The following is a 95,001-nucleotide window of genomic DNA, read 5'->3' on the forward strand; positions in this document are numbered from 1 at the left end:
CCCGGGACCCTGCCCGCGAGCCGGCCCATGGCCTCGCCGGGGATGCCGGGCCAGCGACGCGACCGGCGCGGACGGGCTTGCGCCTCAGACGCCGCGGCGGCCCGGAGCCGGTGTGTCAGCGCCGATGCGTCGTCGCCGCCGACGACGACCTCGACCGGCTCGGGCGCGGCCGCATCGAAGAAGAGGCGCGCTACCTCGCCTGACGAGGGCCGCAGCGACGGGTCGGGGTCGATGCACCGCGCCACGAGCTGCCCCAGCTCCGGACCGACGTGACTGCGGACGGTATCGGGGTCGAGGCGGAGCAGGGTGTCGGGAGCGCCGTTGCCGGTCAGGCAGAACCACGCCAGCGCACCGAGGGAGAACACGTCGCTCGCCTCGGTCGGGACGTCACCGGATCGGACCTCCGGGGCGACGAAGCCGGGCGTGCCGTGGACGTCGCCGGAGCCCTGGCCGGCGATGTGCGAGGCCCCGAGGTCGAGCAGGACCGGGCGGCCGTCGGCGCGCACCATGACGTTGCGTGCGGAGATGTCACCGTGCACTCCCCCGGCCGCGTGGAGGGCCGCGACCGCCTCGCACACGGGGCTGACGACGGTGACCGTCTCACCCGGCTGGAGATGCCCCCGCGCCCCGACGAGGGCGGAGAGCAGGATCCCACGGACGAGGTCGAACACCAGTGCCGACCGACCGTCGTCGAGCTCGACGACGTCGCGGAGCGAGACGAGGTGCTCGTGGCGGACCGCCATGAGGACGTGTCGCTCGAGAAGCCCACGGGCGAGGCCCTGCTCGTCGGGCGGGCCGGTCGGCACCTTGATGGCGACGGGACGGCCGGTGGCGTCCGCCCCCGACCAGACGGTGCTGAAGGCCCCCTGCCCTATGAGGGCGTCGACGCGGAGTCCGGGGACCTGGGGACGTGGCTGGGCTGGCTGGGCTGGCTGGGGTGGCTGCGTCACGATGTCATCGTCACAGGCACGCGCCCGGACGCGTCGGCGTCATCCACAGGCCTTGCTACCGGACCCCGCTCAGACCCGTCCTCGCCCGCCCTGCGCCGACCTGCCCGGCCCGGCCACCCGAGAGCCCCGTGGGGCCGGCGCGCGCCTGCCGTCCGCCTCAGTCCGCCTGCCCGGGCGTCAGGACCGGGACGACCCGACCGTCGCGTGAGCTGACCCGCGCCGCGTCGATGACCGCGAGCACGTGCACGGCGTCGCGAGGGTCCACGGGCATGCGCACCTGCGGGTCGTCGGACACGATCGCGCCGGCGACCGCCCGGTAGAAGTCGGCCTGGTCCGCGCCGGTGACGACCGGACCGTGCTCTCGCTCGTCGCCCCGCACGATCCAGCCGATGGCGTCGCCGTCGTTGGCGAACTCGGTGAAGGCGCTCACGTCGTCGACCTGCTTGCCGATGACGTAGGCGCCGGCAGAGCCGTTGAGGCGGGCCCGGGGGCCGGGTGCACCGTTGACGGAGCTCGCCATGACGTGGCTGACGATCCCCGAGACGTGCCGGCATGCCACGAAGGTGTCGTCCTCCCCCACGGTCGTCCGGGCGTCGAGCTCGGCATAGACCGACTCGACCTCGCCGTGGAGGAGCACGGCCTGGTCGATGAGGTGGGAGTGGAGGTCGAGCAGCAGGCCGCCGCCCTCTTCGGGCCCGACCTGCTCGCGCCACCGCTCCTTCGGGACGGGTCGCCAGCGGTCCCAGCGGTATTCGGCCCGCCAGATGTCACCGATCAGCCCCTCGTCGCGGACGGTCGTGAGGGCCCTCTGCTCGGGGTCGAACCGACGGTTGTTGAAGACGGTCAACGGCACGCCGTGGTGGGCGGCGAGGTCGACGACGCCGAGGGCGAGGCCGGAGTCGACGGCAAGCGGCTTGTCGACGACGAGCGGCACGCCGGCGGCGATGACCTGCTCGGCCTGCGTCGCGTGGACGCCGCTGGGTGAGGCAAGGACGACGAGGTCGAGACCCTCGACGCCGAGGAGCGCCTCGAGGTCGGGGACGACCTCTGCACCCGGGTGGTCGGCGCGGACCTCGTCGGCGCGCGTGGCGTTGGAGGTCGACACCGCTGCCACGGTGAGTCCGGCGCGCACGATGAGCGGGGCGTGGATCCCGCGACCGGCCGAGCCGTATCCGACGAGGCCGACGCGAAGGGCAGGAGACGTGGGGTCCGGGCTGGGCGGCATACGGCAACCCAACCACATCAGGTGCCCGGGGCACTCGACCGCGCGGCGTACCCTGACCGCATGCGTTTCGTCCACCTCGGTCTCGACCCCGACTTCGTCGACTACGAGCAGGCCTGGCAGATCCAGCGCGACACCCACGCCAAGGTCGTCAGCGGTGAGGAGCCCGACACCGTCTACCTGCTCGAGCACCGGCCGGTCTACACCGCGGGCAAGCGCACCGAGCCCCAGGAACGCCCGGTCGACGGCACGCCGGTCGTCGACGTCGACCGCGGCGGCAAGATCACCTGGCACGGGCCCGGCCAGATCACCGGCTACCCGATCGTCCGGCTCCCGGCCCCGATCGACGTTGTCGGCTACGTCCGCCACCTCGAGGAGATGATGATCCGGGTGTGCGCCGACTTCGGCGTCGAGGCCGGACGCGTCGAGGGCGAGAGCGGCACGTGGATCGCCGCCGACGAGCGGGGACCGCGGCGCAAGATCGGCGCCATCGGCATCCGGGTCAGCCGTCAGGTCGCGATGCACGGCTTCGCCTTCAACTGCAACCCCGACCTGTCGTGGGGCGAGGTCATCATCCCGTGCGGCATCGTCGGCGCCGGGGTCACATCGCTGTCGTTCGAGCTCGGGCGCGACGTGCCGGTGACCGAGGTGCTTCCCCACGTCGAGAAGCACCTCGCCGACGTCCTTCCCGGGCTCCGACCGAACGGGCGGGTCCTCAGCACCTCCGACTGACCCACGGACGTGGCCGCAGCCGCCACAAAACGGGTTGATGGCATGAGTGTGACGGCGGTTGGCTGAGCAGATGAACCGGATCCCGATCCATGTCGAGCGCGCCACCGACCAGGAGCGATTCCTGGCCACCGACCACACGGTGTGGTTCCTCGAGTCCCCGGCCGCCCCGACGGAGGACCAGCTCGTCGGCCTGCCGCCCGACCGCCGCTTCGCCGCCCACGTCGAGGGCGCCGACCCGGGTACGTACCCCGGCATCTACGGCGTCTTCCCCCTGACGCTCGCGATCCCCGGTCCCTCCGCCGAGACTCGGCACCTATCCTGTGCGGGCCTCACCTGGGTCGGCGTCCACCCTGACCACCGCCGCCGGGGCGTCCTCACCGCGATGCTGCGCCACCACCTCGAGCAGGTCCACGAGGACCCCGACGTCCACGTCTCGGCCCTGCACGCGAGCGAGCCGGCCATCTACGGACGGTTCGGCTACGGCCTCGCCTCGCTCGAGCACGAGGTGACGCTGAGCCGCGGAACGAAGCTCACGGCTCCCCACCTCGAGGATGGCGCGGCCGGCATGACGACGCAGTTCGTGACCTTGTCCGACCCTGGTGTCACGGGTCGCCTGCGCGACTGTCACCTCGAGCTCGCCGAACCGGGCTCGGTCGTGGGCGAGATCGAGTACTACGAGCGGATCGGCACCGAGTTCCCCGAGCACCTGCGTGAGAAGGAGCGCCTGCGCGTCCTGTTCGCGCGTCGAGGCGGTCACGACGTCGGCTTCGCCGTGTTCCGCCGCAGGCAGAAGTGGGAGCGAGCGCGTCCCTCCGGTGAGCTCGTGGTCTGGGCCCTCGTCGGGGAACCGGCAGCCCGGCTGGCCCTGCTTCGTCGACTCGTGGACTTCGACCTCGTCGGCGCGGTGAAGGTCGGCAACGTGGGGGTGGACGACCCGCTCCTGCGCTGGGTCGGCGGACCCCGGGGCGCCGTCGACGTGGCCACCTACGACAACCTATGGATCCGCCTCGTCGACCTACCCCAGGCGCTGGCGGCCCGCGCCTGGAGCGCGCCGTGCGACCTCGTCGTCGAGGTGTCCGACCCGGCCGCACCGTGGAACGAGGGCACGTGGCGCATTCACGCCGAGGAGGGCGGGAGTGCCACCGTCGAGCGGTCGACGGCGGTGGCCGACCTTCACGTGGGCGTGGACGCCCTCGGGTCCGCCTACCTCGGGGGCGGCAACGTCGTCGCCCTCCAGCGCGCAGGGCTCGTGACGGAACGCAGCCCGGGTGCGGCCGTGCGGCTGTGGCGGGCCTTGCGCACCGACCTCGCACCTGCGGCGGCCATCGGGTTCTGAGCCCCTGCAGCCCCGCACGCGGGCCGGCAACCACCACGGCGAACCTACGCCGGCGGTCCGTTGACCCCTCCTTCCCCCGGGTCTAGATTCGGGATGCGTCGCCGTGGGCCACCCACGCTGTGGCGCGGCCTCACAGGAGTCCCTGGAGGTTGATCGTGAAGAAGCTCATCGCACCTCTCGCGGCGGCGACCGTCGCGGCTGCCGGGCTCGTCGCCGGAGGCACCGCCTCCGCAGCGTCGCCCACCTATGACATCACCACCCTGGCCGGGAAGGTCGCCTCGGTCCGCGCGACGGGGAGCCCGCAGGTCAGGTTCTCCGCCCTCCTCGAGGAGGAGTCGTCCGACCCGTCCTTCGACGGTCCCTTCTCGCCGGCCATCACGCCGACATACGTCCTCTCGAGCCCGCTCGACGGGACGTCGGTCCTCGCGCCCGACGTCACGGTCAACCGGGACACGGCCGCCGCGCCGCAGAACGAGACCGCCGTCGCCGTCGACCCCAACAACCCGAACCGCGTCGTCGCCGGCGCCAACGACTACGTCACGCGGACGTGGTCGTGCACCGTCTCCGGCACCCCGTGCAGCGCGCTCGGGGACGCCTACTCCGGCAGCTATGTGTCCAACGACGGAGGGACGACCTGGCAGGGACTGTCCACTGACCCCGGCCATCTCGGCACGCTCGTCCCGGGCGTCACCCACCTGTCCGGCGGCCCGTACGACGCCGGCGGCGACCCGGCCGTCGCGTTCGACAGCCGCGGCACCGTCTTCTACGCCGGCCTCGGCTTCGACCGGACGTCGCCGCCGAACACCGTGACCGTCAACCGCGGCACGTTCAGCGGCTCGGGCTCGCTGACGTGGAGCGCCCCGACCTTCATCAACCCGACGACGTCGCCGGCCGTACTCAACGACAAGGAGTGGGTCGCGGCCGACTCCCACGTGGGCAGCCCCTTCCGTGACCGCGTCTACGTGTCGTGGACCCGCTACGTGTTCAACCCGATCAACGGCAACTACGTCCAGTCGCCGATCTTCTTTGCGTCGTCGAGCGACGGAGGCACGACCTTCACGACGCCCAAGGCGATCTCCGGCAAGGTCCTCTTCGACCAGGGCTCCCGCCCGGTCGTCGCTCCGGACGGCTCGCTGTACGTCTTCTTCGAGGGTGCGACTCGGCTCGACAGCCTGAGCTCGACCTACGTCGTGAAGTCCACCGACGGCGGGGCCACGTGGGGCAAGCCGGTCGCCATCGCCACCGTCGTCGACAGCCACGTCCTGACCGACACCGCCTTCCGCGACAACAGCTTCCCGGCGGCAGCCGTCGCACCCGACGGCACGCTCTACGCGACGTGGACGACGATGATGGGCAGCACATCCACCGCCGTCTACAGCACGTCCACCGACGGCGGAGCGACGTGGACGGCGCCGCAAGCGGACTTCGTCCCCGCCCTGCGCACCTCGGTCGGATACCCGGCCAGCCAGCCGAGTGGTGGCACGCTCAACGCCCCGTCCCCGACCCAGGCGGAGGACATCTTCCCCGCCGTCGGCGTGGGTCCCGACGGCCACGTCCACCTCGGCGCCTACCGCGGCGACGTCGTCTCGCCGTGGCAGACCTGCGCGAGCGGCCCGCCCCCACCGGTCGGGCGCATCACGTGCGACGCCCTCGGCGACTACATCAACAACACGCGTCTCGACTACGTCGTCCGCGACCTGAGCTCGGCGCAGGTCGTCGTCAGCACGCACCCGATCAACACCCGCTACGGCTTCGGCGGCGGCTTCTTCGGCGACTACACCGACCTCGCGGTCGGGGCCGACGGCATCGTCCACGCCTTCTGGACCGACAGCAACAACGTCCAGCAGGTCGTCTGGTTCTACGGCGCCGAGTTCACGCCGACGCTGATCCACCAGGAGGACGTCGTCATGCGCTCGGGCGCCCTCTGAGCGAGGCGCCGAGCATCGAGCACACGTATGCCGCCGGGCCGGGCCCGGCGGCATACGTGTCGTTCCGGACCTCCACGGGCACGGGTCCGTGTCCCGCCCTCGGAGGTCCGCCCAACCCCTAGGGTGTCGCTGACAACTCACTCGGGGCCCTCAGGGGGGACACATGGACGTCGCCGTCCGCACCACCAGCCTGCGCAAGACCTATCTCAGTCGAGGGAGCCGCCGCGTCGCCGTGCAGGGGCTCACCATGACCGTTCCGGCGGGAGGGGTCCACGGGTTCCTCGGGCCCAACGGCTCCGGCAAGACGACGACGATCCGGATGCTCCTCGGCCTCATCCGCCCCGACTCGGGCACGGCCGAGATCTTCGGTGTGCCGGTCCCGAAGCGGCTGCCCGACGTCGTCGACCGGGTCGGGGCGATCGTCGAGTCGCCGAAGTTCTTCCCGGCGTTCACGGGTCGGCAGAACCTCCGCCTCCTCGCCGACGCGATCGGCGCGCCCGCGAGCCGGGTGGAGGAGGTCCTCGAGGCGACCCACCTCGGAGACTGCGGACGCGACCGGTTCGCGTCGTACTCGCTCGGCATGAAGCAGCGCCTCGCGATCGCCGCGACCCTGCTCAAGGACCCCGAGCTGCTCATCTTCGACGAGCCGACCAACGGCCTCGACCCGGCCGGGATCAGGGAGGTCCGCGACACGATGAGAGCCCTTGCGGCGCAGGGCAAGACCGTCCTCGTCAGCTCGCACATCCTCGCCGAGGTCGAGCAGGTCGCAGACACGGTCTCGATCATCGGGCACGGCGCCCTCCTCGCCGAGGGGCCGGTCGCCGACATCCTCGGTGGCGGAGGGGCGGCACAGGTCCGGGTCGGCGTGGGCAGCCCCGACCAGGCGGCGGTCATCCTCGAGGAGCAGGGCCACGTGGTCACCCGGGAGGGCGACCACCTCCTCGTCACGGCCGACGACCCGTCCGCGGTGACGCGGGCGCTCGCCGGGCACGGTCTCTACGTCAACGAGCTGACCCCGGTCCGCCCCGACCTCGAGGACGCGTTCCTCGCCCTGACGGCCGACCAGGGACTGGGCTCGGAGTCCGACCGGCAAGCCGGCGGCCTGGCCATGGGGGGTGCGGCATGAGCGGCACGCTGCTGACAGCGGAGGCCCGCGCCAAGGCGGAGGTGCGCCCGACGGGCACGTCCTTCGTCGGCCTGGTCGGTGTCGAGCTCCGGCGCCTCTGGTGGCGCAGGCTCACCAAGGCGGTGCTCGTCGCCGTCGTCGTGCTCGTCGGTGTCGCGACGTACTCCGTCCACCAGCAGATCAGGCCGGAGGCGATCGCGCAGCGGCTCGACGACTACCGGGCGATGGTCGCCGAGCAGCAGCGCCAGCTCGACGCGATGTCCCCAGAGGACAAGGCCGCGCAGCTGGCGGAGTGCAGGCGTGGAGAAGCGGCGGCCCAGAGCCAGGACCCGAACGCCTCCTTCGGATGCGACCGGATGTTCGCGCTGCCGAGCCCCGAGAGCTTCGGGCTCCTCAACACCGCGCGCGACCAGGTCACGCTCGGCCTCGCGAAGACCGGGGTCTACTTCTTCGGCTTCCTCGCCTTCCTCCTCGGCGCCAGCTTCATCGCCGCCGAGTTCGCGAGCGGCGCCATGGGCAACTGGCTCACCTTCCAGCCCCGGCGCCTGCGCGTCGGTGCGGCCAAGCTGCTCGCCGCACTCGGCGGCGGCCTCGCCATCGGCGTCCTCGGGGTCGGGCTCTCGGCCGCGGGCGCGGCCCTCGTGACGACGGTCAACCGGCCCGATGCCGCAGTGGGCCTCCCCGAGGTCCCGCCCGCTGGTGGCTCGGTCACCGAGAGCCTGCTGCGCATCGTCGCGGTGGTGGCCCTCGGCGGGTTCGGTGGAGCCGTCGTCGGCCTCCTCCTCCGGAGCACGGCGGGGGTCATCGGCCTCGTCATCGGGTGGAGCATCGTCGCCGAGGGATTCGTCGCCAACGTCTTCGGCGAGGGCCGGCTCCAGCCGTGGTTGCTGCGGCTCAACATCGACGCGTTCCTCGAGAAGGGGTCGACATACGTCGTGACCGTGTGCAGGGCCGACGGCTGCACGGGCCAGTCGGCGGTCAACACCTACACCCACGGCTGGGTCTACCTGCTGACCTTCGCCCTCGTCGGGGCCGCCCTCGCGCTCGCCTCCTTCCGCCGCCGCGACGTCACCTGACCGGCTCGTCCGGGGCCGTATGCCGCCGGTCCGGGTCGCGCTCCTGGGGGCGCGGTCCCGGCCCAGCGGCATACGGCCGATGTGGAGGTGCTCGGGGCCCGGCGTAGGCTGGGGCCCAGCATCCGCCACCCCCGAGGAGCTCCCCTGTGACTGTCGCACCCGACGGTCGTCGACTGCTGCGCGTCGAGGCGCGCAACGCCGAGACCCCCATCGAGCGCAAGCCGTCGTGGATCCGCACGACCGCCAAGATGGGCCCCGAGTACACCGCCCTGCACTCCATGGTGAAGAGCGAGGGCCTGCACACGGTGTGCCAGGAGGCCGGCTGCCCCAACATCTTCGAGTGCTGGGAGGACAAGGAGGCCACCTTCCTCATCGGTGGCGACACGTGCACCCGGCGCTGCGACTTCTGCGACATCGCGACCGGCAGGCCGACGGCGCTCGACCTCGACGAGCCGCGGCGCGTCGCGGAGTCCGTCCGGCAGATGGGCCTGCGCTACTCCACGGTGACCGGTGTGGCGCGTGACGACCAGCCGGACGGCGCGGCGGGGCTCTACGCCGAGACGATCCGCCAGATCCACCTGCTCAACCCCAACACGGGCGTCGAGATCCTCCCGCCCGACTTCGGTGCGAAGCCCGAGCTCGTCGGCCAGGTCTTCGACGCGCGACCCGAGGTGTTTGCGCACAACCTCGAGACGGTCCCGCGGATCTTCAAGCGGATCCGGCCCGCGTTCACGTACGAGAAGTCCCTCACGGTGCTGACCATGGCCCGCGAGGCCGGGCTCGTCACGAAGTCCAACCTCATCCTCGGCATGGGCGAGACCGACGCCGAGATCGAGGAGGCCATCCGCGACCTCCACGACGCCGGGTGCGACATCCTCACGATCACGCAGTACCTCCGCCCCTCCAAGCTCCACCACCCGATCGACCGGTGGGTCAAGCCGGAGGAGTTCGTCCACTGGTCCGACGTTGCCGAGGAGCTGGGCTTCAAGGGCGTCATGGCGGGTCCGCTGGTCCGTTCGTCGTACCGCGCCGGGCGCCTCTGGGCGACGGCCATGCGCAAGTGGGGCCGCGAGATCCCGGCCCACCTGGCCCACCTCGCCGAGGCTGCCGGGTCCCCCGCCCGCCAGGAGGCGGCGTCGTTGGTGGCCCGCGCCGAGAGCGCCGTATCCTGATCACCATGGCACGCAACAAGGACGGCGACACCACCTCGCCCACGCAGAAGAAGCAGGGACGGCTCTCCCAGATCCTCGACGTCTACCGGATGTCGAAGACCGCTGACCCGACCATCGGGTGGTGGATGCTCCTCGCCTTCCTCGTCACCTTCGGCGTGCTGCTCGTCGTCGGCATCATCCTCGGCCACGCAATCCTTTTCGGCATCTTCGGCGTCCTCTTCGGCGTGCTCGCGGCGACGATCATGATGAGCCGCCGGGCCGAGCGAGCCGCCTACTCCCAGATCGAAGGGCAGGCCGGCGCCGCCGGTGCCGCGCTGACCTCGATCCGCCGCGGCTGGTACACCGACCGCGAGCCGGTGGCTGCAGATGTGGCCCGTCCGGGCGACATCGCGTCGGCCGCCATGGTCTACCGCGCGCTCGGGCGTCCGGGCGTCGTCCTCGTCGGCGAGGGCCCGACGAGCCGCGTGCAGAAGCTGCTCGCCTCCGAGAAGAAGCGCGTCGAGCGCGTCGCCCCCGGCGTCCCGGTCACGACCCTCCGCGTCGGCAACGGCGAGGGCGAGATCCCGCTGACCAAGCTCGCCGGGAAGGTCCAGCGCCTCAAGCCCCAGATCACCAAGGACGAGATGGCGCTCGTCAACAAGCGCCTCAAGGCGCTCGGCGGCATCCGTCCCCCGCTGCCTGCCGGCGTCGACCCGATGCGGGCGCGGATGGACCGCAAGGCGCTCCGCGGCAAGTGACCCTGCTTCAACGCTGCTCGAGCTGTGCTCGGGTGCTGCTCGGGTGTGCAGAAGGGGCCGGCTCCTCGAGGAGCCGGCCCCTTCTGCGTGTCCGCGGGCGGGTCAGCGGGTGCGGACGATGACGGTGTTGGGGATCCGGTCGTGCAGGCCCCGCCCGTCGACGTCCCAGATCACGGCAGGGACGAAGAGGCAGAGGAGCACGGTGCGACCGAGCGCCTGCAGGGGGCGAACCGGGCCGCCGCCGACCGAGCGCACCTGCAGGCCCACGACGCGGTGACCGATGGTCGAGCCCAGGGTCCCGACGAGGAGCAGGTGCATGACGGCGAAGACACCGAGCACGACGAAGGTGTCGCTGCCCTTCGGCGTGACGGCCGAGAACGGCAGCGGTACGTGGAAGAGCCCGGCCGCGATGAAGGTCGCGATCGCCCAGTCGATGGCGACGCCGACGAGCCGGGGACCGAAGGAGGCGATCGCGCCCGGCCCGCTCTGCGGCATACCGAGACGTTGCCCGCGCCACTCTCCCGGGTTGGTCCGGGCCCGCGGGCCCTCGAGCCACGATCCGACATCCTTGCGGTCCACCACGGACCCAGCGTAACGAGACGCGAACGGGACCGCCTCGTCGGGGGCGTCCGGACGTAACACCGGCGAAACACGCGGGTCATTGACGAGAAATGGCCCGCCACTAGTGTCGACCTCGACAGCACGGGGCCGTCGCCCTCGTCTCGTTGTGTCGAGATCCGGTGACGACCTCGCCCCACATCAGGAGGTTGGATGTTCAGCTCAGCTGACGAGGTCCTCAAGTACATCAAGGACGAGGACGTCAAGTTCGTCGACATTCGGTTCTGCGATCTGCCCGGTGTCATGCAGCACTTCAACGTGCCGGCTGAGTCGGTCGACGAGGACTTCTTCACCGTTGGTCAGATGTTCGACGGGTCCTCGATCCGCGGCTTCCAGGCGATCCACGAGTCCGACATGAAGCTCGTGCCCGACCCCGCCACCGCCTTCATCGACCCCTACCGCGCCGAGAAGACGCTGGTCATGAACTTCTCGATCCTCGACCCTTTCACGGACGAGCGCTACAGCCGCGACCCGCGCAACATCGCGAGCAAGGCCGAGGAGTACCTCAAGTCGACCGGCATCGCCGACACCGCCTACTTCGGTGCCGAGGCCGAGTTCTACGTCTTCGACGACGTCCGCTTCGAGACGAAGCAGAACGCCGGCTACTACTTCATCGACTCCGTCGAGGCCGCGTGGAACACCGGCCGCGAGGAGGAGGGCGGCAACAAGGGGTACAAGACCCGCTACAAGGGCGGCTACTTCCCCGTCTCCCCCGTCGACCACTTCGCCGACTTCCGCGACAAGATCTGCCTCGAGCTGAAGCAGGTCGGTCTCAACGTCGAGCGCAGCCACCACGAGGTCGGCACCGCCGGCCAGATGGAGATCAACTACCGCTTCAACACGCTCCTGCACTCCGGCGACGACCTCATGAAGTTCAAGTACGTCGTCAAGAACTCCGCCTGGGCGCAGGGCCACACGGCCACCTTCATGCCGAAGCCGCTCTTCGGTGACAACGGCTCGGGCATGCACACGCACCAGTCGCTCTGGAAGGACGGCGAGCCCCTCTTCTACGACGAGCGCGGCTACGGCGGCCTCTCGGACATCGCGCGGTGGTACATCGGCGGTCTGCTCAAGCACGCGCCGTCCCTGCTCGCCTTCACGAACCCGACGGTCAACTCCTACCACCGCCTGGTCCCCGGCTACGAGGCTCCGGTCAACCTCGTCTACTCCGCGCGCAACCGCTCGGCCTGCGTCCGCATCCCGATCACGGGCACCTCGCCCAAGGCCAAGCGCATCGAGTTCCGCGTGCCGGACCCGTCGGCCAACCCGTACCTCTGCTTCGCCGCCCAGCTCATGGCCGGCCTCGACGGCATCAAGAACCGCATCGAGCCCCCGGAGCCGGTCGACAAGGACCTCTACGAGCTGCCGCCCGAGGAGCACGCTGCGATCCAGCAGGTTCCGGGCTCGCTCCCCGAGGTGCTCGACGCGCTCGAGGTCGACCACGACTACCTGCTCGAGGGCGACGTGTTCACGAAGGACCTCATCGAGGCCTGGATCGAGTACAAGCGCAAGAACGAGGTGGACCCGATCCGCTTCCGTCCGCACCCGCACGAGTTCGAGATGTACTTCGACATCTGACCCTCAGATGCCGTCTGACCTGCGCTTTTGCGGTCACGCTGCGCTCCTTGGCCGCAGATAGTCCGCACGTCGTGCAATCCAGCGAGTCCGCTCGTGCTGCCAGCACCACCGCAACGGCAGCGCGGGCGGACTCGTCTGTGTCCGGCGCTTCAGCCGTTCCTGGATCGCCGCGCCTTGATCAGCGCGATGACCACGCAGGCAACCAGGAGCACCAGGGCAAGGATGTAGATCCCCGGCGCCTTGAACAGCACGCCGAGCGCAAAGCACACCAGGCCCGCGAGGCCCAGCGCGATCGCCCAGATCACGCCCTTGCTGAGGCCGCCCCCAAAGTCATCGCTCATACCCGCACCGTAGCCCTGAGCAGCCGCACGAGTTGCCTGTTCGTGTGAGACGCGCCGACACGCGCCGAGTCATGCTGTGGCGTTTAGCGAGCTTCAGGACGTCTGGCGCGTCGCCGACCGTACCCATCTGCCGGCGCCCGCGCGGCGGGCCTCGCGCCTCTGCCCGGCCTCTGACCGGCCTCTGACCGGCCTCTGACGGGTCTCTGACGGGTCTCAGTCCCGCTCGAAGGTGACGAGCAACCCCTCCACGCCTCCCGGCCCGACGCGGCCCTTCACCTCGACGGAGGTGATCGCCTTGAGCCTCCAGCCCTTCGAGCCGTGCTCGTTGAGCACCTTCTCGAGCTTGTCGCCCGACATCTTGCCTCCGACGAGGCCCTCTCGAAGCTCCACGACCTTGTACTGCGGCACTGCTCCTCCTCCGCTCGCGTTGCCTCGACCGTACCCGGCGGGGACCACGCCGACCCCCGGTTCGGCGCGGGCAGAACCAGCCGGCCTCGATGCCGGGCCGGGGACAGGGCCTTTCGAGGCCGGGACCAGTGCGGTTGACTGGGTGCGGACCGACACCCGTGCCCGACATCGAGACTGCATCGAGACGAGGACCCATGAGCGAGAACGACTCCGTCAACACCTCGGTCCCACCGAGCGGGACCGGCTGCTCCGAGTGCGACGACCTGTCGCCCCAGGGCTGGTGGTTCCACCTGCGGCGGTGCGCGACCTGCGGACACATCGGCTGCTGCGACTCCTCCCCGGGACAGCACGCCTCGGCGCACTACGCGCAGACCGGTCACCGCCTCATCCAGAGCTTCGAGCCGGACGAGGACTGGTTCTACGACTACGGCTCGGACGAGATGCGCAGCGGCCCCGAGCTGGCCCCGCCGACCTCTCACCCCGAGTCCCAGCCGGTGCCCGGGCCCGAGGGCCGCGTGCCGGCGGACTGGATGAACCGCCTGCACCGCTGAGCCCGCCACCGCGGATCGAGGCGTATGCCGCTGGGCCGGCCCAGCGGCATACCCCTCCTCCGCGACGGGCTCGGCGGTCCCCGCTAGGCTCGCGTGCCATGTCCGCGGGCCTCGGGAACCCTGTCTTCGACGAGCTCATCGAGGCGGCCGCGCCGCAGGTGCTGGCTGGTGCGCACCGTCGGGACCTCCCACCGGAGGAGGGAGGACGCTGGCCTGTCAGCATCGTCGTCCGCCCCGCGGAGCCCGTGCGCGACGTCCTGGAGGGACTCATGCGCACGGCTCTCGGCTTCGTCGGCCCGGGCCACTTCCTCACCGGGCGCGCCGACTCCGCGCACCTCACGGTCCGTGCCCTCGAGCCCTACCGTGACCTGTCCAGCCGAGAGGACCCGGTCACGGCCGACTGGACCGCTGCCCTCGAGCGCGGCTGCCGCCGCGACGAGGCCGCTCGTTCGGGCTCGTCAGGTTGCGCGGGTCAGGCCGCGTGCGAGCGGGTCGCGGGTGTCGCGTAGGCCTCGTCGACGGCCGAGCGGACGTGTCCGTGGGGCCACGTGAGGGCGACACCGATGAGCAGGGCGAGGCAGACGGCGGCGCTCAACGCCACGCCGACGGGTGGGTTCGTCGCCTGGGCCAGCGACCCCGCGACGAGGAACGACGCGCCGGCGGCGCCGACTGCCACGGCTCCGGCCAGGCTGAAGATGCGCCCACGGAGGGCGGGCTCCGTCACCAGCGCGAAGGTCGACTGGAGCGGGACCATGAACGACTGGAGCATGCCGCTCGCGAAGAAGAGGACGGCGACGACCCAGACGGGCGGGTCGAGCGCGAGGAGGAGGAGCGGCAGCGGCATGGCGATGGCCAGCTGCAGCATCGAGGCGTTCTGGTCGTGGACGTCGCGCCGCCCGATGAGCACGATGCCGACGACGGCCCCGATGATCGGCGACGCCATGAGCACCCCACCCCACCCGTGCTGGCCGGCGATCGGGATGGCGAGCGCCTCGGGGGCGGCGATGGCCAGGGTGGCGACGGCGCTCAGTGCCATGAGCCGCGCGAGGACGGAGTGGCGGGCGAGGTCGCCTGCTGCGGTCCCGAGGTCGCGGAGGAAGCCGCGGACTCCCTTGCCGCGAGCGCCGTCGACCGGGCGCAGCTCGACGACGACGAACACGACGACGGCGGCGACGACGAACGTCGTGAAGTCGATGAGCAGCCCGGTCCGCGGCCCGAGCAGCGCGACGAGCCCGCCGCCCACCGCGAGGCCGACGGCCTGGTTGAACTGCTCCGACATGGCCGAGAGGCCGACGGCCCGGGCGTAGAGGTGCCGGTCCTCGAAGAGGTCGGTCGTGAGGACCATGTTGGAGGCGGTGGCGGCGCCGCCGATCATCTCGAGCACGAACAGGGCCCCGAGGACGAGCCAGAGCGACGAGTTCGTCCCGACGAGGACGACGAGGACGAGCACGCAGACGGCCCGGGCGCTGTGCGCCCAGATGAGCACGTGCTTGTACGGGAAGCGGTCGACGACCGGCCCGACGAGGCTGCGTCCGAAGAAGGTCGGCACGAGGCTGACGACCAGTGCCGTCGCCGTGGCGAGAGGCGATCGCGTCCGCTCGAAGACGACCGCCGCGATCGTCACCCTCGCGATGTAGTCGCCCCACATCGACAGGGCGTTGGCGAGGAACACCGGGAGGTATCCGGGGACGCGCAGCACCTCACCGTAGGTCGGCACACCGTTCCCCTGCTTGCTCCTCGGCGTCACGCCTTGACGCTACCCCCAGGTGTGGAGTCGTAAAAGTTGAAATCAGTGGCGTGCCGACAGCGGCGGGCCACACGCCGCCAGAGCTCCCCGAGGAGCGTCGCCTCCCCAGCCGCGCGGCCGATGATCCGGCCGACACCGTCGGCGTCGCGCAGGTCCGCCGGGACGCTGTCGATGGGGCGACCGCGCCACAGCACCCCGGCGTTGCGCATGCGCGTCCCGAGCAGCCATGCCTCCCGCAGCGCCCGGGCGTCGTCGGCGGGAAGCAGCCCCTCGTCGGCGAGGCCGTCGAGCGCGGCAAGCGTCCCGGTGACCCGGAGCGAGGGGCGCGCGTGGGCATGCATCAGCTGGCCCAGCTGCACCGTCCACTCGACGTCGGTGAGTCCGCCGCGGCCGAGCTTGAGGTGCGTGCTCGGGTCGGCGCCCCGAGGGAGCCGCTCGGACTCGACCCGGGCCTTGAGCGTGCGGATGTCACGCTGCTGGCTGGCGCTCAGACCGGCGGCGGGCCAGCGCAACGGGTCGATGAGCGCGAGGAACTCGTCGGCGAGATCGGCCGGCCCCGCGACCGGGGTCGCGCGGAGCAGGGCCTGGAACTCCCACGTGAGCGCCCACCGCTCGTAGTACGTGCGGTAGGAGTCGAGGCTGCGGATGAGCGGGCCGTTCTTCCCCTCGGGCCGGAGGTCAGCGTCGAGGCCGAGCTGGGGGTCGGGCCCCGACCCGGACAGGAGCTTCTTCAGCTCCTGCACGACCTGGGTCGCGCGCGCCTGGACCTCCTCCTCGTCGGCGTCCGGGTGCGGACGGTGGACGAACATGACGTCCGCGTCGGAGGCGTAGCCGAGCTCGCCCCCACCGAGGCTCCCCATCCCGACGATGAGGATGTCGGCCCCGATCGGGCCGCCCTCGCGGGCCTCGACCTCGCCGACGGCGACGGCGAGCGACACCTCGAGCATCGCGGCCGCCAGGTCGCTGAGCGCCGCCCCGACGGCGCGCACGTCGAGCTCGCCGACGAGGTCGGCCATGACGACGCGCAGGAGCTCGTGCCTGCGGATCGACCGGACGGCGGTGACCGCGTCGGCGGCCGACTCGCGGCGCCCGGCGGCCGCCGACATCGTCGCGGCCAGCGCGGCCCTGGTGCGTGGGACCAGCCCGGTCGGGTCGCCGAGGATCGCCACGCTCTCGGGCGATCGGACGAGCAGGTCGGCCGCGAACCGGCTGCGGGCGAGGCAGTGTGCGAGCCGGTCGGCCGCCCGGCCCTCGTCGCGGAGCATCTTGAGGTACCAGTGCGTCGCGCCGAGCTCGTCGGACACCCGGCGGAAGGACAGCAGGCCGGCATCGGGGTCGGCCTCGTCGGCGAACCAGCCGAGCATGACCGGAAGCAGGGTGCGCTGGATCGCCGCGCGCCGGCTCACCCCGGTCGTCAGCGCCTCGATGTGGCGCATCGCCCCGGCAGGGTCGCGGAAGCCGAGCGCCGCGAGCCGCTCCCGGGCCGCCTCGGGGCGCAGCCGTGCCTCGCTCGGGCTGAGCCGGGCCGCCGCCGCGAGCAGCGGCCGGTAGAAGAGCCGCTCGTGGATCGTCCGGACCTCGCGGGCGATGGCCTGCCGGTCGGCGACGACGGCCTGCTCGGGATGCTTGCGATGGCCCATCGCCCGGCCGAGGCGGCGAAGGTCGGCCTCCGACTCGGGCATGAGGTGGGTGCGCCGGAGCCGGTGGAGCTGGATCCGGTGCTCGAGGCAGCGCAGGTGGCGGTAGGCCCGGTCGAGCGCTGCCGCGTCCTCGCGCCCGACGTACCCGCCGCGGGCGAGCGCTGCGAGCGCCTCGAGGGTCGTCGCCGAGCGGAGGTTGGGGTCGGCGCGTCCGTGGACGAGCTGAAGCAGCTGGACGCTGAACTCGACGTCGCGCAGCCCACCGGCACCGAGCTTGAGCTGACGCGCCGCCTCGTTGGCGGGGACGTTCTGCTCGACGCGGCGGCGCATCGCCTGCACGTCCTCGACGAAGTGGTCCCGGCTCGCCGCCTCCCAGACGAGCGGGGAGATCTCGGCCTTGTAGCGCAGCCCGAGCTCGCGGTCTCCGGCCGACACCCAGGCCTTGAGCAGGGCCTGGAACTCCCACGTCTTGGCCCACCGCACGTAGTAGGCCTTGTGGCTGCTCACCGTCCGCACGAGGGGTCCCTGCTTTCCCTCGGGCCGAAGGGCCGCGTCCACCGGCCAGAGGCTTCCCTCCGGGGTCGGTGCGGAGCAGGCCCGCATCGTCGCGGTCGCGAGCGCGGTGCCGATGCGCAGCGCCTCGTCCTCGTCGACCCCCGCGGCCGGCTCGGCGACGAAGATGACGTCGACGTCGCTGACGTAGTTGAGCTCACCTCCGCCGGTCTTGCCCATGCCGATGATGGCGAGGCGGCAGCGCTCGTGACCGGGGCCGTACTCCTCGCGGGCGATCGTCAGGGCCGCCTCGAGGGCCGCCTCGGCGAGCTCGGCGAGGGCCTCGCCGACGGCGGGCATCTGGCCGAGGGGGTCGCTCGCCGTCAGGTCGAGGGCGGCGATCCGCAGCAGCCCGCGCCGGTAGGCGACGCGCAGGGCGTCGAGCGGGGTCCGGTCACCCCGTCCGGTCGTCACGGCCGCGACGAGCTCGGCGCGGACCTCCTCACCGGTGGGTCGCGCGGCCCGGGCGGTGTCGACCCAGTGCTCCGGATGCCGCACGAGGTGGTCGACGAGCGCCGTGGACGCGCCGAGGACGGCGAGCACCCGGTCGCGCCCGGCTCCCGCCGTCGTCAGCTCGGCGGCAGCGGCGCTGATGCCGTGCCCGGGCGGATCGCCCTGAGCGGCCAGCGACTCGAGCACGCGGACGAGCCCGAGGAGCGCCTGGTCGGGGTCGACCGTGTCGCCGAGCGCGGCGATGAGGTCGGCGGGCAGGCCCGCCTCTCCCCCGGCCGCGGCGACGGGCTGGAGGGCACGGTCGTCGAGCAGCGAGGCGGCCCGGGCGGGGTCGGAGAACCCGGTCCGGGCGAGCAGGCCGGTCGTGGTGGAGGTGCGCGACGACATCCGGGTCGAGAGTCCGTTCAGAGGCGGGGCAGGTAGCGGTCGAGCTCGAAGCGGCTGACCTCACGGCGGTAGTCGAGCCACTCCTGGCGCTTGTTGCGCAGGAAGAAGTCGAAGACGTGCTCGCCGAGCACGTCGGCGACGAGCTCGCTCTGCTCCATCACCTCGAGAGCCCGGCCGAGGGAGGCCGGCAGCGGGTTGATGCCCATCGCCCGGCGCTCGCCGTCGGTGAGGCTCCACACGTCGTCCTCGGTCTCCGGGGGCAGCTCGTAGCCCTCCTCGATCCCCTTGAGCCCGGCCCCGAGCAGGACGGCATACGCGAGGTAGGGGTTGCAGGCGGCATCGAGCGAGCGCACCTCGATCCGCGTCGACTGGCCCTTGTTGGGCTTGTGCATCGGGACGCGGACGAGGGCCGAGCGGTTGTTGTGGCCCCACGTGAGGTGGGCGGGCGCCTCGCCGCCACCCCAGAGCCGCTTGTAGGAGTTGACCCACTGGTTGGTCACCGCGGTGATCTCTGCGCCATGGCGCAGCAGCCCGGCGATGAACTGCCGACCGGTCCGGCTCAGCTGGTAGGGCGCACCGGCCTCGTAGAAGGCGTTGGAGTCACCCTCGAAGAGCGACAGGTGCGTGTGCATGCCCGAGCCGGGGTGCTCCGAGAAGGGCTTGGGCATGAACGTCGCGTAGATGCCCTGGGTGAGGGCGACCTCCTTGACGACGGTCCGGAAGGTCATGATGTTGTCGGCCGTGCTCAAGGCGTCGGCGTAGCGCAGGTCGATCTCGTTCTGGCCGGGCGCGCCCTCGTGGTGGCTGAACTCGACGGAGATGCCCATGTTCTCGAGCATCGTGATCGCGGCCCGGCGGAAGTCGTGGCCGGTCCCGTGCGGGACGTGGTCGAAGTAGCCGGCGTCGTCGACGGGCACCGGCCGACCGTCGGCGCCTCGCTCCTGCTGGAGGAGGAAGAACTCGATCTCGGGGTGCGTGTAGAAGGTGAAGCCCAGGTCGGCCGCCTTGGTCAGGGCCCGCTGGAGCACGTGCCGCGGGTCGGCGAAGCTCGGCGAGCCGTCGGGCAGCTGGAGGTCGCAGAACATCCGCGCCGTGCCGGGCGGGTCGCCGCGCCACGGCAGGATCTGGAACGTCGAGGGGTCGGGCTTGGCGAGCATGTCGGCCTCGTAGACCCGGGCGAAGCCCTCGATGGCCGAGCCGTCGAAGCCGATGCCCTCCGCGAAGGCCCCCTCGAGCTCGGCCGGGGCGACGGCGACAGACTTGAGGGTGCCGAGCACGTCCGTGAACCACAGACGCACGAAGCGGATGTCTCGCTCTTCGATCGTGCGCAGCACGAACTCTTCCTGACGGTTCATGTGTCGATCCTGCCGCATCGCTGTTTCGCCGACGTAAAGACACACGCGGTTCGAGACGCTCCCCGCGCGGGACCCGGCCGTATGCCGCTCAGCCGCCTCAGCGGCATACGGCCGGCTCGCGTCGTGGCCGGGACGGGTGGTCCACGGACGAGGCGGGCCCCCGGGGAGTGACTCCCCGGAGGCCCGCCTGCCGTGCCGTGCGTTCAGGTCACTTGAACTTGACCATGACCTGCAGCTCGTTGCCGCCGTCGACCGTCTTGGCGACGGTCATCGTCGTACCGGAGCCGGCCACCTTGGTGGACGCCCACGGGTTGAGCGAGGTCCAGTAGGCCGTCGGGTTGGAGTCGTCGAACGTCGGGATCGCCGGGCTGGAGGGAACCTCGGTGGCGACACCGTTGCGGTGGAAGGTCACCGTGTCGGTGGCCTCCTGCCCGAACGTCGCGTCGAACGGCTGGCGCCGGTTGCCGAGCCGGGTCTTCGAGCCGTCGGCGTTCTTGAGGTAGATCGGCGCCGGGCGGGCGTCGACCGGGAGCACCTCGCCGCCACCGGGGTGGGAGCTGGTGTTGTTGTTGGTGTACTCGCCATTGGCGAACCAGACGAGCAGGCCGTTCTGGTAGGGGAAGCGCTCGACCATGTCGGGCTGCGTCGTGCCCCAGCCGAAGTTGTACGGACCCGTGCGGAGCGTGTCGTCGTACCCGCTGTAGACGCGGTTCTCGGCGTAGTAGACGTCCTGGACCGTCTTGGTCGTCGTGCCGTTGATGATCGAGAAGCCCTTGGCGGTCCACGCACCGGCACCGCCCTCGACGTCGTCGACCGCACCGGTCACGCCGTCGACGGTCACGGCGACGTCGTCGATGAAGGCCTCGCTGGAGACGCCGCCGTCCGTGGCGACGCGGAAGCGGAACTGCACCGAGGCACCCTTGTAGGCCGAGAGGTCCCACGTCGTCTGCGTCCACGCGAAGCGGCCGTCGATCGGCGAGCCGATCTGCTTCCAGTTCGCGCCGCCGTCGGTCGAGACCTCGGCGTAGAGGTAGTCGTAGTCCTTCTCGAGGTTGCCCTGGACCCACGCGCTGACCGACGCGGACGTCGTGGCCCCGGTGAGGTCGACCGTTCGGGCGAGCGTCGAGCTGAGGTTGTCGTCGAAGCCGCTCCACCACTCGGCCGTGCCGGAGTGCGGGGTGTTGCGCTTGGCGGTCACCGTGCGCTCCGGCAGCGGGACGACGAGGGCCTGGTAGTTGGTCCGGTTCGCCTGGTTGGCCGCGCCGAGCTTGACCGTCGTGTCCTGGCCGTAGGGGACGACCTTGTAGTCGAGCCAGCCGAGCTGGAGCTTCTCCCACGCGCCCATGTAGCCGGGCGTCGTGCCGATGGAGTCGGTGCCGTGGTTGAGCCACGAACCGCCGCTCATCAGGGTCCAGAAGGCGGTGCTGTTGTCGCCGCCGGCGGTGTCGTAGAGGTCGGGCAGGCCGAGGTCGTGGCCGAACTCGTGGGCGAAGACGCCGAGGCCGCCGTTCTCGGGCTCGGTCGTGTAGTCGCCGATCCAGATGCCCGAGTCACCGAGCGGCACGCCGCCAAGCTTGTTGAAGCCGGGGCCGGTCTGACCCACGTCGGTGGAGTAGGCGTACCAGCGGTGCGACCAGATGGCGTCGGCGCCCTGGGCGCCGCCACCGGCCTCCTCGCCCTCACCGGCGTGGATGGCCTGGAAGTGGTCGATGTAGCCGTCGGGCTCGTTGAAGTTGCCGTCGCCGTCGTAGTCGTAGCGGTCGACCTTGTCGAACTGCGCGAGGTAGGCCTTGATCTCGCCTGTGGTCTTGCCCGCTGCGACCTGGGCGTTGTACCAGGCGGTGGCCGAGTCCTTGATGTAGTTCCAGTAGCCGTCGGCCTCGCTCGTGCCATCGGTGACGTTGCCGTCGTCGTCGGTGGCGGGGTTGTGGCCGTAGCGGGCCTCGTTGTACGGCACCGTCACCCAGTCGGACACGTCGCCCTTGGCGAGGAAGCGCCCGTTGGACTGCTTGCGGTAGAAGTCCTTGAACGACTCGCCGTCACCGAACATGAGGTTCTGGTAGTGGTCGCGGTTGAAGTCCTTGACCCAGTAGGTCGAGTTGTCGTCGGTCGGGCTGCCGTCGAACGTGCGGTCGGGTGCGGGGATCTGGTTGTGGACCGGACCCGACGTGCCACCCTGCGGCGCCTTGGTCTGAGTGCCGAAGTCCGTGAGGATCGTGAAGATGTCCTCCTCGCGGTTGACCGGGTAGTCGATGTACTTCGACTTGCCGGACTTGCCCTTGACCTCGATCACGCGGTTGCCGTTGATCGTGGTCGTCGCCGCCTGGCCCTTGATGAGCTTGGTGACGGCGTCCTTGCGCTCCGCGGCCGCAGCCTCGGCGAGCGGGTTGGGCAGGTTGTCGGGGCGGGAGGCCTGGGTCGCCGCAGGATCACTGCTGACCGGGGCCGCGCTGCTTGCCTGAGCCTGCATCGGAGCCGTGAGGCCGGTGACGACGAGCGCCCCCACGGCCAGACCCGACACAGCGCTCCACTGGCGCTTGTTCAAGATACGTCCTCCTGGTTCAAAGCGCGCCGGACCCGGCGCCTCGCGTATCTGAACACACAACTCACATGAAATGTGGGGAAAATTCCCATTTTTCTCACAAGGTGCGGAATCGCCGATTGTGTGCACACTGCCGGCGCTCCGGGCCGACGGCGCCCCGCCGCCGACAGCGCAGGGCCGGTCTATCATCGGCGCCATGAGCGACGACGCGACCGAGCAGGCCGAGCAGCCGAACCCCTACGGATCGGGTCCTCGGGACGCCGGCGCGTCGTCGCCCGCCACTCCCAGAAGGGTCCGCATCCCGCACCTGCAGGCCATGAAGGAGCAGGGCCGTCCCTGGGCGATGCTCACCGCCTATGACATGTATGCCGCCGAGATCTTCGACGAGGCAGGCATCCCCGTCCTCCTCGTCGGCGACTCCGCCGGCAACAACGTCTACGGCTACGACACGACCGTTCCGGTGACCCTCGACGAGCTCGTGCCCCTGGTCCGCGCGGTCAGCCGCGCAGCCCGCCGCGCCCTCGTCGTCGCCGACATGCCGTTCGGCTCCTACGGCGGCTCACTCCAGCAGGGCTTCGACAGCGCGGTCCGATTCATGAAGGAGGGCCTGGCCCATGCGGTCAAGCTCGAGGGCGGAGAGCCGATGGTCCCCCTCGTCCGGCTGCTGACCGACGCCGGCATCCCGGTCATGGCACACATCGGCTTCACGCCCCAGAGCGAGCACCAGCTCGGTGGCTATCGCGTCCAGGGACGCGGTGACGCCGCCGACCGGCTCGTCGAGGAGGCCCGAGCCCTCGAGGCGGCAGGCGCGTTCTCGGTCGTCCTCGAGATGGTCCCGGCTCCCGTCGCGGCGCGTGTGACCCAGGCGCTCACCATCCCGACGATCGGGATCGGGGCCGGTAACGTCACCGACGCCCAGGTGCTCGTCTGGTCCGACTTCGCCGGGCTCCGCGCGGGCCGGACCCCCCGCTTCGTCAAGAAGTACGCCGACCTGCGCGGCACCCTTCTCGACGCGGCCAGGACGTATGCCGCCGAGGTCGAGACGCGCGCCTTTCCCGACCCGGAGCACTCCTTCGAGTCGTGACCGCAGGGGTCAGGGCTCGGCGACGGCGGGCCCGGCCCCGGTATCGGGGGTGAAGGCGGACCGGCCGAGCCGGGCCACCAGCTGGACCCCACCGAGCAGCGTCACGCCGGCCATGAGCCCGAAGATGGTGCGATAGTCGAGCACCTGGACGAGCGCTGCGCCGACGGCTAGCGAGACCGCCTGCGGCGCGCCGAGGATGACCTCGAGGGCGGTGCCCACCCGGCCCATGAGCCGCTGCGGCGTGCGTCGCTGGACCAGCGTCGTGTACGCGACGAAGAGCACCGGGATGCTGAAGCCGAGGAGCACGACGGCGACGAGGAGTACGGCCGGCGCCGAGGCCGTCGCGACGACGGCGAAGGAGGACCCGAGGAGCGCGAGGCCGATGGCCACCGTGCCCGGCTCGCTGAAGCGACGGACGATGCGCGGCACGGCGAGACCCCCGGCGACCGCACCCACGCCCTCGATCGCGACGAGGACACCGGCGAACTCGACCGGCCGCCCAAAGGCGTCGAGGACGGCATACAGGCTGGCCTCCGCGAACCCGAGGACGAGGAGCATGGTGGCGAACGCGACGAGCACGTGTCTGAGGACGCGCTCGCCCGCGAGGTGGCGTGCCCCTGTGCCCAGCTCGGCCCAGTAGTCGCCCATCGGCTGCTCGCGCGGGTCCGGCTCCTCGACGGGGATCCGGGCGATGAGCAGGGCCGCCACCGTGAAGGACAGCGCGTCGATCACGGCCACGGCGCCGCCGCCCAGGCCGCCGAAGATCGCGGCGCCGACGAGCGGCCCGACGAGTCGGAGCCCCTCCCTGACCGTCCGGAGCGAGGCGTTCGCGTCGACGAGCTCGTCCTCCGGGACAAGGAGCTTGAGGAGGCCGTTCAGTCCGGCAGGCAGCACGACGAAGGAGACGCCGTAGAGGAAGGCGACCGACCAGATGACCCACACCTGGCCGGCGTCGCGGACGAACAGGAGCGGCAGGAGCATCACGGCCGACGCGAGGTTGCCCCAGACGAGGAGCGGCCTGCGGCGGACCCGGTCGATCGGGCCCCCGAGGAGCGGCGCGACGAGGGACGGCAGAACCATCCAGAAGAAGGTCAGGCCCGCCTTGGCGTTGGAGCCGGTGAGCTCCTTGACCCACATGCTGAAGACGAGCAGCATGACCGAGTCGCCGAACATCGACGTCGTCGTGCCGACGAACAGCATCGGAAAACCGTTGTGCCTGAAGGCTCTTCGCATCGCCCTGGCCGACCGCTCAGGGACCGGTCAGGTCACGGGTCGCCGCGTCCGGGCCGCACGACGCTGCCCCTGTCACCGCCGGGCTGAGGGCAGGCGGCGCGTCAGTCGTCGATCTCCTCGTCGTCCCAGGTGGTGGAGCCCCTCTCACGCCACGCACGGTCGTCGGCGTCCCACTTCTCGGTGTTCTCGCGCGCGTGGACGAGGGCGTGGCGCGCCTCCTCCTCCGTGGCGTACGGTCCGAGGACCTGCTCGCCGCGACTGCGGTTCTCGTCGGTCTCGACCTGGCCGGTGTCGACGTTGTACCAGAAGCTCATGACGCACTCCCCTTCCGATGGGCCACGGCCCGCGCATCCCTCATGGACGCCCGCTCCGGACGACCTAGACTCCACCGTATGCCGCTGCTCCACGCAAGTGTGTCCCCGCACCCCGTGACTCCCCGCCGACCGGTGCCTGCCTCGATCGAGCGCCCGCACTACGTCGATGTCGCCAACCCGCGTGAGGACGGCGACACGAAGATCAAGGACGCGGAGACGATCGAGAAGATGCGGATCGCCGGCCGGATCGCGGCCCAGGCGATGGCGGCGGCCGCCGAGCGGATCGCGCCCGGTGTGACCACTGACGAGCTCGACGCGGTGGCGCACGAGTTCATGCTCGACCACGGCGCCTACCCGTCCACGCTCGGCTACAAGTCGTTCTCGAAGTCCGTGTGCACGAGCGTCAACGAGGTCATCTGCCACGGCATCCCGGACACCCGCCCCCTCGATGAGGGCGACATCGTCAACATCGACGTGACGGCCTACATCCACGGCGTCCATGGCGACACCGACGCGACCTACCTCGTCGGCGACGTCGACGAGGAGTCCCGCCTCCTCGTCGAGCGCACCCACGAGGCGATGATGCGCGGCATCAGGGCCGCCCGCCCCGGGCGCGCGATCAACGTCATCGGCCGGGTCATCGAGAGCTACGCGAAGCGCTTCGGCTACGGAGTCGTTCGCGACTTCACCGGCCACGGCATCGGTACGGAGTTCCACTCCGGGCTCATCGTGCCCCACTACGACGCAGCGCCCCACTACGACACCCTCATCGAGCCGGGCATGACGTTCACGATCGAGCCGATGCTCAACCTCGGCACGCCCGAGTGGGAGATGTGGGACGACCGGTGGACCGTCGTCACGAAGGACCGCAGGCGCTCGGCCCAGTTCGAGCACACGATCGTCATCACCGACGACGGCAACGAGATCCTGACGCAGGCCTGAGCCCTCCTCCAATATGGTGCTCGCGAGCATCACCCCTACCCCGGCGCACCCGGGACCCGACCAGGAAGCAGGCACAATGGGCAAGAAGGGCACGCCCCTCGGCATCGACATCGGCGGCAGCGGCATCAAGGGTGCGCCCGTCGACCTCAAGCGGGGCGAACTCGCGGGCGAGCGCCTCCGGATCGACACGCCGAAGCCGGCGACCCCGGACGCCGTGGCCGCGGTCGTCGACGAGATCGTCGACTACTTCGCCGACGTCACCGACGACTCCCCCATCGGCGTGACCGTGCCCGCCGTCGTCATCCGCGGGACCGTGCTCTCCGCCGCCAACATCGACCCCGCCTGGGTCAACACCGACGCCGAGGCGCTCATCAAGGAGCACACGGGCCGGTCGGTCACCGTCCTCAACGACGCCGACGCGGCGGGGCTCGCCGAGCTCTACTACGGCGCGGCCAAGGGGGTCCAGGGGCTCGTCATCCTCACGACCCTCGGCACCGGCATCGGCTCGGCGATCATCCACGAGGGCCGTCTCGTCCCCAACTCCGAGCTCGGCCACCTCGAGATGGACGGCCACGACGCCGAGGACATCGCCGCGTCGTCGCGCAAGGACATCGAGAACCTCTCCTGGGAGGAGTACATCGAACGCCTCCAGCGGTACTACTCGATGCTCGAGCGCCTCTTCTCCCCCGATCTCATCATCGTCGGCGGCGGGATCTCCAAGGACTCCGACGACTTCCTGCCGCACCTTCGCCTCCGGGCCCCGATCGTGCCCGCCCAGCTGCGCAACCAGGCCGGCATCATCGGCGCGGCACACCTCGCGGTCGACCTCGCCAAGAAGTGACGGACGGCCGCGGGTCCCGCCCGCGGCCCCTCACCCACCCGAGGCGCCGGGCACCCGGCGCCTCAGAAGGTGGTCGACTCGCCGTCGCGCAGGTCGGTGTACGTGAGTCCCTCGACGCCCGAGAAGTTCTCGATGTGGCCGGCATACATCCGCCGGCCGACATCGGACAGCAGCGCGTCGTGGATCGGGGTCATCGCCCTGGGGGCGATGCGCGCGACGAAGGCGATCGAGTCACGGCTCGCGGCCCAGGGCGCGTTGAGCGGGTGCGCGAGGACGTCGACGGGGCCCGGCTCGGCGTCGTAGGCATCGCCGGGGTGGAAGAGCGACGGCTCGCCGTCGGCCCGAAGCACGACTCCGACGTTGGGGATGCGCTCCATCGCCGGGTGGTTGAAGGCGTGCAGCTCCCCGACGGGGTGGACCGTCACGTCACCCACCTCGAACGGCTCGCCCTGCCTCGTGGGTCGGGCCGGCAACCCCTCCTCGCGCAGCTTCTCCGCCGTCAGGGGGTCGGTGTGCACGCTCGCATTCGGGTTGTCGCGGACGACGCGACCGGCCGGTCCGGGGTCGAAGTGGTCGGGATGGTTGTGCGTCACGATGATCGCGTCGAGGTCCCGCAGGTCCTCGAAACCGGACGAGAAATTGCCCGGGTCGATGAGAATCCTCCGGTCGGCGATCGAGACGAGGAGGCAGGCATGTCCGAGGTGAGTGACGCGCACCAGCCCAACGTAACCCAGGCGGCCGCCGGTGCGAGCCCCTGACGCGGCGCGGCTCACGGTGCCAGACTCGTGGCACGGCGGGCCGAGGGGTCCGCCCCGGCGCGAGGTGGTGTCGATGGACGAGGAGCACGAGCAGCCGTCCGACGGCGACCTCGAGCTGCTCCGAGCCTACGAGCCGGTGCTCCGCCTGACGCGCGGCGAGTACTTCGTCCCGGTCGCCGTCGAGGGGTTCGTCCGGCGATCGACCCTCTGGCTCGAAGGTCCGGACGACCGGTCGACCGTCGTCGCGTCTCCGGGGGCCCTGACCCTCGATGCACTGGCGCGGATCGGCGCCGGGCGCGACGGGCCCGGGCTGTCGCTCAGCGACATCGGCGACCCCAGGTCGTTCTGGGAGCGCATCGGGTCGTGGTTCCGCCGGGGGCGCCGACCGCGGTTCCGCGCCGGCAGTCGGCTCGCGCAGGTCGGGCTCCTCGGACGAACCATCGACACCCTGAGCCGCCTGTCGCTGCTCGTGCGAGGCGCCGTCCCGGGCGGGAGCGCGAACTCGTCGCTCGCCGCGCAGACCGACCACCTGCGTCCCGACCGCGCCACCTACTACGGGCGCGTTCTCAGGGACGGTCCCTGGATCGTGTGCCAGTACTGGTTCTTCTACGCCTTCAACAACTGGCGGTCCGGCTTCTCCGGCGTCAACGAGCACGAGGGCGACTGGGAGCAGGTGACGATCTACCTCGACGGATCCGGACCCGTCGACCCAGAAGGGCTACCGCCCCCGCGCTGGGTCGTCTTCTCCGCCCACGACGAGACGGGCGACGACCTGCGCCGCCGCTGGGACGACCCGGACGTGACCGTAGTCAACGGTCGCCACCCGGTCGTGTTCGTCGGCGCCGGATCCCACTCGGGCGCCTACCTGCCCGGCGACTACCTCATCACCATCGTGCCGCCCTCGTGGGGCGGCATCGTCCCGGGCGTCCGGCGCCTCGCCAAGGTCTTCACCCCGTGGAGCCGGGCGGCGCAGGGCTCCGGGCTGGGGATCCCCTACATCGACTACGCCCGGGGCGACGGGTCCTCGATCGGCCCGTGGCAGGAACGCACATGGTCGGCCGTGCACATCGACGAGGACACCCCGTGGGTCCGCGACTACCGGGGTCTCTGGGGCCACGACACCCGCGACCGCCTCGGTGGTGAGCGTGGGCCGGCCGGCCCCCGCTACGAGCGCAACGCCACCGTGCGGATGTCGTGGGGCGACCCGGTCGGCTGGGCCGGGCTCGCGAAGGTCGCCCCCAACCCGGTCGCCGAGGAGAACCTGATCAGGCGGCGGATCGCCGACATCGACGAGCAGCTCGGCCAGGTCGAGGCGGAGACCGAAAGGGCCGGCGACTCCCTCGCCAGCCGGGCCGCGGGCCTGGGCGCGGCGAGCCCCGCCGTGCGCGCCCTCGAACCCGACGAGCGACAGCGAACCGCCGCGCGTCTCGAGGCGGTGCGACTGCGCGACGAGCGGTCCCGCCTCGAGAGGGCGCTGCGCGACGGCCTTCCCCCGAGCGACCCCCACACCCACCTGCTTCATCGCCGGCTGCCGATCCACGCGAGCGAGCGCGGCCGAGCCCGCGTGCTCGGCGCCTGGTCGGTCATCAGCACGCCGCTCGTCGTGTTCCTCATCGCGGTCCTCTTCAACCCGGACACCTACCAACGCTGGGCCTATGCCGTCGGGCTCATCGTCATCGTGCTCTCCGTGGAGGCCTTCACACGCGGCTACTTCCTCGCTTTCATCGCCAGGGTCATGGCCCTGACCCTCGTGCTCAACCTGTTCGACCTCTATCTCGGCAGCTGGCAGATCGTCTCGTACTGGACGCTCGTGGGCGTCGCCATCGTCATTCTCGTGATCAACCTCCGCGACGCCCTGCGCCGCTGAGCCGCCCGCTTCTCCGCGACGTGACGGAGGACGGCCGGCGCGCTCAGCGGCATACGGGTCGAAGGCGCGTCAGGAGTCGATCGTCGACATGTCGCCGTAGCGCGCACCCGCGACCGCGTCGCGCGGCACCGCCGCCTCGAGTGCTGCGAGGTCGGCGGCGCCGAGCCGCAGTCCGGCCGCGCCGACGTTCTCCTCGAGGTAGCGCACGCGCTTCGTCCCGGGGATCGGCACGATGTCCTCGCCCTGTGCGAGGACCCAGGCCAGGGCGAGCTGTCCGGGGGTGACGCCCTTGTCCGTGGCGAGGTCTCGCACCCGGGCCACGAGGGCGAGGTTCACCTCGAGCGCCTCACCCTGGAACCGCGGGAAGTAGGCGCTCCGGCGTGAGTCGTCCGCGTCGAGGTCGTCGGGCGAGGCGATGGCACCCGTGAGGATGCCGCGGCCGAGCGGCGAGTAGGGCACGAGCCCGATGCCGAGCTCGCGCAGCGTCGGCAGGATCTCGTCCTCCACGTCCCGGGTGAACAGGGAGTACTCGGTCTGCAGCGCGGTGATCGGGTGCACGGCGTGCGCGCGGCGGATCGTCTCCGGGGACGCCTCGGAAAGGCCCAAGTAGCGGACCTTCCCCGCGGTGACCAGCTCGGCCATGGCCCCGACCGTCTCCTCGATCGGCACGGTCTTGTCGACCCGGTGCTGGTAGTAGAGGTCGATGTGGTCGACGCCGAGCCGTCGGAGGGAGGCGTCCGCGGCCGCACGCACGTACTCCGGGCGACCGTTGATGCCGAGTCGCGTGCCGTCCTCCGCCCGCTCGTTGCCGAACTTCGTCGCGAGCACGATGCCGTCCCGGCGACCGGCGATCGCCCGGCCGACGAGCTTCTCGTTCGTGAAGGGTCCGTACATGTCGGCGGTGTCGAGGAAGGTGACGCCGAGCTCGATGGCCCGGTGGATCGTCGTGACGGCCTCCTTCTCGTCGCCGGTGCCGTAGAACTCCGACATCCCCATGCAGCCGAGCCCGAGGCACGACACGGTCAGGGGCGCGACGGTGCCGAGGGTGCGTGCCGCGAGCTCGCTCGGGGTGCTTCCGTGGGTGGTGTTCTCGTTCGTCATGAACTCGAGTCAACGCCTTCGAGCGCGCTCGAAGTCAAGGCCCCTCCGACGCGCTCAGGCCGGGCGGCCGAGGCGCCCCCGGTAGATCCCGATCTTCTCGTCGATCGCCCCGAGGTGGTCAGTCACGGCGGCGAGCTGCTCGAGGACCCGCGACCGGTGCGCCTGCAGCAGGCCCAGGCGGGACTCCTCGTTGCCCTCCCCCCGACGGCACAGGGCGGCATACTCTCTCATCTCGCGGATCGGCATGCCCGTGGCGCGCAGGCGGGTCAGCATCGTGACCCAGGCGAGGTCGGCGTCCGTGTAGACGCGGTGCCCGGACGCGGTCCGTCCCACCTCCCGGAGCATGAGACCGTCGCGCTCGTAGTAGCGCAGGGTATGGGGCGTCAGCCCGGTCCGCGCGGAGGCCTCCGCAATGGTCAGTCCGGCCCGCGCAGCAGTCGTCCGTGCGGGCATCGGCGTCGTCGTGGTCACCGACCGATGATGCGCCTGCGGTCACCCACGACGTCAAGGCGGGGTACGGGCTGGGGCACGGGCACGGGAAGGGACACAGGCAGGGGGACGGGCAGGCGCGTGGCGCAGGGCACTGCGCGTGTCTCGCCGTTCTGCACTGAGCAGCGCCGCGCCTCTGGCATGTTGGCGGTAGCACCCGGGCTGAGGAGAGCTCCATGTCGCAACACCGCAACGCCACCGTCGCGTCGAGCGCGGCCGCCGCCTCGACCACGGTCCTGCTGACCCTGGCCGCGGGCCAGTTCCTCATGACGCTCGACAGCTCGGTCATGAACGTGTCGATCGCGACCGTCGCCAACGACCTGGGCACGACCGTGAGCGGCATCCAGACGGCCATCACCCTCTACACGCTCGTCATGGCGTCCCTGATGATCACCGGAGGCAAGATCGGGGCCATCCTCGGCCGCAAGCGCGCCTTCGCGATCGGGTGCGTCGTCTACGGGGCCGGGTCGCTCACGACCGCCCTCGCTCCCAACCTCGGAGTGCTGCTCCTCGGCTGGTCCCTCCTCGAGGGGCTCGGCGCCGCTCTCATCATGCCGGCCATCGTCGCCCTCGTCGCCTCGAACTTCGCTCCCGAGGCCCGCCCCCGGGCCTACGGCATCGTCGCCGCCTCCGGGGCGATCGCCGTCGCCGTCGGACCCCTCATCGGCGGCCTGCTCACGACGTACGCCTCGTGGCGCTGGGTCTTCGCGGGCGAGGTCGTCATCGTCGCGATGATCGTGCTCTTCGCCCGGCGGATCGTCGACACGCCCCCCGACAAGGAGGCCAGGCTCGACCTCGTCGGGACCGCGCTCTCGGCGCTCGGCCTCGGCCTCGTCGTCTACGGCATCCTCAAGGGCGGGACGTGGGGCTTCGTCCGGCCGCGGCCCGAGGCACCGTCGTGGCTCGGGATGTCGCTGGTCGTGTGGATGGTCGTGGCCGGCGGAATCGTCCTGCGGGTCTTCATGAGCTGGGAGACGCGACGCCTCGAGCGCGGCGAGCAGGCGCTGCTCGACCCGAGCATCCTGCGCATCCGACAGCTCCGTGGCGGGCTGGTCGCCTTCTTCTTCCAGTTCCTCCTCCAGGCCGGCCTCTTCTTCGCGGTGCCGCTCTTCCTCTCGGTCGCCCTCGGGTTGTCCGCGATCGACACCGGGCTGCGGATCATGCCCCTGTCCATCACGCTCCTCGCCGCAGCGCTCGGGATCCCGCGCTTCTGGCCGAAGGCCTCGCCGCGCCTGGTCGTGCGCATCGGCATCATCCTGCTCCTCACCGGGATCGTCGTCCTCGCAGGCGCCCTCGAGCTCGGCGTCGGCCCGGAGGTCGTGACCGGTCCACTGCTCCTCGCCGGCCTCGGCATCGGGGCGCTCGCCTCTCAGCTCGGCGCGGTCACCGTGTCGGCGGTCCCCGACGAGCAGAGCCCCGAGGTGGGCGGGATCCAGAACACCGTCACCAACCTCGGTGCGTCGATCGGGACCGCCTTCATCGGTGCCGTTCTCATGACCGTCCTCACGGCGTCGTTCTTCACGGGCATCAAGGACAACCCGGCCATCCCCCCGAGCCTCAGCTCACAGGCCCAGGTCCAGCTCGACACGGGAGTGCCCTTCATCCCCGACTCCCAGCTCGAGGCGGCCCTCGCGGAGGCCGGGATCACCGGCGAGACCGCCACGGCGATCGTCGACGAGAACACGCAGGCGCGGCTCGACGGCCTCCGTGCCGCGCTCATCGTCCTCGCGCTGATCGCCCTCGTCGCCCTCTTCTTCACGGGCTCGATACCGGTTCGCCCGCCCGGCCGCCCCGAGTCGTCCTCACCCAGCGAGGCACCACTCGATCGCCCCACGACGGATTCGTGACAGCGGGCTCTCCGGATCCACGTGGTGCCCGCTGAGGGGAGGGAGTGCGCTACGTCTGCTGAGGCGTCCACGCGCGCGCCGGAGCGACCGCGTACTCCGGGGCCAGCGTGGTCGGCTTCGGCTGCCGGCGCCGCCTGATCACCTTGCCGAGCTCCACGACAACGGGCAGGACGAGGGCCAGCCCCGCGCAGGCGAGCCACTCACTCAGGGTCAGCGGCGTGGTGAGCAGGCCGCTCTGGAGCCCAGGGAGCTGGGTGGCCAGGAACGTCATGCCGAGGGGGATCAGCCCGATCGCGAGAGCCTTGGCGATCGGCGGTGTCAGACCGCTGGTCGGGTCACGTCGGTTGACCACAGCGTTGAACGTGGTCCCCAGACCCATGACCACGAAGGTCATCGTCATCGACACCGTGGGATGCGTGGCGCTCGGTTCGTCGGGGCCGGCCACCAGGGGGACCACCGCGGCGACGAACAGCACGAAGGCGTAGACCACCCACATGAGCACCGCCGGCCGGTTCGTGATCGGCACGGCAGGGTCCCGCGGGGGACGGTGCATGACGTCGGGGTCCCCGGGGTCGACGGCGATGATGATGACGCCGACCGCCGTGGCGAAGAACAGCAGGAACAGCACCATGGACGGCGTCATCGCCACACCCTGGTTGATGTTGAAGGCGGTCGCCGCGAGGAAGAGGAAGACCAGGGACAGCAGTTGGGTCATCTGGTAACGCACGTACGAGACGACCTTGTCGTAGACGCGCCGTCCGATCTCCACGGCATGGACGAGGGTGCCGAAGTTGTCATCGGTGAGCACCATGCGCGCCGCCTGCTTCGTCACCTCACTCCCACTTCCCATCGCCACGCCGATGTCCGCCTGCTTGAGTGCGGCCGCATCATTGACGGCGTCGCCGGTCATGGCCACGATCAGGCCGACCTCCTGCATCGCCCGGGCCAACCGGAGCTTGTCCTCGGGCGTCACCCGTCCGAACACGTGCAGGTCCGGCAGCCGTCGCTTGAGGTCCTCGTCGCTGAGGGCCTGCAGCTCCGTCCCGCTGATCGCGCCGGGACCCAGGCCGAGGTCCTCCCCGATCGCCTGGGCGGTGACTGCGTGGTCACCGGTGATCATGCGGACGTCGATGCCGGCCGTGAGCGCCGTCGTGACCGCGCTCCTGGCCTCGGCCCGAAGGGGATCGATGATGCCGGCCAGCCCGACGAAGGACAGTTCATGGGTCAAGGACATGGGGTCGTCGGTCATCGTCGTCAGCTCGTCGTCAGCGACGAGTCGCGCGGCGAACGCGAGGACGCGCAGGCCCTTCTGCCCCATTCGCATGTTTGCCTCGGTGATGCCGGACCTCGCCTCGGCGATGGGGACCTCAGACCCGCTCAGAGGCCCTCCGGCCGCAGTGCACCGGGCGAGGACGACGTCGGGGGCGCCCTTCACGAGCTCGATGACATGCTCCACCCCGTCGACGCGAACCCGGTGGAACGTTGCCATGAACTTGTACTCGGAGTCGAACGGGACTTCGGACAGCCGCGGATAGGCACGCCGCGTCTCCTCGGCATCGACCCCCAGCTTGGCCGCGAGGACGACGAGGGCCGCCTCGGTCGGGTCGCCGATCACCGACCCGTCGTCGCCCACCACCGCGTCGCTGTCGAGGGCCAGGCCCAGGGCGAGCCGCGAGAAGTCGGGAACAGGGATGCCCGCCACCGACCGGATCGCGCCGCTCTTGCGGTAACCCTCCCCGTCGACGGTGAACCAGGACCCCGCGGCGTAGAGCGTCGAGACCATCATCTGGTTCAACGTGAGCGTCCCGGTCTTGTCGGTGTTGATCGCGCTCGTCGCGCCGAGGGTCTCGACGTCCGTCAGGTTCTTGACGACCGCCTTCGCCTCGGCGAGCTGCTTGGCACCGAGCGACAGCAGCCCCGAGACGAACGCCGGCATACCCGTCGGGATCGCCGAGATCGCCATCGCGGTGCCCAGCAGGAGCAGGTCCTTGCCCGGGATTCCCCGGATCAGGCCGACCACCACGATGACGGCAACCGCTCCCCACGCGATGACACCCAGGACCTTCGTCAGCGAGTCCAGCTCCCTCTGCAGGGGCGAGCGGGTGCGCGTCACTGACGTGAGCATGGTCGCGATCCGCCCCATCTGCGTCTGCATCCCGGTCGCCGTGACGACGATGGTGCCCGTCCCCCGGGTGACCGACGTGTTCTGGAACAGCATGTTCGTCCGGTCGCCAAGGGCCACGTCGGCAGAGGCCAGCCGACCCGAGTCCTTGGGGATCGGCGCGCTCTCGCCGGTGAGTGCCGCCTCCTGGGCCTCGAGGGTCGCGGACCGGACGATGCGTCCGTCGGCGGGCACGATGTCGCCGGCTTCGAGCTGGACGATGTCGCCGGGAACGAGGTCGGTCGCGGCGATCATCGTCACGTCGCCGTCTCGGACCACACGCGCCTGCGGCACCTGCATCTTGGCGAGTGCGTCGACGCTGGCCCGGGCCGTCAGCTCCTGCCGCGTGCCCAGTCCGACGTTCAACAGGATGAGCAGGGCGACGATGACCCCGGTGGATATCTCGCCTATCAGCAGGCTCACCACGACGACGGCGACCAGCATGATGTTCATCGGATCACGCAGCTGCACGGCGGCGATGGCCCACACGGACGGCTGCGGCTCGGCGGCGATCTCGTTCGCGCCGTACGCCGAGAGCCGGCTTGCCGCCTCGGACGCCGTCAGCCCGGAGGCCGTGTCCGAGCCCGCTGCCGCGACGACCTCATCGGCGTCGAGCGCGTACGGAGAGGGCTCCGCGCCCGTCGGCTTGACTCCCATTGCCTTCTCGCTCACGAGTCGTCCCCCTCCACATCGGCTTCCGCCGGCCTCCTCGGCGGCGGCGAACGTGTATCACTTCGCAACATAGCGGCTGTGCCGCCTCTTCCGGTCGGCTCGACGAAACCGGCGGGGGACGCAGACGAGGCGTATGCCGCCGAGCGGGCCCAGCGGCATACGCCCCCTCTCGGAGGGGCGGGGGCTCAGACCGACGCGGCGGCGCGGAGGATGGCGTCCGCGGAGACGTCGATGTCGTGCTCCGTCGTCGTCCCGTTGGAGACGGAGACGCGCATGAGGCGGTCTCCCCGCCACGTCGTCCCGCCGACCCAGCATGTGCCGTCGCGCTGGACCGCCTCGATGATCGCGTCCGTCCGCGACGGGTCGCCGAAGCTGACGAGCACCTGGTTGAGGACGACGTCATTGTGGATCGTCGCTCCTCCGGCCTCGAGACGGGCGGCCATGCGCCGGGCGAGGTCGCAGCACCGGTCGACCAGCTCGGTCACGCCGTCGAGGCCGAGGGACCGGAGGGCCGCCCACACCGCGAAACCCCTCGCCCGACGGGACGACTCGGGGACGAGGTCACCGAGGACGAAGTCGGATGTGCTTCCCGAGCCGACGAGGTACGACGCCGAGTAGGACATCGCCGCGGCGTGGTCGGCGGGGTACCGGCAGAACGCGAGACCACTGTCGTAGGGGACGTTGAGCCACTTGTGGGCGTCGGTGCCCCACGAGTCGGCCTCCCCCACTCCTGCCACCTGGTCCGCGGTCCGCGGGCTCGCGGCGGCCCACAGACCGAACGCCCCGTCGACGTGGACCCACGCGCCGTGGCCGCGGGCCACCGGGATCGCGTCCTCGAAGCGGTCGCTCGCGCCTGTGTTGACGTTGCCCGCCTGGAGGCAGACGATCGTCGGCTCGCCCGGCTCCGCCTCGAGGACGTAGCGCAGGGCGCCCACGTCGATCGAGCCGTCCGGGGCCGCCGCGACGAGCTCGAGCGAGCTCGTCCCGAAGCCGAGCAGCCGCAGGGCCCGGTCGATCGTCGCGTGCCGTTCCTCGCCCGCGACGACCCTGATCCGTGGCGCTCCGAAGAGCCCGTCACGGGCGACATCCCATCCGACGTTCGCGAGGACCCGATGGCGTCCGACGGCGAGACCGACGGTGTTGGCGGCCTGCGCGCCCGTGACGAACCCGGCACTGGCGTCCGACGGCAGGCCGAGGAGCTGCTTGAGCCACGTGGCCGCCGCCCGCTCGGCGCCGGCCGCCGCGGGCGAGAGGACCTCGTTGTAGCCACACTGGTCCCAGCCCGCGGTGAGGATGTCGGCGGCCGTCGCCGCAGCCGACGCGCCGCCGATGACGAAGCCGAAGAACCGCGGCCCGGTCGTGCCGACGAGCCGTGGTGTCGCGGCCGCGACGAGCTCGTCGACGACCTGCTCGGCGGGCATCGCGTGGCGCTGCAGCGGCATGTCGAACGGCGGACCGGACTCGACCGTCTCGGGCTTCGGGGCGACCGGAAGGTCGCCGACGACACTCCGGTAGTGCGCCGAGGCGAGGGCGGCCTGCGTGAACACCTGCGTCAGATCGACAGACATAGGTGAAGCCTGCCCCGCGCGGCCTCCGGTCCGCAGCGGAACCCTTCAGGCCGTTCGCTCTCGCCGGACCTGCGGACCTCTGCCAAGGCCCGCGAACCCGGGCCCCGCCGCTCAGCGGCGGGCCTCCACGGGCTTCAGACCGCCGTCGCTGGGCGCGCCATGGCAGTCGGCCCAGCCCCGGCCGCTCCCGCACGGGCACGGGTCGGCCGGCGCCCGGCGAGCGTCCCGGGCGGCATACCACTCCCGGACGCCGGTGGCGTCGGCCCCCTGGGCGAGCAGCGCGGCCATGACCTTCATCGGCCCGTCGACGTGGCGGAAGAACCGCTGGTAGCCGGCGCAGAGATAGTGCAGTCCCGACTCGCCGTCCGATGTGGTCAGGAACCGGTCCTTTGGGCAGCCGCCGTTGCAGGCGAAGCGGACATCACATGAAAGGCACTGGGCCGGCAAGGAGTCGAGCTTGGCGCGACCGAACTCCTGCTGCCGCGGCGAGGTCGCCAGCGCGAGCAGCGGTCGGCCCCCACGGATGTTGCCGAGCAGGTAGTCCTCCTCGACGTAGTGGTCGCACGCGTAGAGGTCGCCGTTGTGCTCGAGCGCGAGCGCCGAACCGCAGGTCCGCGCGTGGACGCACATCCCCACCTGGTCGAGACCCATCCAGTGCGCGAGGGCCGTGTCGAACATCTGGACGAAGACGTCCCCGACGTCGTGGCGAGCCCACTCCTCGAAGACCTCGACGAGGAACTGGCCGAGCTGCTCGGCACCGACCGTGCGGTGGGTGACGAGGTCACCGGCCTGGCGGTAGAGCGGCCGCTCGCCGTGCCTGCGGCCCCAACCGGTCGCGGCGAGCGGAAGCTGCTCGGCCGTCACGCGCTCCACGATCGGGATCAGCTGGACGAACTCCGCGCCGAGGTCGTCCCGCAGGAACGTGTAGACCTCCCGGCCGTGGTCGCCGTTCGCCGCGTTGACCGTCGTCAGCGCGTTCCAGTCGACTCCGTGCCGACGCAGGACCTCGAGGCCGCGCAGGACCCGGTCGAAGGTCGGCTTGCCTCCCTTGTCGACCCGGTAGGCATCGTGCAGGGCGCGCGGGCCGTCGATGGAGATCCCGACCAGGAAGCGGTGCTCGTGCAGGAACTCCCCCCACTCGTCGTCGAGGAGCGTTCCGTTGGTCTGGATCGTGTTGAGGATGGTCTGTCCCGGGCGCCGGTGCTCCTCCTCGAGCTCGACCGTCCGACGCATGAAGTCGAGCCCCATCATCGTCGGCTCACCCCCCTGGAAGGCGACCACCACCTCGTCGGGGCCCGTGTGGGCCTCGAGGAGCTGGGCGATGTAGGCCTCGTGGACCTCGGGGTTCATGCGGAAGTCGCTGCCCGGGTACAGCTGGTCCTTCGACAGGAAGAAGCAGTACTCACAGTCGAGGTTGCAGACGGCTCCCGTCGGCTTCGCCATGACGTGGAAAGCCGAGGGAGCCGTGCCGGTCATCGTCGACTCTCCGTCTCGTCGTCGCTTCGTGGGTGCGCGAGTCGCCGCGTCGGTCGTGGCTGGTCAGCCTCGACGGTCGCGGCGGTCGTCACGGCGGTCCTCACGACGGTCGCTGCGCCGGTTGACCCCGTGTGCGACCACTGCGGCCGTTCCGACGACTGCGGCGGTCCGAGCCACCGGTGCACCGATGACGCCTCGCCGGGCCCTGCGTGCTGCGAGTGGCATGTCAGATCTCCTCTTCCTCTTCGCTTGCCTCTTCGGCCTCGATGGCGGCCAGCAGTGCCTGGATGGGGATGCGGCCCGTGGCGACGAGCTGACCGCCGGCCCGGCGCACGGCCGAGCCGAAGGGCGCAGCCCAGGTGTTCTCCCAGACGAGCAGGGCCGCCGTGCTGCCCGGCTCGATGGCCTCGGCAACCGCTTCGACGTCCTCGGCGCCGAGGAGTCCTGCCAGCTCGGCCTCGTACAGGCGCAGCGTCCCGATCTCGCTCTCGTCGAGGTCGCTCAGCTCGTAGACGTCGAGGCTGCCGTCCTCGGCCTTCTTCATCAGCAGCAGGTCGAGCACGCGGATCGTGCCGGCCTGCACCAGCTCGTCGAGCGCGGGTGCGATCTCGCCCCGGAACCTGCTGCCGGGGAACTCGACCACGAGCCAGTCGACGGGGCCGAGCTCGTCCACCGACTCGGTGGTCTCGTGGGTCATCTGGTCACTCATGTCGTGCCCTCCCGGTATCACGCGCCGGGTCCGGACGCAGACCCGGCATCCACGCCATCGTCAACCGGCCGGGCCGAGAAACGCATCACTCACCGCGGATGAGGCCCCGACGCGGTCCGGCGCGGACGGTAGGAGGAGACCCACGAAACGGAAGGTGACTGAGCCATGGCCCTCAACGAGTACGAGCCCGGAACGAGCTTCCCCGGCGTCATCGGGCGGACGCCTGATGAGTCGGTCCCTGCCTGGCCCCGCCCGCTTCGCGCCCGCGAGGGATCGCCGAACGTCCTCATCGTCGTGCTCGATGACACGGGCTTCGGTCACCTCGGGTGCTACGGGAGCCCCATCAGGACCCCGAACCTCGACCGCCTGGCGGAGCGTGGCCTGCGCTACAACAACATGCACACCACGGCGCTCTGCTCCCCGAGCCGGTCCTGCATCCTCACCGGACGCAACCACCACAGCAACGGGATGGCGTGCGTCACCGAAGGAGCCACCGGATACCCGGGCTACAACGGGATGGTCCCGTTCGAGAACGGCCTTCTATCCGAGATGCTTCTCCTGCACGGCTACAGCACCTTCCTCATCGGCAAGTACCACCTGCTGCCGAGCCACGAGGAGACGGCCGCGGGGCCCTACACCCGGTGGCCACTCGGGCGCGGTTTCGAGCGCTTCTACGGCTTCCTCGGCGGGGACACGAGCCAGTGGCATCCCGACCTGGTCTACGACAACCACCAGGTCGATCCGCCCCGCACACCGGAGGAGGGCTACCACCTGACGGAGGACCTCGCGGACAGAGCAATCCAGTTCATCGCCGACGCCAAGCAGATCGACCCGGCCAAGCCTTTCTACCTCCACTTCTGTCCCGGTGCGACGCACGCACCCCACCACGTTCCCGCCGACTGGGCCGACCGCTACAAGGGCGCCTTCGACGAGGGGTGGGAGGTCTACCGCGAGCGCGTCTTCGCCCGACAGAAGGAGCTCGGAGTCGTCCCCCAGGACGCCGAGCTGTCCCGCCACGACCCGGACGTGCCCGAGTGGAGCAGCCTCAGCGACGATCAGCACCGGCTCTACGCCCGCATGATGGAGGTCTTCGCCGGCTTCCTGTCCCACACTGACCACCAGATCGGCCGGGTGCTCGACTACCTCGAGCGCACCAGTGAGCTCGACAACACGATCGTCATGGTCATCTCCGACAACGGCGCGAGCGCCGAGGGTGGCCCGACGGGCACGACCAACGAGGCCCAGTTCTTCAACAACGCCCCCGAGCCCTTCGAGGACAGCCTCGCGGTGATCGACGAGATCGGTGGCCCCGACCACTTCAACCACTACCCGTGGGGCTGGACCTGGGCCGGCAACACCCCCTTCCGCCGGTGGAAGCGCGAGACCTACCGTGGCGGCTCGACCGACCCGTTCATCGTCAGCTGGCCGCGCGGGATCTCGGCGAACGGAGAGGTCCGCCACCAGTACGCGCACATCATCGACATCGTGCCGACCGTGCTCGACCTGATCGGCATCACGGCACCTGCCACGATCCGAGGCGTCACGCAGTCCGCCATCCACGGCGTGAGCCTCGCAGACAGCCTGCGCAACGCCGACGCCGAGAACCGCCACCGGACCCAGTACTTCGAGATGATGGGACACCGTGCGCTCTATCACGACGGCTGGCGGGCGGTGTGCCCGTGGCCGGGCCCCTCGTTCGCCGAGGCCGGAAAGGGGTTCGGTGAGCCGATCTGGTCGAGCACGCTCAGCGACCTCGACGCCCATGCCTGGGAGCTCTACCACGTCGACGAGGACTTCGCCGAGTGCCATGACGTCGCCGACGAGAACCGCGATCGCCTGATCGCGCTCATCGCGACGTGGTACGCCGAGGCGGGCAAGTACGACGTCCTGCCGGTCGACGGCAGCGGGCTCGCCCGGTTCGTGGGCGAGAAGCCCCTCGTGGCGCCGCCACGCGACTCCTACACGTTCTACCCCGGGACGCAGTCAGTGCCGTTCTTCGCCGGTCCGCGGCTGCTCAACCGACCGCACAGCATCTCGACGGCCGTGACGATCGGGGAGGCGAGCGTCGAGGGCGTCCTGCTCGCCCAGGGCACCCGCGCAGGGGGCTTCTCGTTCTTCGTCAAGGACCGTCGCCTTCACTACGTCCACAACTGGGTCGGACGCCACCTCTTCGGGGTGTCGTCGGACGTCGAGCTCGAGCCGGGCGACCACGTGCTCCGGTTCGAGTTCGAGCCGACCGGCGAGCCCGATCTCGCGCACGGGCACGGCATGCCTGGGATGTTCCAGCTCTACGTCGACGGCACGCTGGTCGGCGCCCTCGACGTCCCCTACACGACGCCGTTCGCCTTCAACCCCGGCACGCTGACCTGCGGTGCCGACCCCGGGTCGACGGTGACGCCCGAGTACGCGGCGCCCTTCCGGTTCACGGGAACGCTGGAGAAGGTCATCGTGGACCTGTCCGGAGAGCTCATCGTCGACAAGGACGCCGAGCTGCGGATCGCCATGGCGCGCCAGTAGGGCCTCCACCGCGGACCACGCCGTGCAGCAGCCGCCTCAGACGTGAGGCGGCTGCTCTCGGCTAGTGCCTCACGCCTTCAGGCGCCCTCCCTCGTGTGGTCCCAGCCGGTCGACGAGAGGTCGACGCGTCGACAGCAGCCAGCCGTCTCGGCACGAGGCGCATCACGTCTCGGGCGAGGAACCCGGGAGACTCGGCGGCGAGGAGGGCACCCGCGCTCGTGTGGGCCCAGCTCCCCCACACGACCGCCTGCTCCGGCGAGGCGCCCCGGGCGAGAAGACCTGCGACCACGCCCGCCTTGACGGCCCCCGACCCCGCGGTGGCGAGCCCCGCAGCACCGCCCGAGCCGCGCCAGGCCCCACGGCCCGAGCTCACGGCATACGACACTTCTCCCCCGCTCAGCACGACGGCTCCGGTCGCGTCGGCCAGGCGGAGCACGGCGTCGTGCTGGTCGCGCTCGACCTCGTCCTCCGAGAGCCCCGGGCCAGGGAGCACGACGTCGACGTCCTCGGCCAGCTCGAGGATGCGCTCAGCGCCGGTCTGCGCCAGCTCACCGTTCGGCAGCACCGGCAGGCCCTCGACGAACGCCTCGGGCAGCGCCAGCCCGAGATTCTCGGCGGTGTCCTCTGCAGTGGCGACCTGGACCTTCCCCGCGCCGACCCGCAGTGCCGCTTCCGCCGCGAGCAGCGGAGCGCCAAAGGTCTGTCGCGCCCCGCCGACGACGAGGACCGTCCCCCGGTCGGCCTTGTCGCCGCCCTAGGGCGGCAGCGGCCACGACCGGAGCAGGTCCAGGTCGATGGGGACGACGGAGGGTCGGTCCACTCAGCCCCTCCGCTCGGCGTTCGCACCGATCGGCCCGGCCTGGGCGACCTGAGGCGCAGCGTCCGGCTCGCGCGGAGGGAGCGCGTCCGGCTCATCGGTGTTCTCGTGGGTCTCCGTCACCTCTGATTCCTCGAGGTGCCCGGTGTCGGCGAAGCTGACGAGCTGAAGGGTCCCATCCGCCCCGCGTCGGTACCGCGTCACCGAGCTTCCCAGTGGCTCGTTGCGGTCGACCTCGAGCAACCGACGCTCGTCCAGACCCTCAAGGACGAGCCGGAAACCCATGATCACGGCTTGGTGCGTGAAGACCCAGACCCGCCGACCTGCGTGCATCGACGCGAGGTCGAGCATGACGAGTCCATCGAGCACGAGCTCCTCGACGGGGCTCGCCGTCATGACTCGCCTCGATCCTTCCGGAGCGACTGCGGGGCGTACGACAGGACCGCCACCTGGGTCCGCTCGGCGACGAGCTGCGCGACCGATCTCTCCATGGCTGCCGCGTACCCCTCCCGCTGGGTCCCAACGACCGTGCGGGGCCGGGGTCAGAGGCGGGGTCAGTGGCGGGGTCAGTGGCGGGGTCAGTGGCGGGGTCAGTGGCGGGGTCAGTGGCGGGGTCAGTGGCGGGGTCAGTGGCGGGGTCAGTGGCGGGGTCAGTGGCGGGGTCAGTGGCGGGGTCAGTGGCGGGGTCAGTGGCGGGGTCAGTGGCGGGGTCAGTGGCGGGGTCAGTGGCGGGGTCAGTGGCGGGGTCAGTGGCGGGGTCAGTGGCGGGGTCAGTGGCGGGGTCAGTGGCGGGGTCAGTGGCGGGGTCAGTGGCGGGGTCAGTGGCGGGGTCAGTGGCGGGGTCAGTGGCGGGGTCAGGAGCGGGACGAACCACGTGGACCCCGCTCCGGTTGTCCGGCCCGGTGAACCCGGCGAGCCAGTGGGTAGGAGGAGGCGGAGGTCGTCCACCCGGATGGCCCGAGTCGCCTACCTCGTTCGAAGGAGTGCCATGTCCAAGGACGCCATCGTCCTGCTCAAGGACGACCACAAGGAGGTACGCAAGCAGTTCGCCGCCTTCCGCAAGCCGGACCAGACCCCGGCGAGGAAGCAGGCGATCGTCGACAAGATCCTCGAGCTGCTCACTGTCCACACCTACATCGAGAACGAGGTCATGTACCCAAGGGTCCGTGAGCTGCTCCCCGACCTCGAGGACGACGTGCTGGAGTCGTTCGAGGAGCACCACGTCGCAGACGTGCTGTGCGTCGAGCTCGCCTCGATGGACTCGGTCGACGAGCGCTTCGACGCCAAGACCACCGTCCTCATCGAGAACGTCGAGCACCACATGAACGAGGAGGAACGGGACTGGTTCCCGAAGGTCCGTGCGGGGCTCGGCCGCAAGACGCTCCAGGAGCTCGGTCAGGAGCTGCTCGAGGCACGAGAGCGCGCCCCACGACGCCCCGAGCAGCCGAGCGCCATGAAGAAGGCCATCGACGCCGTCGTCTCCTGAGGAACAGACGGTCCCGCGACAGGAGCGAACGCGTCCGCGAGAGCACGGGCATCGACACGAGGGGGTTGGTGCCCAACACTCAACGACTCGAGAACTCAGACGGTGTGGGATGTCCGGCGGGGGGTACGGGACGCCTGTGCCCCTCTCCGGGCGCGCCGGACGAGTGACCCGAAGGAGCGTCATGAGCGGCCAGGTTCCCCCCGTCCCCATCGAGACCGAGCCCAACGCACCCTGCGATTGTGACAACTGCCCCGAGGGCTGCACCTGTGACACCTGCGCGTGCGAGGACTGCACGTGTCCTCGCTGCGGTCACTCCGCCTGACCGGCCCGCGAGAACGCGCCGCCGCACACCACCGACCTGACCGCCGACATCGCCCCGGCGGTCAGGTCCGGCCTGCTGTCACCGGAACGTGGACCGCTGCACGCGAAGCGCGTCGGCACCGTCCCCGGAGAGCCGGTCGAGCGCTGCACTGCTCCGGCCGGTGAGCAGGAGCAGCAGCGCGCCGATCGGCCCGGCCACCTCGGCGCCCTGCCCCCGCGTCCACTCGGCGTCGGTTGCCGTGAGGCGGTAGCCCTCGAGCGGCAGTGGGCGGAACACGCCGGACATCCACGTGCGTCGGGTATCCCACCGGCGCGTCGCGGCGATGGCGCTCGCCGTCGGCCGCATCTCGAGGTCCAGGCGGAGCGGCACGGCGATGTCCTGGCTGTGCACGAGGATGTCGGTCAGCGTCTCCAGCGGCGTCACGAAGGCGTTGTGCCGTCGCGACCCGATCATGGCCCTGATCCGACCGATGATCTCGGAGGTCGGCAGCCGCGCCTGGACTACGGCCGAGTCGTGGATCGTCCGGTTCAGGGTGACGCTGCGCAGCATCCTCGGGTTGAGGGCGATGAACGCCCCGAGGTCGCGGACGCGCTGCTGCTGCAGGGTCAGGTGAGCCGCGACGTCGCGAACCGTCCAGCCCTCGCAGAGCGAGGGCTGCCGCCACTGATCATCGGTCAGCTGCTCCAGCAGGTCGGCGGTGCGTCGGCGCTGGTCGTCGATGGCGGCCCACACGGTGTCCGCTTGCTCGTCTCCCACGTCGGTCATCCTCTACCTCCTCAGGGAAAGACAGGGGGGCGCCTCGGCCGGGCTCGGACACCGCCACTGGTCGAGACGAGCTCGCCGAAGGCGGTGGAGAACCGGCCGAGGACCTCCGCTCCAACCGCGCCCTCCCTCGCTAAACTAGTCCTACGATCGAACCAATCTAGTTCGATCATAGAACTACCGCAAGGGGCCACATGACGCGCGACCTGCCGACCAGCCTGCTCATGTTCATCGCCTCCCGCGCTGCATCGGAGCGGATCTTCAGGGCGGTCCAGGAGGCGGGCTTCACGGACCTGACCCTCGCGCAGGGCCGGCTGATGATGGGCATGGAGCCCGATGGCAGCCGCCTCAGCACCCTGGCCGACCGGGGCCAGATCGCCAAGCAGACCGCCACGGCCCTCGTCGACAAGCTCGAGCGGGCCGGCTATGTCGAGCGCGTGCCCGACCCCTCCGACGGGAGGGCACGCCTCGTCCGCTTCACGTCCCGCGCGCTGGCCGTGCTCCCGATCGCGCGCGCCGAGGAAGCGCGCATCGAGGCGGAGTGGCGGGCACACCTCGGCGCGGAGCGCATGGACCAGCTCCGCGATGCCCTGACCGCCCTGCGCGAGGTCACCGATCCGCACCGGCCTCCCCACCAGGCGTGAGCCAGGCGCTGCGCAAAGGGGTGGTGAGCGGGTGGCGACCCTGAGGACGATGGGGCTGTGCACATCGACATCGCCACCGGCGCAGGAGCCGTTCGCGGGGTGACCGAGCGGGGGCTCGCCGTCTTCCGAGGCATCCCGTATGCCGCACTGCCCGTTCGCCTCGGCGCGCCGCAGCCGGGTGCCCGCTGGGACGGGGTGCGTGAGGCACTGAGGTTCGGGCCCCCGCCCCCGCAGTCGGGCGCGTTCGGCATGGATGCCCTGGGCGACGAGGGCGACGACTGGTTGACCGTCAACGTCTGGTCGCCCGACCTCGGCGGCCGCCTGCCGGTGATGGTGTGGATCCAGGGTGGCGCCTACGTGTTCGGCAGGTCCGGCCTGCCCGAGTACGACGGCGGCAACCTCGCCCGGGGCGGTGTCGTCGTGGTGACCTTCAACTACCGGGTCGGGTTCGAAGGCTTCGGATACGTCGAGGGGATGCCGGTCAACCGCGGCCTGCTCGACCAGGTCGCCGCGCTCGAGTGGGTCCAGCACACCATCGGCGCCTTCGGTGGCGACCCCGAGCGGGTGACCCTGTTCGGTCAGTCCGCGGGTGGTGGGTCGGTGGCGGCCCTGCTCGCGATGCCGCAGGCGGCCGGCCTCTTCCAGCGGGCCATCGCCCAGAGCGTCCCGGGGGTCTTCTTCACGCCGGACCTCGCTGCCGACATCACCCGCGTGTGCGCCTCCGAGCTCGGCCTCTCGCCCGAGGAGCTGTCGACCGTGGATCCCGGACTGCTGGCCGCCGCCGGTGACGCCGTGGGCGCCACGATGGGGCAGTTCGCGGACCGCTGGGGCCGCGCGGCGCACGCCCTGATCCCTTTCGCGCTGATCGTCGACGGTGACGTCCTGCCCACCACTCCGTGGGCAGGACTGACCGGCCAGGTCCCGCTGATGGTCGGTCACACGCGTCACGAACAGCGGTTGCTCACCGCCCTCAGTGGACGGCTGGGCGAGGTGACCCAGGCGGAGGCCATCGAGGCCTCCGAGGTCTTCGGGCCCGATCCGCAGGCCTACCGGCAGCACTTCCCAGACCCCCAGGAGCTGGACGAGGTGGTGCGTTCGGACTGGCTCTTCAGGATGCCGTCCCTGCACCTCACCGAGGCCCAGATCGAGGCAGGGGGCCTCGCCTACCTGTACGAGCTGACCTGGCCCGCTCCGGGGATGGGCGGCGTGCTGGGCGCCTGTCACGGCCTCGACGTGCCACTGGTGTTCGGCAACCTCACCGCTGGTCAACCCGCGATGCTGATCGGCGACCCCACCCCGGAGGCAGTGGCGCTGTCCGAGCAGATGCGCCACGCCTGGACGGCGTTCGCGACGACCGGCGACCCGGGCTGGCCGACCTACGACACCGGGGCGACGCGGCTCTTCGACATCGAGCCGGTCGTCACGTCCTATCCCGAGCAGGTCTCCCGCCAGATCTGGCGGGAGCGCCCGGACGTGCTCGACCTGACGTAGCAGGGCCTCCGCGGGCCTGCGTCGGTCTTCGGCCCGACGTATGCCGTGTGGCGTCGGGGGCGGTGGCGATGCCCCCCGCCTGCGCACCACGTTTCCGGGGGAGGGCATGGTTGTCGATGTGATGCCCTTCCGCACCTTGTTCCTGACCGTCGGTCTGCCCGGGGTGGGCAAGACCACTCGCGCCAAGGCGCTCGCGTCAGCCCATCGGATCCTCCGCCTGACACCGGACGAGTGGATGGCACCGCTCTTCGGCCACAGCGATGCCGATGGTCGTCGAGACATCGTCGAAGGCCGGATGATCTGGGTGGCGCACGAGGTGCTCGCCAGCGGCTCGGGTGTCGTTCTCGACTTCGGTTGCTGGTCTCCCGAGGAGCGGTATGCCATCCGAGCGATCGCCGAGGCGGCAGGAGCCGACTTCAAGCTGGAGTACGTCGAGGCGGACGAGCGTGATCGCCGCCGGCGTGCCACCCAGAGGTGGCTGCAGGCTCCCCACACGACCTTCGAGATGACCGAGCACGACCATGACCGCTACCTCGCGTCCTTCGAGGCGCCCAGCCCGAACGAGCTGAGCAACGGCCCCATCCCCTCCCCACCGGCTGGGCACGCGAGCTGGCCGGCCTGGGCCAGCAGTCGCTGGCCGACCCTGCCCATCATCGCTCCTCGCGCGGAAACCTGATCGGCCGTATGCCGGCATCCCCCGCGTGCTGGCCCAGCGGCATACGTCTCCCTCCGTGAGCGAAGGCGTCCCAGCGGTCGCTGGGGCGCCTTCGATGACTCGCAACGTCAGCCCATGAAGGACAGGGTCATCCGGGTCATGACGGCGGGCTGCTCCTCCCAGATCCAGTGTCCCGAGTCGGGCACGACCGCGATCGTGACGTCGGCGGCATACTGCTCGACCTGGGTGCCGACGGACCTGCCAAGGCTGTGGTCGGCACCGACGGCGAGGACGCGTACACGTCGGCGTCTGCCTCGGTGATCGCGCCCTTCTGGACCGTCAGCCAGTCGACGAACGTCGAGACCCAGATGCTCTCCCGTGGCCGTCGATGGTCTCCTCGGGGAGGCCGTTGGTGTCGTGGCCGATGAGTCGGATGTTCTGGTCTCGGTGGAGCAGCAGGCCGTGGACGGCACCAGCGCTGGCGACCTTGCCGTAGCCGACGCCCACGGCTGCAGCCCGCGGTCGCCGCTACGTCGTATGGACCTCGACCAGGCCCGCACCTCCGTCGACCGTGACGCGCTGACCGTCGCTGATGCGCTGGGTGGCGTCGCCGACGGCCACGACGGCCGGTATGCCGTACTCGCGGGCGACGAGGGACGCGTGGGCCGCCAGGCTGCCGCCGTCCGTGACGACCGCCGCTGCTCGGGCGAACAGGGGCGTCCAGGCCGGTGTCGTCGCGCTCGTGACGAGGACCTCACCGGCCGCGAGCCGGTCGGTGTCGGCCAGGTCGAGGATCACGCGCGCGACGCCCGTGGCACGGCCTGCGCTCGCCGGCATGCCCTCGAGCATGCCGGGGCGTCGCTCCGCGGGTTCGCGCATCGGGGCGAACGCGTCGTCCTGCATCTTCTGGACCAACCTCGGAAGCGTCCCGACCAGCAGCGGCGGGCACAGCTTCCTGTTCCGCGCCCACAGCGTGCGACGTTCGGCGACCGACGAGGCACGGGACTCGTCCGCGAAGAGCTCCTCCCGTTCGAGGAAGTACACGTCCTCGGCATGACCGATCACCCCACGGCGAACGCACGACTCACCCAGCCGAGCGAGCGCCCGCCGCATGAGGGGCCAGCCGAGCGTCAGGTCCGGGACCTGCTCCTCGCGGATCCGGGCGTACTTCTGCGCCAGGGCCAGGATCCGATCGAAGTCCGCTCGCTGCTTCGGCGCCAGGGCGCCACGGCAGGCCTCCTCGGCGCGTCGCCGCTCCTCGACGAGCGCGGCGTGGGCACGTGGCACGCCGCCCGGGATCCCGAGCTCACCGGCGGTGGGCCGGAACCAGTCGAGGCTCTGAATGGCGTGCGGGTCGAGGGCGCGCGGCTGCTCGAGACCCGAGACCAACGTCTGGTGGCTCCCTCCCAAGGTCGGTCGCAGATGGCGCGCGTAGAAGTCGGCGAGGACACCCTCGACCTTCCAGGCGTAGCCGCCGACTGACGAGATCGACTGCAGATACTCGCCGGCGGCGTCGGCGACCTCATCGATGATCGCCGACAGCCCCACATCGTCCGCGGACTCCACGTCCGCGCTCCGGCGCTCGACGAGGGCGCGGTAGCGCGGCAACAGCTCGTCCCGCCAATGGGAGGTCTCCCGAGCCCAGACCACTCGTTCCCCGACGTCGGGTCTGCGGCTCCGGACGAGCGCCCACAGGATCCGCGGTCGCCTCACGATGCCGAGCATCGGCCGCAGCCCCCCGGACCCGAGTGGCGAGTGGAAGTACCACCCGTTGATCGTCACGTGCAGCGGCAGCGGCGGGTAGACCCCGAGCCGCTCGCGCGACACCTGCGCGTACCGCGCCTCCATCCGCGCGAGCAGCCAGGTGTCGCAGAGAGGGGTGACGGGCTCGGGCAGCCACTCCCCGATCCGGAAGTTGCGGGTCCACCCGCCGGGCAGCGGCGACTCCCAGCGGACCGGGTCAGGCAGGGCCGTCATCGGGCGCGCCTGCAGGAGGTGGAGCCTGCCCCCGGCGAAGGCCCACTCGATGTCCTGCGGCACGTCGTCGAAGACTGCCTGGACTCGTCGCGCGAGCTCGGCCACGGCGAGGGCCTGCTCCTCGGTGAGGACCGCAGTCGGTGCGCGTCGGTCGCGAAGGGCGTGGTCGCCGCGCACGACCCACTGTTCGCCGGCCGCCTCGCCGTCGACCAGCACCTCGCCCAGGCCACGCGTCGCGGTGACGACGGTCTCCTGGCGGGCGCCGGTGAGGGGGTTCGCGGTGAACGCGACACCGGAGACCTCGGAGGTGACCATGCGTTGGAGGAGCACCGCCACACCCTCCTGGCCCTCGGGGCCGTGCGCACGCCTGTAGGCGACGACCCGCTCGTCGTGGGCCGACTGCCGGACCCGGCGCACCGCGTCGAGCACGGCGGACGGGCCGGACACGCCGAGCACGGTCTCGTACTGCCCGGCAAAGGACGCGTCCCCGAGGTCCTCGGCAATCGCAGAGGACCTCACGGCCAGGGGACCCTCGCCGAGCACCGAGAGCGCCTCGGACACCCGGTCGGGGAGCGCCTCCTCCGGCTCGCCGGCCGTCACCAGAACACCGTCCGGGACGGGGAAGCCCCGCCGAACGAGCAGCCCGAGGTTGGCCGCCTTGTGGCCTACGGTCCCCGCAGCGTCGTCGCCGAGGTCCTCCAGTCGGCGCACGTGCGCCGGGGCCAGGGTCGAGGCGGCGTCCCGCGCCCCCCGTGCTGCGTCTTCCACTGCTACCTCCCATGCCCAGCTGCATCGAGCAGGCCAGCCGTCGCCCGCGTCTCCGGCGGGCGCCACCGTCCGGGACTCTGTCGTGAACGGCCGTGGCGCGTCCGCGGTCCGGTCAGCCGACCCGGGTCGCCGTGAACGGGCCCGCCACCAGCTCGACGACCGGCGCGTAGATCCCCGCGGCCGTTGCGCTCTGGACCGCATCCGACTGCGCCGAGGCGGACTCCCAGTCGGCGATCTCGACCAGTCCGTCAGTGCTGTCGAGCGTCTCGTACACGGTGCTGCCGAGGAAGCCGGGGGCGCTGGGCCCGTGAGTCGCAGAGATGGTCTCGAGCAGCTCCCGCAGCTCGGTCCTCCTCCCGGGCTTGGCCTCGAACTGGACGATCACCCTGATGGGCATGAGCTCCTCCTTGCGGCACGGGCCTGATGCGACCGATCCTGCGGCACGGCCCAGCCGGAGACATCACTCGATCGCGCGATGCACCATGCCGGCGAGGGCGACGCGGTTCGACACACCGAGCTTGGCGAAGATGTGTCGGAGGTGCGTGTTGACGGTGTGCGGGGAGATGTAGAGGCGCCGCGCGATGGCGCCGTTCGTCATCCCCTCCGCGACGAGGGCGGAGACCGCCCGCTCGGTCGCCGTGAGGCTCTCCCATCCCGTCGCCGGCCGGTGCCGCGAGCCGCGGGACCCGGGATGGGCGCCGAGGCCGCGCATGCGCGCTCGGACCCGTCCCGCCCAGGCGTCTGCACCGGCGTGCTCGAACCGCTCGAGAGCCTCCGCGAGCAGCACCGTCGCCTCGTCCGTCCGCCCGGATCGGGCCAACAGGCTCGCGGCATCCTCACAGGCACCGGTGTGCTCGAGCAGGAGCGTCGAGCGCCGGGCCAGGGCCACCGCCTCCAGGGCCGGGTCGACGTCGTCGTCCACGAGTGCCCTGCACCTCAGGGCGACACTGCGCACGGTCGAGACCTCTGGTGCGAGCGCGGCCGCGGCCGTGACCGCATCGGCGACCTCGGCAGCCACGGCCCGCTGGTCCGAGGCCATGGCCAGGCGAACGAGATCGGGCGCCAGCCGTCGGTGGTAGAAGACGCTCCCGCGCTCCGCGTCGTACCTCCAGCACCGCAGCAGCAGCTCGTAGGCGCCTGGGTGGTCACCCTGCGCGGCCCGGAGCCCGGCCAGCGCGAACGCGACGATGCCGGCGTTGTAGCTGAGCGCCTCGCCCTCGAGGGACCCGGCGAGCCCGGACGCCAGCGCCTGCGCCCCCTCGAGATCGCCCACCGCCGTCGCGATGACGGTCTGGTAGGCGAGTGACTGCGACAGCAGCAGTGGGTGGTGCTTCTCACGAGCGGCCTCTCCGCCGGCGACGAGCCGCGGACCCGCATCCTCCCAGGCGCCGATCTCGAAGCACGCCTCCGCGTCGGCCATCAACGTCTCGGCGAGCCACCACCCGGAGCCGAACTCGTCGTCCAGCGCCTCCCGGTAGGCCGCCCGCGCTTCGGTGACGCGGTCGCAGTCGAAGAGCGCGAGGCCGAGGAAGAGCTTCGGCTGAAGCGGTAGCTGTCCGGTACCGGACGAGTCCGCGGCGAAGGACGCGGCGCGACGGGCGAGAACGAGCGCCTCGTCGAACCGGCCCTGCCGCCCCACCGCGACGAGCAGTGCCGTCAGGGCCCACGCCGTCAGCGCGCCCACCCCCGCGCCCTCGGCGATCTCCACCGCTCGACGGGAGGCGGACTCGCCCGCGGCCGGATCCCCCGAGTACGTCAGGGCCCAGCTCTGCTGAGTGAGCACCGGCACCTGCTCGACGGGCCGGAGCCGGGTCGGCTCGGCGAGGAGGTCCTGCGCGACGGTGATGACCTCGGCGGCGCGGTTCTGCAGGGCCAGCGCACCGAGGAAGGCGAGGCGCAGCCTCGTGTCCACCGCGGCCGAGTGGCTCCGCGCGAGCACCGCCTCCGCCCTGCTCGATGCCTCCTCCACCAGTCCCGCGCGAAGCAGTGCCTCGACGACCTCGACCGAGACCAGGTCGCCGTCGGCGTGCCCGCGCGGGAGCAACGCCTCGGCCCGGCGCAGCAGCTCGACGCTCACGCTCGGCGCACCGGGCGAGGCGTCTCGCGCGGCGTCCCGCAGCCAGGTGACCGCCTCGTCGTCACCCCGCTCGGACCCGAGCACCAGGTGGTCGGCCACGTCCAGCCGGTCGGCGCCCGCGGACATGAGGGCGACCGCGGCCTCACGGTGGAGCACGCGACGGGTCGGCGCCGGGATGCGCCGGTAGATGGCGCCGTGGACGAGCTGGTGTCGGAACACGACACGGTCGTCGGCCTCGTCGAGGAGCTGGGCATCGAAGGCGTCGGCGAGCATCTCGGCGACCTGCGCGGGCGGCCGGCGGGCGACCGCGACGAGGTCGCGGACCCGCACGGCATCACCGAGCACCGCCGTCACCTGGAGCAGCTCGAGCGTCGTGGGCGGCAGCTCTCGCAGCCGTCGCACGACGAGATCGCTCAACGACGTGGGCAGCTCCGAGCTCGTCGCCTCGACGCTGTCCCCGGCCCGGACGAGCATTCCTTCGTCGGCCAGTGACCGCAACAGCGCCCGTGCCCACAACGGGTTGCCGCCGGCCTTGTCGAGCAGGGTGGTCAGGGCTGGACCGGGTGGCCCGCCGATCTGGAGGGCCGCGAGGGCGACGACGTCATCAGGCAGCAGCGGGGCGAGCCGGAGAGTGCGGGCGCCGGCCGAGGCGAGGTCCTCGAGCAGCCGCGCCACCTCCGCAGACAGCGGCGACGGCCGGACCGTCACGACGACGAGGACTGGCGAGAACGGCATACGCCGCACGACAGCCGAGATCGCCGACAGGCTCGCCGGGTCCGCCCAGTGGACGTCCTCGGCAACCAGCAGGACCGGATGCTCGGCACACGAGGCCTCGACGAGGTCGACGACCTCCTCGACGACCCGGTACTGCAGGTCACCGGCCCCGTGCTCCGCGCCGCCGCCGTCGCGGGCCAGCAGCGACGCGACCGCGGCTCTGCGAGCGTCGGATGAGCGCATCCTCAGGTCGAGCGCACCCACGACCAGCCCGAATGGGTGGGTCCGCTCGAAGGGGTGCGCCTGGCCGTGGAACACGGTCACCTGAGAAGCGCGTGCCTGCGCCTCGACCGCCTGCACCAGACGGGTCTTTCCGATGCCGGCCTCCCCCTCGATGAGCAGGGCCGACGCCCTCGACTCGCCGAGCGCGCGGACGGCGGCGGCGGCGGCCGCCAGCTCAGCCGCGCGCCCAACGACGCCCTCGTCCGGGGACACGTCCACAGCCTGCCCGAGCGTGACGACCGGCGTCCAGAAGATGCGTGGGGCGACGCCGAGCCTGGTCGGGGGCGATGCTCCGCCGGCGCGTGGACGGCATACCACGATCGAGTGATGTTGCCGCCCGGTTCGTCCCGTATGTTCGCCGTCATCGGGTTACCACGATCGGGAGGAGACCCTCATGCCAGCCATCGCGTTCGCGGCACCACTGCGGCCGGGGAAGACGGAGATCGACCGCCTCGCGATGGAGTCGTGCTGGCGTGGCAGGCGGAAGGAGGCCTACCAGGACGCTCGCCGACGTGCAGGGATCACCAAGGAGTCGGTGTGGCTCCAGTCGACGCCGAACGGCGACCTCGCCGTGGTCTACATCGAGGCCGACGACATCGGTGCCGCGCTTGCCGCCATCGCCGGGTCGGCCGAGCCCTTCGACCGCTGGTTCCGCGAGCACATCCACGACGTCCACGGCATCGCCCTCGAGGACGGGTTCCCGACAGCGGTGCCTCTGCTCGACTTCGACATCGACCGCGCCGGGCAGGTCGGGCAGGTCGGGCAGGTCGGGCCCTGAGCGGACGCGCCGCGCGCCGCGCACAATGCGGTGGGTCGTCGCGACGCAGCGGGCGCCCGCCCTCCGTGGTGTCAGGTCCGGCCGGAGGGCGGGCGCCGCATGTCGTGCTGCTACCTGCCGTTCACGCTGAACGCGTAGAGCGCCCCGCCCGGACGTGGATCCGGGGGAAGCACCGTGTAGCCGGTTCCCCAGTACACGGCGCCGTCGACGACCGACGGCCCCGAGTAGCACGAGTCACCCGAGGCGTAGTCCCAGAGGACCCCTCCGGAGGACGCCTTCAGGGCGTACATGTGCCCGTCGGCGTCGGCGGAACAGCCGAAGACGACACCGTCGACGGCGGTCACCGCAGCAGGGGCGCCGGCTCCGGTGGGCGCTGCTGTGGTCCACAGGACCCGACCCGTCGCAGCGTCGAGAGCTGACCACCCACCGGCGTTGGTCACCGTGCCGTCCTTGAGCGTCCACGGCTTGGACTCGCTGTTGGCGTTGGCCGTGTAGACCCGTATGCCGTCGACCGCAGAACCCCACTGGAGCCCGCCCGAGACGCCGCCAGTGCCTGCCTGCGTCGACCACAGCACGGCTCCGGTGTCCGGGTTGACGGCCCAGTACCTGCCGGACTTCTGCCCGGCGCCGACGTACTCCGTGCCCTTCACCTTGTAGAGCGTCGGAGCCTGGCCGAAGTCGAAGTCGGGTCCGGGATCGCTCGGGCAGGCGGGTGTCGGGTCCGTGAAGCCGGGCAGGAACGGGATGCCGCAGGCGAGGTTCCATGCGTCACTCGGAAGGGCGCGCATGACCCACTTCACGGCACCCGTGGCCAGGTCCAGCGAGACGATCGCGTCGAACATGTCACTGGCCGGGATGCAGGCCGCGCGTGCCACGTCGTCGGGAGCGCTCGACAGGCATGCAGTCGCCGAGGCCGGGATCGAGTAGTTGTTCCCCGTCGAGATGTAGAGCGAGCCGCGCTTGAAGTCGACGGCGGGAGCGGACCCCCAGACCGAGCCGCCGGTGTAGCCGTCGGGCACGGTGTCGGTGCTCCACTTGATGGTGCCGGTCGCGGCGTCGACGGCGAGCATCCTGCCCCGGAAGGTGAGCGGGAACCCGAACCGCACGAGAGCCTCTTCGTAGGATGCGACTCCGATGTACGCGGTGCCGCCGACGACGGTCGCCGACTGCGTCAAGATCGGGTACCCGCCTGCGACGGTGGTCTTCCAGACCAGCGCGCCGGTCGCCTTGTTGATGCCGAGCAGGTATCCGTCGGGGCTGAGCGCCTTACCGGCCTGGTCGCCCAGGACGAGGAGGTCACCCGCGATGGCCGGCGTGGCCCGCGCGTAGTCCCGGGGAACTCCCGTGAGCGTAGCGATGCTGGTCTGCCATCTCACCGCGCCCGTGGACGCGTCGATGGCGTAGAGGAACCCGGCGTCGTCCGGGACGTAGACGACGCCGTTCTCGACGGCCGGGGTCGCGGACACGTTGCCGGCCGTCGGTGTCCTCCACTTGACGGAGAGAGAGCCGACATTGCCGACGCCGAGACCGGGGCCGGGGTTGTATCGGCTGTTGGAGGTGTCGTACCCCCACGAGCTCCACGAGTCGGTACGAGTGGCCGCGGTCGATGGAGCGATGATGACCATGCCGAGCAGTGCGGCTGTCGCAGCCGCCAGCAGGGCGCGTGAAGACTTCACATTGCCTCCTGCATCCAGCGGCGCCGGACGGCGCGCGCAGTCTCATGGTGAGAGGGCTGGCCACGTCGTCACATCACTCGATCGAGCGATGTTGCGGACTCGGACGACCTCGTTCGGGGCCCTGTCGTGCCGCGGGCGACGCACGGTCTCCCGTCGACGCAGCGGCGTGCGGCCTCGGGTCGGAGGTCCGAAGTGGATGAGTCGGCCGATACGCCGGGTTCTGTTCCGCGCCACCGTTACCGGTGACGCGGCGACGGCCATCCATCTAGGCCGGCCATTGCTGGCCGGCTCGAGCGCCCTACCCGCGCACTCGACCGGGCCGGTCTCGAGCGTGCGCTGTCTGGGCTTGCTCCGGGTGGGGTTTACCGAGCCGCTCCAGTCACCTGGAGCGCTGGTGGTCTCTTACACCACCGTTTCACCCTTACCGGCTGCCGAAGCACCCGGCGGTCTGTTTTCTGTGGCACTGTCCCGCGGGTCACCCCGGGTGGCTGTTGGCCACCACCCTGCCCTGTGGAGCCCGGACGTTCCTCGGCAGGGCCGAGGCCCTGACGCGACCGTCTGGCCGACTCATCCGTCGCCAAGCATAGGCCGTATGCCGCTCACCCGCGGACACACCCGCGCCCTGCCCGCCTACACCAAAGGGCGTAGGGCCTGCTCCGTCAGCGGCGGGAGGAACAACCCGGGCGCGGCCCAGACACTTGAGGGTGATCCATTGGTCAGGGGGAAAGGCAACGGCCATGCGTCCGAATCTTCGAATGAGGTCACGGGCGATGCTCGCGGCCAGCGTCCCGATCGCAGCACTCGCCCTGACCGTCGGCCCCGCCGGCTCGGCCGAGGCGGCGACCTATCTCTACGTCGGCGGCTCCAACTGCTCCGACAGCGGCTCGGGGACGTCCACACAGCCCTTCTGCACCATCGCCAAGGCGGCGAAGGTTGCACTGGCAGGGCAGACCGTCCTCGTCTCGTCCGGGACGTACGTTGACGAAGTGGCCCCGTGGCACTCCGGGACCTCCACCGCGCCCATCATCTTCCAGCCGGCCGACGGCGCCTCCGTGACGATCTCGGGCCCGAGGCACGGTTTCACGATCTCGAACCAGAGCTGGATCACCGTCGCCGGATTCACGATCCAGAACACGACGAGCAACGGGATCTACGTCTACAACGCGACCGGTCTGACCCTGGCGGGCAACACCGTGCAGACGTCAGGTCAGCGCGTGAGCGGCTACACGGCATACGGGATGTACCTCAACTCGATGACGAGCTCGTCCGTCATAGGCAACCTCGTCACGAACAACTCGGCCTCGGGCATCTACCTGACGAACGGCTCGACCGGCAACCAGATCAGCCGCAACGAGAGCTCGTGGAACGCCTACGGCTACGTGCGCAACGCGGTCGGGATCGACCTGCGGGCTCCGGGCAACGTCGTGTCGGCCAACCGCGTCCACGACAACGAGGACTCCGGGATCCAGTCGTACCCGGGCGGCGACAGCAACACGATCGTCAACAACGTCAGCTACCACAACAAGGGCTTCACCACGGTGGTGCTGACGAACTGCAACCACCCGACGACCGGGAACACGGCCGGGTGCATCACCGGTGACCACGGCATCGACGACTACGGGGTGACCGGCAGCGCGGTCGTCGGCAACACCGTCTACGACAACGTCGCGGCAGGGATCAACCTCGAGGGCGTCGCCTCGGGGACGGCCGCGAACTTCAGCTTCGCGAACAACGCCGCCGTGGACAACGCGGTCTCGTGCCCGAACGGCGCGGGCGGCACGGAGAAGTGCCCGCGGACCCGAGGGAACATGCGCGTCGACAGCACCTCGCAGATCGGGACGACGCTCGACTCCGACCTCGTCAACGTCAGCCTCACCGGCGCCACGCAGATGGTCTGGGGCACGACCTCGTACACGTCGCTGTCGTCCTTCCAGAGCGCGTCGGGGCAGGAGGCCCAGGGGCTGCAGGCCGACCCCAGGTGGGTCTCCCCCGGCCAGGCGAACTTCACGCTGCAGAGCGGCTCGCCCGCCATCGACTCGGCCAACTCGAGCGCCCCCGGGCAGAGCGCGACGGATGCCGCCTCGCACCCGCGCGTCGACGACCCGGCGACCGCCAACAGCGGACTCGGCGTCCGGAGCTACGACGACCGCGGCGCCTACGAGTACCAGCCGTGAACCGGCCGCGAACACAGAGACGGGACCAGATCATGAAGCCAGCAGCCAGCTCACGCGGCACGCGACAGAACGCTCCGTCCCCTCGGCCAAGGAAGGGCGTCCTCACCGGCGTGGCCGTCCTCGCGGCCGGCGCGGCCGCGGCGCTCACCGGCGCGGCCTACGCCGGCAGCGCCCAGCCGGGCGCGGCACCCGACGTCCGTGCCGTCTGCAGCACGGCGGCCGCCCTGGCGTCGTCGATCAGCCCGATGGTCGCCTCGACGTCCGCTCACGCCACTCCTTCCGACGCCTCGGCGCTCCGCGGGCGTGCCGCGAGTCTCGCGACCGCGGCACCGTCCGACACCCTCCGTGAGGCCCTCCAGAACGCCGCAGACGACCTCGCCGCGCTCCGGGTCAGCCTCGTCTCCGGGTCGACCGATCGCCGCGCGGACATCGCCGCCACGCTCCGCTCGGACCTCGTCGCACTGCGGCTCGCCTGCCACTCGTGACACCGATCCCGACGCCGATCCCGACGCCGATCCCGACGCCGAGAACGCGTCGACGTGAGGTGTCCTCCGTCAGGTGACGTAGGCCGCGATCGGCCCGGCGTCGGTGTCGGCGCGGGCGCCCGGAGGGAAAGGTGCTGGCATGAACGGACCGGTTGTCACCTCCCTCGGCCACGCCGGCCTGCGCATCGACGCACCCGGCCTGCGCATGCTCTGCGACCCCTGGCTCTCGCCGGGCGGCGCCTTCCTCGGCTCGTGGTTCCCGTTCCCCGACAACGAGCACATGAGGACGCACGAGATGCTCGACTGCGACTGGGTCGGGATCTCCCACGAGCACCTCGACCACCTCGACCTGCCGCTCCTGCGCGGGCTGCCGCCCTCGGTGCGGCTCGTCATCCCGCGCTACCCGTCGCGCGAGATGCGCAACCGGATCGCGGGTGCGCACATCGACAACGTCGTCATCGAGCTCGACGCCTGGGAGCGGCTCGCGCTCAACGACCGCGGCGACTGGGTGACGGTCATCCCCGAGCTGAGCCCGATGTGCCACGACGCGGCGATCCTCGTCCACGTCGACGGCCATGCCGTGCTCCACACCAACGACGCCCGCCTCAGCGTCAGCCAGCTGCGCCGCGCCGCCGAGGAGGTCGGCCGGCCCATCGACGTCATGGGCGTGCAGATGTCCGGGGCGTCGTGGCACCCGATCTGCTACGACTACGCCGACGAGGTCATTGCGCGGGTCAGCGGCGAGAAGCGACTCGGCAAGTTCAAGGCCGTGACGCGGCTCCTGCGCTCGGCGCCGCCCAGGATCGTCATCCCGTATGCCGGGCCGCCGTGCTTCCTCGACCCCGCCCTCGCCCACCACAACGGCGCGATGACCCCTCCCGGGATCTTCCCCGACCAGGCCCAGGCGCTCGACTTCCTGCGCGAGCGCCTGCCGGAGCAGACCTCGCTCTACCTGCTCCCCGGGGACCGCCTCGATGTGGGTTCCGGCGCCGTCGAGCGGGACCGGATGTGGACCCACTTCTCCTTCGACGACACGTCCGACTACCTGAGCGACTACGCGGCGGCCCGCCAGCACGAGATCGCCGCCATCTACGCGACCCACCCGGACCCCGAGCCGGACAGCGGTCTCGCCGAGCGGTTCCGCGACCACTTCCTCGCGCTCGGCTCGCTGTCGGACTACTTCCTCCAGCGGATCGGGATGACGGTCCGGTTCGAGGTCCTCGGCCGCGCGGGAGGGACGTGGGACGTGCGCCTCGGGCCCGAGACAACCCAGGTCGACCTGCGCCCCGGCGAGGACGCCCCGGGCTACCGCCTCACGGTCGAGGCCCGCTGGCTCGATGCCGTGCTGCGCGGCCGGATCCGCTGGGAGGACCTCCTCCTGTCCCTGCGCATCAGGGCGAGCCGCGACCCCGACGTGTACAACGACTACCTCGTCGGCCTGCTCAAGCACGCGGACCGGGACGCGCTCGAGGCCGTCGAGACCTACGAGACGAACCGCGACCCCGACGAGACCGTCGTCCTGCGCGACGGCACGACCGAGTACATCGTGAGCCGCTACTGCCCGCACGCCGGCGAGGACCTCCAGCACGGCGGCGTGGCCCACGACGGCGTGCTGCGCTGCCTCGGCCACAACTTCGACTTCGACCTCGGCACGGGTGAGTGCCTCAACGCACGCTGCGACCCGCTGCGCGTCACGCGGGTCGAGACCGAGCCTGCGAGCGGCATCCCGTCGGGCCTTCCGGAGGGCGTGGGCGCCGAGGCCCAAGGCGGATCCTGAGCGGACCCGAGCGGCCCGTCAGGCCGGGCGGAGCAGGTACACCGCCGTCTGCACCAGGACGTTGAGCGTATGCCGCAGGGTCGGCGCCCGCAGGAACGTGGCGTCGAGCGCCACCCTCCGGGGGACGACCTCCTCGAGGTACCAGCGCTCCGGGTCGCTGGCCGCGGGCCGCAGCACACGCGAGTCGCGCAGGCGGATCTGGGCCGGCCCCGTCAGACCCGGCGTGTACTGGAGGATCCACCGGCAGTCCGTCGGGTAGCGCTCGGCGAGCCCTACCGTCTCGGGCCGGGGCCCGACGAGGGTCATCTCCCCGCGAAGGACGTTGACGAGCTGCGGGAGCTCGTCCACCGAGGTGCGGCGCAGCACCGAGCCGACCCGAGTGACCCGGGGGTCCGCGCGAGCCGTGAGGTCGGGACCGTCCCCACCGTCGGTCATGGTCCGCAGCTTGAGGATCGTGAAGGGCTGGCCGCCGGCCCCGACCCGCTGCTGGCGGAAGAGCACGGGGCCCGGGCTGCTCCGCCGGATCGCGATCGCCGCGACCCCCAGCAGGGGCGCACTGACGACGAGTCCGAGCGTGGCGACGCAGACGTCACAGGCACGCCGCAGCCCGCCGACCCCCGATCGTCCGCCCTGCCCTAGCCCGTGCCGGCTGCCACGAACACCGCGTCGAACATCTGCGAGGCGACCGCCACGTCGTCGGCGAGGCCGACCTGAAGTGTCGATGGCGACATGTGCGTCCACAGCTGCGCCCCCTTTCTCCGTCGTTCCTGCAAGGCCTGCGTGAGCGCGTTGGGCGCGGCCCCGGGGTCCGTGAGCCGGACGAGGCCGCCCTGGTAGACCTGCGCCCACGTCCAGATGTCGACCGCCTTGGCGCCCTCCTCGAGGGGGATGTCGACGAAGGTGTGGACGTCGGCCTCGGCCCGGGCAGCGTCCCAGGGGTAGGCGCCGGGATGGGCCAGTGCCTTGCGGGCCTGGAGCCGGGTCCGGCTCCCCCACCGCCGCACGGCTTCACGCCAGCTGAGCCGCATCGCCTGGTCGCGGTCGAGCCCCTGATCGGCATACCAGCTGTCGTCCCGCAGCCCGGGGCTGACGTCGACGACGTCGAGACCCGAGGCGATGTAGCCGTCGACGGCGGCCATGGAGGCACCGGGGTCGCGCAGCCGCGCCATCGAGGCGCAGGTCCGCATCTCCGCCGAGGGAACGGGCTGCCAGTCCAGGCAGCCGAGTTCCGGCACGACGACGTCGACCAGCACCTTGCCACCCGGGAGCGCCGCGTGGACGTCGCGCACCGCCTGCGCCACGAGCGCCGAGTCCTGCGCCGGCGTGCTCCCGTCGCGGTAGCCCAGCTCGTCGGCGATCTTGATCCCCTTCGCCCCGGTGCGGCGCGCCAGGTCGACCGCGATGTCGAGGACCTGCCGGTACCGGGCCGGACCGGTCAGGTAGGCCTTGACGAAGTCCGCCTCGACCCAGACCTCGGTCCCACGGTCGGCGATCGCGCTCGCCAGCTCGACGTACTTGCTGGCGGCGGTGGTCTCGCCCGGGGCCGGCCCCGATCCCGTCGCCGGCAGGGCGTCGCTCGTGCAGCCCGCCGCGAGCACCGCGACCGTCAGCGTCGCGAGCCCGAGTCGAAGCGCCCGTCTCATCGCGCCCGAGCCATGAGGCGTCGGAGGACGCCGAGAAGGGTGAGGTCGGTGACGAGATAGGCGACGGCGCTCGCCACCGCCGCGCCCACGACCCCCTGCGAGGGGATGAGGAGCAGGTCGAGCACGATCGTCACGACGAGGCCCACGGCGAGGACGGCCGAGTTCGTGCCGGGCCGACGTGTCCCGAGGAGGAACCCGCTCGCGAGACCACCAGCCGGCGAGACGACGAGACCGGCGACGATGATGACGGCCGGCGTCACCGCGGCGGCGAACTCCTGCCCGTACAGCGCGGGCAGGAGCGGTGAGGCCGCGAGCGCCAGGGCCGCGGCGACGGCGAGACCGAGACCGAGCAGCCATGGGAGCTGTCGCGCCACGTCGCGGGAGGCCCCGGCCGCGCCCTGGCGCGCGACCCGGGGATAGGTCACCCAGGTCACCGCGAGGGCGGGGAGCTTGACCAGCTCGGCGAACTTCGACGCGACGGCGTAGACGCCGAGCGGGCCGGGTCCGGCCATGGACCCCAGCACGAGGAAGTCCAGGCGAAGGTTGAGCAGCCCGACGAGCCCGCCGACCTGCCCGAGGAGCCCGAAGGTGACGACTCGTCGGGCCAGCGGACGGTCGGGGCGCCCGAGGAACCGCATGCCGCGAGCGTGGACCCGGTGACCGAGCCGCAGCCACGCGCCTGCCGCGACGAGGACGTCGGCCGCGATGAGCGTGACGACGAGCAGGAGCGGTCCGCGGAGCCCGAGGAGGTAGCCGATCGCGAAGGCGGGGAGGAACGCCACCTCCTCGGCCGCGGTGACAACGTTCGAGCCCTTGAGGTCGTCGAGCCCCTGCAGGCTCGACTTCCCGACGGCCACGGGGAGCTGGGTCGCCACGCTCAGGCCCGCGAGGACCATCACGAGCGTGGTCGTCGTGGGGAAGAGGATCGCGTGGATCGCCGGCAGGAGGACGAACCAGGCCGCCGTGCCGAGCGCGGTCCCCGCGGCGAGGACGGCGAGGATCGTCGGCCAGAGCCGCCGCGCCGTTCCCTCCGGCCCCGCGAGGAAGTAGCCCATGGCCCCTGGGAGGCCGCATGCCGCGAGCACGCCGAAGAGCCCGGGCACCACACGCAGGAGCGCAAGCACCCCGACATCCGCAGCGCCTCCGACCCGGGCGACGACGACGGTCGCGGCCGCGAGGGCGAGGATCGCGATGAGGCGGGCCGAGATGTTGTCGAGGACGGCCCGACCCGGGATCCGGACCGTCCGCAGTCGCTCGGTCGGCTGGAGGCGCATGAGCATCTCAGTCCTCCCCTGCCCGACGGCTGGTCTGCCTGAGCAGTCGAGGCGTCGCGCTCATGCGCAGCAGGTCGAGCCCGGCGACGAGCCCGAGGTAGGCCCAGAGGTGGCGGAAGTGGAGGACCTCGTAGAACGCCCCCGAGACGAGGAAGGCGGCGCCGATCCCTGCGAGGAAGTGCGGAGCCGGGATCACCGTGTCCTCGGGCGTCCCGCGGGCCGACACCCGCCGCAACCTGACGGCGATCGAGGTGACCAGGACGACGAGCCCCAGGCCACCGAGCGCCCCACGCTCGACGATGGTCGCCACATAGTCGTTGTGGGCCTCCTTGACATAGGGCGCGGCCTCCGCGGCGAGCGTCGCCTTGGTCCGGCTGGGTCCCACACCGAGGAGGTCACCGCGCCAGAACAGCTGGATCCCCTCGGCGACAAGGACCTCACGCTCGCGGCTGGACTCGTCGCTCCGGCCGAGGGAGTCGTGCAGCACGGGGCCGGAGTCGGCTGCCTTCTGACGCAGGGCGGCGAGGTCGACGACGCGGCTGCCGACGCCGAGGCCGAGAGCGAGCGCGCACGCGACGACAAGCGTGACGGCGGGGCCCCGAGACCGCGAGAGGCCGACGACGAGGCTCACCGCGCCGCCGACGAGAGCACCGACCACAGCGCCGTTCGACCCGGTGAAGACGATGGCCGTCACGATGAGGGCGATGGCGCCGCACCGGGCCACCATGCCTCTGGGGCGCCTCGCCGCGAGGACGAAGAAGAGGGAGACGACGAAGTAGTTGCCGGCCAGGTTCGGGTCGCCGAAGGTCAACGACGCCCTCGATCCGTCGGCCGCGGTCATCCCGGCGAGCCAGGGCAGGCCACCGAGTCGGCCCACGATGAGCAGCAGCGCCCACACCGCGCCACTCCAGCACCAGGCCGAGGTCAGTGGCTCGACGAGGCTGCGGTCCGCGAGCAGGCAGCTGGCGATCGTCGCGGACCACGCCAGGAGGAAGAGGTCCTGGCCGATGACGAGCGTGGACCGGAGCTCCCCCGCCGCGAACGCTGCCACGGCGCCGGCAACCATGAGGATCCAGACTCCGGCGAGATACGGAACGCGGATCCCGGCCCGGACTCCGACGAGCCACATCAGTCCCGCGACGATGGAGAGCGCGATGGTCAGGTCGGCCGGCGCGGTGTTCCCCGGACCCGACGGGACGAGCAGCGGCAGCGTGACGACCGCGAGGGCGAACAGACCCCGCACCGCACCGGGGGCGCGCGTGGCGGCCGGGGCGCCGGTCGCGACGGGCAGGGTCGTCGTCATGAGCCCAGCTCCACCAGGAGTCGCGCGTGCTCGAGCGCGAAGCCGTCCTCGTCGCTCGTGGCCGCGACCTGCGCTATCCCGACGAGGACGGCATCGCGCCACCAGCCCGGGTATCGGCTCGGCCCCGTCCGGTCCGCCTCGACGAAGGAGGCAACGAGGTCCCGGTACCACCCACGTGACCGGAGGAGGTACCTCAGCGGCTCCCCCCACCGGCCGGAGGTGAGCCCGGCGTGCCCGAACACGGCACGGCCGGCAACGGTGTGGCGGTCGAGGTAGAGCGTGTACGCGAGCGCGAAGCGAACCCGGTCCCACACCGGGTCGGCACCGAAGGCGGCATGCTCCCAGTCGACGACGCCGGTCACCCTGCCCGCCGACCTCAGCACGTTCCCGCACCAGAAGTCACCGTGGACGACGTGCGCGGGCCGGAGCAGGCCGCTCAGCCGGTCCTGCGCCCCCTTGCAGGCCGCGGCGGCGCTCTCCCCCACGGCGTCCCCAGGCCACCGAGCGGCGAGGGCAGCATCCCAGGCAGGCTGGGCCGCGGTCGGGTGCTCGAGCCCGAAGAGCTGTCCGAGCCACTCGTCGGCGTCGCGGAAGTCCGCCTCGACGGTCCGGCGCCGTCCCGTATGCCGCCACCCGTGATACTCGACGAGCATCGGGCGCCCCGACGAGGCCGTGGTCACCAGGAGGGTGGCGTCGGGGCTGTCGTGCAGCTCGAGGAGGCGCGGCACGGTCCCCCCGACGAGGCCCGGGTCGATCGCCTCGATGCGCCGGAGGGCCCCGGCCTCGGCCCGCACGGCCCCCGCCGCCCCGGCCGTCAGAGCGACCTTGACCGCGAGGACAGGTGGACCGCCCCGCTCGGGCGTCACCATGACGACCGCCTTGGGGTTGTCGTCCCGGGACATCGCGACCACCGTCAAGCGCGGGCGCTCCCCGGGGAGGTGGTCGCGCACGGCCTCCTGGACGGCGGCGTGAATGACCGCAACGCCGGTGGCGCCCCCGACGGTGTCAGGCGGCGACGCGCTCATGGCCGATGCACTCATGGCCGGCGCGCGATGACGACGCGCCCCGCGACGAGGTAGCCGACCCAGCGGAGCACCATCTGGTGGCGCGCCAACCTCAGCACGGCCGTGAGGAGCAGGGAGCCGGTGCATCGGCCGGGTGGGACGGTGGCGAACGTGTCCCAGCACCACGCGAGGCTCGGCGCTGCGTCCTCGACGACGAACGAGGACCGGTCCAGGCTGGGGAGGACCGCGAGCTCCCGGTCGACCACGAGACCGGCGCGACGAGCCAGGCGCCGCAGTCGGGGTGGGCTGAGCCTGCGGCCGTCGACGAGGACGATCTGGTCGCCCGGCGCCAGCCGGTCGCCCGCGACATCCTCCACACGACCACTCGGTCCCGACCCTCCGACGAGCAGGATCGGAGTGCCGGCGGGCACGAGGACCGCGAGCGCCGCGGTGAGACCGTTCACGAGGCGGCTCCCCAGGGGTGGACCGGCGTGAGGGCCGAGGGCGTCGTCGGCTCGTCCGGGCCGGAGTACACCTCGCGCAGCGTCTGCCCGAGCGTGCGCGTGTCGTAGCGCTCGCCGAGGCGGCGCGCGGCGGTGTCGGCCCACCGGGCGGCGGTCGCGGGGTGCCCGAGCGCGAAGTCGAGGGCGGCCGCGAGCTGGCCGGCGTCCTGCGGGGCCACGAGCATCCCGGACTCCCCGGGGACGACGACGTCGGGGACCGCGTTGACCGCGGTGGCGACGACGGGGATCCCGCAGGCCTGGGCCTCAACGATCGCGCAGGGCAGGCCCTCGTAGCGGCTCGACATCGCAAAGACGTCGAAGGCCGGGAGGAGCAGAGGCACGTCCTCGCGGTGCCCGAGGAGGAGCACCCGGTCGCCGAGTCCGAGGCGGCGCGCCCTGGCGGCGACGGTCTCGGCGAGGGGGCCGCCGCCGACCCAGACGAGTCTCGCCGGCCTGGCCATCCGGGCGATCGCGTCCAGCAGGACCTCCGGCGCCTTCTGGTAGTCCATCCGTCCGACCGTGCCGACCACGAGGTCGCCCTCCGACAGCCCGAGGAGGGCCCTCGCGCGCAGCCGCGTAGCCGGTGAGAGCGTCACCGTCGGCGCGTCCACGGCCGGGCCGATCGTGATGATCTGCTCCGGACGGGCGATCCGACGCCGGACGGCCTCCACGGCGACGGCGGTGCCCACTGCGAGGTACGAGTCGGTGATCCGGGAGAGCCGTCGCTCGATCCGGACATAGGTCCCCCGAACGGGCGCCGGCTGGAACTCGTGCCACGGGAAGCCGTGGAGGGTGTGCACGATGCGGCCGGCGCCGGACCGGGACGCTGCGACCCGTCCCAGCACGCCCGCCTTCGCGCTGTGGGTGTGGACGACGTCGAAGGCCTCGCCGCGCATGAGCTCCGTCAGGATGCTGAGGGCCCGAGCGTCACGGACGGGACTGATCGGGGACACGAGCTCGGGAACGACGATGACCTCGACCCCCTGCTCGCGAGCCGCGTCGAGCAGGACGTCACCCGACCCGGCGATGAGCGTGCTCTCGTAGCGGTCCCGCGGGAGGCTGAGGGCGCCCCGCACCGCCACGCCGCCCGCCCCCGCTGTGCAACGGGTGATGACGTGAGCCACTCGCTGCCTCATGCCACGACCCCCGCTCGCTTCTCGTCATCGATGTGGGCCGCGAGGTCGACGAGCTCCTCCAGGGAGACGACCGGGGTCGCCGGGAGCACCACCTCCGCACACCGGACCGACGCCGCGAGCCGCTCGGCGTGGCCCTCGATCGGGGGATGGGCCGGACCGAGGCCCGTGCCGAGGGCGAGCGCCGCCGCGAACGCCCAGTACCGCCGAAGCTCGCCGGCGGCATACGTCCCCGTCGTCAACGACCGGACGGCGTCGCCGGGCGGGATCCAGCGGACCGTCGGGGCCTCGCCGGTCCCCCGCCTCAGGACCAGCACGAGGGACGGCTCGACCGACGGCGCTCGCTCGGCCCACGGGCGCTCCACCCGGCCGTGCGGCATACGACCAGCGGGACGCAGCCCGCGGCGAGCCGACACCCGCCGCGGCTCCGGAAGTCCGTTCACCCGCCGCCCGTCGTAGGTGCAGAGGTTGTCGCTCACGGGGATGCCGGCGTGCGCGGCCAGGCCGCCGAGGAGGGTCGACTTCCCGACGCCGCCGGGTCCGGCGAGCACGACGCCGAGCCGGCCGACCCGGGCCGCCGAGACATGGAGAGGCACGGCGTTGCGGGAACCGGCCCACCAGAGGGCCGGGTACTGCAGCAGGGCGGCTCGCCAGAGCAGCTCGGTCCGGGCGGGCGCCATGACCCTGAGACCTCGGTGGGTCGGACCGGGACGTGGTCGTGCCGTGACCGCGAGGACCCCCTCCGAGGGCTCGACGAGCAGGTCGACCCCGCTCCCGCAGGCGTCCGTGAGCACCACTCGGCGCCCGTCCCCGAACGCACCCCGCGTCAGCGGCACGAACCCGGAGACGTCGAACGGCTGGGAGCCCGGCTCGATCGTGACCATGACGTCGGCAGGTCCGCCCTCCTCCACGGGTCCGCCGAATGAGTCCCGGGCGAACCTCAGCCAGGACCGGGACGTCGAGGAGACCTCGAGCGTCAGACCGCACGACATCGCACGGACGGTCATGGGATCCTCCGCGCCTTCGGCCTCGTGATCGCGCCGGTCTCCAGGGAGTCCGATGCATGAGTCGGGGCATTGAGGGTCGCGCTGTCGCGGGATCCCGAACCCTTGCCGGCCGCGGCCGTGTCGCGAGTCGTCACCGGCCAGCGGATCGACACCCGGTTCGACCAGCGCCGCCGGAAGGTGAGGACACCCACCACGGGCCACCCCATGGCCGCGGAGCGGGCGGCGAAGTCCTCGAGCCGGCGTTGGCTCACCACCGTGCGCGCCAGGGCGACGACCACGGGCGACTCCTCCTCGGAGTCCGCGCCGTGGAGCCCGACGATCTCCGGGGCGTCGCTCAGCCGATGGTCGATCTGGATCCCGGTGAGCGTCGAGAGCTCCTCGGCCGCCCGCCCGCACCAGGCCCGGTCGCGCGGCTCGACGGGGAGCAGCAGGAGCGACTGGCCGCGGAACCGTCTGGCGATCATGGCGAGCGACGCGCCGAACTCGCTGACGGCCCGGGCGGCCGCCCGGCTGGTCAAGTCTGTCGTGGGCAGATGGCCCAGCAGAGGCGCACCGAGCTCGGCGGCGACCCAGGACCGGCCACGCACCCGGGGCCGGACCGCCTCGAGCAGGGCCGCCACCCCGAGGCCGAGCAGCAGCCCCGCAAGCGCCGCGAGGGCGACCATCTGCGGGACCCCGATCCCGACCGGGTCGGGCAGCGCGCGGGCCTGGTCGATGAGACCGATGGACGACCGCGAGCTCGACGCCAGGGCCAGGTCCGAGCGCTGGCGCAGCAGGTCGGCGAGGATCGGCTCCATCGACGCGATGCGAGCCTGGAGCGAGAGCACGGGGCCCGGCTTGGCCGTGGCGAGCTCCTTGATGAGGGCGTCACGAGAGGCGGTGACCTGGGCGATCTCCTTGTTGAGCGCGTCCATCTTCGTCGCGTCGCTCTCGCGCGTCCCGTTGGCCATGCTCATCGCCTGGTCGACGAGCGAGCTCGCCACGACGACGGAGCGATCCGGTGAGTCGGTGACGACGGACACCTCGTTCACCGTCGACACGCCGATCCGGTTGACCGCGACGGACTCGAGTGCGAAGGCAGTCGGGTCGCCCGTGAGGCCCCCGGCGACCATGGCCTTCTGGACGAGGTTCGGGCTCGTGACCACCCCCTGGAGCCATTGGGTGGCCGCGTCCGCCTGGACGTTCGTGCTGGCCAGCCCTCCGGACATCTGGAGGCGCGCCACCGCCTGGTAGCGCGGCGCCTGGTGACTGCCATAGCTCGCCGCAGCGATGACGGGGAGCAGGACCAGCAGGCCGATGAGCCACCAGTACCCGCCCACCACCCGTCGGAAGGCCTCGTCGATGCGCATGGGTGCCTCTTTCCCGAACTGCCTAGTGGAGGACCGCGAACGGACGCATCCGCGCCACGGGACGGACGATCCGGTGCCCCTGGAGGACCGACATCGCAGCGTTGACGCCCGCGTCGTCGAGGTGGGGGGCCCGCTCCGGCGCCGTGTCGTCGTAACGGAAGCGAAGGGTCGACCGTCCGCGCGGGTCGGACTGCGACAGGCCGTCGCGCGCGAACTGGTCGATGACCGTGCCGGCTCCGTGGCAGGCCGAGTGGAGGCTGTCCGCGCTCGAGTCCCCGGCGACGGCGAGGTACGACGAGGTCCGGTGCGTCCCCGGGAGGAGGACCGCCTGCCCCGTCTGGGCGAACGTGGTCCCGGGCGTCATCCGCGATGCCGGATACGCACGGCACGAGTTGTGGCGGTGGACGACGGCCCGCTCCCCGGCGACCTCCTCCTCGTAGATCGAGTTGTGCGGCGAGTCGACGACGAGGTGCCCCCGGGCACCGGCGAACGCCGTGGCGGCAATCGACCGGAGCGCCTCGTAGGTGGCCATCCGGAAGGCGTAGCCGTAGTTCATCGCCGCGGCGTTGGCGAGCATGAGCCGCTGGCCCTCGTCCGACTCGAGGGAGACCGGTGGGCTCGCCTTCGTGAAGAAGAGGCGCATCCGCTCGCGGACCTGCTCCGCCGATCGCGCCGTGCTCAGGTGGTAGAGCGGCTTCTGCACGGCCATCGCGGCGCGCATCACCCGGGCCGTGTCCCGGCGCCGCGCGAAGAGGTGGCCGATCTCGCCGGTGAGGACCCCGCCTCCTGCGTGGTACTGCAGCGTCACCTGCCCCAGGCGGATGCCGAGGAGGGCCGCTGCCTCCTCGTCGAAGATCTCCTCGACCTGCTGCAGCTCGACGAAGTGGTTGGTCGGGCCGACCGTGCCGAACCGCAGACGCGCGAGCTGCCAGGTGAGCGCGGGGATCTCGGAGACGAGACGCTCCGCGCCGCCCCACGTGGTGAGGTCGAGCCTGCCGTGCTCCTCGACGCGCTCGAGCTCGCCGGGGTCGACCCCGTAGCGGTCGACGGCGAAGGCCGCGCCCCCGGTGGCAGCCGCGACGACGTCGCGGTAGGACAGGTCGCGGCGTCGTGTCGTCGGGTAGGGGTACCGCTCACGGACCCTGCGGTAGAAGTCGCCGATCGCCTCGTCGGAGGGCCGCTCGCAGTCGAGGGCCAGGAGCGCCATGCCGCAGTTGACCGACGAGCTCGTCAGGGTCGGGCGGATCGTCCCTGCCGTGGCCACCGCGATGCTCGACGGCATCTCCATCGCGGACTTGTGGTGGAAGTCCGGAAGGACCACCGGGGGCGCCGCGAGGTCCATCCCCAGGGTGGCGGACGTCAGCGAGTCGACGAGGTCGCGGTCTGCGGGGAGGTGCTCGCTGTCGAAGACCCGCGCCGTGGGTGCGTCGAGCAGCGCCAGTTCCGGTCGGTCGTCGCCTGAACCGCTGATGACATCGATCCTCACGCTGGGCACCTCACTCTGGTCGTGGTGTCGGACGGCATCAGTAGTCGTCCGGGTACGGGGCTTCGGACACGAGTTCCAGGCGTCGGCCGGGCTCGGGCCGGTAGGGCGGCAGCGCCTCGGCGAGCCGGCTGCGGACCTCGTCGGCCGCGTTGCGCCGGGCCGCGTCGTAGAGGGCCCCGAGCAGCGCGTCGAAGTCGTCCGCGGGGGGAGCCGCCTGGGCGCCGAAGATCCGGGGATGGGCCGTGGGGAAGCACTCCTCGGCCTCGCTGAAGAGCGACTCATGGAGCTTCTCTCCCTGCCGCAGTCCGGTGAACCGGATCCGGACGTCGGGGACGTCGAGCTGACGGGCGAAGTTCGAGACCAGGTCGACGATGCGCACCGGCGAGCCCATGTCGAGGACGAAGGTCTCGCCACCCGCGGTCAGGTGTGCCGCTTCGAGGACGAGGCCGACGGCCTCCTCGATCGTCATGAAGTAGCGCGTCACGTCCGGGTGGGTGATCGTGACCTCACGGCCAGCCCCCATCTGCGCGACGAGGACCGGCAGGAGCGACCCCCTGCTGCCGAGGACGTTGCCGAACCGGACGGCCGACACGACGGTGCAGCCGCCGGAGTGGGCCTTGACGACCTGCTCCGCGAGCGCCTTCGTCGCCCCGAGCACCGACGTCGGGTCGGCCGCCTTGTCGGTGGAGATGACGACGAACCTCTCGACCCCGCTCGACACCGCCGCGCGGAGCACGTTGTCGGTCCCCTGGACGTTGGACTTCACGCCCTCGCAGGGGTGCTGCTCGAGCATCGGCAGGTGCTTGAGGGCCGCCGCGTGGAACACGACCTCGGGGCGGTACTGCGACATGATCTGGCTCATCCGCTCGGCGTCCCTGATGTCGGCCACGACGACGTCGCGCGAGTCGAGGAAGGCCTCGCCGTGCAGCTCGAGCTGGAGGCGGTGCAGGTTGGACTCGTCGTGGTCGAGCATGACGAGACGCCCCGGGGCGAAGCCGTTGACCTGGCGGCACAGCTCGCTCCCGATGGACCCTCCGGCACCGGTGACGAGGACCGTCCGGTCGCGGATGGTCTCGATCACCTCCGGGGACGCGACGTGCATCTCGTTGCGCCCGATGAGGTTGGCGACGTCGAGCGAGCGCATGTCGGTGCCGACGACGTCACGCTGGAGGAGGCCGACGAAGGACGGCAGGCGTCGCACGCTGGCCCCGACCCGTGCGGCGGCCGTGGCCAGCCTGGCGACGTCCGCCTCGGGCAGGCCGGGGATGGCGAGGACGACGACGTCGATGCGCTCGGCCGTCGCGACCCGGAGCACGTCGCTCAGCATGCCGAAGACGGGGAGATGCCGGACGGTCCGCTTGGACGGGTCGTCGTCGAGGAACCCCACCGGGGTCAGCCCGAACTGCTCCACTCGCTGCAGGTCCCTCGCCAGTGCCTTGCCGGCCTCACCGGCCCCCACGATCAGGGTGCGCAGGCCATCGTCCCGCGCGGCCGACTCCCGTGAGAGTGGCCTCATTGCCTCGGTTGTCATCGCGAACGTCCTATCTGCCACAACGCCGCGCACACGTCGTCGACGTCGTCGTCGGTCAGGTTCTGGTCGCACGGGAGCGAGAGCGTCTCGTCGAAGACCTCGTCGGCTCCCGGGAGCCCGTCAGGGGGCAGGACGCTGGTGCGTCCGTGCCAGGTCAGTCGGTGGAGGGGTATGAAGTGCACGGAGGTGCCGATGCCGAGCTGCGCCAGCCGCTCGATGAGCGCGTCGCGCCCGAGCGGGTAGTCCGGCCGGATCCGTACCGCATAGAGGTGCCAGGCGTGGCGACCGGAGGGCGGACGCGGGGGCAGGCTGATCGATGCGAGCCCGGCGAGCTGGCTGTCGTACCGGCGCGCGACCTCGGCGCGACGGGCCTGGTCCGCGTCGAACCGGCGCAGCTGGGCACGGCCGACCGCGGCCTGCACGTCGGTGAGGTTGGCCTTGAGGCCGTCCTCCGCCACGTCGTAGCGCCATCCGGCACCCGGGAGGTAGCGCCGCCAGGCGTCCTTGGACATCCCGTGCAGCCTCAGGCTGATGAGCCGGTCTGCGAGCTCCTCGTCGTCCGTCGTGACCATGCCGCCCTCGCCGATCGCGAGGTTCTTCGTCGCGTAGAAGCTGAAGCACGTGGCCCGGGAGATCGAGCCCACCCGACGGGGTCCGACCTCGGCGCCGAGCGCGTGGGCGGCGTCCTCGATGACGCGGTCGAGCCCGAGCCCGGCCGCGTCGGCCGCGGCCTCGACGTCGACCGGGTGCCCGCCGAGGTGGACGACGACCATCGCGGACACGCCACCCGCGGCGCGGACCGCCGCGCGGATGTGGGTCGCCGTCGGCAGGGCAGTGACTGGGTCGACGTCCACGAGGACCGGCACCAGACCCGCGTGGGCGATCGCGCTGGCAGCGCCGCAGAAGGTGTCGGTGGACATGAGCACGCGCGAGCCGGGAGCGAGGCCGAGGCCCCGGAGCGCCAGCTCGATGCCGGCCGTGCAGGAGCTGACGGCCACCGCCCTGGAGGCCCTCACGTGGGCCGCGAGCTCAGCCTCGAAGGCGAGCACCTGCCGACCCGTCGTCACCCAGCCGGACTCGAGCACCTCCTGGACGGCACTGCGCGCCTCGGGGCCGATGACAGTGCGCGCGAAGGGGATCTGGCGCGCCGGGAGAGCACCTGCCAGCCGTGGCTCGGTGGGTGTCTCGACGCTCATGACCGCTCCTCGTCCAGGGACGTCGGCCGCTTTCGCAGCGAGCCGACCTCGACGTGTTCGACGGTAGGAAGCCCTGCAGCAGGGCACACCCGTCTAGCGCCCGAGGGTGCCTACGCCATTCGCGGTAGACGCGCTCTCGTGACTCCAACCGAGAAGGCCGCCGCCCCTCGCGAGGACGACGGCGGCGAGCGCTGAGTGGACCTGAAGGCGCCGGAGAATCGCACCGACGTGGGTGCGCACGGTGTTCGGCGACATGCTGAGCGCCGCGGCCGTCTGCTCGCGCGAGCGCCCGTCGATGAGACACCGCAGCACGTCCATCTGGCGGGGTGTGAGACCGGAGAGGAGCGAGCTGGCGACGTGCGGTGGGTGGAGGGCGACCGACTCGGACAGGGCCCGGCTCAACAGCTCGGTGGGGATGAAGACGTCGCCTGCGGCCACGGCACCGAGCGCGGCGACCAGCTGGCTGAGGGGCTCGTCGAGCCGCACCCAGCCGCGGACTCCGATCTCGAGCGCCTCACGCGCCGAGACCCGCGCTCCGGGCTCGGAGACGAGCACGACGCCCAGGCCGGGACAGCGCTCGCCCGCCCAGCGGGCCAGCTCCAGGCCCCCCTCGTCCCCCACGCCGATGACGACGACGAGCACGTCGACGGGCGCGGACCCGAGCGCCAGCAGCACCTCGGCCGGGTCGGTGGCGCAGCCCATGACCGAGACACCCGGTTCGGCACTGAGCGCCTCGGCCAGTGCCTCCATCAGCACCTGCTGCCGGGTGAAAAGGACAACCCTCGTGGGGTCGGTCACCATGACGACAGCATCGGGGGCCCTGCCCGCCCGCACACCCAGCGTCTGGACGACTCCGCCCTACGTCAGTTGGCCGAACCCCGGAGCAGACCTCACGACCTCAGGCGCGCCGGCCAGACGTCAGACGTTGCATGGTCGGCCATGAGGGCGGCGGCCTCCAGACGGGAGTGCACCCCCAGCTTCGTGAGCAGGTTCTGCACGTGGGTCCGGGCGGTGCTGTTGCGCACCCCGAGCTGCTCGGCGATCTGCTGGGTGGTCTGTCCGCGCGTGATGCACCGCAGGACGTCCCACTCACGGTCGGTGAGGAACCGGAGCACCCAGAGCGGGTCCTGGGTGGCGGGCGGCAGGAAGGCGCGCTGGAGCAGGCTCGCCTCGACCGCCACCTGACCTGCCGCCGCGCGGTCGAGCATCCCGCAGATCTCGTCCATCGACATCGATTTGCAGAGGAACCCTGCGGCGCCGAGTGCGAGGACGCCGGCCACGGCCTGGGGATCGGCCGTCGCAGAGAAGATGACGACGCGGGTCCTGGGGTAGTCGGAGACCATCGTCCGGAGCGCTCCGAGACTCGTCTCCCCCGGGAAGTGCAGGTCGAGCAGGCACACGTCGGGGTCGTGCGCCCCGACGGACAGCAGGGCCTCGTCGGGTGTGACGGCGAGGCCGACGACCTCGTGCCCCCGCGCCCGGAGCGAGCCGGCGAGCGCCTCGAGCAGCATCCGATGGTCGTCGCAGACGACGATCCGCATCAGGGTCCACCCCGCCGGTCGAGCGGCAGCCGGACGGTCGCGACGGCACCACCGCCGTCGCGGTTGCCGAGTGCGAGCCGTCCCCCACAGTCGGTGAGGATCGCCCGAGCCGTGACGAGCCCGAGCGAGTGCTGTGGCGCGAGGTTGCCGAGACCGGGTCCGTCGTCGGCGATGGTCACGACCCCCCCGGACGACCCGGACGTGACCGTGACCTCAACGTGCCCCAGCTCGCCCGCAGCTCGAATCGCGTTGTCCAGCAGGCAGATCAGTGCGCGCGCGAGTGCGGTGCGCCGCGCGACGACGAGCACCTCGCCGGTGACGTCGAGCATGTGCGAGCACCCCGTTCCCGCGAACGTGCACGACATGGCGAACCGGACCACCTGTCCCAGGTCGAGCACGACCCGATCGTCGGGAAGGCGGTCTCCGAGCACGGAGTCGACGAGGTCGATGAGCCACGCCGCCTCGTGCCTGATGCCGGCGAGCCGCGCCTCCGCGTCGGGTCTGGGGTCGTGCCCCGGTCCGGGGTCGTCAGCCAGGAGCCGAATGATCGCCAGCGGCTGCCGGAGGTCGTGACAGAGGGAACGGACTGAACTCTCAGCGGGCCCGTTCCCCGGGACGACCTCGCCCACGAACCCGCTGCCTTTCAAGGCCATAGCTGGTCCGACCCCCCGCTTGGGTCGGACGACGGAACTCTTGTGCGTTGACATGCATCTCCCCCACCGTTTTCACCCTGTTCCCACCCATGTATGCCGCGGACCCCCGTCCGCTGTCCCCGATGCCCTGCTCCGGCGACCTCCCCGGCGCCGTGACTGGACCCTCACGCGTTCGGGGGCGCGTGCGCTCGCCGAAGGGGGGCGACAGCCGGTCGACTCTCACGGGGACGCGCCTGGGCCGCCACGCAGCGACGTGCGTGTCCGAGCGATGAAGCCGAGTACGTCATGCGACCGCGTCCGCGTGTCGGGAGTCGTGCAGGAAACGAGAGAGGACTGTCGTGGAGCTCACGGCAGTGAACGGCGTGAATGCCATGGGGGGTCACTGTGGGCCCCCCGTATCTCGGCAGGCTAACACCGCCCCTCGCACGGTCGTGGGCGTTCGCGGAAGTGCGACGCAGCTCGGCGCTGAGGTCACGCGGAGGGCCCGCGGACAGGTGGCAGGACGGCCTCACGGGCCCTGCCCGGCCACTCCCACACACGTTCGTCTCGTCGGACCCGTGCGTCATCGTCCTTCCCCCCTCGGATGTTCCCCGTCGGAAATACCCCCGAGAACGAGCGAGTAACGTCACCACCTGTACTCCGCTTTCCTGACAGGAACCTGTGACCGCGCGCACCTCCTGGTTGCCGCCGCCGATCCTGCGCAGGACGTTTGGGGATGAATGCCGCGCAGTCGGGTGACGTGGGTCACTTGTCGGCGATCCGGCCAACGATCACGCCGTCCCGCTCGTCGTTCAGGGGAGACGACTCCCGCGACCCGACGACAGGACCCATGACGGCCGACACCCCAGACCTGACCGCGACCACCCACTCGACCGAGACGACGCGCACGGCCGAGCCCCAGTCCCTGCAGCCCCCGGCGCCCCGGACCCGGATCCTCGACCTCTCCCTGACCCAGCTCATCGGGAGCTCCCTGGCGGCCGCCACGGCTGCCGGGCTCGGCTCCCGCCTCGGCGTGGTCGGGACGATCGCCGGCGCGGCCGTCGGGTCGGTCATCACGGCCGTCGCGGCGAGCGTGTACACGACCTCGATGAACCGGGCGCGCGAGGCCCTGCTCGCCGCACGGGCGCTCGGCCGTCGCGACGGCGTGGTCCCGTGGCTCGACCGGTGGCGCCTGCCCGACCAGACCCAGGCACGGCGGCTGCTGGCTACCGCCGGAGTCGTCTTCCTCGTCGCGGCGGCGTTCCTGACGGGTCTGCAGCTGGCGACGGGCGCCTCGGTCACGGGAACCTCGATCGGCACCCGGGCCCAGGCCGCGCCCGCGCGCGAGGTCTCCCGTTCGCCCCACCCCGCGACCGCCACGACGCCCGCGGGCGTGACCGGCACCCCGACCCCGTCGGGCACCGGGCAGCAGGGCGGCCTTGCTGGCACGGCCACCGCGCCACCTGCGCCGGCCGCGTCCGGCGCATCGACCGGGACTGCGGGACCTGCCGCCGCGACGGGTACGCCGAGTCCGGCGACACCCGGCACGTCAGCCACCTCGCCCCCGGCGACGACCCAGGTGGGTCAGGCCGGCTGACCGGCCGACGCCGGCCGCGCCCCTGCCTCGGCCGGACCGACGAGTGACAACATCAGAGTGCCCGTCTCGATCTCGGCGGCGTCGACCCGCACGGTGACCGCGTCGCCGCCGTCGGCCTCTCCCGACGCCCGGGCGACGACGGCATACTCGATGAGCTGGACGACGACTCCCTTGCCGTTCTCGTCGACGACGAACCCGTCCAGGTTGCTCCCGACGCGCCCACGCAGCTCAGCGGCCTCGACGGAGTCGGTGCAGGCCCGCGCGACCGCGTTGGCCCGCCGGTCGGACTCGCGCATGATCTCCGGCAGGGTCGGCAGCGCCTCGCGGGCCCACGCAGGCACGTCCGTGCCGGACGAGAGCGCCTCGCACACGACGAGGCCGAAGCGGTCGACGAGACGACGGAGCGGCGCCGTCACGTGGGCGTAGGCGCTCGCGACGGCCGCGTGCTCCGGGTGGTTGGGGACCTGGCCGTCGAAGGGGGTGTAGTCGGCCCCCCGGAAGAGGGTCGTCGCCTCGTGGATGAGGGCGAGGTGCACCGGGTCGGCCCGGTCGAGGGTGCGCAGGAACTGGCCGTAGAGCATGTCGTCCGGCCAGGGCACCCCGGCGGCGGCCGCCTGCCGGCGGAAGCGCTTGACGTCGCGCGGGTCGGCCTGCGGCATCGTCCGGAGGATGCCGACCCGCCCCTCGAGCATCAGCTCGGCCGCTGCCATCCCCGTCATGAGGGAGATCTGGGCGTTCCAGTCCTCGGCGGCAAGGACCGGGCGGAACGAGACGCGGAAGGTGCCGTCGGCGTCCTCGTCGACCGCCTGCTCCGGCATCGGCAGGGACGCGCCCCCGCGCTCCTGCTCGAGGGCGATGCGCTTCTCGCCGACCTCCTTGAGCAGCACGAGGAGCTCGTCGGCACTCCCGTCGTCGACGAGTCGCTGCACCTCGGCGTAGTCGTAGCGGCGGACGCTGCGCACGAGCGCGCGGTAGACCGAGGCGTCGGCGCACTGACCGTCGGGCCCGAGGACCAGGTCCCAGACGAAGGCCGGGCGGACCTGCCCGGGAAGGAGGCTCGCAGCGCCCTCGCTCAGCTCGCTCGGGTGGAGCTGGGCACGCCGGTCGGGGCAGTACACCGTCTGCCCGCGGCGGCGAGCCTCCGCGTCGATGGCCCCTCCGGCGCGGACGAAGGCCGGCACGTCGGCGATCGCGTACCGCACGCGATAGCCGTCGCCCTGCCGCTCGATCGAGAGCGCCTGGTCGAGGTCCATCGAGGTCGGCGGGTCGATCGTGACGAACGGGACGGCCGTCTCGTCGCGGTCGGGCAGCGGCGCAGCGCCGGCGGCGGCCTTCGCCTCGGCGACGACGTCCGCCGGGAAGTCGGTACGGATCTCGAACTCCTGCCGGACGGCCTCGAACCGGGCCAACAGCGCGGCACCGGTGTCACCGGGGGTCTCGGCGGGACGATAGACGATCTTGCGCAGGGCCATGCCGACACCCTACGCACGAGGGCAGGGGAAGGAGCGTGAGGCGGGCACGTGTCCGTGCGGACCGGTACCGACGGGCCATGACGCTCCCGGCGCGGCAGGGTAGGACGGGTCGGCGGCGCGCCGGAGGAGCGCCCTAGGCTGACCCCGTGCTGATCCTCCTCCCACCGTCCGAGGGCAAGACCGAGCGGCGGCGCGGACGGCCCCTCGACCTCGAGTCGCTCTCCTTCCCGACGCTCTCCCCCGTGCGTGAGCGGGTCATCGACGCGGCCGCGGCCGTGAGCTCCCGCCCCGACGCGCACGCCGTCCTCGGGGTCTCCCCCAACCTCGTCGAGGAGGTCGCCCGCAACACCCGGCTGCGGACGGCGCCCACGGCCCCGGCCGGCGAGGTGTACAGCGGCGTCCTCTACGACGCGCTCGACCTCGCCACCCTCGATGCCCCGTCGCGACGCCGCGCGACCCGGTCGGTCGTCGTGACCTCGGCCCTCTTCGGCGCCGTGCGGCTGTCCGACCGGATCCCCGCCTACCGCCTCTCGATGGCGGTCAACCTTCCCGGGGTCGGCCCCCTCGCGGGCGCGTGGCGCCGGCCCCTCGGCGAGGCCCTGGGGGATGCGGCCGGTCGCGGGGTCGTCGTCGACTGCCGGTCGAGCACGTATGCCGCTGCCTGGGTTCCCGCGGGCGCGCTCGCCGACCGATGGGTGCGGATCGAGGTCCCGGGAGCGACGCACATGGCCAAGCACACGCGGGGGCTCGTGGCTCGTGAGCTCGTGCGCTCGGGGGCCGCGCCGCGCACGCCCCACGCCCTGGCCGAGGCCCTGGCCGGCCCGTTCCGGGTCGACCTCGCTCCCCCGGCGCGCTCCGGTCGACCATGGCAGCTCTCCGCCACGGCGGTCGCCTGACGTGGTCGACCTCGCCCAGCTCGTCGAGCGCGTCGGCCCGATCCTCGTCTTCCTCGTGGCGATGACCTTCGTCGCGGAGGTCTGCGACCTTGCCGGGCTCTTCGACGAGGCGGCGCACTGGGCGGCCCGGGCCGCTGCCGGGCGGGTCGCGCTGCTGTGGCTGCTCGTCGTCGTGCTGGCAACGGGGTCCACCATCGTCCTCAGCCTCGACACGACGGCCGTGCTGCTCACCCCGGTCGCCATCGCGGTCGCACGTCAGGTCGGTGCGCCCCCGATGCCCTTCGCGATGACGACCCTCTGGCTCGCGAACACCGCCTCGCTCCTCCTCCCGGTGTCGAACCTGTCCAACCTGCTCGCCCTCCACCCGCTCGGCGAGCTGGGCCTCGGCACGCGCGACTACATCGCGCTCATGGCCGCCCCAGCCGTCACGGCCGTCCTTGCGACGGTCGTCGTCCTCTGGCTGCTCCATCGACGCGACCTCGGTGGGCACTACACCGACCCGCCCCGCGCGGAACCCCACGACCACCCGCTGATGCTCATGACGGCCGGTGCCACCGTCGTCCTCGCGGTCGCGTTCGTCGCCGGCATCCAGCCGGCGATCGCGTCCACCGGCGCAGCCCTCCTCCTCTTCGCGGCGACCGCCTGGCGCGCCCCGGAGCTCCTCAGGCGGGTCACGATGCCGTGGCTGACGATCCTCGGCGTCGCGGTCCTCTTCCTCGTCATCGATGCCGCGCTCAAGCTCGGGCTCGAGGACTACCTCCGGACCGTGGTGGGGCCGGGCACCGGTGTGACCGACCTGCTCCGGATCAGCGGCATCGGCGCAGCCAGCTCCAACGCGATCAACAACCTCCCGGCCTACCTGGCGCTCGAGCCGACCGTCGCCGACGCACCCGCCCGCCTCGCCGCACTTCTCGTCGGCGTCAACGCCGGGCCCATCGTCACCCTCTGGGGCTCGGTCGCGACCCTCCTCTGGGCGCAGCGCTGTCGGTCCGCCGGCCTCACCGTCTCGGCGCGCCGGCTCGGCCTCACCGGCCTGCTCTGCGCCCTCGTGGTCGTCCCCGCCGCCACGCTCGCCCTCGCCGCAACGGCCTGACCGCCGTCACCGGACCCGGATCGCCGCGCCGGAGCCGGGCCGGTGCGGTGGCAGGAGCGGCACCCTGCCGGTCCGGCGTACCGACCAACGAGCGCCGGGCCGGTGGGGTGGCGGGAGCGGCATCGGCGGCGGCCAGCGTGCGCTGGGAGCGAGCTGACCGGCATACGGCCGCCGACGCTCCACGCCGCGAGCGGCACCTCGCCGGTCAGGCGCCCGTCGGGCCCGGCGAACTCAGCCGAGCGCGCGTGTGAGGTCGTCGATGAGGTCCCGAACGTCCTCGAGCCCGACCGAGACCCGCAGGACACCGTCGGTGATGCCGACCGCGGCGCGCGCCTCGGGTGCGAGGCGGCGGTGCGTCGTCGTCGCGGGGTGCGTAATGAGCGACTTCGAGTCGCCGAGGTTGTTGGAGATGTCGATCACCTGGAGGGCGTTCATGAGCGCGAACGCCTCGTCCTTGCCACCGTCGATCTCGAACGTGACGACCGTCCCGCCGGCCAGCATCTGCCGCTTGGCGAGCTCGTGCTGCGGATGCGACTCGAGGAACGGGTGGACGACGCGCCTGACACGCGGATGCGCCTCGAGCGTTCGGGCCACCTCGAGCGCACTCGCCGCCATCCGCTCGACGCGGAGCGACATCGTCTCGAGACCCTTGACGAGGACCCAGGCGTTGAAGGGCGACATCGACGGCCCCGTGTGGCGCATGAGGTTCTGGACGGGCCCGTCGATGAACTCCTTGGGGCCGAGAACGGCTCCACCGAGAACGCGCCCCTGGCCGTCGATGTGCTTCGTCGCGGAGTAGACGACGATGTCGGCACCGTGCTCGAGCGGCTTGGAGAACACCGGCGTGCCGAAGACGTTGTCGACGACGACCTTCGCTCCGGCGGCGTGGGCGAGCTCGCTCACGGCGGCGATGTCGACGAGCTCCTGCATCGGGTTGCTCGGCGTCTCGAAGAAGACCGCGGTCGTCGGCTCCGAGAGCGCCTCGCGCCACTGCTCGAGATCGGCCCCGTCGACGAACACCGTCTCGACGCCCCAGCGCGGGAGGATCTCGTCGAGGATGACGAAGCACGACCCGAAGAGGGCTCGGGAGGACACGACCCGGTCACCCGTGCCGAGCAGCGCCGCGAGGGCGACGAAGACCGCCGACATGCCCGAGCCCGTCGCGAAGCAGGCCTCGGCGCCGTCGAGCTGCCGCAGGCGCTCCTCGAACATCGTCACGGTGGGGTTGCCGTAGCGGGAGTAGACGAACCGGTCGACATCACCCTTGAAGGCGGCCTCGGCGTCCTCGGCCGTCTCGTAGACGAAGCCGGACGTGAGGAAGAGCGCCTCGGAGGTCTCCTCGAACCCGCTGCGGGACAGGCCTCCCCGGACGGCGAGCGTGTCCGGACGCCACGTCTGCGTGCCGCTCATCCCTGCACCCACGGCAGGCCCGCGACCTTCCAGCCCGAGACCGTGCGGTGGTGGTGCGCGTCGTGCGGCCCCTCGAAGCCCTCGAGCACGTTACGAGCCTGGGTCCAGCCGGCCCGGGTGAGCGTCTCGGCTGCAGCCACCGAGCGGACGCCCGAGCGGCAGAGCAGGTAGACCGGCGCGTCCTTGCCGACCCCGGCCGCGGCAACCTGACCGACGAACCGGTCGTTGATCGAGCCGTCGGGATAGGTCTGCCACTCGACGCGCACGACCTGCTTGCCGATGGGGCGGAGGTCGGGCATCCCGACGTAGGCCCACTCGGCCTGCGTGCGGACGTCGACGAGGACGGCGTCGGGGTCATCGGTCAAGGCGGCCCAGGCCTCAGCAGGGGTCACGTCACCGGCGTAGGTCATGGTCCGACTATCGCACGAGGTCCGTCAGGCGAGATGGTCGGTCCGATTGGTGAAAGCGACCGACGCCGACCCGTCCTCCCAGACCTCGATCCCGGTCAGGCTGCCGGGCGCCGTGGCGATCGCCCAGAAGCGCTCGGCAGGCATCCCGAGCACGTCGGAGAGCACCGTGAGGACGCCCCGCCGGCTCGTCACGACGACCACCGTGCCCCCCGCCTCGACGAGCGAGGCGTATGCCGCCGACACCCTCGCGTCGATGCCCTCCCACCCGGCCGGGGCGGCCCAGGCGTCGTCGGTATCGGGGTTCGCGCGGACCGCCTCGGCGAGGGACGACGCGACTGCCGTGCTCGCGTCATCGGACGCGCCGACGACCCGGGCGTCGCCGCCGACGAGCCGGCGCACCGCCTCAACGATGCGAGGCGTGACCGAGACATCGTCGGGCGACTGGACGAGCAGCAGCCGCAGCCCGGTGCGCGTGCCGCCGGGCGGTTCGCCGCCAGAGCCCCGCCCCGGCGGACTTGCTGTGGCCGCACCGGGCGATTCGCCGCCAGAACTCCGCCCGGGCGGACTTGCTGTGGCCGCCCCGGGCGATTCGCCGCCAGAGCCCCGCCCCGGCGGACTTGCTGTGGTGTCCGCGTCCGTGGACAACCCCGCGGCCGGCGGTGCCGTGAGCACCCGGCGCACCGAGTGGCCGTCCATGGCCTCGTTGCTCAGGGCGTCTGCCGCCTTGTTGCGCTCCCGCGGGATCCACTCGAAGTCGACGGAGCCACCGGCCTCGCTGAGCTCGGCGCACAGGTCGCGCGCCTCGAGGGCGAGCCGTCGCATGTCCTCGTGCTTGATCTTCCACCGGCCGGACATCTGCTCGATGACGAGCTTGGAGTCCATCCGGACCCGGACTTGGGCAGCCGCGTCGATCTCGAGCACGGCGCGCAACCCGGCGATGAGGCCGGAGTACTCGGCGACGTTGTTGCTCGCCGTCCCGAGGGGCTGGGCGAGCTCGACGAGGACCTCGCCCGTCGCACCGTCGCGCACGAGGGCGCCGTAGCCCGCAATGCCCGGGTTCCCTCGGGAACCCCCGTCCGCCTCGACGACGAGAGAGCGGCCCGGTCGATGTCCGTGGTGAGCCGAAGGGCTCACAAGCCGGACTCGGCCGTGCGGATCATGATCCGCCGGCACTCCTCACAGCGGACGACCTCGTCCTGGGCCGCCTTGCGGATGCGGTCGAGGTCGACGTTGTTGAGCTCGAGCCGGCATCCACCGCAACGGCGGTGCTTGAGCTCGGCAGCGGCGATGCCGCCGCTCGACGCGCGGATCTTCTCGTAGAGGGTGGCGAGGTCGTCGCCGATTCCGGCGACGATGTCGGCGCGGCCGGAGCCGACCTGGCGTGCCTCGGCGTCGAGGGTGTTGAGCGCCGCCTCGCGCTCGGACTCGAGAGCCCCGATGCGGGTCGTGAGCTCACCGCGGCGGGCATCGAGCTCGGCCACCCGGGCCGCGAGCGCCTCTCCGCGCTCCATCACCTCGATCTCGACGTCCTCGAGCTCCGACTGGCGACGGGCCAACGAGGTCAGCTCGTGCTGGATCGCCTGCAGGTCCTTGGCCGTGCCCTGTCCGGAGTCGAGGCGTGCCTGGTCGCGGGCGACCCGGTCGCGGACGAGCTGCACGTCCTGCTCCGACTTCGCGAGCTCGCGTGCCACGTCGTCGGCCGCGGTGCGCGCGTTGACGATCTCCGTGTCGAGCGCGGCCAGCTCGGCCGTCAGCTCTGCCAGGGGCTTCGTCTGGGGGAGGTTGGCCTTCGCGTGCGCGATCTGGTCGAGGCGAGTGTCGATCGCCTGCAGGTCGAGCAGGCGCCACTGGCGGGACGGGTCAGCTTTCAGGGCGCACCTCCGGGGGTGACGAAACGGCATTGGCGCCGACCACGAAGGTCCATGGCTCGGTGCGGATCGAGGAGATCCTCGCCTCGACCCTAGTCGGTGCGACGGGGTCCTCCCCCATCGCGACGAGCAGCCGCTCCCTGGCGCTCGCCAGCCAGAGCGACTCGGTGGCCCAGTGGCCGGCGTCGACGAGGTAGGGCGGTCCGCCCCGCGACTCCTCCCTCGCCTCGAGGACGGGATGGTGGCGCAGGTCTGCCGTGACGTAGACATCCGCTCCGCTCGCCCTGACCGCGGCGAACTGGTCGTCGCCCGAACCGCCCATGACCGCGACGGTCCGGACGGTCGCCTCCGGCGGGCCGCTGACCCGGATGCCCCCGACCGTCCTGGGCAGGGCGCGGTCGACGAGGTCGGCGAACTCCGCCAGCGACATCGGCGCGGGGAGCTCGCCCACCCGCCCAGCGGCATACGACGTCGTGCCTGAGGCCGGGCCCATCGTCGTGAGCCCGCGCTGGTCGGTCAGCCCCAACGCGTCCGCGAGCACGGACGAGACGCCCGGGTCGGCGACGTCGGCGTTGGTGTGGGCGACGTAGAGAGCGGTGTCGGAGACGATGAGCCGGGTGACCGAGGCACCCTTCGCGGTCGTCGTCGCGACGGCGTGGACCCCGCGCAGCAGGAGCGGGTGGTGGGTCACGAGCAGGTCGGCCGACCAGGCCGCCGCCTCCTCGATGACGGCCAGCGTCGGGTCAAGAGCGAAGAGGACCCGGCGCACCGGCTGCTCGGGGTCTCCCGTGACGAGCCCGACGCGGTCCCACTCGGCGGCGGTGGCCGGCGGGTAGAGCTCCTCGAGCGCGGCGACCACGTCGCGCAGCACCACGTCCTTCACGTGGGCCCGGCCGGTCTCGAACCGACGACACCCGCGGTGTAAACGCGGTGCTCTACCAACTGAGCTACAGGCCCCTCGCCCGCCCTGTCCGACGGCGTCCCGGGCGGCACGTCAGCCTAACGGGTCGGCGGCTGGTCCATGGCGCGGAGTCTCGCGAGCGCCTCGCGGTAGGTCCGGAAGTCCCGCGGCTCGCCGGGGCCGTTGACGAGGGTCCACACGACGCGGCCGTCGCGGTCGAGCAGGAACGTGCCCCGGACCGGTGCGCCGTCGTCCTCGTTGAACACGCCGTAGGCGCGGCACACCTCGCCGTGCGGCCAGAAGTCGGACAGGAGCGGGAAGAAGTGGCCCTCGGCGTCGGCCCACGTGCGCAGGGCGTACATCGGGTCGCACGAGATGGTGAAGACCTGGATGTCGTGGTTCTGGAAGTCCTCGAGACCGTCGCGGATCTCGCGCAGCTCGCCCGTGCAGATGCCCGAGAAGGCGAACGGGAAGAAGACGATGGCGGCGTTCTTGCGGCCGCGGACGGAGGAGAGACTCACCTCGACGCCGTGCTGGTCGCGCAGCGCGAAGTCGGGCGCGAGGTCACCGACGGCGGGTGCACCGGGAGCGGTCCAGCCGGCGGTCGGTGACTCGCTCGTTGAAGCGGTGGGCGCGTGCGTCATACCTCCAGTGTGCCAGTCAGCGTCGCGGGCCCTTCGGCGGCATGAGCCGGGTCGCGGCCCAGTCGGAGGCGACGTTGACCTGGCCCCCGGTCTGCAGGCCGGCCGTCGTGGCGGCCTCCTCGACCTCGCTCGCCTCGACGTGCCCGTCGCGGCCCGCCTTCGGCGTGAGCAGGACGACGAAGCCCTGGTCGAAGAGCTTGGTCAGGCCGTCCACCATGAGGTCGACGAGGTCCTCGTCGCCGTCGCGGTACCAGATGAGCACGCCGTCGGCGCCGTCGTTGTAGTCCTCGTCCTCGAGCTCCGAGCCGACGGCGTCCTCGATGGTGACACGCAGGTCCTCATCGACGTCGTCGTCATAACCGAACTCCTGGATGACCTGTCCCTTGGCGAAGCCGAGCTTGCCGAGAGACGCCGCTCCCGCGGTCGCGCTCACTGTCACCGGATCCCTTCTGTGGCGCCGTCCGGCCGTTGCGCGGGCGGCTCGTGGTGCTGAGGTGGTGCTGATGTGGTGCGACATCGTGCCGATGTCGTGTCCAAGTGCATCGGGTTCGACGCTACAGCGCAAGCACTGCTCACGTGGCGCATCCTGTGTGTGGCCACCCCCGCCCGGGCGCGTTGGCGCCGGGCGGCCCATATCAGGAGTCATCCCATCCGGCACGTGACCCGGGTGTGACGACCCACACGCTTTGGTGGAGGATGGGACGAGCAGCGCGGCGGCCGACCGGCCGAACGCGCAGCGTCGCGACGAGAAAGGACCCACGACGTGGCATCCGAGGCCGGCCCGATCCTCAACGGCATCCCCAGTCAGCTCCCGGACATCGACCCGGACGAGACCCAGGAGTGGCTCGACTCGCTCGACGCCGTCCTCGACGAGAAGGGGCGCACGCGAGCTCGGTACATCATGCTCAAGCTGATCGAGCGGGCCCGGGCCCAGCAGGTCGGCGTGCCGTCCCTCACCGCGACCGACTACATCAACACCATCCCGCCCGAGCGTGAGCCCTGGTTCCCCGGCGACGAGGAGGTCGAGCGCGAGTTCCGTCGCTACATCCGGTGGAACGCGGCGATCATGGTCCACCGCGCCCAGCGCCCCGGGATCGGTGTCGGCGGCCACATCTCGACGTACGCCTCCGCGGCGACGCTCTACGAGGTGGGCATGAACCACTTCTTCCGCGGCAAGGACCACCCCGGCGGCGGCGACCAGATCTACTTCCAGGGCCACGCCTCCCCCGGCATGTACGCCCGGTCCTTTCTCGAGGGCCACCTGACCGAGGCCGACCTCGACGGGTTCCGCCAGGAGAAGAGCCACGTCGTCGACGGCACGGTCCGCGCGATCCCGTCGTACCCGCACCCGCGCCTGCTCTCCGACTACTGGGAGTTCCCCACGGTGTCGATGGGCATCGGCCCGATGAACGCGATCTACCAGGCGCAGTTCAACAAGTACCTCCACAACCGGGGCATCAAGGACACGAGCCAGCAGCACGTCTGGGCCTTCCTCGGTGACGGCGAGATGGACGAGCCCGAGTCGCGCGGCCTGCTCCAGCTGGCCGCCAACGAGGAGCTCGACAACCTCACGTTCGTCATCAACTGCAACCTGCAGCGCCTCGACGGCCCGGTCCGCGGCAACGGCAAGATCATCCAGGAGCTCGAGGCGTTCTTCCGCGGCGCGGGCTGGAACGTCATCAAGGTCGTCTGGGGCCGCGGCTGGGACCCGCTGCTGGCTGCCGACCGCGACGGCGCGCTCGTGCACATCATGAACCAGACGAGCGACGGCGACTACCAGACCTTCCGTGCCAACGACGGCAAGTACGTCCGCGACTTCTTCTTCGGACGCGACCCGCGCACGGCCAAGATGGTCGAGGACTGGACCGACGACCAGATCTGGTGGGACCTGAAGCGCGGCGGCCACGACTACCGCAAGGTCTTCGCGGCCTACCAGGCGGCGATGCAGCACACCGGCCAGCCGACCGTCATCCTCGCGAAGACGATCAAGGGCTACGGCCTCGGCTCGCACTTCGCCGGGCGCAACGCGACGCACCAGATGAAGAAGATGACGCTGGACGACCTCAAGGACTTCCGCGACAGCCTGCGCATCCCGATCACGGACGAGCAGCTCGAGTCCAACCCGTACCAGCCGCCGTACTACCACCCCGGCGCCGACCACCCGGTCATCAAGTACTCCGTCGACCGGCGCGCCAAGCTCGGTGGCACGCTCCCCAGCCGCCGCACCGTCCACGAGCCGATCAAGCTGCCGGGCGACGAGGCCTACGCCCAGGTCAAGAAGGGCTCGGGCAAGCAGGAGGTGGCGACGACGATGGCGTTCGTCCGCCTGCTCAAGGACCTCCTGCGCGACAAGGAGTTCGGCAAGCGGATCGTGCCGATCATCCCCGACGAGGCGCGCACGTTCGGCATGGACGCGTTCTTCCCCACGATCAAGATCTACAACCCCAACGGGCAGAACTACACGCCGGTCGACGCCGAGCTCATGCTCGCCTACCGCGAGAACGAGTCGGGCCAGATCCTGCACCTCGGCATCAACGAGGCGGGCTCGCTCGCGGCCTTCACCGCAGCGGGCACGTCGTATGCCACGCACGGGCAGCCGATGATCCCGATCTACGTCTTCTACTCGATGTTCGGGTTCCAGCGCACGGGTGACTCGATCTGGGCGGCCGCAGACCAGATGACCCGCGGCTTCCTCATCGGGGCGACGGCCGGTCGCACGACCCTGACCGGCGAGGGGCTCCAGCACGCCGACGGGCACTCGCCGCTCCTCGCGTCGACCAACCCGGCGGTCGTGCACTACGACCCGGCCTACGCCTACGAGACCGCGCACATCATCCAGGACGGCCTGCGCCGGATGTACGGCGAGGGCTCGACGCCTGACGAGGCCAACGTCATCTACTACCTGACGGTCTACAACGAGCCGATCGTCCAGCCGGCCGAGCCGGAGGGCGTCGACGTCGAGGGCATCGTCAAGGGCATGTACAAGCTCGCCGAGGCCAACACCCACGGCTGGCAGCACACCCCGGCTCGGGCGCAGCTCCTCGCGTCGGGTGTCGGCGTGCCGTGGGCCCTCGAGGCCCAGCAGCTGCTCGCCGACGACTGGGGCATCGCGGCCGACGTGTGGTCGGTGACCTCGTGGAACGAGCTGCGCCGTGACGGCCTCGCCGCCGACGAGCAGGAGTTCCTGCGCCCCGGCGAGGAGAAGCGCGTCCCGTGGGTCACCCGGTGCCTCGAGGGCACCGAGGGCCCGGTCATCGCCGTGTCCGACTACATGCGTGCCGTCCAGGACCAGATCGCCCAGTGGGTGCCGGGCACGTTCGCCTCGCTCGGCGCCGACGGGTTCGGCTTCTCCGACACCCGCCCGGCCGCGCGCCGCTTCTTCCACATCGACGGCCCGTCCGTCGCTGTGCGCACGCTCCAGGTGCTCGCCCGGGAGGGCAAGATCGACGCGGACATCCCGGCCCAGGCCGCCGAGCGCTACCGCCTCGACGACGTGACGGCCGGCACCTCCGGCAACGCGGGCGGGGAGAGCTGAGCCCTCCCTCTCCCGTATGCCGCTGGGCCCGCTTCTCGACGAGAGGCGGGCCCAGCGGCATACCCGGCTCGACGTCGCTTGTCCGAAGGGCTGCGCTTCGGCCCCAGAGCTGCGCGGCGCCGCGCTGCATGTGCCGCAAAGCGCAGCCCCTGGCCGTCACCCAGCACGAGCGATCGCGTCGAGCACCCGAGCACGGACCCGGTCGGGGTGGTCGAGGTCGGCCCAGACCAGCCGCACGACCGTCCAGCCGGCCCGCCGGAGCGCATCCTCTCGCTGCTTCTCCTCGAAGAGGTCACGAGGGTTGGCGTACTTCACCGCGCCGTCGAACTCGACGAGCACGCGCGTCCCCCGGATGCGGAAGTCGGCCCGGTAGAGCCGGCCCTCGCACTGGACCTCGTGCTGTGGATCGAGCCCGAAGCCGAGCGCCCGGAGCAGGAAGGCCGCGCGGGTTTCCCCGGGCGACTCGTGGCGTCCGTCGGCCTGCGGGAGTGCACACCGGATCGGCCCGATCCCGGGGTGCGCCCGAAAGCTGGACACCGCGTCGGTCAGCTCGGCAGCCGTGACGAGCCCCTCTCGCAGCGCGGCATCCGCCGGCACCAGCGCGCTCTCGGGACCTGCGAGGAGCCCCGACTGCACGATCGCGAGGGCCAGCGGGATCGCGGCCGGCCGACTGTCGTGCGCCGTTGGCTCCGCGAGCCGGATGCCGGCGACCTGGCGGTGGATGACGAGCCCCGGTCGGCGCACGGTGACGCTGCGTCGACCACGCCCCGTGCCTGCTCCCGCCGGCGAGTCATCGACCCCCGACGTGAGGTGGACCGTGGAAAGGTCAGCCCGGAAGGTCGGCAGCCTCCGGCAGAGGAGCAGCGAATGCTGGCTGATGACCGCGCGGGCACGGAACTGCCGACCGAGAGCCAGCGCGGTGAGGCGGTGCAGCTCCTCCCCCTTCGGCGGCTCCCCGTCGACAACGGCATACCACCCGCGGCTCAGCCGGACGATGCGTGCGTCCGAGCACAGCCTCGAGAGGGCGTGGCGGTCAATCCCGTGCCGGGCGGCGTCCGCCGCGGAGAAGATGCCGCCGGCTCCGAGCAGGTGCAGGTTCATGGCAGGACTCTGACCGGCTGGGGGGCCACGGCGCGCCCGGACCTCCGGGCTTGTGGACGAGACGGGTCGGTTCGCGAGGGGTGTGGATCGGTCGGCGACCCGCGCCTCGGCCCACGGGCTGCACTTTCGCCGAGGGACCGCGCGGACCCCAGCAGTCCCTGGGCGCAGATGCAGCACGTGGAGCAGGAACTGAGTGGATAGGTATGCGCGACTGTGCATATACTTGCAGCCGTGTCCAAAGTACTGACCTCCCTCCCTGTCGGTGAACGCGTCGGGATCGCCTTCTCGGGCGGCCTCGACACGTCCGTGGCTGTCGCCTGGATGCGCGAGAAGGGTGCGGTCCCCTGCACCTACACCGCGGACCTGGGCCAGTACGACGAGCCCGACATCGACTCAGTCCCGGGCCGGGCCGGTCAGTACGGCGCCGAGATCTCGCGCCTCGTCGACTGCAAGACCGCGCTCGTCGAGGAGGGCCTGTCGGCCATCGCCTGCGGCGCGTTCCACATTCGCAGCGGCGGCAAGACCTACTTCAACACGACCCCCCTCGGGCGCGTCGTGACCGGCACCCTCCTCGTGCGGGCCATGCAGGACGACGGCGTCTCGATCTGGGGCGACGGCTCGACCTTCAAGGGCAACGACATCGAGCGGTTCTACCGCTACGGCCTGCTCGCCAACCCCCAGCTGCGCATCTACAAGCCGTGGCTCGACGCCGACTTCGTCCACGAGCTCGGCGGCCGGCAGGAGATGTCTGAGTGGCTGACGGCCCGGGACCTGCCCTACCGGGCGAGCGCCGAGAAGGCCTACTCGACCGACGCCAACATCTGGGGCGCGACGCACGAGGCGAAGACGCTCGAGTACCTCGACGAGTCGATCGAGATCGTCGAGCCGATCATGGGCGTGCGCTTCTGGGACCCCTCGGTCGCGATCGAGACCGAGGACGTCACCGTGCGCTGGGAGCGCGGCCGCCCGGTCGCCATCAACGGCCGTGAGTTCACCACTGCCGTCGACCTCGTCGACGAGGCGAACCGGATCGGCGGCCGCCACGGCCTCGGCATGAGCGACCAGATCGAGAACCGCATCATCGAGGCGAAGTCGCGCGGCATCTACGAGGCGCCGGCCATGGCCCTGCTCCACCTCACGTACGAGCGCCTCCTCAACGCGATCCACAACGAGGACACGATCGCCAACTACCACGCGGAGGGCCGCCGCCTCGGCCGCCTCCTCTACGAGGGCCGGTGGCTCGACCCGCAGTCGCTCATGATCCGCGAGTCGCTCCAGCGCTGGGTCGCCTCGGCCGTCACCGGCGAGGTCACGGTCCGCCTGCGGCGCGGCGACGACTGGTCGGTCATCCGCACGACCGGCCCGGCGTTCAGCTACCACCCGGAGAAGCTCTCGATGGAGCGCACCGAGGACGCGGCCTTCGGCCCCGTCGACCGCATCGGCCAGCTGACGATGCGCAACCTCGACATCGCCGACTCGCGCGCCAAGCTCGAGCTGTATGCCGCTCACGGCCTCCTCGGGGCACACGCCGCCGAGCTCGTGGGCGAGCTCACCCCCGGCGGGGCGACCGCGATCTCGGCCAACCCCGAGACGGTCGACGTCGACAGCACCGACGACGCGCTCGACCGCGCGGCGATGGAGTTCGGCACCGACTGAGCTCTCCCTGATCGCGGGTGGAGGTGGCGCTGGCTCATCGGGGGCGTCGGCACCACCTCCACCCGTCCATGGGTCGTCTCGCCTAGGGTGGCGCGTCATGGACGAGATGACCCGCCCCGAGACCGTCGCCCTTCAGTACGCCCGCACCGACAACCTCCAGACGCGGCGCACCGTGTGGGGACCTGGTCCCGAGGGCGTTTCGCCGGCCGACGTCCTGCGCACCGCCGTCGTGTCGGCCCGGCCGAACCGGGTCCTCGAGATCGGCTGCGGCACCGGCCACTTCGCCCGCTCGGTCCTCGACGCCATTCCTCAGGTCGACTACCTGGCGACGGACGTGTCCGAGGCCATGGTCGAGGCGACCCGCGCGCTCGGAGTCCGAGCCGTGCAGGCGTCGGCCGAGTCGCTCCCCTTCCCCGGCACCTCCTTCGACGTCGTCGTCGCCGCTTGGATGCTCTACCACGTGCCCGACCTCGCCCAGACCCTGCGCGAGGTGCGCCGGGTGCTCCGCCCGGGTGGGGTCCTTGCCGTCGCGACGAACGGCGAGGAGCACCTCGGCGACCTCCTGCGCGAGGCGGGCGGTCGGCCCCTCGTCACCCAGTTCACCTCGGAGAACGCGGAGGAGTCGCTCGGTCGGCACTTCGGGTCGGTGGTGCGCCGCGACGTGGAGACGCGGGCGACCTTCCCCGACCATGCCTCCGCTGCAGGCTATCTCGCCACCTTCGACACGGGCCTGGCCGCCGCCCTGCCCTACTTCGATGGCGAGCGCACCTTCGCCGGGCACACCTCGGTCCTCGTGGCGCGATGAGCGGGAGCGAGCGTCGGTCGCCCGCTTTGTGAGCGGCATACAAACCTCTCAGCGCTGAGGCATAGTCTGGCCGCGTGAGCCACCCACCCAGGCCGACCCCGAGCAGGGAGACGACGCGCGCCGTCGAGCGCGGCGCGGGCGAGCTCTCCACGCTCGCCGCGCAGCGGATGGAGGAGAACCTCGGGTGGTATCGCCGGCTGTCGGCCGAGGAGCGCTCGCAGGTCGGGCTCGTCGCGCAGGCGGGCATCTCGCAGTTCATCAGCTGGCTGCGCCACGACGAGGACCACGCTCCCTCGGCGATCTCGATCTTCGCCAACGCGCCACAGGAGCTGACCCGCTCGGTCAGCCTCCGCCAGACGCTCGACCTCGTGCGAACCGTGGTCGACGTCGTCGAGTCCCGGGTCGAGAGCCTCGCGGGTCGGGGTGACGAGCAGGTGCTCCGCGAGTCGGTCCTGCGCTTCTCGCGCGAGATCGCCTTCGCGGCCGCCGAGGTGTATGCCGGTGCCGCCGAGGCCCGTGGCGCCTGGGACGCGCGGCTCGAGGCGCTCGTCGTCGACGCCGTGCTGCGCGGGGAGGCCGACGACTCGATGCAGTCGCGGGCGACGGCACTCGGATGGGGGGACGTCGCCCACGTGACCTTCGTGGTCGGCAGCACTCCCGTCACCGACGGAGGACCGGCAGCGGCCGTCGACACGCTGCGGCGGGCGGTGCAGCACCACGGTTTCGAGGCGCTGGCGATCGTCCAACGATCCCGGCTCATCGCCATCATCGGCGGCACCGAGGAGGCGACCTCCGTGGTCACGAGGGTCGCCGACTGCTTCGGATCCGGACACGTCGTGGTCGGCCCGACCGTCCCCCACCTCTTTGCCGCAGGCAGGTCGGCCCGGGCGGCCCTGAGCGGCCTGTCCGCCGCCGCGGCCTGGCCGGGGGCACCTCGGGTGGTCGAGGCCGACGCCCTGCTCCCCGAGCGGGCGCTGGCCGGCGACCAGCCCGCGCGCCGCCTGCTCATCGACCGGATCCACCGTCCGCTCGGCCGATCGACCCAGACGCCCCTGCTCGAGACCGCCACGGCCTACCTCGAGAGCGGCGGGGCCCT

80 protein-coding genes, 1 tRNA gene, 1 other RNA gene and 1 pseudogene are annotated in these 95,001 nt (G+C 71.6%); 31 read left to right on the plus strand and 52 right to left on the minus strand.

The features are described from left to right. A partial coding sequence (locus N865_RS09860; protein ID WP_157557644.1) for a serine/threonine-protein kinase occupies window positions 1–950 on the minus strand: 950 nt, incomplete at its 3' end. Window positions 951–1,107: 157 nt separating this feature from the next. Continuing rightward, window positions 1,108–2,175: a Gfo/Idh/MocA family protein gene (locus N865_RS09865; RefSeq protein WP_034804935.1), complete on the minus strand. Its 1,068-nt coding sequence runs from the start codon at window positions 2,173–2,175 to the stop codon at window positions 1,108–1,110. A gap of 60 nt (window positions 2,176–2,235) precedes the next feature. On the opposite strand from N865_RS09865, the gene lipB reads away from it, so the two are divergent. From lipB to N865_RS09900, 7 genes are all read left to right on the plus strand, one after another. After that, window positions 2,236–2,904, plus strand: coding sequence for a lipoyl(octanoyl) transferase LipB (gene lipB / locus N865_RS09870; RefSeq protein ID WP_034804938.1), 669 nt, complete (start codon window positions 2,236–2,238; stop codon window positions 2,902–2,904). Between the two features lie 70 nt (window positions 2,905–2,974). Next, complete coding sequence (locus tag N865_RS09875; RefSeq protein WP_051510424.1) at window positions 2,975–4,240, plus strand: GNAT family N-acetyltransferase; 1,266 nt, start codon at window positions 2,975–2,977, stop codon at window positions 4,238–4,240. A 155-nt stretch (window positions 4,241–4,395) separates the two neighbouring features. Further along, window positions 4,396–6,168, plus strand: a complete 1,773-nt coding sequence (locus N865_RS09880) for a sialidase family protein (protein WP_034804941.1) — start codon at window positions 4,396–4,398, stop codon at window positions 6,166–6,168. A gap of 163 nt (window positions 6,169–6,331) precedes the next feature. Next, window positions 6,332–7,294: an ABC transporter ATP-binding protein gene (locus tag N865_RS09885; protein WP_034804946.1), complete on the plus strand. Its 963-nt coding sequence runs from the start codon at window positions 6,332–6,334 to the stop codon at window positions 7,292–7,294. Continuing rightward, the gene (locus N865_RS09890; RefSeq protein ID WP_034804949.1) at window positions 7,291–8,370 is read left to right on the plus strand and encodes an ABC transporter permease subunit; all 1,080 of its coding nucleotides are present in this window, start codon (window positions 7,291–7,293) and stop codon (window positions 8,368–8,370) included. Before N865_RS09885 ends, N865_RS09890 begins: the two co-directional genes overlap by 4 nt. Window positions 8,371–8,516: 146 nt before the next feature. Further along, window positions 8,517–9,542, plus strand: coding sequence for a lipoyl synthase (gene lipA, locus N865_RS09895; protein ID WP_034804951.1), 1,026 nt, complete (start codon window positions 8,517–8,519; stop codon window positions 9,540–9,542). A gap of 5 nt (window positions 9,543–9,547) precedes the next feature. Next, window positions 9,548–10,279, plus strand: coding sequence for a DUF4191 domain-containing protein (locus N865_RS09900; RefSeq protein ID WP_034804954.1), 732 nt, complete (start codon window positions 9,548–9,550; stop codon window positions 10,277–10,279). A 102-nt stretch (window positions 10,280–10,381) separates the two neighbouring features. On the opposite strand, the gene N865_RS09905 is transcribed toward N865_RS09900, so the two are convergent. Continuing rightward, entirely contained in the window at window positions 10,382–10,861 is a 480-nt protein-coding gene (locus tag N865_RS09905; RefSeq protein ID WP_034804957.1) for an RDD family protein, read from the minus strand. A 189-nt stretch (window positions 10,862–11,050) separates the two neighbouring features. Here N865_RS09905 and glnA (N865_RS09910) point away from each other — a divergent pair, with 189 nt between their 5' ends. Further along, window positions 11,051–12,475 (plus strand): type I glutamate--ammonia ligase, encoded by a 1,425-nt coding sequence (gene glnA, locus N865_RS09910; RefSeq protein WP_034804960.1) that lies wholly within the window; start codon window positions 11,051–11,053, stop codon window positions 12,473–12,475. Window positions 12,476–12,624: 149 nt separating this feature from the next. On the opposite strand, the gene N865_RS09915 is transcribed toward glnA (N865_RS09910), so the two are convergent. Beyond that, entirely contained in the window at window positions 12,625–12,816 is a 192-nt protein-coding gene (locus N865_RS09915; protein ID WP_034804963.1) for a hypothetical protein, read from the minus strand. A 213-nt stretch (window positions 12,817–13,029) separates the two neighbouring features. Further along, on the minus strand, window positions 13,030–13,224 hold the full coding sequence (locus tag N865_RS09920) for a DUF4177 domain-containing protein (protein ID WP_034804966.1): 195 nt from the start codon (window positions 13,222–13,224) through the stop codon (window positions 13,030–13,032). Between the two features lie 194 nt (window positions 13,225–13,418). Here N865_RS09920 and N865_RS09925 point away from each other — a divergent pair, with 194 nt between their 5' ends. Both N865_RS09925 and N865_RS09930 read left to right on the plus strand, forming a co-directional pair. After that, window positions 13,419–13,775, plus strand: a complete 357-nt coding sequence (locus N865_RS09925) for a UBP-type zinc finger domain-containing protein (RefSeq protein ID WP_034804969.1) — start codon at window positions 13,419–13,421, stop codon at window positions 13,773–13,775. Window positions 13,776–13,873: 98 nt separating this feature from the next. Further along, the gene (locus N865_RS09930) at window positions 13,874–14,284 is read left to right on the plus strand and encodes a hypothetical protein (RefSeq protein ID WP_034804970.1); all 411 of its coding nucleotides are present in this window, start codon (window positions 13,874–13,876) and stop codon (window positions 14,282–14,284) included. Here N865_RS09930 and N865_RS09935 read toward each other — a convergent pair. From N865_RS09935 to N865_RS09950, 4 genes are all read right to left on the minus strand, one after another. Beyond that, complete coding sequence (locus N865_RS09935) at window positions 14,248–15,522, minus strand: MFS transporter (protein ID WP_051510425.1); 1,275 nt, start codon at window positions 15,520–15,522, stop codon at window positions 14,248–14,250. The two genes, N865_RS09930 and N865_RS09935, sit on opposite strands and share 37 nt — an antisense overlap. Then, a complete protein-coding gene (locus tag N865_RS09940) occupies window positions 15,519–18,554 on the minus strand; it encodes a bifunctional [glutamine synthetase] adenylyltransferase/[glutamine synthetase]-adenylyl-L-tyrosine phosphorylase (RefSeq protein ID WP_034804972.1) in 3,036 nt (1,011 codons plus the stop codon). The genes N865_RS09935 and N865_RS09940 overlap by 4 nt, the downstream gene beginning before the upstream one ends. Before the next feature lie 17 nt (window positions 18,555–18,571). Beyond that, complete coding sequence (gene glnA, locus N865_RS09945; RefSeq protein ID WP_034804973.1) at window positions 18,572–19,909, minus strand: type I glutamate--ammonia ligase; 1,338 nt, start codon at window positions 19,907–19,909, stop codon at window positions 18,572–18,574. Window positions 19,910–20,117: 208 nt separating this feature from the next. Further along, a complete protein-coding gene (locus N865_RS09950; RefSeq protein WP_322786058.1) occupies window positions 20,118–22,454 on the minus strand; it encodes an immune inhibitor A domain-containing protein in 2,337 nt (778 codons plus the stop codon). Between the two features lie 193 nt (window positions 22,455–22,647). Here N865_RS09950 and panB point away from each other — a divergent pair, with 193 nt between their 5' ends. Then, window positions 22,648–23,535 carry a 3-methyl-2-oxobutanoate hydroxymethyltransferase gene (gene panB / locus N865_RS09955; protein ID WP_034804974.1) on the plus strand — a complete coding sequence of 296 codons (888 nt, stop codon included), beginning with the start codon at window positions 22,648–22,650 and terminating at the stop codon, window positions 23,533–23,535. Between the two features lie 9 nt (window positions 23,536–23,544). Here the strand turns inward: panB and N865_RS09960 are convergent, their stop codons facing one another. Both N865_RS09960 and N865_RS09965 read right to left on the minus strand, forming a co-directional pair. After that, window positions 23,545–24,768: an MFS transporter gene (locus N865_RS09960; RefSeq protein WP_051510426.1), complete on the minus strand. Its 1,224-nt coding sequence runs from the start codon at window positions 24,766–24,768 to the stop codon at window positions 23,545–23,547. Between the two features lie 101 nt (window positions 24,769–24,869). Further along, a complete protein-coding gene (locus tag N865_RS09965) occupies window positions 24,870–25,082 on the minus strand; it encodes a hypothetical protein (RefSeq protein WP_034804975.1) in 213 nt (70 codons plus the stop codon). 78 nt (window positions 25,083–25,160) lie between these two features. Between N865_RS09965 and map the strand changes: the two genes are divergently transcribed. After that, the gene (map, locus tag N865_RS09970) at window positions 25,161–26,024 is read left to right on the plus strand and encodes a type I methionyl aminopeptidase (RefSeq protein WP_084328117.1); all 864 of its coding nucleotides are present in this window, start codon (window positions 25,161–25,163) and stop codon (window positions 26,022–26,024) included. Window positions 26,025–26,100: 76 nt separating this feature from the next. Beyond that, window positions 26,101–26,865 carry a polyphosphate--glucose phosphotransferase gene (gene ppgK / locus N865_RS09975; RefSeq protein WP_034804978.1) on the plus strand — a complete coding sequence of 255 codons (765 nt, stop codon included), beginning with the start codon at window positions 26,101–26,103 and terminating at the stop codon, window positions 26,863–26,865. Between the two features lie 62 nt (window positions 26,866–26,927). Here ppgK and N865_RS09980 read toward each other — a convergent pair whose 3' ends face one another. Continuing rightward, window positions 26,928–27,581 (minus strand): MBL fold metallo-hydrolase, encoded by a 654-nt coding sequence (locus N865_RS09980; RefSeq protein WP_034804981.1) that lies wholly within the window; start codon window positions 27,579–27,581, stop codon window positions 26,928–26,930. A 115-nt stretch (window positions 27,582–27,696) separates the two neighbouring features. Here N865_RS09980 and N865_RS09985 point away from each other — a divergent pair, with 115 nt between their 5' ends. Continuing rightward, window positions 27,697–29,490 (plus strand): hypothetical protein, encoded by a 1,794-nt coding sequence (locus N865_RS09985; RefSeq protein ID WP_034804983.1) that lies wholly within the window; start codon window positions 27,697–27,699, stop codon window positions 29,488–29,490. Between the two features lie 69 nt (window positions 29,491–29,559). Here N865_RS09985 and N865_RS09990 read toward each other — a convergent pair whose 3' ends face one another. Together N865_RS09990 and N865_RS23030 are read right to left on the minus strand one after the other, a co-directional pair. After that, complete coding sequence (locus N865_RS09990; protein ID WP_034804987.1) at window positions 29,560–30,591, minus strand: aldo/keto reductase; 1,032 nt, start codon at window positions 30,589–30,591, stop codon at window positions 29,560–29,562. Between the two features lie 54 nt (window positions 30,592–30,645). Further along, window positions 30,646–31,062, minus strand: coding sequence for a MerR family transcriptional regulator (locus N865_RS23030; protein WP_322786059.1), 417 nt, complete (start codon window positions 31,060–31,062; stop codon window positions 30,646–30,648). Window positions 31,063–31,256: 194 nt separating this feature from the next. On the opposite strand from N865_RS23030, the gene N865_RS10000 reads away from it, so the two are divergent. Beyond that, the gene (locus N865_RS10000) at window positions 31,257–32,927 is read left to right on the plus strand and encodes an MFS transporter (RefSeq protein WP_051510427.1); all 1,671 of its coding nucleotides are present in this window, start codon (window positions 31,257–31,259) and stop codon (window positions 32,925–32,927) included. Between the two features lie 49 nt (window positions 32,928–32,976). On the opposite strand, the gene N865_RS10005 is transcribed toward N865_RS10000, so the two are convergent. The 4 genes from N865_RS10005 to N865_RS10020 all read right to left on the minus strand — a co-directional run bounded on the left by N865_RS10005 (window position 32,977) and on the right by N865_RS10020 (window position 39,513). Continuing rightward, window positions 32,977–35,760 (minus strand): cation-translocating P-type ATPase, encoded by a 2,784-nt coding sequence (locus N865_RS10005; protein ID WP_245603719.1) that lies wholly within the window; start codon window positions 35,758–35,760, stop codon window positions 32,977–32,979. A gap of 185 nt (window positions 35,761–35,945) precedes the next feature. Beyond that, complete coding sequence (locus N865_RS10010; RefSeq protein WP_034804991.1) at window positions 35,946–37,328, minus strand: pyridoxal phosphate-dependent decarboxylase family protein; 1,383 nt, start codon at window positions 37,326–37,328, stop codon at window positions 35,946–35,948. 111 nt (window positions 37,329–37,439) lie between these two features. Next, the gene (locus N865_RS10015) at window positions 37,440–38,771 is read right to left on the minus strand and encodes an anaerobic sulfatase maturase (protein WP_211244886.1); all 1,332 of its coding nucleotides are present in this window, start codon (window positions 38,769–38,771) and stop codon (window positions 37,440–37,442) included. 259 nt (window positions 38,772–39,030) lie between these two features. Beyond that, entirely contained in the window at window positions 39,031–39,513 is a 483-nt protein-coding gene (locus N865_RS10020) for a DUF6325 family protein (protein ID WP_034804993.1), read from the minus strand. 165 nt (window positions 39,514–39,678) lie between these two features. Here N865_RS10020 and N865_RS10025 point away from each other — a divergent pair, with 165 nt between their 5' ends. After that, on the plus strand, window positions 39,679–42,030 hold the full coding sequence (locus N865_RS10025; protein WP_034804995.1) for an arylsulfatase: 2,352 nt from the start codon (window positions 39,679–39,681) through the stop codon (window positions 42,028–42,030). Window positions 42,031–42,091: 61 nt separating this feature from the next. Here N865_RS10025 and N865_RS10030 read toward each other — a convergent pair whose 3' ends face one another. The 3 genes and pseudogenes from N865_RS10030 to N865_RS22705 form a co-directional block, all read right to left on the minus strand. Then, on the minus strand, window positions 42,092–42,523 hold the full coding sequence (locus N865_RS10030; RefSeq protein WP_281173493.1) for an NAD(P)H-hydrate dehydratase: 432 nt from the start codon (window positions 42,521–42,523) through the stop codon (window positions 42,092–42,094). Further along, a pseudogene (locus tag N865_RS23725) lies at window positions 42,503–42,745 on the minus strand (NAD(P)H-hydrate dehydratase); the annotation flags it as partial. The pseudogene N865_RS23725 and the gene N865_RS10030, both read right to left, overlap by 21 nt. A gap of 105 nt (window positions 42,746–42,850) precedes the next feature. Then, window positions 42,851–43,243, minus strand: coding sequence for a histidine phosphatase family protein (locus tag N865_RS22705; RefSeq protein ID WP_051510429.1), 393 nt, complete (start codon window positions 43,241–43,243; stop codon window positions 42,851–42,853). Between the two features lie 592 nt (window positions 43,244–43,835). Between N865_RS22705 and N865_RS10045 the strand changes: the two genes are divergently transcribed. After that, window positions 43,836–44,333: a hemerythrin domain-containing protein gene (locus N865_RS10045; protein ID WP_034804999.1), complete on the plus strand. Its 498-nt coding sequence runs from the start codon at window positions 43,836–43,838 to the stop codon at window positions 44,331–44,333. A 400-nt stretch (window positions 44,334–44,733) separates the two neighbouring features. Here N865_RS10045 and N865_RS10050 read toward each other — a convergent pair whose 3' ends face one another. After that, entirely contained in the window at window positions 44,734–45,420 is a 687-nt protein-coding gene (locus N865_RS10050; protein WP_034805001.1) for a maleylpyruvate isomerase family mycothiol-dependent enzyme, read from the minus strand. Window positions 45,421–45,611: 191 nt separating this feature from the next. Here N865_RS10050 and N865_RS10055 point away from each other — a divergent pair, with 191 nt between their 5' ends. From N865_RS10055 to N865_RS10065, 3 genes are all read left to right on the plus strand, one after another. Next, window positions 45,612–46,061, plus strand: coding sequence for a MarR family winged helix-turn-helix transcriptional regulator (locus tag N865_RS10055; RefSeq protein WP_034805004.1), 450 nt, complete (start codon window positions 45,612–45,614; stop codon window positions 46,059–46,061). Window positions 46,062–46,118: 57 nt separating this feature from the next. Next, window positions 46,119–47,552, plus strand: coding sequence for a carboxylesterase/lipase family protein (locus N865_RS10060; protein ID WP_034805007.1), 1,434 nt, complete (start codon window positions 46,119–46,121; stop codon window positions 47,550–47,552). A 106-nt stretch (window positions 47,553–47,658) separates the two neighbouring features. Further along, a complete protein-coding gene (locus N865_RS10065) occupies window positions 47,659–48,228 on the plus strand; it encodes an AAA family ATPase (protein WP_211244887.1) in 570 nt (189 codons plus the stop codon). Window positions 48,229–48,735: 507 nt separating this feature from the next. Here the strand turns inward: N865_RS10065 and N865_RS10070 are convergent. From N865_RS10070 to N865_RS10080, 3 genes are all read right to left on the minus strand, one after another. Next, window positions 48,736–50,952 (minus strand): PEP/pyruvate-binding domain-containing protein, encoded by a 2,217-nt coding sequence (locus tag N865_RS10070; protein WP_034805010.1) that lies wholly within the window; start codon window positions 50,950–50,952, stop codon window positions 48,736–48,738. Window positions 50,953–51,064: 112 nt separating this feature from the next. After that, window positions 51,065–51,349, minus strand: a complete 285-nt coding sequence (locus tag N865_RS10075) for an antibiotic biosynthesis monooxygenase family protein (RefSeq protein ID WP_034805013.1) — start codon at window positions 51,347–51,349, stop codon at window positions 51,065–51,067. A gap of 63 nt (window positions 51,350–51,412) precedes the next feature. After that, entirely contained in the window at window positions 51,413–54,238 is a 2,826-nt protein-coding gene (locus N865_RS10080) for a helix-turn-helix transcriptional regulator (protein WP_157557646.1), read from the minus strand. 181 nt (window positions 54,239–54,419) lie between these two features. Here N865_RS10080 and N865_RS10085 point away from each other — a divergent pair, with 181 nt between their 5' ends. Then, on the plus strand, window positions 54,420–54,803 hold the full coding sequence (locus N865_RS10085; RefSeq protein ID WP_034805018.1) for a hypothetical protein: 384 nt from the start codon (window positions 54,420–54,422) through the stop codon (window positions 54,801–54,803). Between the two features lie 110 nt (window positions 54,804–54,913). On the opposite strand, the gene N865_RS10090 is transcribed toward N865_RS10085, so the two are convergent. Together N865_RS10090 and rnpB are read right to left on the minus strand one after the other, a co-directional pair. Next, the gene (locus N865_RS10090) at window positions 54,914–56,479 is read right to left on the minus strand and encodes an outer membrane protein assembly factor BamB family protein (protein WP_245603720.1); all 1,566 of its coding nucleotides are present in this window, start codon (window positions 56,477–56,479) and stop codon (window positions 54,914–54,916) included. A gap of 193 nt (window positions 56,480–56,672) precedes the next feature. Beyond that, an RNA gene (gene rnpB, locus N865_RS21760) (RNase P RNA component class A) lies at window positions 56,673–57,049 on the minus strand. A gap of 185 nt (window positions 57,050–57,234) precedes the next feature. Here rnpB and N865_RS10095 point away from each other — a divergent pair. The 3 genes from N865_RS10095 (at window position 57,235) to N865_RS10105 (ending at window position 60,915) form a co-directional block, all read left to right on the plus strand. Next, a complete protein-coding gene (locus tag N865_RS10095) occupies window positions 57,235–58,653 on the plus strand; it encodes a right-handed parallel beta-helix repeat-containing protein (RefSeq protein ID WP_169735731.1) in 1,419 nt (472 codons plus the stop codon). A gap of 32 nt (window positions 58,654–58,685) precedes the next feature. Further along, complete coding sequence (locus tag N865_RS10100; protein ID WP_157557647.1) at window positions 58,686–59,138, plus strand: hypothetical protein; 453 nt, start codon at window positions 58,686–58,688, stop codon at window positions 59,136–59,138. Window positions 59,139–59,277: 139 nt separating this feature from the next. Further along, window positions 59,278–60,915, plus strand: coding sequence for a Rieske 2Fe-2S domain-containing protein (locus N865_RS10105; RefSeq protein WP_084328122.1), 1,638 nt, complete (start codon window positions 59,278–59,280; stop codon window positions 60,913–60,915). A gap of 18 nt (window positions 60,916–60,933) precedes the next feature. Here N865_RS10105 and N865_RS10110 read toward each other — a convergent pair whose 3' ends face one another. From N865_RS10110 to N865_RS21745, 15 genes are all read right to left on the minus strand, one after another. Then, window positions 60,934–61,521, minus strand: coding sequence for a sugar transferase (locus N865_RS10110; protein ID WP_034805115.1), 588 nt, complete (start codon window positions 61,519–61,521; stop codon window positions 60,934–60,936). 29 nt (window positions 61,522–61,550) lie between these two features. Further along, window positions 61,551–62,558 carry a hypothetical protein gene (locus N865_RS10115; RefSeq protein WP_034805026.1) on the minus strand — a complete coding sequence of 336 codons (1,008 nt, stop codon included), beginning with the start codon at window positions 62,556–62,558 and terminating at the stop codon, window positions 61,551–61,553. Next, entirely contained in the window at window positions 62,555–63,838 is a 1,284-nt protein-coding gene (locus N865_RS10120; RefSeq protein WP_034805028.1) for an oligosaccharide flippase family protein, read from the minus strand. The genes N865_RS10115 and N865_RS10120 overlap by 4 nt, the downstream gene beginning before the upstream one ends. Before the next feature lies 1 nt (window position 63,839). After that, window positions 63,840–65,135: an O-antigen ligase family protein gene (locus tag N865_RS10125; protein ID WP_034805030.1), complete on the minus strand. Its 1,296-nt coding sequence runs from the start codon at window positions 65,133–65,135 to the stop codon at window positions 63,840–63,842. Continuing rightward, window positions 65,132–66,160: an aminoglycoside phosphotransferase family protein gene (locus N865_RS10130; RefSeq protein WP_034805032.1), complete on the minus strand. Its 1,029-nt coding sequence runs from the start codon at window positions 66,158–66,160 to the stop codon at window positions 65,132–65,134. Before N865_RS10130 ends, N865_RS10125 begins: the two co-directional genes overlap by 4 nt. 11 nt (window positions 66,161–66,171) lie before the next feature. After that, window positions 66,172–66,603 (minus strand): hypothetical protein, encoded by a 432-nt coding sequence (locus N865_RS10135; RefSeq protein WP_034805035.1) that lies wholly within the window; start codon window positions 66,601–66,603, stop codon window positions 66,172–66,174. Next, the gene (locus N865_RS10140) at window positions 66,600–67,778 is read right to left on the minus strand and encodes a glycosyltransferase family 4 protein (RefSeq protein ID WP_034805038.1); all 1,179 of its coding nucleotides are present in this window, start codon (window positions 67,776–67,778) and stop codon (window positions 66,600–66,602) included. Before N865_RS10140 ends, N865_RS10135 begins: the two co-directional genes overlap by 4 nt. Then, entirely contained in the window at window positions 67,775–68,782 is a 1,008-nt protein-coding gene (locus N865_RS10145; RefSeq protein ID WP_034805041.1) for a P-loop NTPase family protein, read from the minus strand. The genes N865_RS10140 and N865_RS10145 overlap by 4 nt, the downstream gene beginning before the upstream one ends. Further along, on the minus strand, window positions 68,779–70,131 hold the full coding sequence (locus N865_RS10150) for a GumC domain-containing protein (RefSeq protein WP_034805044.1): 1,353 nt from the start codon (window positions 70,129–70,131) through the stop codon (window positions 68,779–68,781). The genes N865_RS10145 and N865_RS10150 overlap by 4 nt, the downstream gene beginning before the upstream one ends. Window positions 70,132–70,153: 22 nt before the next feature. Continuing rightward, window positions 70,154–71,617 carry an RtcB family protein gene (locus N865_RS10155; RefSeq protein ID WP_084328123.1) on the minus strand — a complete coding sequence of 488 codons (1,464 nt, stop codon included), beginning with the start codon at window positions 71,615–71,617 and terminating at the stop codon, window positions 70,154–70,156. A gap of 37 nt (window positions 71,618–71,654) precedes the next feature. Next, a complete protein-coding gene (locus N865_RS10160) occupies window positions 71,655–73,148 on the minus strand; it encodes a polysaccharide biosynthesis protein (RefSeq protein WP_051510430.1) in 1,494 nt (497 codons plus the stop codon). Next, window positions 73,145–74,344, minus strand: a complete 1,200-nt coding sequence (locus N865_RS10165; RefSeq protein ID WP_051510431.1) for a DegT/DnrJ/EryC1/StrS family aminotransferase — start codon at window positions 74,342–74,344, stop codon at window positions 73,145–73,147. Before N865_RS10165 ends, N865_RS10160 begins: the two co-directional genes overlap by 4 nt. A gap of 93 nt (window positions 74,345–74,437) precedes the next feature. Then, window positions 74,438–75,145, minus strand: coding sequence for a helix-turn-helix transcriptional regulator (locus N865_RS10170; protein WP_157557649.1), 708 nt, complete (start codon window positions 75,143–75,145; stop codon window positions 74,438–74,440). Between the two features lie 89 nt (window positions 75,146–75,234). Then, a complete protein-coding gene (locus N865_RS10175; RefSeq protein WP_034805050.1) occupies window positions 75,235–75,885 on the minus strand; it encodes a LuxR C-terminal-related transcriptional regulator in 651 nt (216 codons plus the stop codon). Beyond that, complete coding sequence (locus tag N865_RS21745) at window positions 75,885–76,514, minus strand: sensor histidine kinase (RefSeq protein ID WP_051510432.1); 630 nt, start codon at window positions 76,512–76,514, stop codon at window positions 75,885–75,887. Before N865_RS21745 ends, N865_RS10175 begins: the two co-directional genes overlap by 1 nt. A gap of 853 nt (window positions 76,515–77,367) precedes the next feature. Between N865_RS21745 and N865_RS10185 the strand changes: the two genes are divergently transcribed. Next, window positions 77,368–78,114 (plus strand): hypothetical protein, encoded by a 747-nt coding sequence (locus tag N865_RS10185; protein ID WP_034805053.1) that lies wholly within the window; start codon window positions 77,368–77,370, stop codon window positions 78,112–78,114. Here the strand turns inward: N865_RS10185 and N865_RS10190 are convergent. Beyond that, window positions 78,102–79,586 carry an RNB domain-containing ribonuclease gene (locus N865_RS10190; RefSeq protein ID WP_051510433.1) on the minus strand — a complete coding sequence of 495 codons (1,485 nt, stop codon included), beginning with the start codon at window positions 79,584–79,586 and terminating at the stop codon, window positions 78,102–78,104. The two genes, N865_RS10185 and N865_RS10190, sit on opposite strands and share 13 nt — an antisense overlap. A gap of 146 nt (window positions 79,587–79,732) precedes the next feature. On the opposite strand from N865_RS10190, the gene N865_RS23290 reads away from it, so the two are divergent. Beyond that, a complete protein-coding gene (locus N865_RS23290) occupies window positions 79,733–80,482 on the plus strand; it encodes a YaaA family protein (RefSeq protein WP_034805056.1) in 750 nt (249 codons plus the stop codon). A 1-nt stretch (window position 80,483) separates the two neighbouring features. Further along, a complete protein-coding gene (locus N865_RS10200) occupies window positions 80,484–81,575 on the plus strand; it encodes an SLC13 family permease (RefSeq protein ID WP_034805059.1) in 1,092 nt (363 codons plus the stop codon). A gap of 231 nt (window positions 81,576–81,806) precedes the next feature. Here N865_RS10200 and N865_RS10205 read toward each other — a convergent pair whose 3' ends face one another. From N865_RS10205 to N865_RS10240, 8 genes are all read right to left on the minus strand, one after another. Continuing rightward, window positions 81,807–82,985 (minus strand): O-succinylhomoserine sulfhydrylase, encoded by a 1,179-nt coding sequence (locus tag N865_RS10205; RefSeq protein ID WP_034805062.1) that lies wholly within the window; start codon window positions 82,983–82,985, stop codon window positions 81,807–81,809. Then, on the minus strand, window positions 82,982–83,395 hold the full coding sequence (locus N865_RS10210; RefSeq protein WP_034805065.1) for a rhodanese-like domain-containing protein: 414 nt from the start codon (window positions 83,393–83,395) through the stop codon (window positions 82,982–82,984). The genes N865_RS10205 and N865_RS10210 overlap by 4 nt, the downstream gene beginning before the upstream one ends. Window positions 83,396–83,419: 24 nt before the next feature. Next, the gene (locus N865_RS10215) at window positions 83,420–84,445 is read right to left on the minus strand and encodes a reverse transcriptase-like protein (RefSeq protein WP_456077508.1); all 1,026 of its coding nucleotides are present in this window, start codon (window positions 84,443–84,445) and stop codon (window positions 83,420–83,422) included. Window positions 84,446–84,525: 80 nt separating this feature from the next. Then, complete coding sequence (locus N865_RS10220; RefSeq protein ID WP_245603721.1) at window positions 84,526–85,296, minus strand: zinc ribbon domain-containing protein; 771 nt, start codon at window positions 85,294–85,296, stop codon at window positions 84,526–84,528. Next, on the minus strand, window positions 85,256–86,137 hold the full coding sequence (locus N865_RS10225) for a Nif3-like dinuclear metal center hexameric protein (protein WP_169735733.1): 882 nt from the start codon (window positions 86,135–86,137) through the stop codon (window positions 85,256–85,258). The genes N865_RS10220 and N865_RS10225 overlap by 41 nt, the downstream gene beginning before the upstream one ends. Window positions 86,138–86,147: 10 nt before the next feature. Continuing rightward, window positions 86,148–86,220: transfer RNA gene (locus tag N865_RS10230), tRNA-Val, on the minus strand. Window positions 86,221–86,262: 42 nt separating this feature from the next. Then, a complete protein-coding gene (locus N865_RS10235; RefSeq protein WP_034805071.1) occupies window positions 86,263–86,808 on the minus strand; it encodes a peroxiredoxin in 546 nt (181 codons plus the stop codon). A gap of 16 nt (window positions 86,809–86,824) precedes the next feature. Continuing rightward, the gene (locus N865_RS10240; protein WP_034805074.1) at window positions 86,825–87,241 is read right to left on the minus strand and encodes a DUF3052 domain-containing protein; all 417 of its coding nucleotides are present in this window, start codon (window positions 87,239–87,241) and stop codon (window positions 86,825–86,827) included. Between the two features lie 330 nt (window positions 87,242–87,571). Between N865_RS10240 and aceE the strand changes: the two genes are divergently transcribed. Then, entirely contained in the window at window positions 87,572–90,343 is a 2,772-nt protein-coding gene (gene aceE, locus N865_RS10245; RefSeq protein ID WP_034805077.1) for a pyruvate dehydrogenase (acetyl-transferring), homodimeric type, read from the plus strand. 156 nt (window positions 90,344–90,499) lie between these two features. Here the strand turns inward: aceE and N865_RS21750 are convergent, their stop codons facing one another. Further along, window positions 90,500–91,444, minus strand: a complete 945-nt coding sequence (locus N865_RS21750; RefSeq protein WP_051510434.1) for a type IV toxin-antitoxin system AbiEi family antitoxin domain-containing protein — start codon at window positions 91,442–91,444, stop codon at window positions 90,500–90,502. Window positions 91,445–91,675: 231 nt separating this feature from the next. On the opposite strand from N865_RS21750, the gene argG reads away from it, so the two are divergent. From argG to N865_RS10265, 3 genes are all read left to right on the plus strand, one after another. Continuing rightward, entirely contained in the window at window positions 91,676–93,100 is a 1,425-nt protein-coding gene (gene argG, locus N865_RS10255) for an argininosuccinate synthase (protein ID WP_034805080.1), read from the plus strand. Between the two features lie 97 nt (window positions 93,101–93,197). Continuing rightward, entirely contained in the window at window positions 93,198–93,905 is a 708-nt protein-coding gene (locus N865_RS21755) for a class I SAM-dependent methyltransferase (RefSeq protein WP_051510435.1), read from the plus strand. 74 nt (window positions 93,906–93,979) lie between these two features. Then, a partial coding sequence (locus N865_RS10265) for a CdaR family protein (protein WP_034805083.1) occupies window positions 93,980–95,001 on the plus strand: 1,022 nt, incomplete at its 3' end.

This window comes from Intrasporangium oryzae NRRL B-24470, from assembly GCF_000576595.1.
In the GTDB taxonomy this organism is placed as follows: domain Bacteria; phylum Actinomycetota; class Actinomycetes; order Actinomycetales; family Dermatophilaceae; genus Intrasporangium_C; species Intrasporangium_C oryzae.

Excerpts from the sequence above, each read along its gene's own strand:
- N865_RS09865 (WP_034804935.1), bottom strand. The coding sequence starts at position 2,175 with ATGCCGCCCAGCCCGGACCCCACGTCTCCTGCCCTTCGCGTCGGCCTC.
- lipB (WP_034804938.1), top strand. The coding sequence starts at position 2,236 with ATGCGTTTCGTCCACCTCGGTCTCGACCCCGACTTCGTCGACTACGAG.
- N865_RS09875 (WP_051510424.1), top strand. The coding sequence starts at position 2,975 with ATGAACCGGATCCCGATCCATGTCGAGCGCGCCACCGACCAGGAGCGA.
- N865_RS09885 (WP_034804946.1), top strand. The coding sequence starts at position 6,332 with ATGGACGTCGCCGTCCGCACCACCAGCCTGCGCAAGACCTATCTCAGT.
- N865_RS09890 (WP_034804949.1), top strand. The coding sequence starts at position 7,291 with ATGAGCGGCACGCTGCTGACAGCGGAGGCCCGCGCCAAGGCGGAGGTG.
- N865_RS09900 (WP_034804954.1), top strand. The coding sequence starts at position 9,548 with ATGGCACGCAACAAGGACGGCGACACCACCTCGCCCACGCAGAAGAAG.
- glnA (WP_034804960.1), top strand. The coding sequence starts at position 11,051 with ATGTTCAGCTCAGCTGACGAGGTCCTCAAGTACATCAAGGACGAGGAC.
- N865_RS09915 (WP_034804963.1), bottom strand. The coding sequence starts at position 12,816 with ATGAGCGATGACTTTGGGGGCGGCCTCAGCAAGGGCGTGATCTGGGCG.
- N865_RS09925 (WP_034804969.1), top strand. The coding sequence starts at position 13,419 with ATGAGCGAGAACGACTCCGTCAACACCTCGGTCCCACCGAGCGGGACC.
- N865_RS09930 (WP_034804970.1), top strand. The coding sequence starts at position 13,874 with ATGTCCGCGGGCCTCGGGAACCCTGTCTTCGACGAGCTCATCGAGGCG.
- N865_RS09940 (WP_034804972.1), bottom strand. The coding sequence starts at position 18,554 with ATGTCGTCGCGCACCTCCACCACGACCGGCCTGCTCGCCCGGACCGGG.
- glnA (WP_034804973.1), bottom strand. The coding sequence starts at position 19,909 with ATGAACCGTCAGGAAGAGTTCGTGCTGCGCACGATCGAAGAGCGAGAC.
- panB (WP_034804974.1), top strand. The coding sequence starts at position 22,648 with ATGAGCGACGACGCGACCGAGCAGGCCGAGCAGCCGAACCCCTACGGA.
- N865_RS09960 (WP_051510426.1), bottom strand. The coding sequence starts at position 24,768 with ATGCGAAGAGCCTTCAGGCACAACGGTTTTCCGATGCTGTTCGTCGGC.
- N865_RS09965 (WP_034804975.1), bottom strand. The coding sequence starts at position 25,082 with ATGAGCTTCTGGTACAACGTCGACACCGGCCAGGTCGAGACCGACGAG.
- map (WP_084328117.1), top strand. The coding sequence starts at position 25,161 with ATGCCGCTGCTCCACGCAAGTGTGTCCCCGCACCCCGTGACTCCCCGC.
- ppgK (WP_034804978.1), top strand. The coding sequence starts at position 26,101 with ATGGGCAAGAAGGGCACGCCCCTCGGCATCGACATCGGCGGCAGCGGC.
- N865_RS09985 (WP_034804983.1), top strand. The coding sequence starts at position 27,697 with ATGGACGAGGAGCACGAGCAGCCGTCCGACGGCGACCTCGAGCTGCTC.
- N865_RS09990 (WP_034804987.1), bottom strand. The coding sequence starts at position 30,591 with ATGACGAACGAGAACACCACCCACGGAAGCACCCCGAGCGAGCTCGCG.
- N865_RS10000 (WP_051510427.1), top strand. The coding sequence starts at position 31,257 with ATGTCGCAACACCGCAACGCCACCGTCGCGTCGAGCGCGGCCGCCGCC.
- N865_RS10010 (WP_034804991.1), bottom strand. The coding sequence starts at position 37,328 with ATGTCTGTCGATCTGACGCAGGTGTTCACGCAGGCCGCCCTCGCCTCG.
- N865_RS10015 (WP_211244886.1), bottom strand. The coding sequence starts at position 38,771 with ATGGCGAAGCCGACGGGAGCCGTCTGCAACCTCGACTGTGAGTACTGC.
- N865_RS10020 (WP_034804993.1), bottom strand. The coding sequence starts at position 39,513 with ATGAGTGACCAGATGACCCACGAGACCACCGAGTCGGTGGACGAGCTC.
- N865_RS10025 (WP_034804995.1), top strand. The coding sequence starts at position 39,679 with ATGGCCCTCAACGAGTACGAGCCCGGAACGAGCTTCCCCGGCGTCATC.
- N865_RS22705 (WP_051510429.1), bottom strand. The coding sequence starts at position 43,243 with ATGACGGCGAGCCCCGTCGAGGAGCTCGTGCTCGATGGACTCGTCATG.
- N865_RS10045 (WP_034804999.1), top strand. The coding sequence starts at position 43,836 with ATGTCCAAGGACGCCATCGTCCTGCTCAAGGACGACCACAAGGAGGTA.
- N865_RS10050 (WP_034805001.1), bottom strand. The coding sequence starts at position 45,420 with ATGACCGACGTGGGAGACGAGCAAGCGGACACCGTGTGGGCCGCCATC.
- N865_RS10055 (WP_034805004.1), top strand. The coding sequence starts at position 45,612 with ATGACGCGCGACCTGCCGACCAGCCTGCTCATGTTCATCGCCTCCCGC.
- N865_RS10065 (WP_211244887.1), top strand. The coding sequence starts at position 47,659 with ATGGTTGTCGATGTGATGCCCTTCCGCACCTTGTTCCTGACCGTCGGT.
- N865_RS10075 (WP_034805013.1), bottom strand. The coding sequence starts at position 51,349 with ATGCCCATCAGGGTGATCGTCCAGTTCGAGGCCAAGCCCGGGAGGAGG.
- N865_RS10085 (WP_034805018.1), top strand. The coding sequence starts at position 54,420 with ATGCCAGCCATCGCGTTCGCGGCACCACTGCGGCCGGGGAAGACGGAG.
- N865_RS10095 (WP_169735731.1), top strand. The coding sequence starts at position 57,235 with ATGAGGTCACGGGCGATGCTCGCGGCCAGCGTCCCGATCGCAGCACTC.
- N865_RS10100 (WP_157557647.1), top strand. The coding sequence starts at position 58,686 with ATGAAGCCAGCAGCCAGCTCACGCGGCACGCGACAGAACGCTCCGTCC.
- N865_RS10105 (WP_084328122.1), top strand. The coding sequence starts at position 59,278 with ATGAACGGACCGGTTGTCACCTCCCTCGGCCACGCCGGCCTGCGCATC.
- N865_RS10115 (WP_034805026.1), bottom strand. The coding sequence starts at position 62,558 with ATGAGACGGGCGCTTCGACTCGGGCTCGCGACGCTGACGGTCGCGGTG.
- N865_RS10120 (WP_034805028.1), bottom strand. The coding sequence starts at position 63,838 with ATGCTCATGCGCCTCCAGCCGACCGAGCGACTGCGGACGGTCCGGATC.
- N865_RS10125 (WP_034805030.1), bottom strand. The coding sequence starts at position 65,135 with ATGACGACGACCCTGCCCGTCGCGACCGGCGCCCCGGCCGCCACGCGC.
- N865_RS10130 (WP_034805032.1), bottom strand. The coding sequence starts at position 66,160 with ATGAGCGCGTCGCCGCCTGACACCGTCGGGGGCGCCACCGGCGTTGCG.
- N865_RS10140 (WP_034805038.1), bottom strand. The coding sequence starts at position 67,778 with ATGAGGCAGCGAGTGGCTCACGTCATCACCCGTTGCACAGCGGGGGCG.
- N865_RS10145 (WP_034805041.1), bottom strand. The coding sequence starts at position 68,782 with ATGACCGTCCGTGCGATGTCGTGCGGTCTGACGCTCGAGGTCTCCTCG.
- N865_RS10150 (WP_034805044.1), bottom strand. The coding sequence starts at position 70,131 with ATGCGCATCGACGAGGCCTTCCGACGGGTGGTGGGCGGGTACTGGTGG.
- N865_RS10160 (WP_051510430.1), bottom strand. The coding sequence starts at position 73,148 with ATGACAACCGAGGCAATGAGGCCACTCTCACGGGAGTCGGCCGCGCGG.
- N865_RS10165 (WP_051510431.1), bottom strand. The coding sequence starts at position 74,344 with ATGAGCGTCGAGACACCCACCGAGCCACGGCTGGCAGGTGCTCTCCCG.
- N865_RS10170 (WP_157557649.1), bottom strand. The coding sequence starts at position 75,145 with ATGGTGACCGACCCCACGAGGGTTGTCCTTTTCACCCGGCAGCAGGTG.
- N865_RS10175 (WP_034805050.1), bottom strand. The coding sequence starts at position 75,885 with ATGCGGATCGTCGTCTGCGACGACCATCGGATGCTGCTCGAGGCGCTC.
- N865_RS10185 (WP_034805053.1), top strand. The coding sequence starts at position 77,368 with ATGACGGCCGACACCCCAGACCTGACCGCGACCACCCACTCGACCGAG.
- N865_RS10190 (WP_051510433.1), bottom strand. The coding sequence starts at position 79,586 with ATGGCCCTGCGCAAGATCGTCTATCGTCCCGCCGAGACCCCCGGTGAC.
- N865_RS10205 (WP_034805062.1), bottom strand. The coding sequence starts at position 82,985 with ATGAGCGGCACGCAGACGTGGCGTCCGGACACGCTCGCCGTCCGGGGA.
- N865_RS10210 (WP_034805065.1), bottom strand. The coding sequence starts at position 83,395 with ATGACCTACGCCGGTGACGTGACCCCTGCTGAGGCCTGGGCCGCCTTG.
- N865_RS10220 (WP_245603721.1), bottom strand. The coding sequence starts at position 85,296 with ATGCCGTTTCGTCACCCCCGGAGGTGCGCCCTGAAAGCTGACCCGTCC.
- N865_RS10235 (WP_034805071.1), bottom strand. The coding sequence starts at position 86,808 with ATGACGCACGCGCCCACCGCTTCAACGAGCGAGTCACCGACCGCCGGC.
- N865_RS21750 (WP_051510434.1), bottom strand. The coding sequence starts at position 91,444 with ATGAACCTGCACCTGCTCGGAGCCGGCGGCATCTTCTCCGCGGCGGAC.
- N865_RS21755 (WP_051510435.1), top strand. The coding sequence starts at position 93,198 with ATGGACGAGATGACCCGCCCCGAGACCGTCGCCCTTCAGTACGCCCGC.